101 protein-coding genes, 1 tRNA gene and 2 pseudogenes (2 of these 104 only partly in view) are annotated in these 114,431 nt (G+C 72.3%); 39 read left to right on the forward strand and 65 right to left on the reverse strand.

The features are described 5' to 3' along the window. Positions 1-748, forward strand: partial view of a cryptochrome/photolyase family protein gene (locus BA175_RS11570; protein ID WP_069171204.1) — the end only. It extends 827 nt beyond the left edge of the window; the window shows 748 of its 1,575 coding nt (coding positions 828-1,575); its start codon lies off the left edge, out of view; its stop codon occupies positions 746-748. 99 nt (positions 749-847) lie between these two features. Here BA175_RS11570 and BA175_RS11575 read toward each other — a convergent pair. Further along, a tRNA-Tyr gene (locus BA175_RS11575) sits at positions 848-929 on the reverse strand. A gap of 164 nt (positions 930-1,093) precedes the next feature. Between BA175_RS11575 and BA175_RS11580 the strand changes: the two genes are divergently transcribed. Next, positions 1,094-1,582, forward strand: a complete 489-nt coding sequence (locus tag BA175_RS11580) for a YajQ family cyclic di-GMP-binding protein (RefSeq protein WP_069171205.1) — start codon at positions 1,094-1,096, stop codon at positions 1,580-1,582. Positions 1,583-1,773: 191 nt separating this feature from the next. Beyond that, complete coding sequence (locus tag BA175_RS11585) at positions 1,774-2,292, forward strand: methylated-DNA--[protein]-cysteine S-methyltransferase (RefSeq protein WP_069171206.1); 519 nt, start codon at positions 1,774-1,776, stop codon at positions 2,290-2,292. Positions 2,293-2,358: 66 nt separating this feature from the next. Here the strand turns inward: BA175_RS11585 and BA175_RS11590 are convergent, their stop codons facing one another. The 14 genes from BA175_RS11590 to BA175_RS11655 form a co-directional block, all read right to left on the reverse strand. Beyond that, positions 2,359-2,631, reverse strand: a complete 273-nt coding sequence (locus BA175_RS11590; RefSeq protein WP_069172060.1) for a GlsB/YeaQ/YmgE family stress response membrane protein — start codon at positions 2,629-2,631, stop codon at positions 2,359-2,361. 159 nt (positions 2,632-2,790) lie between these two features. Further along, on the reverse strand, positions 2,791-3,183 hold the full coding sequence (locus BA175_RS11595; RefSeq protein WP_069171207.1) for a YccF domain-containing protein: 393 nt from the start codon (positions 3,181-3,183) through the stop codon (positions 2,791-2,793). Continuing rightward, positions 3,180-4,043: a zinc metalloprotease HtpX gene (gene htpX / locus BA175_RS11600; RefSeq protein WP_069171208.1), complete on the reverse strand. Its 864-nt coding sequence runs from the start codon at positions 4,041-4,043 to the stop codon at positions 3,180-3,182. The genes BA175_RS11595 and htpX (BA175_RS11600) overlap by 4 nt, the downstream gene beginning before the upstream one ends. Positions 4,044-4,325: 282 nt before the next feature. Beyond that, a complete protein-coding gene (mscL, locus tag BA175_RS11605; protein WP_069171209.1) occupies positions 4,326-4,790 on the reverse strand; it encodes a large conductance mechanosensitive channel protein MscL in 465 nt (154 codons plus the stop codon). Positions 4,791-4,905: 115 nt separating this feature from the next. Then, the gene (locus BA175_RS11610) at positions 4,906-6,441 is read right to left on the reverse strand and encodes an NADH-quinone oxidoreductase subunit N (protein ID WP_069171210.1); all 1,536 of its coding nucleotides are present in this window, start codon (positions 6,439-6,441) and stop codon (positions 4,906-4,908) included. Continuing rightward, positions 6,438-7,988, reverse strand: a complete 1,551-nt coding sequence (locus BA175_RS11615; RefSeq protein WP_069171211.1) for a complex I subunit 4 family protein — start codon at positions 7,986-7,988, stop codon at positions 6,438-6,440. The genes BA175_RS11610 and BA175_RS11615 overlap by 4 nt, the downstream gene beginning before the upstream one ends. 27 nt (positions 7,989-8,015) lie before the next feature. Then, a complete protein-coding gene (locus BA175_RS11620; RefSeq protein ID WP_069171212.1) occupies positions 8,016-10,016 on the reverse strand; it encodes an NADH-quinone oxidoreductase subunit 5 family protein in 2,001 nt (666 codons plus the stop codon). Beyond that, complete coding sequence (gene nuoK / locus BA175_RS11625) at positions 10,013-10,423, reverse strand: NADH-quinone oxidoreductase subunit NuoK (RefSeq protein ID WP_069171213.1); 411 nt, start codon at positions 10,421-10,423, stop codon at positions 10,013-10,015. The genes BA175_RS11620 and nuoK (BA175_RS11625) overlap by 4 nt, the downstream gene beginning before the upstream one ends. Then, complete coding sequence (locus tag BA175_RS11630; RefSeq protein ID WP_254667854.1) at positions 10,423-11,118, reverse strand: NADH-quinone oxidoreductase subunit J family protein; 696 nt, start codon at positions 11,116-11,118, stop codon at positions 10,423-10,425. The genes nuoK (BA175_RS11625) and BA175_RS11630 overlap by 1 nt, the downstream gene beginning before the upstream one ends. Next, positions 11,115-11,663: a NuoI/complex I 23 kDa subunit family protein gene (locus BA175_RS11635; protein ID WP_069171214.1), complete on the reverse strand. Its 549-nt coding sequence runs from the start codon at positions 11,661-11,663 to the stop codon at positions 11,115-11,117. The genes BA175_RS11630 and BA175_RS11635 overlap by 4 nt, the downstream gene beginning before the upstream one ends. Further along, the gene (locus BA175_RS11640; protein WP_069171215.1) at positions 11,663-12,631 is read right to left on the reverse strand and encodes a complex I subunit 1/NuoH family protein; all 969 of its coding nucleotides are present in this window, start codon (positions 12,629-12,631) and stop codon (positions 11,663-11,665) included. Before BA175_RS11640 ends, BA175_RS11635 begins: the two co-directional genes overlap by 1 nt. Then, complete coding sequence (locus tag BA175_RS11645; RefSeq protein ID WP_079159624.1) at positions 12,628-14,334, reverse strand: NADH-quinone oxidoreductase subunit C; 1,707 nt, start codon at positions 14,332-14,334, stop codon at positions 12,628-12,630. The genes BA175_RS11640 and BA175_RS11645 overlap by 4 nt, the downstream gene beginning before the upstream one ends. A 14-nt stretch (positions 14,335-14,348) precedes the next feature. Beyond that, positions 14,349-14,975, reverse strand: a complete 627-nt coding sequence (locus tag BA175_RS11650; RefSeq protein ID WP_069171217.1) for an NADH-quinone oxidoreductase subunit B — start codon at positions 14,973-14,975, stop codon at positions 14,349-14,351. After that, the gene (locus tag BA175_RS11655; protein WP_069171218.1) at positions 14,966-15,367 is read right to left on the reverse strand and encodes an NADH-quinone oxidoreductase subunit A; all 402 of its coding nucleotides are present in this window, start codon (positions 15,365-15,367) and stop codon (positions 14,966-14,968) included. The genes BA175_RS11650 and BA175_RS11655 overlap by 10 nt, the downstream gene beginning before the upstream one ends. 172 nt (positions 15,368-15,539) lie before the next feature. Here BA175_RS11655 and BA175_RS11660 point away from each other — a divergent pair, with 172 nt between their 5' ends. The 5 genes from BA175_RS11660 (at position 15,540) to BA175_RS11680 (ending at position 23,144) form a co-directional block, all read left to right on the forward strand. After that, the gene (locus tag BA175_RS11660; RefSeq protein ID WP_079159502.1) at positions 15,540-16,805 is read left to right on the forward strand and encodes a sensor histidine kinase; all 1,266 of its coding nucleotides are present in this window, start codon (positions 15,540-15,542) and stop codon (positions 16,803-16,805) included. 592 nt (positions 16,806-17,397) lie between these two features. Continuing rightward, a complete protein-coding gene (locus tag BA175_RS11665; RefSeq protein WP_069171219.1) occupies positions 17,398-18,753 on the forward strand; it encodes a sensor histidine kinase in 1,356 nt (451 codons plus the stop codon). A 262-nt stretch (positions 18,754-19,015) separates the two neighbouring features. Continuing rightward, complete coding sequence (locus BA175_RS11670) at positions 19,016-19,675, forward strand: response regulator transcription factor (RefSeq protein ID WP_069172062.1); 660 nt, start codon at positions 19,016-19,018, stop codon at positions 19,673-19,675. A gap of 456 nt (positions 19,676-20,131) precedes the next feature. Next, positions 20,132-22,087, forward strand: a complete 1,956-nt coding sequence (locus BA175_RS11675) for a 2-oxoacid:acceptor oxidoreductase subunit alpha (RefSeq protein ID WP_069171220.1) — start codon at positions 20,132-20,134, stop codon at positions 22,085-22,087. Then, positions 22,080-23,144 (forward strand): 2-oxoacid:ferredoxin oxidoreductase subunit beta, encoded by a 1,065-nt coding sequence (locus BA175_RS11680; RefSeq protein WP_069171221.1) that lies wholly within the window; start codon positions 22,080-22,082, stop codon positions 23,142-23,144. Before BA175_RS11675 ends, BA175_RS11680 begins: the two co-directional genes overlap by 8 nt. 46 nt (positions 23,145-23,190) lie before the next feature. Here BA175_RS11680 and BA175_RS11685 read toward each other — a convergent pair whose 3' ends face one another. Next, entirely contained in the window at positions 23,191-23,598 is a 408-nt protein-coding gene (locus tag BA175_RS11685) for a winged helix-turn-helix transcriptional regulator (RefSeq protein WP_069171222.1), read from the reverse strand. Between the two features lie 108 nt (positions 23,599-23,706). On the opposite strand from BA175_RS11685, the gene BA175_RS11690 reads away from it, so the two are divergent. From BA175_RS11690 to BA175_RS11710, 6 genes are all read left to right on the forward strand, one after another. After that, positions 23,707-24,579: an SDR family oxidoreductase gene (locus tag BA175_RS11690; protein ID WP_069171223.1), complete on the forward strand. Its 873-nt coding sequence runs from the start codon at positions 23,707-23,709 to the stop codon at positions 24,577-24,579. Between the two features lie 150 nt (positions 24,580-24,729). Then, positions 24,730-25,752 carry an EamA family transporter RarD gene (gene rarD / locus BA175_RS11695; protein WP_069171224.1) on the forward strand — a complete coding sequence of 341 codons (1,023 nt, stop codon included), beginning with the start codon at positions 24,730-24,732 and terminating at the stop codon, positions 25,750-25,752. Positions 25,753-25,778: 26 nt separating this feature from the next. Next, positions 25,779-26,174 (forward strand): hypothetical protein, encoded by a 396-nt coding sequence (locus BA175_RS30870; RefSeq protein ID WP_139131385.1) that lies wholly within the window; start codon positions 25,779-25,781, stop codon positions 26,172-26,174. Then, positions 26,131-26,580, forward strand: coding sequence for a hypothetical protein (locus BA175_RS11700; RefSeq protein WP_069171225.1), 450 nt, complete (start codon positions 26,131-26,133; stop codon positions 26,578-26,580). The genes BA175_RS30870 and BA175_RS11700 overlap by 44 nt, the downstream gene beginning before the upstream one ends. A 106-nt stretch (positions 26,581-26,686) precedes the next feature. After that, positions 26,687-27,136, forward strand: a complete 450-nt coding sequence (locus tag BA175_RS11705; RefSeq protein WP_069171226.1) for a VOC family protein — start codon at positions 26,687-26,689, stop codon at positions 27,134-27,136. 88 nt (positions 27,137-27,224) lie between these two features. Further along, positions 27,225-28,037, forward strand: a complete 813-nt coding sequence (locus tag BA175_RS11710) for an HAD family hydrolase (RefSeq protein WP_069171227.1) — start codon at positions 27,225-27,227, stop codon at positions 28,035-28,037. Between the two features lie 48 nt (positions 28,038-28,085). Here BA175_RS11710 and BA175_RS11715 read toward each other — a convergent pair whose 3' ends face one another. From BA175_RS11715 to BA175_RS11735, 5 genes are all read right to left on the reverse strand, one after another. Continuing rightward, positions 28,086-28,685 (reverse strand): TetR/AcrR family transcriptional regulator, encoded by a 600-nt coding sequence (locus BA175_RS11715; RefSeq protein ID WP_069171228.1) that lies wholly within the window; start codon positions 28,683-28,685, stop codon positions 28,086-28,088. Positions 28,686-28,884: 199 nt separating this feature from the next. Next, entirely contained in the window at positions 28,885-29,781 is an 897-nt protein-coding gene (locus BA175_RS11720) for an ABC transporter permease (protein ID WP_069171229.1), read from the reverse strand. Continuing rightward, on the reverse strand, positions 29,768-30,760 hold the full coding sequence (locus tag BA175_RS11725; protein ID WP_069171230.1) for an ABC transporter ATP-binding protein: 993 nt from the start codon (positions 30,758-30,760) through the stop codon (positions 29,768-29,770). Before BA175_RS11725 ends, BA175_RS11720 begins: the two co-directional genes overlap by 14 nt. Positions 30,761-30,858: 98 nt before the next feature. Then, positions 30,859-32,088 (reverse strand): LolA family protein, encoded by a 1,230-nt coding sequence (locus tag BA175_RS11730; protein ID WP_069171231.1) that lies wholly within the window; start codon positions 32,086-32,088, stop codon positions 30,859-30,861. Positions 32,089-32,546: 458 nt separating this feature from the next. After that, the gene (locus tag BA175_RS11735; RefSeq protein ID WP_069171232.1) at positions 32,547-33,557 is read right to left on the reverse strand and encodes a polyprenyl synthetase family protein; all 1,011 of its coding nucleotides are present in this window, start codon (positions 33,555-33,557) and stop codon (positions 32,547-32,549) included. A gap of 310 nt (positions 33,558-33,867) precedes the next feature. On the opposite strand from BA175_RS11735, the gene BA175_RS11740 reads away from it, so the two are divergent. The 3 genes from BA175_RS11740 to BA175_RS11750 all read left to right on the forward strand — a co-directional run bounded on the left by BA175_RS11740 (position 33,868) and on the right by BA175_RS11750 (position 38,475). Next, positions 33,868-35,862 carry a CocE/NonD family hydrolase gene (locus BA175_RS11740; RefSeq protein ID WP_069171233.1) on the forward strand — a complete coding sequence of 665 codons (1,995 nt, stop codon included), beginning with the start codon at positions 33,868-33,870 and terminating at the stop codon, positions 35,860-35,862. Positions 35,863-35,998: 136 nt separating this feature from the next. Then, entirely contained in the window at positions 35,999-37,228 is a 1,230-nt protein-coding gene (gene fahA / locus BA175_RS11745) for a fumarylacetoacetase (protein ID WP_069171234.1), read from the forward strand. A gap of 638 nt (positions 37,229-37,866) precedes the next feature. Next, positions 37,867-38,475 carry a Uma2 family endonuclease gene (locus tag BA175_RS11750; RefSeq protein ID WP_069172063.1) on the forward strand — a complete coding sequence of 203 codons (609 nt, stop codon included), beginning with the start codon at positions 37,867-37,869 and terminating at the stop codon, positions 38,473-38,475. 29 nt (positions 38,476-38,504) lie between these two features. Here the strand turns inward: BA175_RS11750 and recQ are convergent, their stop codons facing one another. The 15 genes from recQ to BA175_RS11825 all read right to left on the reverse strand — a co-directional run bounded on the left by recQ (position 38,505) and on the right by BA175_RS11825 (position 56,653). After that, positions 38,505-40,472 (reverse strand): DNA helicase RecQ, encoded by a 1,968-nt coding sequence (gene recQ, locus BA175_RS11755; protein ID WP_069171235.1) that lies wholly within the window; start codon positions 40,470-40,472, stop codon positions 38,505-38,507. A 141-nt stretch (positions 40,473-40,613) separates the two neighbouring features. Next, entirely contained in the window at positions 40,614-42,278 is a 1,665-nt protein-coding gene (nuoN, locus tag BA175_RS11760; protein WP_175420803.1) for an NADH-quinone oxidoreductase subunit NuoN, read from the reverse strand. Beyond that, positions 42,275-43,885 (reverse strand): NADH-quinone oxidoreductase subunit M, encoded by a 1,611-nt coding sequence (locus BA175_RS11765; RefSeq protein ID WP_069171237.1) that lies wholly within the window; start codon positions 43,883-43,885, stop codon positions 42,275-42,277. Before BA175_RS11765 ends, nuoN begins: the two co-directional genes overlap by 4 nt. Before the next feature lie 4 nt (positions 43,886-43,889). Next, positions 43,890-45,836, reverse strand: a complete 1,947-nt coding sequence (gene nuoL / locus BA175_RS11770) for an NADH-quinone oxidoreductase subunit L (RefSeq protein ID WP_069171238.1) — start codon at positions 45,834-45,836, stop codon at positions 43,890-43,892. 12 nt (positions 45,837-45,848) lie between these two features. Beyond that, a complete protein-coding gene (gene nuoK, locus BA175_RS11775) occupies positions 45,849-46,148 on the reverse strand; it encodes an NADH-quinone oxidoreductase subunit NuoK (RefSeq protein ID WP_069171239.1) in 300 nt (99 codons plus the stop codon). Then, positions 46,145-46,978, reverse strand: a complete 834-nt coding sequence (locus tag BA175_RS11780; RefSeq protein WP_069171240.1) for an NADH-quinone oxidoreductase subunit J — start codon at positions 46,976-46,978, stop codon at positions 46,145-46,147. Before BA175_RS11780 ends, nuoK (BA175_RS11775) begins: the two co-directional genes overlap by 4 nt. Further along, positions 46,975-47,571, reverse strand: a complete 597-nt coding sequence (nuoI, locus tag BA175_RS11785; protein WP_069171241.1) for an NADH-quinone oxidoreductase subunit NuoI — start codon at positions 47,569-47,571, stop codon at positions 46,975-46,977. The genes BA175_RS11780 and nuoI overlap by 4 nt, the downstream gene beginning before the upstream one ends. Next, positions 47,564-48,967, reverse strand: coding sequence for an NADH-quinone oxidoreductase subunit NuoH (gene nuoH, locus BA175_RS11790; protein WP_069171242.1), 1,404 nt, complete (start codon positions 48,965-48,967; stop codon positions 47,564-47,566). Before nuoH ends, nuoI begins: the two co-directional genes overlap by 8 nt. Next, positions 48,964-51,471, reverse strand: a complete 2,508-nt coding sequence (locus tag BA175_RS11795; RefSeq protein ID WP_069171243.1) for an NADH-quinone oxidoreductase subunit G — start codon at positions 51,469-51,471, stop codon at positions 48,964-48,966. The genes nuoH and BA175_RS11795 overlap by 4 nt, the downstream gene beginning before the upstream one ends. After that, entirely contained in the window at positions 51,468-52,835 is a 1,368-nt protein-coding gene (gene nuoF / locus BA175_RS11800; protein ID WP_175420804.1) for an NADH-quinone oxidoreductase subunit NuoF, read from the reverse strand. Before nuoF ends, BA175_RS11795 begins: the two co-directional genes overlap by 4 nt. Continuing rightward, positions 52,832-53,656 (reverse strand): NADH-quinone oxidoreductase subunit NuoE, encoded by an 825-nt coding sequence (nuoE, locus tag BA175_RS11805; RefSeq protein WP_069171245.1) that lies wholly within the window; start codon positions 53,654-53,656, stop codon positions 52,832-52,834. Before nuoE ends, nuoF begins: the two co-directional genes overlap by 4 nt. A 29-nt stretch (positions 53,657-53,685) precedes the next feature. Beyond that, entirely contained in the window at positions 53,686-55,008 is a 1,323-nt protein-coding gene (locus BA175_RS11810; RefSeq protein WP_069171246.1) for an NADH-quinone oxidoreductase subunit D, read from the reverse strand. Then, on the reverse strand, positions 55,008-55,724 hold the full coding sequence (locus BA175_RS11815) for an NADH-quinone oxidoreductase subunit C (RefSeq protein ID WP_069171247.1): 717 nt from the start codon (positions 55,722-55,724) through the stop codon (positions 55,008-55,010). The genes BA175_RS11810 and BA175_RS11815 overlap by 1 nt, the downstream gene beginning before the upstream one ends. Beyond that, positions 55,721-56,275 (reverse strand): NuoB/complex I 20 kDa subunit family protein, encoded by a 555-nt coding sequence (locus BA175_RS11820; protein WP_069171248.1) that lies wholly within the window; start codon positions 56,273-56,275, stop codon positions 55,721-55,723. Before BA175_RS11820 ends, BA175_RS11815 begins: the two co-directional genes overlap by 4 nt. Before the next feature lie 18 nt (positions 56,276-56,293). Beyond that, a complete protein-coding gene (locus tag BA175_RS11825; protein ID WP_003992243.1) occupies positions 56,294-56,653 on the reverse strand; it encodes an NADH-quinone oxidoreductase subunit A in 360 nt (119 codons plus the stop codon). 1,109 nt (positions 56,654-57,762) lie between these two features. On the opposite strand from BA175_RS11825, the gene BA175_RS11830 reads away from it, so the two are divergent. Next, positions 57,763-58,605 (forward strand): C40 family peptidase, encoded by an 843-nt coding sequence (locus tag BA175_RS11830; protein WP_069171249.1) that lies wholly within the window; start codon positions 57,763-57,765, stop codon positions 58,603-58,605. An 81-nt stretch (positions 58,606-58,686) separates the two neighbouring features. Here BA175_RS11830 and mptB read toward each other — a convergent pair whose 3' ends face one another. Both mptB and BA175_RS11840 read right to left on the reverse strand, forming a co-directional pair. Continuing rightward, on the reverse strand, positions 58,687-60,186 hold the full coding sequence (gene mptB, locus BA175_RS11835) for a polyprenol phosphomannose-dependent alpha 1,6 mannosyltransferase MptB (RefSeq protein WP_079159504.1): 1,500 nt from the start codon (positions 60,184-60,186) through the stop codon (positions 58,687-58,689). A 66-nt stretch (positions 60,187-60,252) separates the two neighbouring features. After that, positions 60,253-61,536, reverse strand: a complete 1,284-nt coding sequence (locus BA175_RS11840) for a geranylgeranyl reductase family protein (RefSeq protein WP_069171250.1) — start codon at positions 61,534-61,536, stop codon at positions 60,253-60,255. Positions 61,537-61,632: 96 nt separating this feature from the next. On the opposite strand from BA175_RS11840, the gene BA175_RS11845 reads away from it, so the two are divergent. Further along, positions 61,633-62,151: a GNAT family N-acetyltransferase gene (locus BA175_RS11845; protein WP_069171251.1), complete on the forward strand. Its 519-nt coding sequence runs from the start codon at positions 61,633-61,635 to the stop codon at positions 62,149-62,151. A 188-nt stretch (positions 62,152-62,339) separates the two neighbouring features. Here BA175_RS11845 and BA175_RS11850 read toward each other — a convergent pair whose 3' ends face one another. Further along, positions 62,340-63,032 carry a demethylmenaquinone methyltransferase gene (locus tag BA175_RS11850; RefSeq protein WP_069171252.1) on the reverse strand — a complete coding sequence of 231 codons (693 nt, stop codon included), beginning with the start codon at positions 63,030-63,032 and terminating at the stop codon, positions 62,340-62,342. Positions 63,033-63,339: 307 nt separating this feature from the next. Between BA175_RS11850 and BA175_RS11855 the strand changes: the two genes are divergently transcribed. Next, positions 63,340-63,705, forward strand: a complete 366-nt coding sequence (locus BA175_RS11855) for a hypothetical protein (RefSeq protein WP_069171253.1) — start codon at positions 63,340-63,342, stop codon at positions 63,703-63,705. After that, complete coding sequence (locus BA175_RS11860) at positions 63,695-64,705, forward strand: DUF3152 domain-containing protein (RefSeq protein ID WP_079159505.1); 1,011 nt, start codon at positions 63,695-63,697, stop codon at positions 64,703-64,705. The genes BA175_RS11855 and BA175_RS11860 overlap by 11 nt, the downstream gene beginning before the upstream one ends. A gap of 88 nt (positions 64,706-64,793) precedes the next feature. On the opposite strand, the gene BA175_RS11865 is transcribed toward BA175_RS11860, so the two are convergent. From BA175_RS11865 to BA175_RS11880, 4 genes are all read right to left on the reverse strand, one after another. Further along, positions 64,794-65,441 carry an imidazolonepropionase-like domain-containing protein gene (locus tag BA175_RS11865; protein WP_069171255.1) on the reverse strand — a complete coding sequence of 216 codons (648 nt, stop codon included), beginning with the start codon at positions 65,439-65,441 and terminating at the stop codon, positions 64,794-64,796. A gap of 7 nt (positions 65,442-65,448) precedes the next feature. Further along, positions 65,449-66,648, reverse strand: a complete 1,200-nt coding sequence (gene mqnC, locus BA175_RS11870) for a cyclic dehypoxanthinyl futalosine synthase (protein ID WP_069171256.1) — start codon at positions 66,646-66,648, stop codon at positions 65,449-65,451. A gap of 72 nt (positions 66,649-66,720) precedes the next feature. Then, a complete protein-coding gene (locus BA175_RS11875) occupies positions 66,721-68,343 on the reverse strand; it encodes a serine/threonine-protein kinase (protein WP_069171257.1) in 1,623 nt (540 codons plus the stop codon). Positions 68,344-68,930: 587 nt separating this feature from the next. Continuing rightward, entirely contained in the window at positions 68,931-69,809 is an 879-nt protein-coding gene (locus tag BA175_RS11880) for a menaquinone biosynthetic enzyme MqnA/MqnD family protein (protein ID WP_069171258.1), read from the reverse strand. A gap of 285 nt (positions 69,810-70,094) precedes the next feature. Between BA175_RS11880 and BA175_RS11885 the strand changes: the two genes are divergently transcribed. The 3 genes from BA175_RS11885 to BA175_RS31120 all read left to right on the forward strand — a co-directional run bounded on the left by BA175_RS11885 (position 70,095) and on the right by BA175_RS31120 (position 74,157). Further along, positions 70,095-70,298: a cold-shock protein gene (locus BA175_RS11885; RefSeq protein WP_003967102.1), complete on the forward strand. Its 204-nt coding sequence runs from the start codon at positions 70,095-70,097 to the stop codon at positions 70,296-70,298. A gap of 520 nt (positions 70,299-70,818) precedes the next feature. Next, positions 70,819-73,788: an AfsR/SARP family transcriptional regulator gene (locus tag BA175_RS11890; RefSeq protein ID WP_069171259.1), complete on the forward strand. Its 2,970-nt coding sequence runs from the start codon at positions 70,819-70,821 to the stop codon at positions 73,786-73,788. 195 nt (positions 73,789-73,983) lie between these two features. Further along, positions 73,984-74,157: a hypothetical protein gene (locus BA175_RS31120; protein ID WP_175420805.1), complete on the forward strand. Its 174-nt coding sequence runs from the start codon at positions 73,984-73,986 to the stop codon at positions 74,155-74,157. A gap of 192 nt (positions 74,158-74,349) precedes the next feature. Here the strand turns inward: BA175_RS31120 and BA175_RS11895 are convergent, their stop codons facing one another. Beyond that, positions 74,350-74,886 (reverse strand): hypothetical protein, encoded by a 537-nt coding sequence (locus tag BA175_RS11895; RefSeq protein WP_069171260.1) that lies wholly within the window; start codon positions 74,884-74,886, stop codon positions 74,350-74,352. 228 nt (positions 74,887-75,114) lie between these two features. Between BA175_RS11895 and BA175_RS11900 the strand changes: the two genes are divergently transcribed. After that, a complete protein-coding gene (locus BA175_RS11900; protein ID WP_069171261.1) occupies positions 75,115-75,786 on the forward strand; it encodes a hypothetical protein in 672 nt (223 codons plus the stop codon). Between the two features lie 161 nt (positions 75,787-75,947). Here the strand turns inward: BA175_RS11900 and BA175_RS11905 are convergent, their stop codons facing one another. Then, complete coding sequence (locus BA175_RS11905; RefSeq protein ID WP_069171262.1) at positions 75,948-78,329, reverse strand: outer membrane protein assembly factor BamB family protein; 2,382 nt, start codon at positions 78,327-78,329, stop codon at positions 75,948-75,950. Positions 78,330-78,625: 296 nt separating this feature from the next. Further along, positions 78,626-79,423, reverse strand: coding sequence for a VOC family protein (locus tag BA175_RS11910; protein WP_069171263.1), 798 nt, complete (start codon positions 79,421-79,423; stop codon positions 78,626-78,628). Positions 79,424-79,798: 375 nt separating this feature from the next. Between BA175_RS11910 and BA175_RS11915 the strand changes: the two genes are divergently transcribed. The 5 genes from BA175_RS11915 to BA175_RS11935 all read left to right on the forward strand — a co-directional run bounded on the left by BA175_RS11915 (position 79,799) and on the right by BA175_RS11935 (position 84,157). After that, positions 79,799-80,446 (forward strand): TetR family transcriptional regulator, encoded by a 648-nt coding sequence (locus BA175_RS11915; RefSeq protein ID WP_069171264.1) that lies wholly within the window; start codon positions 79,799-79,801, stop codon positions 80,444-80,446. Between the two features lie 179 nt (positions 80,447-80,625). Continuing rightward, complete coding sequence (locus tag BA175_RS11920; RefSeq protein WP_069171265.1) at positions 80,626-81,297, forward strand: pyridoxine/pyridoxamine 5'-phosphate oxidase; 672 nt, start codon at positions 80,626-80,628, stop codon at positions 81,295-81,297. A 72-nt stretch (positions 81,298-81,369) separates the two neighbouring features. Continuing rightward, positions 81,370-82,278, forward strand: a complete 909-nt coding sequence (htpX, locus tag BA175_RS11925; RefSeq protein ID WP_069172064.1) for a zinc metalloprotease HtpX — start codon at positions 81,370-81,372, stop codon at positions 82,276-82,278. Positions 82,279-82,287: 9 nt separating this feature from the next. Then, positions 82,288-82,878, forward strand: coding sequence for a PspA-associated protein PspAB (gene pspAB, locus BA175_RS11930; protein ID WP_069171266.1), 591 nt, complete (start codon positions 82,288-82,290; stop codon positions 82,876-82,878). Between the two features lie 91 nt (positions 82,879-82,969). Beyond that, positions 82,970-84,157: a flavin-containing monooxygenase gene (locus BA175_RS11935; protein WP_069171267.1), complete on the forward strand. Its 1,188-nt coding sequence runs from the start codon at positions 82,970-82,972 to the stop codon at positions 84,155-84,157. 173 nt (positions 84,158-84,330) lie between these two features. On the opposite strand, the gene BA175_RS11940 is transcribed toward BA175_RS11935, so the two are convergent. After that, a complete protein-coding gene (locus BA175_RS11940) occupies positions 84,331-84,699 on the reverse strand; it encodes a DUF2809 domain-containing protein (protein ID WP_069171268.1) in 369 nt (122 codons plus the stop codon). Between the two features lie 347 nt (positions 84,700-85,046). Between BA175_RS11940 and BA175_RS29505 the strand changes: the two are divergent. Beyond that, positions 85,047-85,214: pseudogene (locus BA175_RS29505) on the forward strand (helix-turn-helix domain-containing protein); the annotation flags it as partial. 51 nt (positions 85,215-85,265) lie between these two features. On the opposite strand, the gene BA175_RS11945 reads toward BA175_RS29505, so the two are convergent. The 3 genes from BA175_RS11945 to BA175_RS11955 all read right to left on the reverse strand — a co-directional run bounded on the left by BA175_RS11945 (position 85,266) and on the right by BA175_RS11955 (position 87,386). After that, a complete protein-coding gene (locus BA175_RS11945) occupies positions 85,266-85,715 on the reverse strand; it encodes an ATP-binding protein (RefSeq protein ID WP_069171269.1) in 450 nt (149 codons plus the stop codon). A gap of 617 nt (positions 85,716-86,332) precedes the next feature. Then, the gene (locus tag BA175_RS11950; RefSeq protein ID WP_069171270.1) at positions 86,333-86,875 is read right to left on the reverse strand and encodes an EF-hand domain-containing protein; all 543 of its coding nucleotides are present in this window, start codon (positions 86,873-86,875) and stop codon (positions 86,333-86,335) included. A gap of 136 nt (positions 86,876-87,011) precedes the next feature. Further along, positions 87,012-87,386: an STAS domain-containing protein gene (locus BA175_RS11955; RefSeq protein WP_069171271.1), complete on the reverse strand. Its 375-nt coding sequence runs from the start codon at positions 87,384-87,386 to the stop codon at positions 87,012-87,014. 316 nt (positions 87,387-87,702) lie between these two features. On the opposite strand from BA175_RS11955, the gene BA175_RS11960 reads away from it, so the two are divergent. Both BA175_RS11960 and BA175_RS11965 read left to right on the forward strand, forming a co-directional pair. After that, positions 87,703-88,269 (forward strand): RNA polymerase sigma factor, encoded by a 567-nt coding sequence (locus BA175_RS11960; RefSeq protein WP_069171272.1) that lies wholly within the window; start codon positions 87,703-87,705, stop codon positions 88,267-88,269. After that, positions 88,266-89,552: pseudogene (locus BA175_RS11965) on the forward strand (zf-HC2 domain-containing protein). Before BA175_RS11960 ends, BA175_RS11965 begins: the two are co-directional and overlap by 4 nt. A 34-nt stretch (positions 89,553-89,586) precedes the next feature. Here BA175_RS11965 and purU read toward each other — a convergent pair. Together purU and BA175_RS11975 are read right to left on the reverse strand one after the other, a co-directional pair. Then, positions 89,587-90,489 (reverse strand): formyltetrahydrofolate deformylase, encoded by a 903-nt coding sequence (gene purU, locus BA175_RS11970; RefSeq protein ID WP_069171273.1) that lies wholly within the window; start codon positions 90,487-90,489, stop codon positions 89,587-89,589. A gap of 28 nt (positions 90,490-90,517) precedes the next feature. Beyond that, complete coding sequence (locus BA175_RS11975; RefSeq protein ID WP_069171274.1) at positions 90,518-90,964, reverse strand: SCO4402 family protein; 447 nt, start codon at positions 90,962-90,964, stop codon at positions 90,518-90,520. Positions 90,965-91,138: 174 nt separating this feature from the next. Between BA175_RS11975 and BA175_RS11980 the strand changes: the two genes are divergently transcribed. Then, a complete protein-coding gene (locus BA175_RS11980) occupies positions 91,139-92,407 on the forward strand; it encodes an ABC transporter substrate-binding protein (RefSeq protein WP_069171275.1) in 1,269 nt (422 codons plus the stop codon). A gap of 135 nt (positions 92,408-92,542) precedes the next feature. Here the strand turns inward: BA175_RS11980 and BA175_RS11985 are convergent, their stop codons facing one another. Together BA175_RS11985 and BA175_RS11990 are read right to left on the reverse strand one after the other, a co-directional pair. Beyond that, on the reverse strand, positions 92,543-94,012 hold the full coding sequence (locus BA175_RS11985; protein WP_175420806.1) for a hypothetical protein: 1,470 nt from the start codon (positions 94,010-94,012) through the stop codon (positions 92,543-92,545). Between the two features lie 157 nt (positions 94,013-94,169). Further along, positions 94,170-95,552: a transcriptional regulator gene (locus BA175_RS11990; protein WP_069171277.1), complete on the reverse strand. Its 1,383-nt coding sequence runs from the start codon at positions 95,550-95,552 to the stop codon at positions 94,170-94,172. A 280-nt stretch (positions 95,553-95,832) separates the two neighbouring features. Between BA175_RS11990 and BA175_RS11995 the strand changes: the two genes are divergently transcribed. Genes BA175_RS11995 through BA175_RS12005 form a run of 3 tightly spaced genes read left to right on the forward strand, consistent with a single transcriptional unit; the run spans position 95,833 to position 99,050 of the window. Further along, positions 95,833-96,510 (forward strand): bifunctional DNA primase/polymerase, encoded by a 678-nt coding sequence (locus BA175_RS11995; RefSeq protein WP_069171278.1) that lies wholly within the window; start codon positions 95,833-95,835, stop codon positions 96,508-96,510. Between the two features lie 39 nt (positions 96,511-96,549). Further along, complete coding sequence (locus BA175_RS12000) at positions 96,550-97,407, forward strand: ABC transporter ATP-binding protein (RefSeq protein WP_069171279.1); 858 nt, start codon at positions 96,550-96,552, stop codon at positions 97,405-97,407. After that, complete coding sequence (locus tag BA175_RS12005) at positions 97,404-99,050, forward strand: transporter (RefSeq protein ID WP_069171280.1); 1,647 nt, start codon at positions 97,404-97,406, stop codon at positions 99,048-99,050. Before BA175_RS12000 ends, BA175_RS12005 begins: the two co-directional genes overlap by 4 nt. A gap of 42 nt (positions 99,051-99,092) precedes the next feature. Here the strand turns inward: BA175_RS12005 and BA175_RS12010 are convergent, their stop codons facing one another. Further along, on the reverse strand, positions 99,093-99,986 hold the full coding sequence (locus tag BA175_RS12010; protein WP_069171281.1) for an alpha/beta fold hydrolase: 894 nt from the start codon (positions 99,984-99,986) through the stop codon (positions 99,093-99,095). 738 nt (positions 99,987-100,724) lie between these two features. Beyond that, the gene (locus tag BA175_RS12015; protein WP_069171282.1) at positions 100,725-101,417 is read right to left on the reverse strand and encodes a metal-dependent transcriptional regulator; all 693 of its coding nucleotides are present in this window, start codon (positions 101,415-101,417) and stop codon (positions 100,725-100,727) included. A 197-nt stretch (positions 101,418-101,614) separates the two neighbouring features. Here BA175_RS12015 and BA175_RS12020 point away from each other — a divergent pair, with 197 nt between their 5' ends. Further along, positions 101,615-102,370, forward strand: a complete 756-nt coding sequence (locus BA175_RS12020; protein ID WP_069171283.1) for an SIS domain-containing protein — start codon at positions 101,615-101,617, stop codon at positions 102,368-102,370. Between the two features lie 150 nt (positions 102,371-102,520). On the opposite strand, the gene BA175_RS12025 is transcribed toward BA175_RS12020, so the two are convergent. After that, positions 102,521-103,915 (reverse strand): PAS domain-containing protein, encoded by a 1,395-nt coding sequence (locus tag BA175_RS12025; protein WP_069171284.1) that lies wholly within the window; start codon positions 103,913-103,915, stop codon positions 102,521-102,523. Positions 103,916-104,329: 414 nt separating this feature from the next. Next, positions 104,330-104,956, reverse strand: coding sequence for a pyridoxamine 5'-phosphate oxidase (gene pdxH, locus BA175_RS12030; protein WP_069171285.1), 627 nt, complete (start codon positions 104,954-104,956; stop codon positions 104,330-104,332). A gap of 281 nt (positions 104,957-105,237) precedes the next feature. Between pdxH and BA175_RS12035 the strand changes: the two genes are divergently transcribed. Further along, the gene (locus tag BA175_RS12035; RefSeq protein ID WP_069171286.1) at positions 105,238-106,344 is read left to right on the forward strand and encodes a citrate synthase 2; all 1,107 of its coding nucleotides are present in this window, start codon (positions 105,238-105,240) and stop codon (positions 106,342-106,344) included. Between the two features lie 128 nt (positions 106,345-106,472). Here BA175_RS12035 and BA175_RS12040 read toward each other — a convergent pair whose 3' ends face one another. The 7 genes from BA175_RS12040 to BA175_RS12070 form a co-directional block, all read right to left on the reverse strand. Next, on the reverse strand, positions 106,473-107,090 hold the full coding sequence (locus tag BA175_RS12040) for a TetR/AcrR family transcriptional regulator (protein ID WP_069171287.1): 618 nt from the start codon (positions 107,088-107,090) through the stop codon (positions 106,473-106,475). Continuing rightward, on the reverse strand, positions 107,078-107,821 hold the full coding sequence (locus BA175_RS12045) for an enoyl-CoA hydratase family protein (protein WP_069171288.1): 744 nt from the start codon (positions 107,819-107,821) through the stop codon (positions 107,078-107,080). Before BA175_RS12045 ends, BA175_RS12040 begins: the two co-directional genes overlap by 13 nt. Continuing rightward, on the reverse strand, positions 107,818-109,392 hold the full coding sequence (locus BA175_RS12050) for a 4-coumarate--CoA ligase family protein (protein ID WP_069171289.1): 1,575 nt from the start codon (positions 109,390-109,392) through the stop codon (positions 107,818-107,820). Before BA175_RS12050 ends, BA175_RS12045 begins: the two co-directional genes overlap by 4 nt. A 99-nt stretch (positions 109,393-109,491) precedes the next feature. After that, positions 109,492-110,658, reverse strand: coding sequence for an acyl-CoA dehydrogenase family protein (locus BA175_RS12055; protein ID WP_069171290.1), 1,167 nt, complete (start codon positions 110,656-110,658; stop codon positions 109,492-109,494). Further along, positions 110,655-112,589, reverse strand: coding sequence for an ATP-binding protein (locus tag BA175_RS12060; protein WP_069171291.1), 1,935 nt, complete (start codon positions 112,587-112,589; stop codon positions 110,655-110,657). The genes BA175_RS12055 and BA175_RS12060 overlap by 4 nt, the downstream gene beginning before the upstream one ends. Before the next feature lie 86 nt (positions 112,590-112,675). Then, a complete protein-coding gene (locus tag BA175_RS12065; RefSeq protein ID WP_069171292.1) occupies positions 112,676-114,274 on the reverse strand; it encodes an acyl-CoA carboxylase subunit beta in 1,599 nt (532 codons plus the stop codon). Then, a protein-coding gene (locus tag BA175_RS12070; RefSeq protein WP_069171293.1) for an acyclic terpene utilization AtuA family protein crosses the window boundary here: on the reverse strand, positions 114,271-114,431 show its final stretch. Its footprint extends 1,543 nt past the window's final position; the window shows 161 of its 1,704 coding nt (coding positions 1,544-1,704); its start codon lies beyond the right edge, outside the window; its stop codon occupies positions 114,271-114,273. Before BA175_RS12070 ends, BA175_RS12065 begins: the two co-directional genes overlap by 4 nt.

Consider the following 114,431-nt stretch of genomic DNA (forward strand, 5'->3'; position numbering starts at 1 on the left):
CCCGGTGATGAGCCACAGTCTCCTGTCCGCCCCCCTGAACCTCGGCCTCCTCGACCCGGCCGAGTGCGTGGAGCGGGCCGAAGGCGCCTACCGCGCCGGCGAGGCCCCCCTCAACAGCGTCGAGGGCTTCGTACGGCAGATCGCCGGCTGGCGCGAGTACGTCTGGCACCTGTACTGGCACTTCGGGGAGGGCTACCGCCACCGCAACGCACTGCATCACACCGCCCCGCTGCCCGACTGGTTCCTCGACCTGGACGCCGACGCGGTCACCGCGAACTGTCTGTCCACCGTGCTCGCACAGGTGCGGGACACCGGCTGGACCCACCACATCCCCCGCCTGATGGTGCTCGGCAGCCGCGCACTTCAGGACGGCTGGGATCCGGCGGCCGTCACCGACTGGTTCCACCGCTGCTTCGTCGACGGCTACGACTGGGTCATGCTGCCCAACGTCACCGGCATGTCCCAGTACGCCGACGGGGGCCTCATGACCACGAAGCCGTACACCTCCGGCGGCGCGTACATCAACAGGATGAGCGACCTGTGCGGGCCGTGTGCCTACCGCCCGGCGCACCGCACCGGGGACGACGCCTGCCCCTACACGGCCGGCTACTGGGCCTTCCTCCACCGCCACCGCACGCGTCTCGCGGCGAACCACCGCACCGCTCGCGCCGTCCGCGGCCTCGACCGGCTCACCGACGTGCAGGAAGTCCTCGACACGGCGGCCCGGCGGGGGTCCGCACCCCCCTGAACCACCTGCGGCGCCCCGTTCGCCTTGTCCGCCCCGCACACATGCAGAAACCCCGCCCGACCTGCGGTTGAAGCAGGTCGGACGGGGTTTCCCGTCCTGTGGCGGCGCCAGGGTTCGAACCTGGGTAGGCTGAGCCGGCAGATTTACAGTCTGCTCCCTTTGGCCACTCGGGCACACCGCCTCGAACGACGCGTCGGAGATCCGTTCGGGGCTCCTTGGCGACGACGTAAACGATACCCGATGCTCAGGGGTGCTCCGCCACCCGATTGATCAGTGCTCCGGGTGCGCGGGGATGGCTAGGCTTTGTGCCGTACCCAACGCTTACGACACAAGGAGCCACACGTCATGGCCGACTCCAGTTTCGACATCGTCTCGAAGGTCGAGCGGCAGGAGGTCGACAACGCCCTCAACCAGGCCGCCAAGGAGATCTCCCAGCGTTACGACTTCAAGGGCACGGGTGCCTCGATCGCATGGTCCGGCGAGAAGATCCTCATGGAGGCGAACGGCGAGGAGCGGGTCAAGGCGATCCTCGACATCTTCCAGTCCAAGCTGATCAAGCGCGGGATCTCGCTGAAGTCGCTGGACGCGGGCGAGCCGCAGCTGTCCGGCAAGGAGTACAAGATCTTCGCCACGATCGAGGAGGGCATCTCCCAGGAGAACGCCAAGAAGGTGGCGAAGATCATTCGCGATGAGGGGCCCAAGGGCGTCAAGGCGCAGGTCCAGGGCGATGAGCTGCGGGTCAGCTCGAAGAGCCGGGACGACCTGCAGGCGGTTCAGGCGTTGCTGAAGGGCAAGGACTTCGACTTCGCCGTGCAGTTCGCCAACTACCGGTAGCCGGGCCGCTGCCGTGTGCAGCGGTGGGGAGCGGGGCGGCCCGTGCCGGACGGCACGGGCCGCCCCGCTCCCGTCGTAGGGTGCGCCATGTCCGAATACCGCCGGTCTCGGGCTTCCGGGGACCGCAGACTCGGCGGTGCAGGGACATGGGCGGACCGGTTGCGGGGCCCGCCGGACAGGGAGCGTGAGGCATGACGGCGACGGTGTACACGAGGGTCGACAGCCCGCTGGGTGAGCTGCTGCTGGTGGGTGGGGAGCGTGCGGACGCGGCCGGCGGGGTGGCTCTCGCCTCGCTGTCCCTGCCGGAGCAGAAGGGAGCCGCGGTCGTGCGGGAGGACTGGCGGCACGCGCCGGAGGCGTTCACCTCGATCACCGGGCAGCTGGCGGACTACTTCGAGGGGCGGCTGACCCGCTTCGACATCCCGTACGCGGACCGCGTGGGCACCGAGTTCCAGCAGCGGGTCTGGAAGGCCGTCGACGCCATTCCGTACGGGCAGACGGTGTCGTACGGGCAGATCGCCGCGCAGGTGGGGTCCCTGGGGGCCGGGGTGCGGGCGGTCGGTACGGCGATCGGGCGCAATCCGCTACTGGTGGTCCGCCCGTGTCACCGCGTGATCGGGGCGGACGGGGCTCTGCGGGGCTATGCCGGCGGGGTGGGGCGCAAGGAGCAGCTGCTGGGGCTGGAAGGTGCGCTGCCGGCGCCGCGGTGAGCAGGGGGCACGGGAATGGCCGTACCGCCGTGCGGACGTGTCACGACGCGGCGAATCCCGGCCCGGTCAGCGGCGGTCGCGGGAGTGGCCGAAGAGCAGACGGTAGGCGATCAGCAGGACCAGGGATCCGGCGATGGCCGCGACCCATGTGGCCGTGTCGTAGAAGTCGGTCGAGATCGGGCGGTCGAGGAAGCGGGACGACAGCCAGCCACCGAGGAAGGCGCCCACGATGCCGATCAACGTGGTGCCCACGATCCCGCCCGGGTCGCGGCCGGGCAGCAGCAGCTTGGCTATGGCGCCTGCCAGGAGACCGAGGATGATCCAGCTGATGATGCTCATGATCACGAACCTACCCGTCACTTGATCCTGTATTCCAGGACGCGTGACGGGCGGTCGTGGTTGCCGGACGGTCGTGGTTCCCGGACCGTCCTGGTTTTCGGGCCGCCCCGGTCCCGGACGGGCGCGGTGGCGGGGCGGCTCCTGCCCCGTTTGCCGGCCTTACCGGGTGGCGAAGGCCTGGTCGGTGCGGACGATCTCCTTGCCGAAGGGCATCAGCGAGACCGGGATGAGCTTGAAGTTGGCGATGCCCAGCGGGATTCCGATGATGGTGACGCACAGGGCGATACCGGTGAAGATGTGGCCGAGCGCGAGCCACCAGCCGGCCAGGATCACCCAGAGGATGTTCCCGATGAGGGAGGGGCTGCCCGCGTCGCGGCGGTCGACCACGGTGTAGCCGAAGGGCCAGAGCGCGTACACGCCGATGCGGAACGCGGCGACCCCGAAGGGGATGCCGATGATCGTGATGCACAGGAGGAGGCCCGCGGCGACGTAGCCGAGGAACATCCAGAAGCCGCACAGGACCAGCCATATGACGTTCAGGATTGTGTTCACGGTCGATACCCTGCCATCTGCTCGAGTCGGGCGATGCGTTCCGCCATGGGCGGGTGGGTGGAGAACATCTTGGACATGCCCTGGCCGGGGCGGAACGGGTTCGCGATCATCATGTGGCTCGCGGTCTCGATCCTCGGTTCGGGCGGCAGCGGAAGCTGAGCGGTGCCGGCTTCCAGCTTGCGCAGGGCGCCGGCGAGGGCGAGCGGGTCGCCGGTCAGCTGGGCGCCGGAGGCGTCGGCCTCGTACTCCCGGGAGCGGCTGACGGCGAGCTGGATGACGGAGGCGGCGAGGGGGCCGAGGATCATCACCAGCAGCATCCCGACGAGGCCGGGGCCCTCGTCGTCGTCGGACCGGCCTACCGGGATGAGCCAGGCGAAGTTGACCAGGAACATGACGACGGAGGCGAGTGCGCCCGCGACGGACGAGATGAGGATGTCGCGGTTGTAGACGTGGCTGAGCTCGTGGCCGAGAACGCCGCGCAGCTCCCGCTCGTCGAGGATCTGGAGGATGCCCTCGGTGCAGCAGACGGCGGCGTTGCGCGGGTTGCGGCCGGTGGCGAACGCGTTGGGCGCCTGCGTCGGGGAGATGTAGAGCCGGGGCATGGGCTGGCGGGCGGCCGTCGAGAGCTCCCGGACCATGCGGAAGAGCTGCGGCGCCTCGAATTCGCTGACCGGCCGGGCCCGCATGGCGCGCAGGGCCAGTTTGTCGCTGTTCCAGTACGCGTAGGCGTTGGTGGCGAGCGCGACGAGCAGGGCGACGATCAGGCCCGTACGTCCGAAGAGACTGCCGATGACGATGATGAGCGCGGACAGTCCCCCGAGGAGTACTGCGGTTTTCAGCCCGTTGTGCCGGCGGTGCACGGTACGCCCTCCAAGTGGTGCGGTAGGGGAACCCTTGCTCGGTGGTGCTCCACTCCCAGTGGAAGCTCCCGTACCGGTCAACGCGAGGCGGCGGGAGCTAGTTCCCTTGTGCGGCGGGGCGGGGCACAGGGCGAAGGGGCGGATCGGGTCCCGGGTGGACCGATCCGCCCCTGGGCCGTGCGTGTGGCGTACGCCCGCCGGGCCGGCGCAGGGGCGCGTCCGCCGTGCGGAGGGTGCCTGTCCGCCCGTGGCGGCTGCGCCGCGGGCCGGTGGCGGGCGGGGTCAGCGCTGGGCCGGGAGGCCGGCGAGTGCGCGGGCCTCCGGGTCCGGCTCGACGTCGCTGGTGCAGTGGCCGCAGCGGGTGGCGATGGCGGGGATCTCGGTGAAGCAGCGCGGGCAGTCGCGCAGCGCGGCCTTGATGTCGGCCTGCTTCTCGTCCTCCTTGGCCGTGAAGCGGTTCTGCACCTGAGCCATGGGGACGACGACCAGGAAGTAGAGCACGGCGGCCGTGATGACGAAGGCGATGGCCGCGCTGACGAAGAGACCGTACGGGAACTTCACCCCGTCGACCGTGAAGACGGCCTTGCTGAAGTCGCCCGTCCCCCGGGTGAAGAGGCCGATCAGAGGAACGATGAACGCGTTGCTGAAGCCGGTGACGACTGCGGTGAACGCGGCTCCGACGGCGAGGCCGATGGCCATGGAGATGACGTTTCCGCGCAGGATGAAGTCTTTGAACCCGTTCAGCACCGCTTTGCTCCTTGTTGCTCTGTTCAGGTGACGCGTGCACGCAAGACGATGCCCTGTGCGCGCACGCGTGGGCAAGCCGATCTTCCTGCGGTTCAGGGGGTCGTGCGCGCGAGGCTCAGAAGAGGCTGACGGCGGCGAAGCGGAGTACCAGCTGGGGGGCTCCGGAGAGGACGAGCGCGGCTGCCGCGGTGAGCACGATCACTGAGGTCAGAGGTGCCGGGACGGCGAGTGTGGGGGCGACGGGTGCCTGCTCGCTCCCGGGTGCGCCTTCCGGGGCGCGGAAGAGTGCCGCCGTCCACCGGAGGTAGTAGTAGAGGGCGATCACCACGTTGACGGCCATGACCACGGCGAGCCAGCCGAGCCCTGCGTCGACGGCCGCCGAGAACACGGTGACCTTGGCGAAGAGGCCGATGACACCGGGTGGCAGTCCGGCCAGGCAGAGCAGGAAGAAGGCCATGGCGAGGGCCGCCACGGGGCGGGTGGCGTACAGGCCGCGGTAGTCGGAGAGGCGGTTGCCGGGGTGGGCGCGTGCGACGAGGGCGGCCACGGCGAACGCCCCGAGGTTCACGACGGCGTACATGAGGGCGTACGCGACGGTGGAGCCGATCTGCTCGTCGCTGGAGTACGCGGCGGCCGCGACGGGGACGAGGAGGTAGCCGGCCTGGCCGACGGACGACCAGGCCAGGAGGCGTACGGCGCTGCGGGCGCGGGTGGCGCTCTGCCGGAGTGCGGCCACGTTCCCGACGGTCATGGTGAGGGCGGCGAGGACCGCCAGGGCGGGCCCCCAGACGTCGGCGTACGCGGGGAAGCCGATCACGGTGACCAGGATCAGCCCGGAGAAGCCGACCGCCTTGCCGACCACGGAGAGGTAGGCGGCGATGGGGAGCGGGGCGCCGACGTAGGTGTCGGGCACCCAGAAGTGGAAGGGCGCGGCGGCCGTCTTGAAGGCGAAGCCGACGAGCGTGAGGACGACTCCGGCCTCGGCGAGGACGTCGAACCGGCCGGGTACGTCGTCGAGGCGGGCCGCGATCTCCGTGAGGTGCAGGGTGCCGGTCGTCGCGTAGACGAAGCTGACTCCCAGGAGCATGACGGCGGTGGCGACGACGGAGGACAGGAAGAACTTCAGGGCCGCCTCGGAGGAGCGGCGGTCACCGCGTTTGATGCCGACGAGGGCGAAGGCGGGGAGCGAGGCGACTTCGAGGGCGACGACGAGGGTGGCGAGGTCGCGGGCGGCGGGCAGCAGCGCGGCGCCCGCCGCGGAGGACAACAGCAGGAACCAGAACTCGCCCGCCGGGAGCCTGCGGGTGTCGCCGATCGACAGCAGGGCGGTGAGCAGTGCGCCGCCGAGCACGAGGGCCTGGATGACGAGGGAGAAGTGGTCGGCCGTGTAGCTGCAGGCCTGCGTCCCGGTGGTGAGGCAGAAGGTGGAGCGGTCTCCGGCGCGCAGTGGGACGAGCAGGGCGAGTGCGGCGACGAGACCGGCGACGGCTCCGTAGCCGAGCAGCGGCTTGCGCCGCTCCGGGACGAAGAGGTCGGCGACGAGGACGAGCAGCGCCACGGACGCGGCGGTGACGGGAGGCGCGACGGCGAGCCAGTCGACGGACTGGACGAGGCTCGCGGCCCCGGTTGCGCTGTCGGCTGCCACGGTCACGACTTGCCTCCTGCGAGGAGCTTCTGGACGGCCGGGTCGGTGAGGCCGAGGAGGACGGCCGGCCAGAGTCCGGCGAGGACGGTGAGGGCGGCGAGCGGGGTCCAGGCGGCGAGTTCGTAGCGCTGGATGTCGGCGAGCGCGTGCGCCTGTCCACGGTTCCCGCCCATGCAGACACGGCGTACGACCATGAGCATGTACGCGGCGGTGAGCAGGGTGCCGAGGGCGCCGAGGGACATGTACGTGAGGAAGGCGGGGCGGCTGAGGCCCTCGGCGGGGTCGAAGGCGCCGAACAGGGTGAGCATCTCCCCCCAGAACCCGGCCAGGCCGGGGAGACCGAGTGAGGCGATGGCCGCGAAGGCGAGCAGACCGCCCAGGCGGGGCGCCCGGCCGTAGAGGGCGGCCCCGGTCGCTCCCGAGAGGGTGTCCAGATCGGCTGTGCCGTAACGGTCCTTGACGGCTCCGACCAGGAAGAACAGCAGACCGGTGATGAGGCCGTGGGCGATGTTGGCGAACAGGGCGCCGTTGACTCCGGTGGGGGTCATGGTCGCGATACCGAGGAGGACGAATCCCATGTGGCCCACGGACGAGTAGGCGATGAGGCGCTTGAGATCGCCTCGGGCGCCGGGGCGGACGAGCGCGAGGCAGGCGAGGGATCCGTAGATGATCCCGACGACGGCGAACGCGGCGAGATACGGCGCGAAGGTCCGCATCCCGTCGGGGGCGACGGGGAGCAGGATACGGACGAATCCGTATGTACCCATCTTCAGCAGGACGCCGGCGAGAAGCACGGAGCCCACGGTCGGGGCGGCGGTGTGGGCGTCGGGGAGCCAGCTGTGCAGCGGCCACATGGGGGTTTTCACCGCGAGGCCGACACCGATGGCCAGTACCGCGGTGACCTGCACGGACGCGGTGAGGCCGCGGCCGTTGTCAGTGGCGAGTGCCACCATGTCGAACGTGCCGCTCTTCAGCCCGACGAGGAGCAGTCCCAGCAGCATGACCACGGAACCGAGCAGCGTGTAGAGGATGAACTTCCAGGCGGCGGGCTGCTTCCGGTCGCCGCCCCAGCGGGCGATGAGGAAGTACATCGGGATGAGGACCATCTCGAAGGCCAGGAAGAACAGCAGCAGGTCGAGGACGGCGAAGGTCGCCAGTGTGCCGGACTCGAGGAGGAGGACGAGTGCGACGAAGCCCTTCGCGGAGGGACCTGCGGGGAGCTTGAAGTAGCTGTGGAGCGCGCAGAGGAAGGTCAGCAGCGCGGTGAGGACGAGGAGGGGGAGCGAGATGCCGTCCGTACCGAGGTGGATCCGCACGTCGAGTGCCGGGATCCAGCTGATGTCCGTGGTGGCCTGCATCCTCGACGGGTTGCCGTGGTCGAATCCGGCGGCCAGCAGGAGAGCGGCGAGCAGGACCGCGCCGGTCACGGTGACGCCGTGGCGGAGTACGGCCTGGCCGGGGTCCCTGCCCTTGAGTCCGGGCGGGGCGGGCAGCAGCGCGGCGGCCGCGCCGAGGAGCGGCGCGACGACGACGAACGCCAGAAGGAACTGCATCACGGATGCGCTGATATCGATCATGGCTCACGCCCCGGCGTTGACGTTGGCGAAGACGACGGCGGCGATCGCCAGGACGAGGGTTCCGGCGAGCATCGCGCCCAGGTAGGTCTGCACGTTGCCCGTCTGTGCGCGGCGGACCGCCGCGCCGAGTCCGCGGGCGAGGGTGCCGGAGCCGCGTACGTAGGTGTCGACGACCTCGCGGTCCAGGAAGCGGACGAGGAGGGCGGCGGCCCGGACGGGGCGTACGAAGAGCGCCGTGCAGAGGGCGTCGAGGTGGAATCCGGTGACCGCGTGGCGGTGCAGGCGGCCGAGCAGGAGGCGGCCGGGGTCCGAGGGGTCGGGGGCCCCCGCGATGGTGCCGTAGGCGGCGGTGTGCGACGTCATCGCCTCGGCTTCCACGAGGGCCGGTTCGGCGTCGGGGTGGGCGGCGACCGCGCCCACCGGGGGCCGGCCGGCGAGCGTGGCGGTGTGGCGCCAGGCCCCGTAGGTGACGAGTCCGCCGACGAGGCCGATGCCGGTGGACAGGACGGCGGTCGTGAGGGTGGGGGTGAGGCTGTGTCCGTCGAACCAGTCGGTCAGGGCTCCGGCCGTGAGGCCGAAGGCGATCGTGGGAACGGCGAGCACCCACAGGACGGAGGTCATCGCGGCGGGCTGCTTGCCGTGGTCGGGCACCTCGGCGCCGCGTCCGCGGAAGGTGAGGAGCCACAGGCGGGTGGCGTAGGCGGCGGTCAGCAGCGCGGCGGCGAGTCCGGCGACGAGCACCGTCCAGCCCGCCGCCGCCGGGGCCACGGTGCGGTCGCCGAGGGCGGTGTGCTCGGCGGCGACCAGTACGGCTTCCTTGGAGAAGAAACCGGCGAAGGGCGGGATGGCGGCGAGCGCGAGCAGGGCGACGGTCATCGTCCAGTAGGCGTCGGGGATGCGCGTGGCCAGGCCGCTCATGCGGGACATGGCGGCGAGTGAGTTGGTCCCCGCTGCGTGGATGACGACACCCGCGGCGAGGAAGAGGACGGCTTTGAACGCGCCGTGCGACAGGAGGTGGAAGACGGCGGCTCCGCGGTCGCCGACGGCCAGGGCACCGGACATGTAGCCGAGCTGGCCGATGGTCGAGTAGGCGAGGACGCGTTTGATGTCGTCCTGCGCGAGGGCGGCCAGCCCCGACCCGATCATCGTGACGGCCGCCATCACGGCGAGGACGACGAGCGCCGCGCCGGAGGCGGCGAAGACGGGAAGGAGCCGGGCGACGAAGTAGATGCCGGCGGCGACCATCGTCGCGGCGTGGATGAGCGCGGAGACGGGGGTGGGGCCGGCCATCGCGTCGGGCAGCCAGGTGTGCAGGGGGAACTGGGCGGACTTGCCGGCGACGCCCGCGAGCAGCAGCAGCGCGATGAGGGTGGGGTGGTCGAGTCCGCCGTTACCGACGGCGGCCAGGATGCCGGTGATGCGGAAGGTGCCGGTGTCCGCCGCCAGGGCGAACAGGCCGATGAGGAAGGGCACGTCACCGAGCTTGGTGACGAGGAAGGCCTTCAGGGAGGCGGCACGAGCCTCGGGCGTCTCCCAGTAGTGGCCGACCAGGAAGTACGAGCAGATGCCCATGATCTCCCAGCCGACCAGGAGCACCATCAGGTCGCCCGAGTAGACGACGAGCAGCATCGCGGAGGTGAAGAGGGAGACGAGGGCCGCGTACGAGGGGTAGCGGGCGTCGTCCTTCAGATAGGCGGTCGAGTAGACCTGGACGCAGGTCGCGACGAGTCCGACGAGCACGGCGACGAGGACGGCGAAGCCGTCGAGGTGCAGGGCGAGGTCGATGGGGACCGAGCCGGTGGGCGTGAGCTGGGTCGCGGCGTCGACGGCACGCCCACCGCCCTGGCGTGCGGCGACGACGGCGGCGATGACGGCTGCGAGGAGGGTGGGCAGCACGGCGAGGGGCCGGACCAATCCGGGGACGGTCCTGCCGAACAGGAGTCCGGCGGCGGCGCCCAGGAAGGGGAGGAGGGGGACGAGGACGGCAAGGGTCGTGGTGGTCACGCGGTGGCCTCCGCCTTCTTTGCCTTCCCTGCCGGAGCAGTGGCCTGGTCTGCGGTGCCGTCGGCGGCGTCCTCGTCGTCGGGGAGCGCTTCCGCGGCGTCGGTCTCGGCGGTGTCGCGGAGCCGGTCGATGTCCGAGCTGCCGCGGTTGCGGTAAACGGCCAGGACGATTGCCAGGCCGATACCGATCTCGGCTGCGGCGAGGGCGATCGTGAAGAGGGTGAGGGCCTGCCCGGAGTGGAGTGCGTCGCGAAGCCAGACGTCGAAGGCGACGAGGTTGAGGTTGACCGCGTTGAGCATCAGCTCGACGGACATCAGGACGAGGATCGTGTTGCGGCGGGCGAGCACGCCGTACAGCCCGACGCAGAAGAGGAGGACGGCGAGGACGGCGGGATAGGCGAGATGCATCAGCTCGTGCCCTCCCGGTCCGTGCGGGAGCCGGCTTCCGGCACCGCGTCGGGGGCCGCTTCCCCGTCCTCGGCGGGCGTGGCCGCCCGGTCGTCGCCCGGCGCGGCTCCCCCGACGGTGCGCGGCGCCGCTCCCCGGTCCTTGCCGGGGAGCGTCCCCCGGTCCTTGCGGGACAGGACGATCGCACCGACGAGGGCGGCGAGCAGGAGGACGGACAGGGCTTCGAACGGCAGGACCCAGTGCCGGAAGAGAAATGCTCCGGTGGCCTGGGTGGAGCCCTGGGCGGGGCCGTCCAGGTCGATCCATGTCGTACGGAAGGCGTCCGCGACGACCCAGACCAGTACGGCGGCCGAGGCCCCGGCCACGCCTGCGGCGATCCACCGGTTGTCCGAGTCGGCGTCCGGGGAGCGGCCGATGGGGGCGCGGGTGAGCATGAGCCCGAAGAGAAGGAGGACGACGATCGAGCCGACGTAGATCAGGACCTGCACCCAGGCGATGAACTCGGCCGTGAGCAGGAGGTACTCGACGGCCAGGCCGCCGAGCGCCACGACGAGCCACAGGGCGGCGTGCACGAGTTGCTTGGTCGTGACGGTGACGAGGGCCGCGCCGAGGGTGGCGAGGCCGACGAGGACGAAGGCGATCTCCACACCGGTCGGCGACAGGAACCCGGGATGGCCGGCGGCTGCGGGGATCACTTCCCTCCTCCCTGCTCGCTGTCCTGGGCCCGGAGCTTGTCGGCCGTCTTACGGGCGGCGGCGATCTCCTTCGGTTCCTCGGCCGCCGCGTCGAGTGCGGGCGGCTCGGGCACGGTCCACATCCACTCACGGAGCTTGTCGCGCTCGTGGGTGAGCTCGAGGATGTCCGTCTCCGCGTACTCGAACTCCGGTGACCAGAAGAGCGCGTCGAAAGGACACACCTCGATGCAGATTCCGCAGTACATGCAGAGGGCGAAGTCGATCGCGAAGCGGTCCAGGACGTTGCGGCTGCGCTCACGGCCGCCGGGGGCGGCGGCGGGCACCGTCTCCTTGTGGGAGTCGATGTAGATGCACCAGTCGGGGCACTCACGGGCGCAGAGCATGCAGACCGTGCAGTTCTCCTCGAACAGACCGATGACACCGCGACTGCGGGGCGGCAGCTCGGGCTGGACGTCCGGGTACTGGGCGGTGACCGTGCGCTTCGTCATGGTGCGCAGGGTGACGGCGAGGCCCTTGGCCAGGCCTGAGCCGGGGATCGGGGGCACTAGTCGATCGCCACCTTCACGATGCCCGTGAGCGCGATCTGCGCGAGGGCGAGAGGGATGAGCACGGTCCAGGCGAGCTTCTGCAACTGGTCCTCGCGCAGCCGGGGGTAGGTGACACGGAGCCAGATGACGACGAACGCCAGCACGGCGGTCTTGAGCAGGGTCCAGACCCAGCCGAGACCGTCGGCGCCGAGCGGGCCGTGCCAGCCGCCGAGGAACAGGACGGTGGTCAGCCCGCACAGGACGACGATGCCGGCGTACTCGGCGAGGAGGAACAGGGCGAAGCGGAGGCCCGAGTACTCGGTGTACGCGCCGAAGATGATCTCCGAGTCGGCGACCGGCATGTCGAAGGGGGGACGCTGGAGTTCGGCGAGCCCGGCCACGAAGAAGACCAGGGCGCCGACGATCTGCCAGGGCAGCCACCACCATTGGAAGGCGTTCAGGATGCCGGGGAGCGAGACGGTGCCGGCCGCCATCGCCACGGAGGCGGCGGCCAGCAGCATCGGCAGTTCGTAGGCGAGCAGTTGAGCGGCGGTACGGAGGCCGCCGAGGAGGGAGAACTTGTTGGCGGAGGCCCAGCCCGCCATCAGCGAACCGAGTACGCCGACGCCCATGACGGCGAGCACGAAGAAGATGCCGGCGTCGACCACCTGGCCGACCGCGCCCTCGCTCGGGCCGATCGGAAGGGCGACGAGTACGAGGAGGTACGGGAGGAGGGCGACGGCGGGGGCCAGCTGGAAGACGCGGCGGTCCGCGGCGGCGGGCACGATGTCTTCCTTCTGTGCGAACTTCACCCCGTCGGCGACGAGCTGCGCCCACCCGTGGAAGCCGCCCGCGTACATGGGGCCGAGCCGGCCCTGCATGTGAGCCATCACCTTGTGCTCCGCCTGCCCGACGACGAGCGGGAGGACCATGAACACGGCGAAAACGATGACGAGCCGGATGGCGACGTCGAGTACGTCGTTCACGCGGTATCGCCTCCGGCGGGACGGTCGGACGGGGGTGCAGGGCGGGGGCCGGCAGGCCGGGAGCCGGTCTCGCCGGAATCCCCTGCCCCGGCGGGGTCCGAGCCGACCGCGCCGGGGTCTCCGGGGTCCGAGCCGGTCACGCCGGGAGCGGCGGGACCGGGTTCGGGGTCGGCCGGGCCTTGATCGACGGGGTCGGGGGACGACTGATCCGCAGACCGCTCAGGCTGTTCGGGCTGTTCGGGCTGTTCGGGCTGTTCGGGCCGCTTGACGCGGTCGGACTGCTCGGCAGCGTGTGGCCGTTCGGGCTCCCCGGACCGCTTGGCGCGACCAGCCCGCTCAGGCTGCTCTCCATCGCCAGGCCGTTCGGGCTCCCCGGACCGCTTGACACGATCAGTCCGCTCAGGCTGCTCGGCAGCTCCAGGCTGCTCGTGCTGTCCAGGCGGGAGCTCCGGCTCGGGCTGGGCAGGCCGGCCCGGTGGCTCGGGCTGCTCGGCCCGTTCGGGCCTCTGGTCGGCCTGCGGCTGCGTGGCCCCCTCGCTGTCGCCGTGGCCCGCACCGGCGGAACCACCATCGGCACCGCGGTCAGTACCGCCGTCGGCACCGCTCTCCGGGGTGTCGCCGAACGCAGGCTGGGCGTGATGCCAGGGTGCGTCCGCGCTCCGTGGCGATCGCGGCTCACGCCGGCTCGCGGGCGGGGCGCCGGTGGTTCCGGCATCGGCGGGGCGCGGCCCCGTCGACGGGGTGCCGGAAGCCGGCTCGGGCGCGGACCCGGTCGCCGCCGCCGCGTCCTCGGCCGGAGACGTCCGAGGCGCCGGGGCTTCCCCGGTCTGCGAGGCCTTCCCGGCCGCGGAAACCTCCCCGGACGACGGTGTCTCCGGGGTGGCGGGGGCGCCCTCAGGCACCGGGGCCTCCCCGGACGCCGGCCCAGCGGCGGATTCGGCGGCGGTCCGGCCGGCCGGGCCCTGGGAAGCACTACGGGTACGGCGCGGCGGTGCTGCCGTGTCCGGGGCCGCCGCGGCGTCCGCCTCCGCGGTCCGCTGGGCCGCCGAGCCCTCGGCCGCGCTGCGGGTACGGCGTACGGGGCGGTCGCCCGCCGCACGCCCTCCTCTGGCCGGGCGTGCCGGGGCGGGCGGGAGCTGGCCTTTGAGCGGGCCCCATTCGTTCGGATCCGGTACCCCGGGCGGCAGCATCGTGCGCCGCTTGGGCCCCCCGTGCTCCGACTCGCCCGGCTCCTTCGCCCCCGGCCAGGCCTTCACGACCCGGGCCGCGAGGACGAAGTCCTTCCGCAGCGGGTGCCCTTCGAAGCCCTCGGGCAGCAACAGGGGCGCCAGGTGCGGGTGGCCCTCGAAGCCGATGCCGAACATCTCGTGGGTCTCCCGCTCGTGCCAGGCCGCGCCCGCGTACACGCCGACGGCGCTGGGCAGCGCGGGGGACTCGTGCGGGACCGTCGTGCGGACCAGCAGGCGCCGGACCGTACCGTCGCCCAGGGCCGCGACATGGGCGCAGACGCGGAAGCCGGTGCCCGGTTCGTCGACGGCGCTCAGCCAGTCGAAGTAGCTGCAGCCCAGGGTGTCGCGGGCCGTTCCGAGCGCGGTGATCCAGGAGGCGGCGGGCACGTCGACGGTCAGCAGGTCGTACGCGTACGTGGCCGTGGCCTCCGCGCCGAAGACGTCGGTGACGGCGTCGGGCAGCCGGGCGTACATGTCGGCGGCGGCGCTCACCTCGGCTCCTCCCCCGGCGCCTTCGGGCCGGCGACGAGACCGCTGCGCAGGGCCGTGGCCGACGGGCGGGCCGCCCCGTGCTCCGCGTACCGCTCGGCGAGCGACTCGCGGGCGATCTTCTCCTGGAGCTTGAGGATGCCCTGGAGGAGCGCCTCGGGCCGGGGCGGGCAGCCGGGTACGTACACGTCGACGGGGATGATCTGGTCGACGCCCTTCGTCACGGAGTACGAATCCCAGTAGGGCCCGCCGCAGTTGGAGCAGGCTCCGAAGGAGATGACGTACTTCGGTTCGGGCATCTGCTCGTACAGGCGCTTCACGGCCGGCGCCATCTTGTCGGTCACCGTTCCCGACACGATCATGAGGTCGGCCTGCCGGGGGCCGGGCGCGAAGGGGATCACACCGAGCCGGATGAAGTCGTGCCGTGCCATGGAAGCGGCGATGAACTCGATGGCACAGCATGCGAGTCCGAAGTTGAAGACCCAGAGGCTGTAGCGGCGGCCCCAGTTGAGGACCACCTTCATCGGCTCGGGTGCGAGCCTGGACAGCACACCGAGCTTCTTCGGCTCCGGCAGCAGCGTCGGATCGGGCAGCGGTTCGGGATCCGGCCGGCGCGTCACGCCCATTCGAGGACGCCCTTCTTCCATGCGTAGAGCAGTCCCACGGCCAGGAAGCCGAGGAAGACGAACATCTCGACCAGCGTCGTCGCGCCGTATCCCGGGGCCGCGAACACCGTCGCCCACGGGAACAGGAAGATCGAGTCGACGGCGAAGATCACGTACAGGAAGGCGTAGACGTAGTAGCGGACCTGGGTGTGGGCCCAGCCCTCCCCCACGGGGTCCACGCCGCATTCGTAGGTGAGGAGTTTCTCCGGCGTCGGGACCACGGGCCTCAGCAGCCGTCCGGCCCCGAAGGCGACGGCGACGAACAGCACGCCGACGAGGGCGAGCAGTCCGACCACTGAGTAGCTGTGGAAGTAGTCCGACGCGAGAACGGTCGGTCCCGGCACGTCCGCCACGTCCGCCCCTCGCTCCCTCAACCCGTTCGACGGTCTGTACGTACGCACGGGAGTCTAGGCCCTGTCGCAGAAGGGCTGAGCAGCCGTGTGGTGCGGGAGGTGGGGTTATCCCTACTTCCCCTCACCCACGAACCCCATGGCGTGGGCGTCTTCCGCCCGGCAGGCTGGTCGTATGACCCTGAGCCCTCCACCGCCGGACCGCGACCCGTCGCACCCCGCCGCCCCGGACCTCACCCTGCCGGGGAGCGCCCCGACAGGGAACGCGCGGCTCGACGACCCCGGGCCACCGCCCGTGCGCTTCGCCTTCGACCGGTGCACGTGGAAGGAGATCGCCTACCTCCTGGCCAATCTCCCCACGGCGATCGCGGGTTTCGTGTACACGGTGTTCCTGGTCGGTGTGGGCCTCGGGCTGTCGGTCACCGTGGTCGGACTGCCGCTGCTCGCGCTCGGCCTGCGGGGCGCCCGCGGGCTCGGGCGTGGGGAACGGGCCCGGGCGCGGTCGATGCTCGGGGTGCGGGTCGACGAGCCGAGCGCGCCGGCGCGCGGCCACCGGGACCGGGGCTTCTTCCCCTGGCTGTGGGCCGGGCTGAAGGATCCGGTGGCGTGGCGGGCGTTGCTGTATTCGTTCATTCGCCTGCCGTGGGGTGTGGCCACGTTCGCCGTGACGCTGGTGGGTCTGTTCGTCCTCTGGCCCGTGCTGCCGTTCATCGCGCGGGGGCTGACGAACGCCGACCGGGCGATGGTCCGCGGCATGCTGTCGCCCTCCGACGAGTTGGAGCGCAGGGTCGCCGAACTGGAGTCGGACCGGGGGGTGGTCGTGGACACCGCCGCGGCCGACCTGCGCCGCATCGAACGCGACCTCCACGACGGCGCCCAGGCCCGCCTCGTCGCCCTCGCCATGGACCTCGGACTGGCCAAGGAGAAACTCACCGACGACCCCGAAGCCGCCGCCCGCATGGTCGACGAAGCCCACGGCGAAGTGAAGGTCGCCCTCCAGGAACTCCGCGACCTCGCCCGCGGCATCCACCCCGCCGTCCTCACCGACCGGGGCCTGGACGCCGCACTCTCCGCCATCGCCTCCCGCTGCACCGTCCCCGTCACCGTCACCGTGGACCTGCCCGGCCGGCCGGTGGAGGCGATCGAGGGCATCGCGTACTTCACCGTGTCCGAACTCCTCCAGAACGTCAGCAAGCACAGCCGTGCCCGCTCGGCCTCGGTCGACGTCCGGCGCACAGGGAACCGGCTGCTGATCGAGGTGCGGGACGACGGTATGGGCGGTGCGCGGGTGGACGGCGGTACGGGCATGGCGGGGCTGGCGGAGCGGCTCGGGGCTGTCGACGGCTCCTTCGCCGTCGACAGCCCGGCCGGCGGTCCCACCACGGTCACCGCGGAACTGCCCTGGCGTGACCGCGCGGCGGCCACCGTCCCGGGGGACTGAACCGCCCGCGCCCCGCCGGACCACGGCGGGCGACGGGCGCGCGGCAGCGGCCGGCGCGGCCCCTGACCGCACGGCCTCCCGGCGACGGGGTCCGCCCTCGTGGCCCGAGGGGTGTCACGGGAATACGCGGTGGATCAGCGCGCAAGGTCGGATGCGGTGCGTCGCACGGTGGAGGGACGTCCGCACACGGGATGTACGGGGGCGTTCCGGCAACGCGGCGGGGTGCCGTAGCTGTCGTCGCGCGCCCGCCGGAAAGCGCGGGACAGCCCTCAGCTGCCTTCCACCCCGCCGCGCACGGGCCACGACGCGGCCCGGTGCGCCGTCGAGGAGACGGGCGGCGCCCGGGCCCCGCAGACAAGGTCGTCGCCCGCGGGGCCGAGGAGTTCGGGCGCCGCGGGGGCGCGCCACCCTCCGGGCCTCGGGAGCCTGGGGGTGGGGAAAACCCCCGGCCGATACGGAGACCGTCCTCATGGTGTGAGGCCCCGGGGCACAGCAGTCTTGGGATATCAGCCGATGTACCGGGCCGGCGGGAACACCCCGCCCGGAAGACCCGCGGGAGTTCCCGCCGAGAAGAAACGGACGGACGCCACTGATGGCCACGGCATACGGACCGGACACGCGGGACCGCCAAGGGCCCGGGGCCGGGCCGGGGCACCATCCCCCGGCACGGCATCTCCTCCCTGCGGTGGTGCGTGCGCCCTTCGAGGCGCGTACCTGGCGGGAGCTGGCCTATCTGCTCCTGAGTCTGCCGATCGGCGTGGTGCTGTTCGGCTTCGCGGTCACCATGGTGTCGCTGGGCCTGGGCCTGCTGATCACCTTCCTCGGGATTCCGGTCCTCGCCGCCGCACTGGTCATGTGCCGTGGCTTCGGCGTGATGGAGCGGGGCCGTGCACGCGGGCTGCTGAAGCTCGAGGTCGCAAACCCGGCCCCGGTACGTGGCAGGACGGGTGGCCTGATGTCGTGGGTCGGCGCGGTCCTGAAGAGCGGGGTGTCCTGGCGGCACCTGCTCTACGCGCTGCTGCACCTGCCGTGGGCGGTCTTCGCGTTCAGCGTCTCGCTGACGTTCTGGGCGTACGGGTGGGCCGCGTTCACCTACCCGCTCTGGCAGTGGGTCTTCCCGGCGTACGTGGGAGTGGGCGGCATCCAGCTGTACGGGGACAGCACCCACCAGGTCTACCTGGACTCCTCCCTGGACCTGACGCTGACCAGCGCCCTCGGTCTGGTCGTCGTCGTGGTCACCCCGTGGATCATCCGCGGTCTGGCGTCCGTGGACCGGCTGATGGTCCTCGGCCTGCTCGGCCCGTCCCGCCTGGCCACCCGGGTGTCGGAACTGGAGTCGGACCGGGGGGTGGTCGTGGACACCGCCGCGGCCGACCTGCGCCGCATCGAACGCGACCTCCACGACGGCGCCCAGGCCCGCCTCGTCGCCCTCGCCATGGACCTCGGACTGGCCAAGGAGAAACTCACCGACGACCCCGAAGCCGCCGCCCGCATGGTCGACGAAGCCCACGGCGAAGTGAAGGTCGCCCTCCAGGAACTCCGCGACCTCGCCCGCGGCATCCACCCCGCCGTCCTCACCGACCGGGGCCTGGACGCCGCACTCTCCGCCATCGCCTCCCGCTGCACCGTCCCCGTCACCGTCACCGTGGACCTGCAGTCACGGCCCGCGCAGGCCATCGAGGGCATCGCCTACTTCACCGTGTCCGAACTCCTCCAGAACGTCAGCAAGCACGCGCGGGCCGCCCGTGCCTCGGTCGACGTGTGGCGGGTGGCGGACCGGCTGATGCTGCAGGTGACCGACGACGGGCGCGGCGGGGCCGACGTGTCGTCGGGCAGCGGTCTGGCCGGCCTGGCCGAGAGGCTGGACGCGGTGGACGGCGTCCTGGTCGTCGACTCCCCCGTCGGCGGTCCCACCACGGTCACCGCGGAGCTGCCCTGGCGTGGCTGAGGCAGGCGCCCGTGGGGCGCGGACAGCACGCGCGCAGCGCCCCGGCCCGCCCCACGGCGGCCGGGGCGCTGCGGCGCGGCAGGCGCAGGGAGCGCCCCGGCCGGGCAGGAGCCGCGCCTTCGAGGAGCCCCGGCGGGCCGGGAAGGAACCGGGCGGGCCCGCTCCGGCACCGGAGCTGGGATGCTGGGGACAGGAGGCACGCCGCGCCGGCGGTGTGCGCAGCAGGACCGACAGTGGGGGACACAACGTCGTGGTGGACAGGGTGCGGGTCGTCATCGCCGAGGATTCGGTACTGCTCCGGGAGGGACTCACCCGGCTGCTGACCGATCTGGGGCACGACGTCGTCGCGGGGGTGGGGGATGCCGAGGCGCTGATCAAGACGGTGAGCGATCTCGCCGCGCTGGACGCGCTGCCGGACGTCGTGGTCGCCGACGTGCGGATGCCGCCCACCCACACCGACGAGGGTGTGCGGGCCGCGGTGCGACTGCGCAAGGAGTACCCCGGCATCGGGGTGCTGGTGCTCTCGCAGTACGTCGAGGAGCAGTACGCCACCGAGTTGCTGGCGGGCAGCAGCCGGGGCGTGGGTTACCTGCTCAAGGACCGGGTCGCCGAGGTCAGGGAGTTCGTGGACGCCGTGGTGCGGGTGGCGCGGGGCGGGACCGCCCTCGACCCGGAGGTGGTGGCCCAGTTGCTGGGCCGGAGCCGCAAGCAGGACGTGCTGGCGGGGCTCACGCCGCGCGAGCGGGAGGTCCTGGGACTGATGGCCGAGGGGCGGACGAATTCGGCGGTCGCCAGGCAACTGGTGGTCAGCGACGGGGCCGTGGAGAAGCACGTCAGCAACATCTTCCAGAAGCTGGGCCTCTCGCCCAGCGACGGGGACCACCGCCGTGTCCTGGCGGTCCTCACGTATCTCAACTCCTGACGGGCTGCGCGCGTACGCGCCCGGGTCGCACGTGCACGCAGCCGGCACGGGTGCGTACGCGCAGAACCGCATACCCCTCGGTGCCCTGCCCGTGGACCGCATTCCGGAACCACGCTTCCGCGGGTGCGCCCCGAGGAAAGCACGATCGAGAACCTGACCGGGGCCATGGGCGGAGGCGCTCCGTAATCCCGGGGAACAAGATCCGGAACCCGATCCGGAACAAGAGCGGAAGCCGGACCCGCCCTCGGTCCTACGTCGAAAGGCTGAGCCCGCGGGCGGCGGAGCGACCACCTGCAGGTTGCGGAATGGGGGCGTAGTCGGATGAATTCCTGTTTCGATGCCGCGTCCACCATATGATCGGTCCAGGGAAGGCGACCCTTACAGACGTAGGGTGGGGCCTGGACCGCCGGCGGGTCGGCCGGTCCTGTGCCGCCGCATCCAGGGAGGTCCAGTTCAGTGACCAGCCAGGTCAGTAGCCCAGCCGGAAAGACCGACGACGCCGGCGAGGCCGTCGCCGGGAAGCACAGCGCCCCCTTTACCGACGGAACGCGCGCCGCCGAGAAGGAAATCCGCCGCCTGGACCGGGTGATCATCCGTTTCGCGGGTGACTCGGGTGACGGCATGCAGTTGACGGGTGACCGGTTCACCTCGGAGACGGCTTCGTTCGGGAACGACCTGTCGACACTGCCGAACTTCCCGGCCGAGATCCGGGCGCCTGCCGGGACCCTGCCCGGTGTGTCGTCGTTCCAGCTGCATTTCGCCGACCACGACATCCTCACGCCGGGCGACGCGCCCAACGTTCTGGTCGCCATGAATCCGGCGGCTCTGAAGGCGAATATCGCCGATGTGCCGCGCGGTGCCGACATCATCGTGAACACGGATGAATTCGCCAAGCGCCCCATGGCCAAGGTCGGTTATGCGGTCTCGCCCCTGGAGGACGGATCGCTCGAGGCGTACAACGTGCATCCGGTGCCGCTGACGACGCTGACGATCGAGGCGCTGAAGGAGTTCGGGCTTTCCCGCAAGGAAGCCGAGCGGTCGAAGAACATGTTCGCGCTCGGGCTGCTGTCCTGGATGTACAACCGCCCGACGGAGGGCACGGAGAAGTTCCTCCGGTCGAAGTTCGCGAAGAAGCCGGTCATCGCCGAGGCGAATGTGGCGGCTTTCCGGGCCGGCTGGAATTTCGGTGAGACCACCGAGGATTTCGCGGTCTCCTACGAGGTCGCTCCGGCGTCGCAGGCATTTCCCACGGGCACGTACCGCAACATCTCGGGGAATCTGGCCCTGTCGTACGGGCTGATCGCGGCGAGCCGTCAGGCGGATCTGCCGCTGTATCTGGGCTCGTATCCCATCACTCCCGCCTCGGACATCCTGCACGAGCTCAGCAGGCACAAGAACTTCGGTGTGCGCACCTTCCAGGCCGAGGACGAGATCGCCGGGATCGGCGCCGCGCTCGGCGCGGCGTTCGGCGGATCCCTCGCGGTGACGACGACCTCCGGGCCCGGGGTGGCGCTGAAGTCGGAGACCATCGGCCTGGCGGTGTCGCTGGAACTGCCGCTGCTCATCGTCGACATCCAGCGGGGCGGCCCCTCGACGGGCCTGCCGACGAAGACCGAGCAGGCGGACCTGCTCCAGGCCATGTACGGGCGCAACGGCGAGGCCCCGGTCCCGGTCGTCGCGCCCAGGACCCCGGCGGACTGCTTCGACGCGGCCCTCGACGCCGCACGGATCGCCCTGACCTACCGCACCCCGGTCTTCCTGCTCTCCGACGGATACCTAGCGAACGGGTCGGAGCCGTGGCGGATCCCGGAGATCGACACGCTGCCCGACCTTCGGGTGCAGTTCGCGACCGGCCCGAACCACGAACTCGCCGACGGCACGGAGGTGTTCTGGCCCTACAAGCGGGACCCCAGGACGCTGGCCCGTCCGTGGGCGGTACCGGGGACCCCGGGCCTGGAGCACCGGATCGGCGGGATCGAGAAGCAGGACGGCACGGGGAACATCTCCTACGACCCGGCCAACCACGACTTCATGGTCCGCACCCGCCAGGCCAAGATCGACGGGATCGAGGTCCCCGACCTGGAGGTCGACGACCCGGCCGGCGCGACCACCCTCGCCCTGGGCTGGGGCTCGACGTACGGTCCGATCACCGCGGCGGTCCGCCGGCTGCGCGCGGCGGGCGAGATCGTCGCCCAGGCACATCTGCGCCACCTCAACCCGTTCCCGAAGAATCTCGGGGACGTGCTGAAACGGTACGACAAGGTCGTCGTGCCGGAGATGAACCTCGGCCAGCTCGCCACCCTCCTGAGGGCGAAGTACCTCGTCGACGTGCAGAGTCACCACCAGGTCAACGGAATGCCCTTCAAGGCCGAGCAGCTCGCCACCGCGCTCAAGGAGGCCATCGATGCCTGACACCACCACCAACGAACTCCTCCAGCTGGTGCCCAAGGCCGAGGGTGCCCAGTCCATGAAGGACTTCAAGTCCGACCAGGAGGTGCGCTGGTGCCCGGGGTGCGGTGACTACGCGGTGCTCGCGGCCGTGCAGGGGTTCATGCCGGAGCTCGGGCTGGCCAAGGAGAACATCACGTTCGTCTCCGGCATCGGCTGCTCCTCGCGCTTCCCGTACTACATGAACACCTACGGGATGCACTCCATCCACGGCCGTGCCCCCTCCATCGCGACCGGGCTGGCCACCTCGCGCCGCGACCTCAGTGTGTGGGTCGTCACGGGCGACGGCGACGCGCTGTCCATCGGCGGGAACCACCTCATCCACGCCCTGCGCCGCAACGTCAACCTCAAGATCCTGCTCTTCAACAACAGGATCTACGGCCTCACCAAGGGCCAGTACAGCCCCACGTCCGAGGTCGGCAAGATCACCAAGTCGACGCCCATGGGATCCCTCGACGCCCCCTTCAACCCGGTGTCCCTGGCGATCGGCGCCGAGGCCTCCTTCGTCGCCCGCACCGTCGACTCCGACCGCAAGCACCTCACGAGCGTGCTCCGCGCCGCCGCCGACCACCCCGGCACGGCCCTGGTGGAGATCTACCAGAACTGCAACATCTTCAACGACGGCGCCTTCGAGGTCCTCAAGGACAAGGAGCGGGCCGCGGAGGCCGTCATCCGCCTGGAGCACGGCAAGCCGATCCTCTTCGGGGCGGACGGCGGCAAGGGGGTCGTGCGGGACACGCTGACCGGCGACCTGGAGGTCGTCACCGTCACCGAGGACAACCGGTCGAGCATCCTCGTCCACGACGCCCACAACCCCAGCCCCACCACCGCTTTCGCACTCTCCCGCCTCGCCGACCCCGACACCCTGCACCACACCCCCATCGGGGTGCTGCGCAGCGTGGAGCGCCCGGTCTACGACACCCTCATGTCCGACCAGCTCGACGCCGCGATCGAGCAGCACGGCAAGGGCGACCTGAGCACCCTGCTGGCGGGCAACGACACCTGGACGGTCGTCGGCTGACCCGCCGTCACCCCGCCGACAGGCACACCGAGGCCCGGAGCACCCGTCAGCTCCGGGCCTCGTCGTACGCCCCGCGCGCCGTCTCCACCGCGTCCAGCCGCCGCTCCACCCAGCGGGCCAGCCCCCAGACCTGCTCCGCGGCCTCCCTGCCGAGCGGCGTCAGCGAGTAGTCCACGCGCGGCGGGATCACGGGCTTGGCGTCGCGGTGCACGAAGCCGTCCCGTTCCAGCGTCTGCAGGGTCTGGGCGAGCATCTTCTCGCTGACGCCCCCCACGGTGCGCCGCAGCTCGCCGAAGCGGTACGAACGCTCCAGCAGCGCGGCGAGGACGAGCACACCCCAGCGGCTGGTGACGTGCTCCAGCACCAGCCGGGAGGGACACATCGGCTGGTTGACGTTCGGGTGCCTGCCCGCCGTGTCCCCGCTCGTCGCGCTCACATCCACACTCACACTCATGCCAGTAGCTTACTTCAAAGTGGGTACTTTCCTCTGGTTAGTGCTGCCCTTACGGTGAGTGCAAAGAGTCCGTACGGACCAGCGCACCCGCACCCCAGGAGCAGAACCATGAGCATCGTTGTCACCGGAGCCACCGGCGAGCTCGGTCGCCGCGTCGTCGAGCGGCTGCTCGTCACGGTCCCGGCCGAGGAGATCACCGCCGTCGTCCGCAGCGAGGAGAAGGCGGCCCCTCTCGCGGCCCGCGGCGTCGAGATCCGCGTGGCGGACTACGACCGGCCGGAGACCCTGACCGGGGTGTTCCGCGCCGGCGAACGCGTGCTGCTGGTCTCCGGCAGTGAGGTCGGCAAGCGGGTGCCGCAGCACACCGCAGTGATCGAGGCCGCCAAGGCGGCGGGGGTCGCCCAGCTGGCGTACACCGGCGTGCTGGGCGGGCCCGGGGCCGACTTCCGGCTGGCCGACGAGCACAAGGCCACGGAGCAGCTGATTCTCGATTCCGGGCTGCCGTACACCTTCCTGCGCAACGGCTGGTACACCGAGAACTACACGGCGAATCTGGCCCCGGTCCTGGAACACGGCACCGTCGTCGCCAACGCCGGTGACGGCCGGGTCGCCTCCGCCACCCGGGCGGACTACGCCGCCGCGGCTGCCGCGGTACTGACGGGCGAGGGCCACCTCGGCGCGGTCTACGAGCTGAGCGGTGACGTCGCCTGGTCCCTGGCGGAGTACGCCGACGCGGTGGCGGCGGCGGCCGGCAGGGAGATCACGTACTCCGACGTGCCCGCGGCCACCCACCAGGAGATCCTCGTGGGGGCGGGGGTGCCCGAGGGCTTCGCCGCGATCCTCGTGGACGTCGACGAGGCGATCCGGCGCGGGCTGCTCGCCGGGACGAGCGGCGACCTGGCCCGCCTGATCGGCCGCCCGACGACGCCCATGGCCGAGACGGTGGCCGCAGCGGTGTCCGCCGCCGTGCCCGCCGCGTGAACGACGGCCCGCGAGGAGCGGAGGGCCCGGAGGTACGCCACGGCCGGCTCGTCACGACCGTCACCGTGAGACGGGTATGACACGGGGCCCTTCCGGCGCTACCGTCGTGCGGTCGGCCGATCGCCGGCGCCGGGAGTGCCAGGAGGGCCCGTGAAGGGGAAGAACGAACAGCGGGCAGGTCTGCTGTACGGAGTCGGCGCGTACGGGATGTGGGGCCTCGTGCCCCTCTTCTGGCCGCTGCTGGAGCCGTCCGGGGCGGTGGAGATCCTCGCCCACCGGATGGTGTGGTCGCTGGGCGTGGTCGGGGTCGCCCTGCTGGCCCTGCGCCGCTGGGCCTGGATGGGCGAACTGCTCCGGCAGCCGCGGAAGCTCGGCCTGATAGCGACCGCCGCCGCCGTCATATCGGTCAACTGGGGCCTGTACATCTGGTCCGTCAACAACGGCCATGTCGTCGAGGCGTCGCTGGGCTACTTCATCAACCCCCTCGTGACCATCGCGATGGGAGTCCTGCTGCTCGGCGAGCGGCTGAGGCCCGCCCAGTGGGCGGCGGTCGCCACCGGGCTGGCCGCGGTGCTCGTCCTGGCGATCGGGTACGGGCAGCCGCCGTGGATCTCCCTGACGCTGGCGTTCTCCTTCGCGACGTACGGCCTGGTGAAGAAGAAGGTCAACATGGGTGGCCTGGAATCCCTGGCCGCCGAGACCGCCGTCCTGTTCGTGCCCGCGCTCGGGTTCCTGCTGTGGCTCGGCGCGCGCGGCGACGCGACGTTCCTGCACGGCGGCGCGGGGCACGGCGCCCTGCTCGCCGCGACGGGCCTGATCACCGCGATCCCGCTCGTCGCCTTCGGTGCGGCGGCGATCCGGGTCCCGCTGTCCGTGCTGGGGCTGCTGCAGTACCTCGCACCGGTCTTCCAGTTCGCCCTCGGCATCCTGTACTTCCACGAGGCGATGCCCCCCGAGCGGTGGGCCGGGTTCGCCCTGGTCTGGGTGGCACTGATGCTGCTGACCTGGGACGCGCTCCGTACGGGCCGGCGCACCCGCGCGGAGGCCCTGCGGCTGGCCGTGCGGGCGGCGGAGGCCTCGGTGCCGACGGGCACCGCGGCCGCCACGGGCTCCGCACCCCCGCCGGCCCCGGCCGCGGATCCGGCCACTCCCGGACAGTCCCGCCCCGCATAGTTGCCTTCGCCGGCCCGCACTTCACCGTGCTCGGCTTCGGGGCGGGCACGGCCGAGGCGCTGCGGGCGGCGGCCGCCCACGGCGACTCGGTACGCGCGTACCAGGTGTACGCCCCCGGGGACCGGGTGACCGCCCCCTCCGTGCCCGGTCCCGGCGCACTGTGGGACGACGAGGGGCACGCGTGGGCGGCGTACGGCGCCCACGACGGCACCGTCGTGGTGGTCCGCCCCGACAACCACGTGGGACTCGTCGCGGCGGCGGACGCCGCCCCGTCGGTACGGCGGTACCTCGGCGCTCTGGACCGGGTTCCCCGGCCGGACGGGACGGGTACGGCGGACACGGTGGACGGCGCGCGCAAAGGCTGGTTGAGTGCCCCGGATGGGGACGATTCTGGGGGACATGAGGCACGTCCGGTGGCATGAGCTGCGCCATGCCCAGGGTTCCGCGTCCCAGGTTCCCGGCCTGCTCTCGCGGATCGCGTGGGACGACGGCGAGTCGGCCGGGGACGCGCTCGGCGACCTGCGGCAGTGGATAGGCGCCGTGGCCCTCTTCGACTCGACCGTCGCCACCGTGCCGTTCCTGTGGGAGCTGGCCGGAGCGCGGACGGTGAAGGACCGCCCCGGGGTCCTCGACCTGCTGCGGACGATCCTCGCCCGCGGCCACGCCCACCAGCCGGAGTGGACGCGGGCCGCGCACGCGGCGGTCCTGGCGGGCCGGCCGACGGCGGAGCGGCTGGCCGGGGACGGCGATCCGGCGGTGCGGGACGCCGCCGGCACGTTCCTCACCGCGGCCGACGGGCACACCTGCGGGGCCTGCCGGCCGGACTGAGGACCACCGCGGCCGGGGGCGGTCCGCCGGCGGCCTTTCTGCGGGAACCGGACGGGTACCGGCAATCGTCTTGCCGGTACCTCGTCCAGCCGCTAAGAACGGTCCCATGACCCTGCACTGGAAACTCGTCATCGACGCCGACGACCCGCACGGCCAGGCCGACTTCTGGGCCGAGGCACTCGGCTACCTGGTCGAGGACAACAGCGTCCTGATCGGGGAGCTGCTCGGTGCGGGGATCCTGCCCGAGTCGGCCACGGTCGAGTCCCACGGGCGCCACGCCTTCCGCGATCTCGCGGCGGTGCGGCATCCCGACGACCCGTACGAGCAGAAGAGCGGCACCGGCCTCGGCAGGCGCCTGCTGTTCCAGCGCGTCCCGGAGCCCAAGACGGTGAAGAACCGACTCCACCTGGACGTGCACGCGGCCCCCGGGCAGCGCGACGCGGAGGTGGAGCGTCTGGTGCGCCTCGGGGCGAGCGTGCTGCGCACCGTCGAGCAGCCGGGCGGTTCCTGGCAGGTCCTCGTGGACCCGGAGGGCAACGAATTCTGCGTCCACTGAGGGGCGGTCCTCCGCCGGGCGCGGTGGGCTGACCGTCCCCGCAGGTCAGCGGCGTCCCCCCGGGGACCGATCTCTCTACTCTGGCCTCATGTTCACGCCACCCGCCTACGCCCTCGTCGCCACGGACCTGGACGGCACCCTCCTGCGCTCCGACGACACCGTGAGCGCCCGCTCGCGCGCCGCCCTGGCCCGTGCCGCGTCGGCCGGCGCCCGCCATCTGATCGTCACCGGGCGGCCGGTGCCCGGCATACGCGCCCTGCTCGCGGACCTCGCCTACGACGGCCTCGTGGTCTGCGGGCAGGGCACCCAGCTGTACGACGCCGGTTCCGGCCGCATGCTGAGCTCGGTGCCGCTCGACCGGGACCTGGCCGACGCGGCCCTGGGCAAGATCGAGGCCGAGGTCGGGCCGGTGTTCGCCGCCGTGGACCAGGACGGCCCGGAGGGCAGGACCCTGATCGAACCGGGCTACCGCATGCCGCACCCCACGCTCCCCGCGCAGCGGACCGGGCACCGCGCCGAGCTGTGGGAGGCCCCCGTCATCAAGGTCCTGGTGCGCCACCCCGGGCTGACGGACGACGAGCTGGCCGCCGCGGCCCGTGCGGTCGTGGGGGATCTGGCGACCGTCACGATGGCGGGCCCCGGCACCGTGGAGCTGGCCCCGTACGGCGTGGACAAGGGCACCGGGTTCGCCCTGGCCGCCGAGGCCCTGGGCCTCGAACCCGCCGGCACGGTGGCCTTCGGTGACATGCCCAACGACCTGCCCCTGTTCCGCCGCGCGGGGCACCGGGTGGCGATGGCCGGCGCCCACGCCGAGCTGCGGGCGGCGGCGGACGAGATCACCCTGTCGAACGACGAGGACGGGGTCGCGGTGGTCCTGGAGCGGCTGTTCGGCCGGGAGTGACCGCCTCCGGCGGCCCCTGCAAGACCCCGGCCGCGGCGGGCGGGCCCGTCAGCCCGCCTCCCCCTGGGCCGCCCCCAGCGACCGCAGGACGTGGGCCACGAGGGCGGCGACCGTCTCCTCGTCCTGGGAGGGCTTGCGCAGCACATGGCGGTAGTAGACGGGGCCGTAGAGCATCTCCACCGCCAGCGGGAGGTCGGCGTCCGCCGGGATCTGGCCCTGCTCCTGCGCCCGTCGCAGCCGCCCCACGGCGGCCTCGAAGCGGGGGTCGACCAGCTGCTCCAGAACGGCCGCGGCCAGCGCGTCGTCGTGGTGCATCTCGGACAGGATGCCCGCGAACGCCGGGCCGTACGGCGGCGTCGAGACGAATCTCACCGCGCTGTTGATGTGGTTCCGCAGGTCGGCGGCGACGTCCCCGGTGTCGGTGAACGGGGTGGCGCCCACGAACACCTCGGTGAAGGCCTCCAGCAGGACGGCCCCCTTCGACGGCCACCAGCGGTAGATCGTCTTCTTGCTCACCCCGGCACGGGCCGCGATGGCCTCCACGGTGACCCGGCCGTACCCCTTCTCCGTACACAGCTCGAGGGCGGCGTCCAGCGTCGCCCGCCGTGATCGCTCGCTGCGGCGCGCGGAACTCGGCGATGTGATCATTCGGTGAGCATAGGGGGATTCCGGCCATCGCTTATTGACAGCCCGTCGCCAGAAGTCGAACAATGACGGGGCAGAAACGGAACGTACCGTGTCGTGTGCGTTCCGGGCCTCACACCGTTCGTGCCGTTCGTGCCGCGACGAGCCGATCGGGGGACGGCTCGACCGGCCGACGGCGCGGACCGGCCACGGCGGCCCGTTCTCACGCGGTGATGTCCTTGGCCGTGAAGCGCGCCCAGGCCGCCGAGCCGAACACCGCCACGTACACCGCCTGCAGCCCCAGATCGCTGACGATGCCGTCCCAGTAGAGCGGGTCGCGGAGCAGGTCCGCGAAGGACAGCCAGTAGTGCGGGAAGAGATACGGGTGGATCGCGTCCAGCTGCGGCATCGTGTCCAGGATCTGCACGGTGATCAGTACCCCGACGGTGGCGGCCATCGCGGCGATCCCGCTGTTGGTGAGCGTCGAGACGAACAGGCCGAGCGCGGCGAACCCCGTGAGGGAGACCGCCACCGCCACGGCGATCAGCCCGGCCCGCAGCAGACCTTCGCCGAGACCGATCCGGGTCCCCGAGATCGTGGTGACCTCCCCGACGGGGAAGAGCAGGGCCCCCACCGCGAGCGCCGACACGGCCACGACCAGGGTCGCCACCAGGCAGAACGCAAGCACCGCGGCGTACTTGGCGAGAAGCAGCCTGGCCCGGCCCGCCGGGGCGACCAGTAGGTAGCGCAGGGTCCCGCCGCCCGCCTCACCGGCCACGGAGTCCCCCGCCACCACGCCGACCGCCATGGGCAGGAAGACGGGGAGCGTCGCCGAGAGTGCCGCGAAGACCAGGAAGAGCCCGTTGCCGGCGACCTGGGCGAGGAAGGCGGGGCCGTGGGGGCCGTCCGGGCCCGCCGACGAGCCGTCACCCGTCTCGATCCGCACGGCGACCCCGACGAGCACGGGGACGGCGGCCAGCACCCCGAGGAGGACGAGGGTGCGTCCGCGGCGCAGGGTGGTGGTCAGTTCGGAGCGGAGGATCCCGAACGTCCACAGGGCTCGGCGCGGTGCTCCGGGTACGCCGTCCGCGACGGCCGTGGTGAGGTCAGCCCGCGACATCGAAACCCTCTCCGGTGAGTGCGAGGAACGCGTCCTCCAGCGAGGCCCGTTCGACGCCGAAGGACCGTACGCGGACGCCGCCGTGCACCAGGGCCGCGCTGAGGTCCGCCGGCTCCACGTCCCCGGGTGGGGCGTCCGCGCTCACCCGGTCCCCGTCGGCCAGGAGCCCGGTCAGCCCGTGCTCCTCCAGGATGCGGACGGCGTGTTCCGGGTCGGGGGTGGTGACCGCGAGCCTGCCGCGGGCCCTCGCCGCGAGATCGGCGACCGGCCCCTGGACGAGGAGCCTGCCGCGCGCCATCACCGCCGCGTGGGTGCAGACCTGCTCGATCTCGTCGAGGAGGTGGGACGAGAGGAAGACCGTGGTGCCCTCGGCCGCCAGCTCCCGGACGAGTGCGCGGATCTCCCGCATCCCCTGCGGGTCGAGGCCGTTGGTCGGTTCGTCCAGGACGAGCAGCCTGCGCGGCCGGAGCAGCGCGGCGGCGAGACCGAGGCGCTGCTTCATCCCGAGGGAGTAGGCCCTGGCCTTCTTGCCCGCGGCGGCGGCGAGGCCGACCCGGTCGAGGGCGTCGTCGACGCGGGCGCCGCGGGTCCGCGGATCGGCCGAGGGGTCGGCGCGGTCGTAGCGCAGGAGGTTGTCGCGGCCGCTCAGGAACCCGTACGCCGCCGGTCCCTCGATCAGGGCGCCGACGTGCGGGAGGACCGCGCGGGCGGCGGCCGGCATGGGCCGGCCGAGGACGCGGACACTGCCGGCGGTCGGGTCGATGAGGCCCAGGAGCATCCGGATCGTGGTGGTCTTCCCGGAGCCGTTGGGCCCGAGGAAGCCGAAGACGCTGCCGTCCGGGACGCCGAGGTCGAGCCCGTCGACGGCCACCTGGCCGCCCCGGTAGCGCTTGGTGAGGCCGCGGGTCTCGATCACGGGACCCCGTTCCGGCCGCCGGGCCGGCTCCGCCGCCACCGCCCGGGCCGCTGTGTCCCTCATGGCCACTCCCGTTCCTTCCGCCGTGTACGGGCGGTGCCGCCACGACCACGCCGCCCCGCCGTACGGAGCGTACGGCGGGGCGGCGCGGACCGTGCGTCCTACTTGGCGGTGTCGGCCGCCTTCACGAGCGCGTCCTTGGTGACCGCGCCGACGTACACCCTGCCGTCGTCCGTCATCAGCGCGTTGACCAGGCGGGTCGAGAAGACCGTGCCGGAGCCGAAGTCGCCGGTGACCTTGTCGCCGAGCGCGTCCAGGAACTGCTGCGCCTGGGCGGGCATCTCCCCGGACCCCTCGGCCGGGAGACCCGCGCCGCCCGGGATCTTGATCTCGGCGACCGCGTTCCAGCCCTCGCCGATGACGTCGAGCCCCTTGAAGTCCTCCAGGGCGCCGAGGTCCTGCGGCGCCCGGTCCGCCGAGCCCTGCTTCCCGGCCTCGGCCTCCAGCTCGCCGGCCTCGGTCACCTCGGCGCCCTTGGGCGGGGTGAAGGAGAAGGAGGACGCGTCGGGCTTCGCGAAGTCGACCTTGGTGAAGGCGGCGTCGACCGCGGCCTTGCCACCGCTGCTCGGCGCCAGGGTGAACTTCAGCGGTACCCCGGTCGAGGCGTCGACCGCGATCCGGACGGATCCGATCGTCGAACCGGACTGCTTCGGCTTGATCAGCAGCTGGTACGCGTCGCGGCCCGCCACCTGGGCCGTGCCGTCGACCGTGACCGACGTGGTGTCGCCGGCCGCCGCGAGGGCCTCCTCGGCGAGCTCCGCGGGCGTGGCCGGCATCCCCTCGGGCGCCGTGTGCTTCCCGGCCTTCCCGCCGGCCTCCTCGGACCGCGCGTGGTAGACCTCGTTGCTCCCGCTGTCGTACGCCCAGACGTCGTTCCCGTTGTGGACGACGCTGTACTCGGAGCCCTCGCCGAGGATCGACAGGCGCTGCCGGTCGGGGCCGTCGGCCGCCACCCGGAGCGTGTGCGTACCGGACGCGAGCTCCATGAGCTTCGCCTCGGGGTCGGCGCTCGACGTACTGCCGCTCCCCCCGCCTCCCGGCGCGAAGGAGCCCGCGAGCCCGCCGAGGGACGGGATGCCGAGGTCGGTACTGATCTTCACCGTGCCGGAGATCTGCTGCTGATCCGACGCGGCGATCTTCGCGACGAGTTGCTGCGCCGTGATCTTCGGCAGCTCCGGGTCGCCGGAGTCCGCGAGCGCCGGGACGAGTCCGATCGTCGCCGCCGCCACCCCCGCCACCGCTACGGGGACGATGTAGCGTGCCGCCCGCCGGCGGCCCACGACGGTGCCCGTGGCGTCGCCGGTGGTCTCCGCGCTGTCGTTCGATGCCATGTGTGCCCTACCTCCGTGGTCGGCGGCTGCCATCCCGTTGCACTCGTCCACCCCTCGCCGCCCTTCTCACCCGATGTGGTCAGGAGTGGTTGTTCTCCATCTGACCAAATCGGGGGGCGGCAAGCGTCACCCCCGGGGAGCAACTGCGGCTACCTCTCCGGGATGACACCGGGTCCGAGCCCCTAAGGGCTGTCCCGCACTTCCCGGTGGATCGGCGTGCGGCGTCGGATGCGGGGCATCGCACGGCGGAGGGACGTTCGCACACTGGATGTAGGGGACGTTCCGACAAAGCGGCGAGATGCCGTAGCTGTCGTCGCGCGCCCGCCGGGAATCGCGGGACAGCCCTCGGGGGGTGCTCCGGCACCGCGTGTGCCGGGGCGACACGACGCGTGTGCGTGCCGGGCGTCGCCGGGCGGACAGGACTCGGGAATCACACCCGGGGCACGGCGCACACGGTGTCAGCCCGCGCGGTGCACCACGGCGTCGCACAGCTCTTCGAGCGCGGCCTTCGCGTAACCCTCGGGCAGCGGCGCCAGGGTGGCCCTCGCCTCCTGGGCGTAACGGACGGTGTCCCGGCGCGCCTGCTCCAGCGCGGGGTGGGCGCGGAGGCCGTCCAGCGCCCGGGCGAGCCGGTCGTCGTCGGCGAGGTCGCCGTCCAGGAGCTCCACGAGCTCCAGGTCCTCCGGCTTGCCGCCGGCCGCCGCCTGCGCGCGCAGGTGGAGAACGGGGAGCGTCGGGATGCCCTCCCGCAGGTCGGTGCCGGGGGTCTTGCCGGACTCGTGGGAGTCGGAGGCGATGTCCAGTACGTCGTCGGCGAGCTGGAAGGCGATGCCGAGCCGTTCCCCGTACTGGGTGAGGATGTCGACGACCGATTCGTCGGCCCCCGCCATCATGGCGCCGAACCGCCCGGAGACGGCGACCAGCGAGCCGGTCTTGCCGCCCAGCACGTCCATGTAGTGGTCGACCGGGTCGCGGCCGTCGCGCGGGCCCGCCGTCTCCATGATCTGGCCGGTGACCAGCCGTTCGAACGCCTCGGCCTGGACGCGCACGGCCTCGGGGCCGAGGTCGGCCAGGATGTGCGAGGCGCGGGCGAAGAGGAAGTCACCCGTCAGGACGGCGACGGAGTTTCCCCAGCGGGTGTTGGCGCTGTCCACCCCGCGGCGCACGTCCGCCTCGTCCATCACGTCGTCGTGGTACAGCGTCGCCAGGTGTGTCAGTTCCACGACCACGGCCGCGGGCACGATCCCCGGCGCGCCGGGGTCCCCGAACCGGGACGCCAGCATCACCAGCAGCGGACGGAAACGCTTGCCGCCCGCGCTGACGAGGTGCTGTGCGGCTTCCGTGATGAACGGGACATCGCTTTTCGTGGCGTCCAGCAGCCCCGCCTCGACAGCGGCCAAACCGGCCTGGACATCGGCCTCAAGAGCCTGGTCCCGCACGCGCAGTCCGAACGGCCCGACGACGGTCACGAGGGGATCTCCTGTCTGCTGACGATCACACGGAATGTCGATGTGTCGCTGTCTTCACCCAAGCCAGCGTATCCGGTCCCCTTTGGATCACCGTGGGCGCCTTCCCGCCACCGCCGGTATGTTCGGGATCAGCTCATACGATCAGGAGTTGCCGCTTCGTCCCCCAGGGCGATCCGCGCCGATCCGGTACGGCCGCCACCGAGGACGACCAGGCCTGCGACGGCGCTGTCGCGGTGGTGTCCGCTGCGGCCGTCACCTCCGCCGCTTGCCGGCCCAGGCGCGCCACGCACCCGTCCACCGAGGTACCGCCATGCAGATCCGCACCGCGTTCCCGTACGAGACGACCCACGAGGACCTCCACATCCCCCTGTCGGACGGCACCCGGCTGTACGCCCGGATCTGGCGGCCGGTCACCGACGACCCCGTACCGGCCCTGCTGGAGTACCTGCCCTTCCGGCTGAGCGACCGGACGGCACCACGCGACCGGCAGCGCCACCCCTGGTACGCGGGCCACGGCTACGCCTCCGTACGGGTGGACGTACGCGGCCACGGCAACAGCGAGGGGGTGCCGGGCGACGCGTGCGACGCGACCGAGCTGGCCGACGGGGTCGCCGTCGTGCACTGGCTCGCACGGCAGGAGTGGTGCTCCGGCCGGGTCGGCATGTTCGGCATCTCCTGGGGCGGTCTCAACTCGCTGCAGATCGCCGCGCTCGCCCCGGAGCCCCTGAAGGCGGTCGTCGCCGTCTGCTCGTCCGACGACCGCTACGACAACGACGGACACTACCTGGGCGGCTCCGTCCTCGGCGTCGACATGCACGCCCGGGCCGCCGCCATGCTGGCCTTCGCCTCCCGTCCCCCCGACCCGGCGGACGTCGGCGACGGCTGGAAGGACATGTGGCTGAGGCGGCTGGAGGCGGTGGAGCCGCTGATCCACACCTGGCTGGCGCACCAGACCCGGGACGCCTACTGGAAACAGGGCAGCGTCCGCGAGGACTACGGCGCCGTCGAGGCCGCCGTGCTGGCGGTGGGCGGCTGGCACGACCCCTACCGCGACACCGTCCTGCGGCTCGTCGAGCACCTGGACCCCTCGAAGGTGCGCGGGCTGATCGGCCCGTGGTCGCACCAGTACCCGGACCGCGGGCTGCCTCCGGGGCCCGCGATCGGCTTCCTGCAGGAGACGCTGCGCTGGTGGGACCAGCACCTCAAGGACCAGGACACCGGGGTGATGAACGAGCCGCTGCTGCGGTCCTGGATGAGCGGGTCGTACCGTCCGGCCACGGTCCACGGGACGCTGCCCGGACGCTGGGTCGGTGACGCGGCCTGGCCGTCGGCGAACGTCACCCCCATGGCCTACGCCCTCCAGGGCGGTCCGCGGATCGTCCGGTCGCCGCAGCAGACGGGGCTGGACGCGGGACGCTTCCTGCCGTCCGGCAACGAGGCCGACCTGCCTCCCGACCAGCGCGACGAGGACGCCAAGTCGGTGTGTTTCGAGTTCCCCGTCGAAGGCGCGCCGATCGAGATCCTCGGCAGACCGCGGGTGACGCTCCGCATCCGGATGGACGTGCCGCGCGGCCAGGCCGTCGCCCGGCTCTGCGACGTGGCCCCCGACGGTGCGTCGACCCTGGTGACCCGCGGGGCCCTCAACCTGTCGGCCCGGCACGGGCGCGACCGGTCCGACGAATGGCCCGCCGGGGAGACCGAGGACGTGCCCTTCGAGCTCAACGCCATCGGGCACACCTTCCCCCGTGGCCACCGGATCAGGCTGGCCGTCTCGTCGGCGTACTGGCCGTGGATCTGGCCGCAGGCGGACTCGGCGGGTTTCACCCTCGAGGCGGACGGAAGTCTCGTCGAGCTCCCGGTGCGCCGGCACACCGAGGACCCGGGCATCACCTTCGGCGCACCGGAGCAGGCGGAACCGCTCGGTGTCGCCGTCCCCGCCACGCTCGACGGGCAGCGTCCGGAGCGCCTGGTGGTCAGGGACGTCGCCGAGGGCGAGTGGCGTCTGGAGGTCGATCCGCGCCCCGGTGGCACGCGCGTCCACCCGGACGGGCTCGAGTACACCGAGGACGCGCTGGACACGTACACGATCCGGGAGGACGACCCGCTGTCGGCGCGGGCGCGTTCGGACTGGAAGATCCGGCTGCACCGGCCGGACGTGGCCTGGGACGTCCGGATCGAGACCCGTTCGGAGACCGGTGCGGACGACCACGACTTCCTCACGTCGAACGAGGTGGTCTGCAGGGACGGCGACGAGATCGTCTTCCACCGGACCTGGGAGAAGCGGATCCCGCGGACGGCGGGCTGAGGACGGGCCGGAGGCGTGCCCCGTGGAGGAGTACCACGTAACTTTCCGGGCATTACGCCTACTTGAGCCCTGCCGCCGGCCGGTACGTCCGACGTAACGTGTCCCCCAAGCGACCTGGAAAGCGAGGCAGCAACAGATGCCCGAGCAGAGCAGCCCGCTCGATCTGGCCGAGGGAGATCCCTTCGGTCCGCACAACCTTCCGTACGGCGTGTTCTCCACCCCGGGACACCCGCACGAGCGCAGGGTCGGGGTCCGCGTCGGCGGCCATGTGCTGGACGCCGGAGCGGCCGCCCACGCGCTGGGTTCGCCGTACGCCCGGCTGCTGGACCAGCCCAGCCTGACGCCGCTCCTCGCGGCGGGACGCACCGCGTGGCGGGACGTCCGGCGGGCGCTCACCGCCTGGGTGACCGTGCCGGCCCACCGGACGGACCTGGAGCCCCTCCTGCACCCCCTGGGCTCGGTGACGCTGCACCTGCCGTACGAGGTGGCGGACTATGTCGACTTCTACGCCAGCGAGCACCACGCCACGAACGTCGGCCGGATCTTCCGGCCGGACGGCGCGGCTCTCACGCCCAACTGGAAGCACCTGCCGATCGGTTATCACGGGCGCGCGGGCACGGTCGTCGTCTCCGGTACGGACGTCGTGCGCCCCTGCGGCCAGCGCAAGGCGCCCACCGATCCCGCCCCGGTCTTCGGCCCGTCGGTGAAGCTGGACATCGAGGCCGAGGTCGGCTTCGTCGTCGGGGTCCCCTCCGCGCAGGGGTCCTCCGTCGCGCTCGGCGACTTCCGGGACCACGTCTTCGGGCTCAGCCTGCTCAACGACTGGTCGGCGCGTGACATCCAGGCCTGGGAGTACGTGCCGCTCGGCCCCTTCCTCGGCAAGTCCTTCGCCACCTCCGTATCGGCGTGGGTCACCCCGCTGGAAGCCCTCGACGCGGCTCGTACGGCGCCGCCCTCCCGTGACGTCGGCCTGCTGCCCTACCTCGACGACGCGGACGAGGAGGAGCCGGGCGGTTTCGACATCCGGATCTCGGTGGCGATCAACGGCCAGGCGGTGTCCGAGCCCCCGTTCGCCTCCATGTACTGGACGGCGGCCCAGCAGCTGGCCCAGATGACGGTGAACGGCGCCTCGCTGCGCACCGGCGATCTGTACGGCTCCGGCACGGTCAGCGGCGCGGAGCCCGGGGAGCGCGGCTCCCTGCTCGAGCTCACGTGGAACGGCCGGGACCCGCTGGAGCTGGCCGAGGGCAAGCGGACGTTCCTGGAGGACGGCGACACGGTCACCCTGACCGCCTGGGCCCCCGGGCCGCACGGCACGCGGGTCGGGCTCGGCGAGGTCACGGGACGGATCGTTCCTGCGCCGTGAGCCCGGACGCCCTCCCGCCGGCCGGCGTACGCCGTGGCGGGGGCGGCTCCGGGCGGGGGTGGCCGGGCGCGACGACGGCGCCCTGCCCGGCGCACCCGGATTCCGCGGGGCGGATCCGGGTTCCGCGGGCACCCCGCCGTCCGGGTCCCCGGGCGACCCGGACGGGGATGTGTGCACGCGGGAAGGGAGCTAGGGCGTGTGTCGAAAGTAGCGCCGTCTGCCCGAAGGGCAGGCTCGGCGGTGTCCGGTGCGTGCGATCGCAAGGCGGAGGGTCGCCTCGATACTGGATGTATCGGGGCGATCCCGACAACGCGGCGAGTGTGCGTGCCGGACACCGCCGGGCAGGCGGGACTTTCGATACACGCCCTAGTGCCGCGGCAGGCAACGTTTGCCCGTCAAGGAGCGGCGTCGGGTGCGTGCTCTCGGCGTGCCGGCCGGAAGTCCTTGTACTGGACGTACTTGGGCTTTCGGCCGGTGCGGCGAGAGTGCGTGCCGGGCGTCGCGACGGGGCGAACGTTGCCTGTTGCGGCACTAGCGGTCAACGACGCGTGAGTCGCTTGCACGTGCGGGTGGGCTTGATCCGGTTGTCGGCGGATACGCTGGACGGACCCGCGAGACTCCTTCGTATGGGAGCACTGATGAGCATCGAATCCGAGGCCCCCGAGCCGAGGTGGGCGGTCCCGCCCGCGGGCGGCTGGACCGCCGATGACCTGGACACGCTTCCGAATCTGCCTCCGCATACGGAGCTGATCGACGGGAGCCTGGTTTTCGTGAGTCCGCAGACCGTATTTCACGAGCGTGCGATCGACTACCTGAAGTGGCAGCTGCAGTCGCTCGCTCCGCTCGACCTCGAGGTCTTTCGCGAGTTCACCATCGATGTCGACTTCCAGAACCGGCCCGAACCCGATGTCGTCGTCGTGCGCGCGGAGGCGGTCGAGAGTCTGCGGCAGACACGGTTCCCCGCGAGCAGTGTGCTGCTGGCGATCGAGGTCGTGTCCGACGAGTCCGTCACCCGTGACCGGGAGACCAAGCCCGTGAAGTACGCGAGGGCCAGGATCCCGCACTTCTGGCGGGTGGAGAACCAGGATGGCCGAGCCGTCGTCTACGTCTTCGAGCTGGAGCCCGCGACCGGGGCGTACACGTCGACGGGGATCTTCCACGACCGGCTGAAGGTCTCCACCCCCTTTCCCGTCGACCTCGACCTGAACGCCATCGTGACCCGGCGCCGGGCGGCGGACCCGCGGTAGGCCCGCCCGAGAGCCTCCGGCCGCCCGGCTCACTCGTACGCGGGCGGCTCCTCGTCCCAGCCGAACTCCGGGTCCTCCTCCGGGACCGCGGTCCGGGCGGCCGGCACCGGTGCGACCGCAGCCTCGGGCGCCGCGGCGGGTGCCGTGTCCGCCCGCTCCGCCGCCAGCACCTCCAGCACTCCCTCGCCGTACGTCGCCAGCTTCTTCTCGCCGAGTCCGCTGACCCCGCCGAGCTCCGCCAGTGAACCGGGCCGCAGCGCGGCGATCTCCCGCAGCGTCGCGTCGTGGAAGATCACGTAGGCCGGGAGGCCCAGCTCCTTGGCCTGGGCGGCCCGCCAGGACCGCAGCGCCTCGAAGACGGGGACGGCCTCCGCCGGAAGGTCGGCCGCCGCGGTGGCGGACCTGGCCTTGCGCTCGCCACGGCCCGACGAGCGGGTCGTCGGCTTCTTCGGCTCCTTGCGGAGCAGCACCTCGCGCTCCCTCCCGAGGACGGAGCCGCTCTCCTCGGTGAGCACCAGCGTGCCGTACTCGCCCTCGACGGCGAGCAGCCCCTGGGCGAGCAGCTGGCGCACCACACCCCGCCACTCGGCCTCGGACAGCTCCTCGCCGATGCCGAAGACCGAGAGCTGATCGTGGTCGAACTGGATGGTCTTCGCGGTCTTGCGGCCCAGCAGGATGTCGATGACCTGTCCCGCGCCGAACTTCTGGTTCCGCTCCCGCTTCAGCCGGACGACGGTGGACAGCAGCTTTTGGGCGACCACCGTGCCGTCCCAGGTCTCCGGCGGGGTCAGGCAGGTGTCGCAGTTGCCGCAGCTCTCGGCGCCGGGCTCCTGGCCGAAGTACCGCAGGAGCTGGCCGCGGCGGCATCGCACCGTCTCGCAGAGCGCCAGCATCGAGTCCAGGTGCGAGGCGGCCCGACGCCGGAAGGCCTCGTCCCCCTCGCCGCCCTGGATCAGTTTGCGCTGCTGGACGACGTCCTGGAGGCCGTAGGCCATCCACGCCGTGGAGGGCGCGCCGTCGCGGCCCGCGCGGCCCGTCTCCTGGTAGTAGCCCTCGACGGACTTGGGGAGGTCGAGGTGGGCGACGAAGCGGACGTCGGGCTTGTCGATGCCCATGCCGAAGGCGATGGTCGCGACGACGACCAGGCCCTCCTCGCGGAGGAAGCGCGACTGGTGGGCGGCGCGCGTCCCGGCATCGAGACCCGCGTGGTAGGGCACGGCCTCGATGCCGTGCCGGCAGAGGTACTCGGCGGTCTTCTCCGTCGAGTTGCGCGAGAGGCAGTAGACGATGCCCGCGTCCCCGGCGTGCTCCTCCTGGAGGAAGGTCAGCAGCTGCTTCTTCGGGTCGGATTTCGGTACGACGCGGTACTGGATGTTGGGCCGGTCGAAGCCGGCGACGAAATGCCGGGCGTCGGGCATGCCGAGGCGCCGGGTGATCTCCTGGTGCGTGGCCTCGGTGGCCGTGGCCGTGAGCGCGATGCGCGGGACGTCCGGCCAGCGCTCGCCCAGAACGGACAGGGCCAGGTAGTCGGGCCGGAAGTCGTGACCCCACTGGGCGACGCAGTGGGCCTCGTCGATGGCGAAGACGGAGATCTCACCCCGCGCCAGCAGGGCGAGGGTGGAGTCCAGCCGCAGGCGCTCCGGGGCGAGGTACAGCAGGTCGAGCTCGCCTGCCAGGAACTGGGCCTCCATCGAGCGGCGCTCGTCGAAGTCCTGCGTGCTGTTCATGAAGCCGGCGCGGACCCCGAGCGCCCGCAGGGCGTCCACCTGGTCCTGCATGAGGGCGATCAGGGGGGAGACCACCACGCCCGTACCGGGCCTGGCCAGGGCGGGGATCTGGTAGCAGAGCGACTTGCCGCCGCCGGTGGGCATGAGGACGACGGCGTCTCCTCCGGCGGTCACATGGTCGATGACCGCGCCCTGCTCGCCGCGGAACGCCTCGTACCCGAACACTCGGTGCAGGATCTGCTGCGCAGCGCTCCCGGTCGTCGCACTCATCGTTCCGCCCGTTCCGTTCCGTCCCGCACCCGTTCCCCACCCGTCCACAGCAACCATAGGCGCCGCCTACGACAGCGCCGGACGGGCCCGGCTTCCCGGGCCCGTCCGGCGCGTGTGCGGCGCTGCGTCCCGCGGTCGGCGCTACCGCACGAAGACACCCGCCTGGCCCGCGAGATCCAGGAAGTACTGGGGGGCGAGGCCCAGGACGAGGGTGACGGCGACGCCGACCGCGATCGTGGTCATCGTGAGCGGGGACGGGACGGCGACCGTGGGACCGTCCGCCCTGGGCTCGCTGAAGAACATCAGGACGATGACCCGGATGTAGAAGAACGCGGCGATGGCCGAGGAGATCACACCGACCACGACGAGGCCGGCCGCGCCGCCGTCGGCCGCCGCCTTGAAGACGGCGAACTTGCCGGAGAAGCCCGAGGTGAGCGGGATACCGGCGAAGGACAGCAGGAAGACCGCGAAGACCGCGGCGGTCAGCGGGGAGCGTCGGCCCAGCCCGGCCCACTTCGACAGGTGCGTCGCCTCCCCGCCCGCGTCGCGCACCAGGGTGACGACGGCGAAGGCGCCGACGGTCACGAAGGAGTAGACGCCGAGGTAGAAGAGGACCGACGAGACGCCGTCGGGGCTGGCCGCGATCACACCGGCGAGGATGAAGCCCGCGTGTGCGATCGAGGAGTACGCCAGCAGCCGCTTGATGTCGGTCTGGGTGATCGCGACGACCGCGCCGCCCAGCATCGTGACGACCGCGACCCCGTACATGACGGGGCGCAGGTCCCAGGTGAGGCCGGGCAGCACCACGTAGAGCAGGCGGAGCAGGGCCCCGAAGGCGGCGACCTTGGTCGCCGCGGCCATGAAACCGGTGACCGGGGTGGGAGCGCCCTGGTAGACGTCCGGGGTCCACATGTGGAACGGGACCGCGCCGACCTTGAACAGGAGGCCCATGAGGATCATCGCCCCGCCGATCAGCAGGAGCGCGTCGTTGCCCATGGTGTCGGCCAGTGCCGGGTCGATCTGCTGGACGGTGCCGTCGACCACGTCGGCGATACCCGCGTACGAGACGGTGCCCGCGTAGCCGTAGAGCAGCGCGATCCCGAAGAGGAGGAACGCCGAGGAGAACGAGCCGAGCAGGAAGTACTTCACCGCGGACTCCTGTGACATCAGCCGCTTGCGGCGGGCGATGGCGCAGAGGAGGTAGAGCGGGAGGGAGAAGACCTCCAGGGCGACGAAGAGGGTCAGCAGGTCGTTGGCGGCGGGGAAGACGAGCATGCCCGCCACGGAGAAGAGGACCAGCGGGAAGACCTCGGTGGTGGTGAAGCCGGCCCTGACCGCCGCCTTCTCGCTGTCGCTGCCGGGGACCGACCCCGCCTGGGCGGCGAAGGAGTCCACGCGGTTCCCGTGCGAGGCCGGGTCCAGGCGCCGCTCGGCGAACGTGAAGACCGCGACCATCGAGACGAGCAGGACGGTGCCCTGCAGGAACAGGGCCGGTCCGTCGACCGCCACGGCGCCCATCGCGGCGATGTGCGCGTTCTTCGTGGCGTACCCGTCGGCGGCGAGGCCCACCACGGCGGCGAACGCGGCGGCCAGGGCGACCACCGTCAGGAACACCTGGGTGGTGTACCGGGCCCGGCGCGGTACGAAGGCCTCCACCAGGACGCCGAGGACGGCGACGCCCACCACGATCAGGACGGGGGCCAGTTGGGCGTACTCGATGGTGGGCGCGGTGAACCTGTCGCCCGGAGCGGCCGAGGTCACCCCGCCCGCCGTCGTCCACAGGCTGTGGACAGCTGTTGCGCTCACTTGGCGGCCTCCACCTCGGGCTGGGGGTCCTTCTTCTGTACGTCGTGCATGGTGTGCTGCACCGCCGGGTTCACGACCTCGGTGAGGGGCTTCGGGAAGACGCCCAGGAAGATCAGCAGGGCGATCAGCGGCAGGGCCACCGCCAGCTCACGGACCCTGAGGTCGGGCATTCCCCCGACCTCCTGCCTGACCGGCCCCGTCATCGTCCGCTGGTAGAGGACCAGGACGTAGAGGGCGGCGAGGACGATGCCCACGGTGGCGATGACGCCCGCCGCCGGGTAGGCGCTGAAGGTGCCCACCAGGACGAGGAACTCGCTGACGAACGGGGCGAGTCCGGGCAGCGAGAGCGTGGCCAGACCTCCGACGAGGAAGGTTCCCGCCAGCACGGGCGCCACCTTCTGCACCCCGCCGTAGTCGGCGATGAGCCGCGAGCCCCGCCGGGTGATCAGGAATCCGGCGACCAGCATCAGCGCCGCCGTCGAGATCCCGTGGTTGACCATGTAGAGCGTGGCCCCGGACTGGCCCTGACTCGTCATCGCGAAGATGCCGAGCACGATGAAGCCGAAGTGCGAGATCGACGCGTAGGCGATGAGCCGCTTGATGTCACGCTGACCGACGGCGAGCAGCGCCCCGTAGACGATGGAGATCAGGGCCAGCACGAGGATCACCGGCGTCGCCCACTTGCTGGCCTCGGGGAACAGCTGGAGGCAGAAGCGGAGCATCGCGAAGGTGCCGACCTTGTCGACGACCGCCGTGATCAGGACGGCCACCGGGGTGGTCGCCTCTCCCATGGCGTTGGGCAGCCAGGTGTGCAGCGGCCACAGCGGGGCCTTCACCGCGAAGGCGAAGAAGAACCCGAGGAACAGCCAGCGCTCGGTGCCGGTCCCCATGTCCAGTGAGCCGTCGGCGCGTGCGGCGGCGATCTCGGAGAGCGAGAAGCTCCCCGCGACGACGTAGAGACCGATGACGGCGGCCAGCATGATGAGGCCGCCGGCCAGGTTGTAGAGGAGGAACTTCACGGCCGCGTAGCTGCGCTGCGCCGCCGCGTTCTCGTCGCTGCCGGCGTGCGCACGGTCCCCGAAGCCGCCGATGAGGAAGTACATCGGGATGAGCATGGCTTCGAAGAGGATGTAGAAGAGGAAGACGTCGGTGGCCACGAAGGAGAGGATCACCATCGCTTCCACCATGAGGATCAGGGCGAAGAAGCCCTGGGTGGGACGCCAGTGGTACGGGGAGGTCTTCTCGGGACCTCCCCCGCTCGAATCGAGCCGCGCGCCGGGGGCAGGGTCGGCGTCGTGCCAGCCGGCCAGGATGACGAAGGGGATCAGCAGCGCGGTGAGCGCGAGGAGCGCCACCCCGATGCCGTCGACGCCCAGTTCGTACCGGACGCCGAAGTCCTTGATCCAGGCGTGCGACTCGGTCAGCTGGTAGCGGTCGCCGCCGGGTTCGAAGCGGGCGAACACGATGCCGGCCAGGACGAGCGTGGCCAGCGAGAGGGCCAGTGCGAGCCACTTGGCCGCGGCGCGCCGTGCGGCCGGGACGGCGGCGGTGGCGATCGCGCCGACCGCCGGGAGTACCGCCGTCGCTGTCAGGAGGGGAAACGACATGGGATCAGACCGCCCTCATCAGCAGGGTGGCGGCGATGAGGACCACCGCACCGCCGAACATCGAGACCGCGTAGGAGCGGGCGTAGCCGTTCTGCAGGGTGCGCAGCCGGCCGGACAGCCCGCCCATGGAAGCGGCCGTGCCGTTGACGACACCGTCGACCAGGGTGTGGTCGACGTAGACCAGGGAGCGGGTGAGGTGTTCGCCGCCGCGGACCAGGACCACGTGGTTGAAGTCGTCCTGGAGCAGGTCCCGGCGGGCCGCCCTGGTGAGCAGCGAACCGCGCGGGGCGACGGCGGGTACGGGCCTGCGCCCGTACATGGCCCAGGCGATGGCGACGCCGACGACGAGCACCACCATGGTGGCGGCGGTGACGGTGGTCGCGCTGACGGGGGCGTGGCCGTGGTCGTGTCCGGTGACGGGCTCCAGCCAGTGCAGGAACCGGTCGCCGATGGAGAAGAAGCCGCCCGCGAAGACCGACCCGAAGGCGAGCACGATCATCGGCACCGTCATCGACCGGGGTGACTCGTGGGGGTGCGGCTCGCTGTGATCGCCGCCCGTCTCGGCGGCGGGCTCCACGTCCGGCTCGGCCGGTGACGGTGTCGCCGCGTGGCGCCAGCGCTCCTCGCCGAAGAAGGTCAGCAGCATCACGCGCGTCATGTAGAAGGCGGTGATCGCGGCGCCCAGGAGGGCGACCGAGCCGAGGATCCAGCCCTCGGTACCGCCCTTGGCGAACGCGGCCTCGATGATCTTGTCCTTGGAGAAGAAGCCGGACAGGCCGGGGAAGCCGATGATCGCGAGGTAGCCGAGGCCGAACGTCACGAAGGTGACCGGCATGTACTTCCGCAGACCGCCGTACTTCCGCATGTCGACCTCGTCGTTCATGCCGTGCATGACCGAACCGGCGCCGAGGAAGAGACCGGCCTTGAAGAAGCCGTGCGTCACCAGGTGCATGATCGCGAAGACGTATCCGACGGGGCCGAGGCCCGCGGCCAGGATCATGTAGCCGATCTGCGACATCGTCGAGCCCGCGAGGGCCTTCTTGATGTCGTCCTTGGCACAACCGACGATCGCACCGAAGAGCAGCGTGACGGCGCCGACGACCACCACGGCCAGCTGCGCGTCCGGCGCGCCGTCGAAGATCGCGCCGGAGCGGACGATGAGGTAGACGCCCGCGGTCACCATGGTGGCGGCGTGGATGAGGGCCGAGACGGGCGTCGGGCCCTCCATCGCGTCGCCGAGCCAGGACTGCAGCGGCACCTGGGCCGACTTGCCGCAGGCGGCCAGGAGCAGCATCAGGCCGATCGCCGTGAGCTTGCCCTCGCTCGTCTCCCCGGTCGACCCGAGCACCGGGCCGAAGGCGAAGGTGCCGAACGTGGTGAACATCAGCATGATCGCGATGGACAGGCCCATGTCGCCGACCCGGTTGACCAGGAAGGCCTTCTTGGCGGCGGTGGCCGCGCTGGGCTTGTGCTGCCAGAAGCCGATGAGCAGGTACGACGCCAGACCGACGCCCTCCCACCCGACGTACAGCAGGAGGTAGTTGTCGGCGATGACCAGGAGGAGCATCGCCGCGAGGAAGAGGTTCAGGTAGCCGAAGAAGCGGCGGCGCCGCTCGTCGTGCTCCATGTAGCCGATCGAGTAGATGTGGATGAGCGTGCCCACGCCGGTGATCAGCAGGACGAACGTCATCGACAACTGGTCGAGCTGGAAGGCCACGTCCGCCTGGAAGCCCTCGACGGGGATCCAGCTGAACAGCCTCTGGTGCAGGGTGCGGTCCTCGGCGCCCCTGCCCAGCATGTCGGTGAACAGCACGACGCCGACGACGAAGGACGCGCCGGCGAGCAGGGTGCCGATCCAGTGGCCGGTCCGGTCGAGGCGCCGGCCGCCGCACAGGAGGACCGCGGCTCCGAGGAGGGGCGCCGCGATCAGCAGCGCGATCAGGTTTTCCACGACTGCGACCCCTTACAGCTTCATCAGGCTGGCGTCGTCGACCGAGGCCGAGTGGCGTGAGCGGAACAGCGACACGATGATCGCGAGCCCGACGACGACCTCCGCGGCGGCGACGACCATCGTGAAGAACGCGATGATCTGGCCGTCGAGGTTGCCGTGCATCCGGGAGAACGCGACGAACGCGAGGTTGCAGGCGTTGAGCATCAGCTCGATGCACATGAACACCACGATCGCGTTTCGCCTGATCAGCACACCGGAGGCGCCGATCGTGAACAAAAGGGCCGCGAGGTAGAGGTAGTTGACCGGATTCACTTGGCGACCTCCTCCTCTTCTTCGTGGTCACGGCCCAGCCGCTCCTGGGAGCGCTGTTCCAGCGCCCTGAGGTCGGCGAGCGATTCGTCCGACACGTCGCGGATCTGGCCGCGCCGGCGCAGTGTCTGCATGACGGTGAGCTCGGAGGCGGTGCCGTCCGGGAGCAGGCCCGCGATGTCCACGGCGTTGTGCCGTGCGTAGACGCCGGGGGCGGGCAGCGGCGGCAGGTGGCTGCTGCGGACCCGCTCCTTCGACATCTCCCGCTGGGTCTTCGCCCTTTCCGTGCGTTCCCGGTGGGTGAGCAGCATCGCGCCGACGGTCGCCGTGATGAGCAGGGCGCCGGTGATCTCGAACGCGAAGACGTACTTGGTGAAGATGAGGTTGGCGAGGCCCTCGACGTTTCCGCCGTGCCGGGCGTTCGCCGCGCCGAGGCCGTTGAAGCTCCGCAGTGAGGCCTGCCCGATGCCGGCGATCAGGAGGATGCCGAAGCCGAGTCCGCAGGCGGCGGCCAGCCAGCGCTGGCCCTTGAGGGTCTCCTTGAGGGAGTCCGCCGCCGTGACACCGACGAGCATGACGACGAAGAGGAACAGCATCATGATCGCGCCGGTGTAGACGACGATCTGGACGATGCCCAGGAAGTAGGCGCCGTTGGCGAGGTAGAAGACCGCCAGCACGATCATGGTGCCGGCGAGCGACAGGGCGCTGTGCACCGCTTTCCTCATGAGGACCGTGGAGAGCGCGCCGATCACGGCGACGGTGCCGAGCAGCCAGAACTGCACGGCCTCGCCGGTCGAGGTGGCGGAGGCCGCGGCGGCCAGGGAGGCGCTCATGCGTCGACCTCCTTGTCCGCCTCTTCCTCGGAGACGGCCCGCTGGCGCTCCGTACCCGGCGCGGCCTCCGTGACCAGGCCCCGGTAGTAGTCCTGTTCGTCCATGCCGGGGTAGATCGCGTGCGGGCTGTCCACCATGCCTTCCTCGAGCCCGGCGAGCAGCTCGTCCTTGGTGTAGATGAGGCTCTCGCGGGTGGTGTTGGCGAGCTCGAACTCGTTCGTCATGGTCAGCGCGCGGGTGGGGCACGCCTCGATGCAGAGCCCGCACAGGATGCAGCGTGCGTAGTTGATCTGGTAGACGCGGCCGTAGCGCTCACCCGGGGAGTACCGCTCCTCGTCGGTGTTGTCCGCGCCCTCCACGTAGATCGCGTCCGCGGGACACGCCCAGGCGCAGAGCTCGCACCCGACGCACTTCTCCAGGCCGTCCGGATGGCGGTTGAGCTGGTGACGGCCGTGGAAGCGCGGTGCCGTCACCTTCTGTGTCTCCGGGTACTGCTCGGTCAGCCGCTTCCTGAACATGGCCTTGAAGGTCACGCCGAAGCCGGCGACCGGATTCATGAACCTGTCCCCTGAGGGCTCCGATGACTCAGACACCGTCAGCCTCCTTTCCGTTGACCGCGGAGTCGTCACTCTGAGTGTCCGGCCCGCCACTGGCGACGAGCTCGCGCTCGCGTCGCGGCGTGCGGCGCGGCACCGGCGGCAGGGTCTGGCCGGGCAGCGGCGGCACCGGGAATCCGCCCGCCATCGGGTCGAACTCCGGTTCCGGGCCGGCCGGCTCCTCGCCGGACCTGTTCCGGCGGTCGCGGAAGAAGTCGGCGACGAACGAGATGAGCAGCACGGCGATGACGGCCCCCGCGACGTACAGCAGGATCCTCGAGAAGTCGTACCCCTCGTTGCGCAGCGCCCTGACCGTGGCGACCAGCATCAGCCAGACCACGGAGACCGGGATGAGCACCTTCCAGCCGAGCTTCATCAGCTGGTCGTAGCGGACCCGGGGCAGTGTGCCGCGCAGCCAGATGAAGAAGAAGAGGAGCAACTGCACCTTGACGACGAACCAGAGCATCGGCCACCAGCCGTGGTTCGCGCCCTCCCAGAAGGTGCTGACCGGGTACGGTGCCCGCCAGCCGCCCAGGAAGAGGGTCACGGAGACCGCGGAGACGGTGACCATGTTGACGTACTCGGCGAGCATGAACATCGCGAACTTGATGGACGAGTACTCGGTGTTGAACCCGCCGACCAGGTCGCCCTCGGACTCCGGCATGTCGAACGGGGCACGGTTGGTCTCGCCGACCATCGTGACGACGTAGATGATGAAGGAGACCGGGAGCAGGATGATGAACCAGCGGTCCTGCTGCGCGGCGACGATCTCGGAGGTCGACATCGACCCGGAGTAGAGGAACACCGAGGCGAACGCGGCGCCCATCGCGATCTCGTAGCTGATCATCTGGGCGCAGGAGCGCAGACCGCCCAGCAGCGGGTACGTCGAGCCGGAGGACCAGCCCGCCAGCACGATGCCGTAGATGCCGACGGAGGCGACCGCGAGGATGTACAGCATCGCGATCGGCAGGTCGGTCAGCTGCATCGTCGTACGCTGGCCGAAGATCGACACCTCGTTGCCGGCCGGGCCGAAGGGGATCACCGCGATCGCCATGAAGGCGGGTGCGGCGGCCACGATCGGGGCCAGGACGTAGACGACCTTGTCGGCCCGCCTGACGACGACGTCCTCCTTGAGCATCAGTTTGACGCCGTCGGCGAGCGACTGGAGCATGCCCCAGGGGCCGTGCCGGTTGGGGCCGATGCGCAGCTGCATCCAGGCGACGACCTTGCGCTCCCACACGATGGAGAAGAGCACGGTCACCATCAGGAACGCGAAGCAGAACACCGCCTTGAGGGCGACGAGCCACCACGGGTCCGTCCCGAACATCGAGAGGTCCTCGGCGGCCAGGACGGTGCCTCGGGGCGCCGCGGCGAGTTGGGCGAGGCCGGTCACTCTCCTACCTCCGATGTCACGACGTGGGAGCCGGGTGCGGCGGGACCGATCCGCACCGGACGGCCGGGCTGGGCGCCGGTGTCGGCGGGAACGCCCCGGCCGACGGAGTTGAGGGGCACCCAGACCACCCGGTCCGGCATGTCGGTCACTTCGAGCGGGAGTTCGGTGGTGCCGGCGGGGCCGGTGACGGCGAGCAGATCGCCGTCCTTCACCCCCGCCTCGGCCGCGGTGGCGGCGGAGAGCCGGGCGACGGCCGCGTGCCGGGTGGCGGCCAGCGCCTCGTCGCCCTCCTGCAGCCTGCCCCGGTCGAGCAGCATCCGGTGACCCGCGAGGACCGCCTCCCCGTCGCCGGGCCGGGGCACCGGGCGGGAGGTGGCGTGCGGGCCGTCGGCGTACGGCCCCGGTCGGCCGCCGAGGCGGTCGAGCTCGCGGCGGGCCGCCCTCAGGTCGGGGAGTGCGAGGTGCACGTCCAGCGCGTCGGCCAGCATGTGCAGGACCCGCGCGTCGGTCGGGCAGAGCGTACGGGGAAGCTGCTCGGGCTTCAGCGCGGCCTCGAACATGCGGGAGCGGCCCTCCCAGTTGAGGAAGGTGCCGGGCTTCTCGGCGACGGCGGCGACGGGAAGGACCACGTCGGCGCGCTCGGTGACCAGGCCCGGCCGCAGTTCCAGCGAGACCAGGAACCCGACCTCGTCCAGCGCCTCCAGGGCCCGTGCCGGATCGGGCAGGTCCTCGGGGTCGACGCCGGCGACCAGGAGTGCGGCCAGTTCGCCGGTGGCGGCGGCCTCCAGGATCTGGCCGGTGTCCCGTCCGAAGCGGGTCGGGAGCTGGGCGACGCCCCAGACGGAGGCCACCTCCTGCCTGGCCCGCGGATCGGTCGCCGGCCGGCCGCCCGGCAGCAGCGACGGGAGTGCGCCCGCCTCCACCGCGCCGCGTTCGCCGGCCCGCCGCGGGATCCACACCAGCGCGGCGCCGGTCGCCGCGGCGGTGCGTACGACGGCGGTCAGCGCGCCGGGCACCCCGGCGAGTCGCTCGCCCACCACGATCACGGCGCCCTCGCCGCGCAGCGCCTGAGCGGCGACGGCTCCGTCGCCCTCCAGTCCGACACCGCCCGCGAGCGCGTCCAGCCACTCCGTCTCGGTACCGGGTGCGGCGGGGAGCAGGGTGCCGCCCGCCTTCTCCAGGCCGCGGGTGGCGTACGAGGCGAGGGCGAAGGTCCGCTGCGCGTGCTTGCGGTGGGCCTTGCGCAGCCGCAGGAAGACGCCGGGGGCCTCCTCCTCCGACTCGAAGCCGGCCAGCAGCACCGCCGGGGCCTTCTCCAGCGAGGTGTAGGTGACTCCGCTGCCGTCCAGGTCCCGTCCGCGCCCGGCCACCCGGGCCGCCAGGAAGTCGGCTTCCTCACCGCTGTGCACGCGGGCCCGGAAGTCGATGTCGTTGGTGTCGAGGGCGATCCGCGCGAACTTGCTGTACGCGTAGGCGTCCTCGACGGTCAGCCGGCCGCCGGTGAGCACACCGGCCCTGCCGCGGGCCGCCGAGAGACCGGCCGCCGCGGCCGCCAGTGCCTCGGGCCAGCTCGCCGCCTCCAGGACGCCCTCCGCGTTGCGGACGAGCGGGGTGGTGAGCCGGTCGCGCTGCTGGGCGTAGCGGAAGCCGAAGCGGCCCTTGTCGCAGAGCCACTCCTCGTTGACCTCCGGGTCGTTGAGGGCGAGCCGCCGCATGACCTTGCCGCGCCGGTGGTCGGTACGGGTGGCGCAGCCGCCCGCGCAGTGCTCGCACACGGACGGCGTCGACACGAGGTCGAAGGGCCGGGAGCGGAACCGGTACGCGGCCGAGGTGAGCGCGCCGACGGGGCAGATCTGGATGGTGTTGCCGGAGAAGTACGACTCGAAGGGGTCGCCCTGCCCGGTGCCGACCTGCTGGAGGGCGCCGCGCTCGATGAGCTCGATCATCGGGTCGCCCGCCACCTGGTTGGAGAACCGGGTGCACCGCGCGCAGAGCACGCAGCGCTCGCGGTCCAGCAGCACCTGGGGGGAGATCGGGACGGGCTTCTCGAAGGTGCGCTTCTTCCCGTCGAAGCGGGAGTCGGCGCCGCCGTGCGACATGGCCTGGTTCTGCAGGGGGCACTCGCCGCCCTTGTCGCAGACCGGGCAGTCCAGCGGGTGGTTGATGAGCAGGAGCTCCATCACCCCCTTCTGCGCCTTCTCCGCGACGGGCGAGGTGATCTGCGACTTCACGACCATGCCGTCGGTGCACGTGATGGTGCAGGACGCCATCGGCTTGCGCTGGCCCTCCACCTCGACGATGCACTGCCGGCAGGCGCCGGCCGGGTCGAGGAGCGGGTGGTCGCAGAAGCGCGGGATCTCGATGCCGAGGAGTTCGGCGGCCCGGATGACCAGGGTGCCCTTGGGCACGCTGATCTCGATGCCGTCGATCGTGAGCGTGACCAGGTCCTCGGGCGGGATGGCCGCCTCGCCGCCCCCGGAGGGCGCACTCGTGGTGACTGTCATGCGTTCACCCCCCGGTGAGCGTTCTTGTCGTCGGCCCAGACGGTCGACTTGGCGGGATCGAAGGGGCAGCCCTGGCCGGTGATGTGCTGCTCGTACTCCTCGCGGAAGTACGTCAGCGAGGAGAAGATCGGCGCGGCGGCACCGTCGCCCAGGGCGCAGAAGGACTTGCCGTTGATGTTGTCGGCGATGTCGTTGAGCTTGTCGAGGTCGGACATCTGCCCCTTGCCGGCCTCGATGTCGCGCAGGAGCTGGACGAGCCAGTAGGTCCCCTCACGGCAGGGTGTGCACTTTCCGCAGGACTCGTGGGCGTAGAACTCGGTCCAGCGGGTGACGGCCCGCACCACACAGGTGGTCTCGTCGAAGCACTGCAGGGCCTTGGTGCCGAGCATGGAGCCGGCGGCGCCCACGCCCTCGTAGTCGAGGGGGACGTCGAGGTGCTCGTCGGTGAACATCGGGGTGGAGGAGCCCCCGGGGGTCCAGAACTTCAGACGGTGCCCGGGCCGCATGCCGCCGCTCATGTCGAGCAGCTGGCGCAGGGTGATGCCGAGCGGTGCCTCGTACTGGCCGGGTCCGGCGACGTGGCCGCTCAGCGAGTACAGCGTGAAGCCGGGAGACTTCTCGCTGCCCATCGACGTGAACCACTCCTTGCCCTTGTGCAGGATCGCGGGAACCGAGGCGATGGACTCGACGTTGTTCACCACGGTGGGGCAGGCGTACAGACCGGCGACGGCGGGGAAGGGGGGCCGCAGTCTCGGCTGGCCGCGCCGTCCTTCGAGCGAGTCGAGCAGCGCGGTCTCCTCCCCGCAGATGTACGCACCGGCACCCGCGTGCACCGTGAGTTCGAGGTCGAGCCCGGACCCCAGGATGTCGGTCCCCAGGTAACCCGCCTCGTAGGCCTCACGCACGGCCTCGTGCAGCCGCCGCAGGACGGGGACGACTTCGCCGCGCAGGTAGATGAAGGCGTGCGAGGAGCGGATCGCGTAGCAGGCGATCACGATGCCCTCGATGAGACTGTGCGGGTTGGCGAAGAGGAGCGGGATGTCCTTGCAGGTCCCGGGCTCCGACTCGTCGGCGTTGACGACGAGGTAGTGCGGCTTGCCGTCGCCCTGCGGGATGAACTGCCACTTCATCCCGGTGGGGAAGCCTGCGCCTCCGCGTCCGCGCAGACCGGATTCCTTGACGTAGGCGATGAGGTCGTCGGGCGCCATCGCGAGGGCCTTGCGCAGTCCCTCGTACCCGTCGTGGCGGAGGTAGGTGTCCAGGGTCCAGGACTCCGGCTCGTCCCAGAAGGCGGACAGTACGGGAGCCAGGAGCTTCTCCGGGCTGGTCCCGTCCTGGCCGATCTCGGCTGCCAAGGTCATCACTCCCCCTCCTCGGCTGCGGGCCCGGCCGGGTGCTCCGGATCGGAGGCCGAGGTGTGCTGCGGTGCGTCGTGCGAGCTCAGGTGCTCGGACGGGGACGGTTCGTGCGGCGGTGTGTCCCGGGGCGCCTCGCCCCGCGGGCCGACCACCCGTGCCTGCGACGCGCCCTCGCCCTTGGCGAGCTTCAGCCCGGCCAGGGAGGCGGGGCCCGCCCCGCCGCTCGCCTCGACGGCGCCGGGGCGCGTGTCGGGGAAGCCGGCCAGGATGCGGGCCGTCTCCTTGTACGTGCACAGAGGGGCGCCGCGGGTGGGTTCGACGGTCCGTCCGGCGATCAGGTCGTCGACGAGCCGTGTCGCGCTCTCGGGCGTCTGGTTGTCGAAGAACTCCCAGTTCACCATCACGACGGGCGCGAAGTCGCAGGCCGCGTTGCACTCGATGTGTTCGAGGGTGACCTTGCCGTCGGCGGTCGTCTCGTCGTTGCCGACGCCCAGGTGCTCCTTGAGCCGGTCGAAGATGGCGTCGCCGCCCATGACCGCGCACAGGGTGTTGGTGCAGACCCCGACCTGGTAGTCGCCGCTCGGCCGGCGCCGGTACATCGTGTAGAAGGTGGCGACCGCGGTGACCTCGGCGGTGGTGAGGCCGAGGAGTTCGGCGCAGAACGCCATGCCCGTCCGGGAGACGTATCCCTCCTCGGACTGCACCAGATGGAGCAGGGGCAGCAGCGCGGAGCGGCTGCCGGGGTAGCGGGCGATCACCTCCTTCGCGTCGGCCTCGAGCCGGGCGCGCACCTCGGCCGGGTAGGCGGGGGCGGGGAGCTGCGGCATCCCCAGGCTGACTTCTCGGTTGGCTGCGGTCACCGGTCGACGCCTCCCATCACGGGGTCGATGGACGCGACGGCGACGATGACGTCGGCGACCTGGCCGCCCTCGCACATCGCCGCCATGGCCTGGAGATTGGTGAAGGACGGGTCGCGGAAGTGGACCCGGAAGGGGCGCGTGCCCCCGTCGGAGACCACGTGCACGCCGAGTTCGCCCTTGGGGGACTCGATGGCCGTGTACGTCTGACCGGCCGGCACCCGGAAGCCCTCGGTCACCAGCTTGAAGTGGTGGATCAGGGCCTCCATGGAGGTACCCATGATCTTCCTGATGTGGTCGAGCGAGTTGCCGAGGCCGTCGGGTCCCAGCGCGAGCTGCGCGGGCCAGGCGATCTTCTTGTCGCCGACCATGACCGGGCCGGGCTCCAGCCGGTCCAGGCACTGCTCGATGATCCTGAGCGACTGGCGCATCTCCTCCAGGCGGATGAGGAAGCGGCCGTAGGCGTCGCTGGAGTCGGCGGTGGGCACGTCGAACTCGTAGTTCTCGTAGCCGCAGTACGGGTCGGTCTTGCGCAGGTCGTGCGGCAGGCCGGCGGACCGGAGGATCGGGCCGGTGGCGCCGAGCGCCATGCAGCCGGCCAGGTCGAGGTAGCCCACGTCCTGCATGCGGGCCTTGAAGATGGGGTTGCCGGTCGCCAGCTTGTCGTACTCCGGCAGGTTCTTCTTCATGGTCTTCACGAACTCGCGGATCCGGTCGACCGCACCGGGGGGCAGGTCCTGGGCGAGTCCGCCGGGCCGGATGAACGCGTGGTTCATCCGGAGGCCGGTGATCAGCTCGAAGAGGTCGAGGACGAGCTCACGATCGCGGAAGCCGTAGATCATGATCGTGGTGGCGCCGAGTTCCATACCGCCGGTGGCGACGCACACGAGGTGCGAGGAGAGCCGGTTGAGCTCCATGAGGAGCACCCGCAGGACGGTGGCCCGGTCGGGGATCTGCTCCTCGATCCCGAGGAGCTTCTCGACCCCGAGGCAGTACGCGGCCTCGTTGAAGAACGGGGTCAGGTAGTCCATGCGCGTCACGAAGGTGGTGCCCTGGGTCCAGTTCCGGAATTCGAGGTTCTTCTCGATGCCGGTGTGGAGGTAGCCGATCCCGCAGCGGGCCTCCGTGACGGTCTCGCCGTCGATCTCCAGGATGAGCCGGAGCACGCCGTGCGTGGACGGGTGCTGCGGGCCCATGTTGACGATGATGCGCTCGTCGTCGGAGGTGACCGCGGACTCGACGACCTCGTCCCAGTCCCCGCCGGTGACTGTGTATACGGTGCCCTCGGTCGTGGCACGGGGTGTTGCGTGTGGAGTGGTCATCAGCTGTACGACCTCCGCTGGTCCGGAGCCGGGATCTGGGCGCCCTTGTACTCGACGGCGATGCCGCCGAGGGGGTAGTCCTTGCGCTGCGGGAAGCCCTGCCAGTCGTCCGGCATCATGATCCGGGTCAGGGCGGGGTGCCCGTCGAAGATCAGCCCGAAGAAGTCGTAGGTCTCGCGCTCGTGCCAGTCGTTGGTCGGGTAGACCGCGACGAGGGACGGGACGTGCGGGTCGCTGTCCGGGGCGGACACCTCGATGCGGATCAGCCGCCCGTGGGTGAGCGACCGCAGGTGGTAGACCGCGTGCAGTTCGCGGCCCTTGTCCCCGAGGTAGTGGACACCGCTGACGCCCGTACAGAGCTCGAAGCGCAGGGCGGGGTCGTCGCGCAGGGTGCGGGCGACCTGGAGGAGGTGCTCGCGGGCGATGTGGAAGGTGAGTTCGCCGCGGTCGACGACGGTCTTCTCGATGGCGTTCCCGGGGAGCAGCCCCTGTTCTTCCAGGGCTCCCTCCAGTTCGTCCGCCACCTCGTCGAACCAGCCGCCGTACGGGCGGGACGCGGCACCGGGCAGGGTCACGGTGCGGACGAGGCCGCCGTAGCCCGAGGTGTCGCCGCCGTTGTTCGCGCCGAACATGCCCGTGCGGACGCCGATGACCTCACCGGAGTCGTCGCGGGGGGCGGGTACCTGACCGCTGTTCGTGTTCGGTCCGTCGCTCATCGCAGCAGCCCCTTCATCTCGATCAGGGGCAGTGCGTTGAGGGCCGCCTCCTCCGCCTCCCGGGCCGCCTCCTCCGCGTTGACCCCGAGCTTGGAGCCCTGGATCTTCTGGTGGAGCTTGAGGATGGCGTCGATCAGCATCTCGGGACGCGGCGGGCATCCCGGCAGATAGATGTCGACGGGCACAATATGATCAACACCCTGCACAATGGCGTAATTGTTGAACATTCCGCCCGATGACGCGCAAACCCCCATGGAAATGACCCACTTGGGGCTGGGCATCTGGTCGTAGACCTGCCTCAGGACGGGCGCCATCTTCTGGCTGACCCGCCCCGCGACGATCATCAGGTCCGCCTGCCGCGGTGAACCGCGGAAGACCTCCATGCCGAAGCGGGCCAGGTCGTAACGGCCCGCCCCTGTCGTCATCATCTCGATGGCGCAGCAGGCGAGGCCGAAGGTGGCCGGGAAGACGGAGGACTTCCGTACCCAGCCGGCGGCCTGTTCGACGGTGGTCAGCACGAAGCCGCTCGGCAGCTTCTCTTCGAGTCCCATGGTGTGCCCCTCAGCCCCTCAGTCCCATTCCAGGCCGCCCCGACGCCACACATACGCGTAGGCGACGAAGACGGTGAGCACGAAGAGCAGCATCTCCACGAGCCCGAAGATCCCCAGGGCGTCGAAGGTGACCGCCCAGGGATAGAGGAAGACGATCTCGATGTCGAAGACGATGAACAGCATCGCCGTCAGGTAGTACTTGATGGGGAAACGGCCGCCTCCGGCTGGAGTGGGGGTGGGTTCGATACCGCACTCGTACGCTTCGAGCTTTGCCCGGTTGTACCGCTTGGGGCCGATAAGCGTGGCCATGACCACGGAGAAGATCGCAAACCCTGCCCCGAGGGCGCCGAGCACGAGGATGGGCGCGTAGGCATTCACGCTCCTCGCTCCTTCCAGTCGTCCTTGACCGTTGGACCGCATCGGGCGACCGGCTCGCCACCTCACCAAGATCGTGCATATGTGAGGCAGTTCACAAGCCCGACTGCCCCGCATCCTATGCCTGCCGTCCTGTGATCTGCGACACGGGGTACGTCACCGAGTTTGTGATCTCCACCACCCGACGAACGATCATGAAGGCGGTTGAGCGGTGATCTACGTACGCGAAGCGGCCGAGCAGTTACGAGACGTGACATTTGGCGGTGTTGTTGCTGGTCAAAGCCGTGCGGGCACTATCAATAGTAGGCGCCTACATGCAAATTGGCGATGGACTCCATGGACGTGATATAGGAAAGGCTCCCCGTTCACACCCACCCGGAAGAGGGGGTGTCCGGACAGAGGTGGACGGCGGCAACGCGCGCCCGTTCACCAACTCCCCGGACACGGTCGACGACGCTGTGCACAGGGGCCGCGGTGCGGGGACGGACGGCGCCGCGCGCCGGGGGCGCCCGCACCGCCTCGGTGGCGTATCGCCCCGGGCCGGGCCGATACGCCGGCCCGGACACCGATCCGGGACCCGGCCGGCGCGTCGACGGCGGACCGGGCGCCGGAACACCGCGAGGCGGCGGCGGTCGCGGGCGGCCGCAGGAAGGGCCGGCGACGCCGGCCGGGCCCCCCGGCGGGGCCGGAAGGCCTCCCCGCCGGGGGCGGGTCAGGCCGACGAGCCGCGGAACCCTCGACACCCTCCAACCAAAAGGGACATGACTTACCAATAGGTCACAGGGTGACAAGAAGCCGGGGCCTCCGGGGGCCCACCTCGCACCCGGCCGCACGGTTGCCTCCCGCGGCGGACTCGCCTGGTGACCTGCGTCACTTCACGTATCCTCCGATAAAAGCGGGCTTGGCCAACCGTGTGAACAGATGGTAGGTGGCGGGCAATTCGGGCGTATTGCAGAAAACCCGTGATCACGCGCGTGATCCAGTGCGCCCGTTTTGCCCGTTAGGGCGTCAATAAGGGCGCGGGACAAGCGGATTCACAGATTCCGAACGTAACTGTGTCGCAACACACGTTTCTTGATGGGACCCCTACAGCCCTGATAGCGCTAGTACTCATGTCCCACACCGCTCACATACCCAGCCACCGGAAGCCCCGCCAGAGCGCCTCGAAGACGGCGCTGCGGGCAGGAGTTGCCGGTGGCGTCCTCAGCACCATCGCGGTCGCAGGCGCGGCCGGTCCGGCTCAGGCCGAGCCGGTGACCCAGACCATCGAGATGCCCACCATCACGGCGGGGCTCTCCACCACCGTCGCCGCCTCCGCGCAGGCCACCCAGGCCGTCGCTCTCGACCTCGAGACGCAGGCCTACGAGGACGCCGCGGCGGCCGACGCCGCCAAGACCGCCAAGAAGGCCAAGGCCGAGGCGGTCCGCAAGGCAGAGGCCGAGAAGAAGGCCGAGGCCGCCGCCAAGGCCAAGGCCAAGGCGGAGGCCGCGGAGCGCGCCTCCCGCACCGCCGAGCGCACGACGCTCAGCGCCTCCTCGAAGTCGTCCGGCTCGTCGGGTTCCTCCGCGACCTCCGCGTCCTCCTACTCCTCGAACGCCACGGGCTCCGCCGCGTCCGTCGTCGCGTTCGCGCAGGCCCAGGTCGGCGACGCGTACGTCTCCGGCGGCACCGGCCCCAACTCGTGGGACTGCTCCGGGCTCGTCCAGGCCGCGTTCCGCACGGTCGGTGTCGACCTGCCGCGCGTCTCGCAGAGCCAGTCGACCGCCGGCACCCAGGTCTCGCTCAGCAACCTGCAGCCGGGTGACATCCTGTACTGGGGTGGCGCGGGCAGCGCGTACCACGTCGGGATCTACGTGGGTGGCGGTCAGTTCGTCGGCGCGCAGAACTCCTCCACCGGTGTGGTGCAGAAGTCCCTCGACTACGACCCGCCGTCGGGCGCGGTCCGCGTTCTCTGATTCACAAGCACCGGACGCGCACGCTCCGGAACGCCTGAGCACGACAGCGGGCCGTCACTCCCCCCTGGGAGTGACGGTCCGTCAGCGTGCCGTGGCAGCGTTGCCGGGGGCGTTCTCCGCGCCCGTTTCCCCGGTGGCCGCGGGAAGCCGGTGCGGCTCCGGCGTCCGGGCCGCTCCCGCCGCCCGCTCCCGCCGCAGGAACAGCACGCCCGCCACGCAGGTCAGGGCCGCGAGCACGAAGCCGTACGGCGGGGTCGACCCCGAGGGCTGGGTCTCGTAGACGAGCGCCGCGGACAGGACGGCCACCACGTTCCTGACCCGTCCCTCGGACGCCGTGGCGGCGAGCACCACCGTGCCCCACAGCAGGTACCACGGCTGCACCATCGGCGAGAGGGCCACCAGCGCCAGCAGGGCCAGCCCCAGGGCGTGGACCGGTTCCGTACGCCCGGTCGCGGAGTGCCACGCCAGCCGGGCGATCAGCACCAGGGCCACGGCCAGTCCCAGGCTCTGCACCACGGACCTGACCGGGTCCGGGTCCGTGCCGGCCAGGAGCCGCAGCAGGTGCCCGAGCCCCAGGCCGAGGTCGCTGCTGACCGACAGCGCCGTGTGGATCCGGCCCGCGACCCCCTGGGTCCCCAGCCAGCCGAGACCGGTCCCGCCGAGCAGGCTCGTGCCCAGCGCGACCGCCACGGCGACCAGTCCGGGCGCCAGCAGCCCCTTCGCCACCCGGCGCACCACGGGACCGGCCGCGGCTTTGCCGACGACGACGCCGACGAACAGGAGCGCCACCGCCGCCGGGGACTTCACCGTCATGGCGAGCCCGATCAGTGCGGAGCCGGTGATCCACCTCCCGCGCAGGGCGAGCACCACGCCCGCCAGCATCAGGCCGGCCATCAGCCCGTCGTTGTGGATGCCGCCGACCACGTGCATGAGCAGCAGCGGGTTCAGGGCGCCCAGCCACAGGGCGGCGCTCTCACTGCGGCCGTGCTCCCGGGCGAGCCGCCGCAGGGACCACACGACGAGGGCCAGGGCGCCCACCGCGATGATCCGCATGCTCAGCACGGCGGGGACGATCGTCCCGCCGGTCACCCACGCCACGCCCCGGGCGAGGACGAGGAAGAAAGGCCCGTACGGCGCGGGCGTATCGGTCCAGTGCCCCCCGACGCTCGCCGCCGCGTCCCCGCCGGGTCCGGCCGGGTCCAGGACCGACGGCCCCACGCTGTACACGTCGTGGCCTTCCAGGACCATCGCCCCCTGGGCGATGTAGCTGTACACGTCCGCGCTGTAGAGCGGCGGCGCCAGCGCGAACGGGACCGCCCACCAGACCAGCGTGACGAGGCCGTGCCGGACGGAGGCCCCCGCCCGGCCGTACAGCCACCAGGCCACGACGAGGAGCGTCAGGCCGCCGTACGCCAGGGCGTAGCCCGCGGCGTTCACCAGGGATCCGTGCGGTACCCACAGGCCCCACGGGTCATGGGCCGGCAGTGTGCCGACGGCCCAGCCGCCCACGGCTGCGGCCGCCGAACCCGCCGCGCCCAGCCGGCGGTATCCGTCGGCGTTCCATGCCCCCAGTGCCCGCATGGCCGCAACCTATCGCAGCGTGTGCGGGGTGCCGCCCGCGGGACCGCAGGCCGGCGTCCCGCGGGGTCAGGCCTTCGGGGCCACCTTGGAGAGTCCGTTGATGATGCGGTCCATGGCGTCGCCGCCCGTCGGGTCGGTGAGGTTGGCGAGCATCTTCAGCGTGAACTTCATCAGGACGGGGTGGGTAAGACCGCGCTGGGTCGCGATCTTCATGACCTTCGGGTTGCCGATCATCTTCACGAAGGCGCGGCCCAGCGTGTAGTAGCCGCCGTAGGTGTCCTTGAGGATCTTCGGATAGTTGTGCAGGGCCAGTTCGCGCTGGGCGGGCGTCGCGCGGGCCTGGGCCTGGACGATGACGTCCGCGGCGAGCTGTCCGGACTCCATGGCGTACGCGATGCCCTCGCCGTTGAACGGGTTGACGAGGCCGCCCGCGTCACCGACGAGCAGCAGGCCCTTGGTGTAGTGCGGCTGGCGGTTGAAGGCCATCGGGAGGGCCGCGCCCCGGATCGGCGTGGTCATGTTCTCGGGGGTGTAACCCCAGTCCTCCGGCATGGACGCGCACCAGGCCTTGAGCACCTCGCGCCAGTCGAGCTCCTTGAAGGCGGACGAGGAGTTGAGGATGCCGAGGCCGACGTTGGACGTGCCGTCGCCCATGCCGAAGATCCAGCCGTAACCCGGCAGCAGGCGGTCCTCGGTGCCGCGGCGGTCCCACAGCTCCAGCCAGGACTCCAGGTAGTCGTCGTCGTGGCGGGGCGAGGTGAAGTACGTGCGGACGGCGACGCCCATCGGGCGGTCCTCACGGCGGTGCAGGCCCATGGCGAGGGAAAGCCGGGTGGAGTTGCCGTCCGCGGCGACGACGAGGGGGGCGTGGAAGGTGACCGGGGTCTTCTCCTCGCCGAGCTTGGCGTGGACGCCGGTGATGCGGCCGGTGCGGGGGTCCGTGATCGGGGCACCGACGTTGCAGCGCTCGTGGAGCCGGGCACCCGCCTTCTGCGCCTGCCGGGCCAGTTGCTCGTCGAAGTCGTCGCGCTTGCGGACCAGACCGTAGTCCGGGTACGAGGCGAGATCCGGCCAGTCCAGCTGGAGGCGGACACCGCCGCCGATGATGCGCAGACCCTTGTTGCGCAGCCAGCCGGCCTCTTCCGAGATGTCGATGCCCATGGCCGCGAGCTGCTTGGTCGCGCGCGGGGTGAGGCCGTCACCGCAGACCTTCTCCCGGGGGAAGGCCGTCTTCTCCAGAAGGAGGACGTCGAGTCCGGCCTTGGCGAGGTAGTACGCGGTCGTGGAGCCGGCTGGACCCGCTCCGACGACGATCACGTCCGCGCTGTGCTCGGAGAGGGGCTCGGTCACGGTCGGATCTCCCGAAGACTCGAATTCGCGTGCCGCGCGGCACAGGTCACGTGCAGTCTATGGGTGCCTGCTGATCCGTCACCGAAGGGCTCCCCGATGTCGCTCGCGCCTCCCGCCGCCCCCTCCGTGCACCTGCGTGTCCCGACCGACGAGGACACCCTGGCCTGGCACCGCGTCTTCGGCCACCCGGAGGTGATGGAGTTCCACGGCGGCCGGCCGGCCGAGTACTCGGTGTACGAGGAGCTGACCGCCCGGCAGCGCCGGCACGACGCGGAACTGGGCTACTGCCTGTGGACGCTGACCGACGACGCCGGGCAGGTGCTCGGCTTCACCGGCGCCCAGCCCTGGCCGCACACGTCCTTCGGCCCGGTGGGCGCGACCGAGATCGGCTGGCGGCTGGGCCGGGCCGCGTGGGGGCGCGGGTACGCCACCGCCGCCGCGCGGACCACCCTGGAGCGGGTGCGGGCCGCGGGCGTGACCGAGGTCGTGGCCATGATCGACGCGCGCAACGAGCGTTCCCTGGCGGTCGCACGGCGGCTCGGCATGCGGCCCGCGGAGACGTACACGACCCCGGTGACGCGGCAGGAGGCCCGCTGCTTCCGACTGGAGCTGTGAGGGCCGGCCCGCCGCACCACCGGACGGGCGGGCTCAGAGCCTGTCGGGTGACCTGGGGTCGGGAAGCGGACGCGGTCCGGTGCGTGCGATGCCAAGGCGCCGGAAGCGGGCGTGCCGGGCCTTGGCCGCTCGATCGGAGGTCACCCGGCAGGCTCTCAGGCGCACACGCCCCGCGGCATCACCGGGGCTCAGGCGCGCACGCCCCGGTGCAGTGCCACCACGCCTCCCGTGAGGTTGCGCCAGCCGACCTTCGACCAGCCGGCCTTCTGCAGCAGGCCCGCGAGACCGGCCTGGTCGGGCCAGGCGCGGATGGACTCGGCGAGGTAGACGTACGCGTCCGGGTTGCTGCACACCGTGCGGGCGACCGGCGGCAGGGCCCGCATCAGGTACTCGGTGTACACCCGGCGGAAGGGCGCCCAGGTCGGCTGCGAGAACTCGCAGATCACCACCCGGCCGCCGGGCTTGGTCACCCGGTACAGCTCGCGCAGCGCCTGGTCGGTGTCCTGGATGTTGCGCAGTCCGAAGGAGATCGTGACGGCGTCGAAGGTCTCGTCCTTGAAGGGGAGCCTGGTGCCGTCGCCCGCGGTGAACGGCATCCACGGGTGGCGCTCCTTGCCGACCCGCAGCATGCCGAGCGAGAAGTCGCAGGGCACCACGTAGGCACCGGCGCGGGCGAACGGCTGGGAGGAGGTGGCGGTACCGGCGGCCAGGTCGAGGATCTTCTGCGCCGGCCGGGCGTCCACGGCCCGGGCGACCTCCTTGCGCCAGAGCCGGGCCTGCCCGAGGGAGATCACATCATTGGTGAGGTCGTAGTTCGCCGCGACATCGTCGAACATCGAGGCGACTTCGTGCGGCTGCTTTTCCAGGGATGCTCGGGTCACCCACCCATTGTGCCGGTCGCGCCCCGGCGGGGACCGGGCAGGACCGTGCGTGGCGCGCTTCCGCCGCCGTACCCGCCCGGACCGGACGGCCTCCCGCCATCGGGGCGCCGGGCCCGTGCGCCCCGGCGGTCATTTCCATCCGTTCGCATTCGCCTTCAACCTTTTCGGCCTCCTTCCTCTCTGTAAGGGGTGGGAGCAGGCACCGGCCGCACCCCCGGGCGGGCCGGACGCGGGAGGAGGGCGGATGCGCGGCGGACGAGGAGGCGACGGTCACGGGCGGCGGCGGGAACGGATTCGAGGACGGGCGGTGTTCCCCGCACGCTGCACGGTCCGCGCGGCCCTCCCCTGCCGGAACACCGCGGCCGAGCGCCTGACCTGCGGTCCGGTGTCACCGGCGGACGGTACGGTCACCCGTGCGTACCGGCGGACGGCCGGCTTCCCGGCGCGCGGGGAGGTCTTCCTTCGTCCCTCCGCCAGGAGCAGCGACGTCTCCCCGCCCGTCTCGCCGCCGGGGCCTGCGCGGTCGGCGGCGACGCCGAGGCCCGCCGCGGAACCCGCTCCGCTCACGCTGCCCCAGCTGATCAGCGCGGTGGACGACACCCGGTTCCAGGAACCGCTGTCGTACGCCGACGCGCATCCCGTACGGAAGAGTGGAACGAACAGTGCCGACTGAACAGCACCTCCCTGCCCGTGGGCCGCGACCCGCAGGCCAGGCACCGCGCCCGGGCAGGACGCCCGAGCCCGGCGGGGGGTGGGAGGACGGCCCGCGGCCCGCTCGGCCCCCGGGCCGTGCCGCCGGCCCGTACGGCCGTGCCCCACGGTCGGCCGGGCCGGGGGACGTCCCGGGTTCCCGCGCCTGGCGGGGCCGGGCACGGCGCAGACCTCGTGCCCGGCGCCGCGCGGTGCTCGCCGCGCTGGCGGTGGCGGCCGCAGTGACCGCCGCCGTACTCCTGGACCTGCTGCCGGGAAGCGGCGGGGCGGTCGCGGACGGAGTGCCGGCGCCCTCCCTCTCCGCCTCCCCGCACCGCACCTCCGCACCGGGCGCGGTCGCCGAGGACACTCCGCCCCCGTCCTCCTCGGCGTCCCCACGCGGCGCGGCGGCGGGGAAGCGCCTTCCCCGCTCGGGACCGGGCACCTTCACGGTCGCCCGCGCGGGGCTCTCTCCGGCCTCGGGCGGGAAGCACTACCGGGTGGAGGTGGAGGACGGCCTGGACGTGGATCCCGACGAGGCCGCGGACCGGATAGCGGAGATCCTCGGCGACCCGCGGGGCTGGTCCCACGGCGGGGAGACGACCTTCCACCAGGTGGCCGACGCCTCCGCCGGACTGGTGATCAAGATCGCCACCCCGGACACCACGGACGCGCTCTGCGGAAAGTACGGACTGGACACCGGCGGCGAGGTCAACTGCCGCGTCGGCGAGAAGGTGGTGGTCAACCTGAAGCGCTGGGAGCTCGGTTCGCCGACCTTCGACGGTACGGCGGCCGAGTACCGCGCCCTGATCATCAATCACGAGGTCGGCCACTGGCTCGGGCACGGACACGAGACCTGCCCCGGTGCCGGCCGCCCGGCCCCCGCGATGATGCAGCAGATCAAGGGGCTCAAGGGGTGCAGGTCGAACGCATGGCCGTACGACGGGAACGGCCGCTATCTGAGCGGCCCGTCCGTACCGTAGGAGGGGACGCACCACGGGGGCCGCGCGCCGCACCTCCCCGGCGCGCGCCGCCCGCCTCACCGGCGCCGGTCGGAGCGGCCGGCCGTCCTCACCGCCGCCGGTGGACCAGCCGGCCGCCGAGCACCGTGGCGACGCAGGTCCCGGCGCCCGCCGCGACCAGCGCCGCCTCGTCGGGCACGTCGAAGACGGCGAGGTCGGCGCGGCCCCCGACGGTGAGGGGGCCGTGCACGGAGCCCGCCAGGTCGCGGCCCTGGACGAACGGGTCCAGGTCCGGCTCGGCCGGGAGGCCTCCGGGAGCGGCGGCGACCGGCGTGAGGCCCGAGCGGAGCACGGCGGTGTGTACGGCAGGGTCGTCGAACGGGCCGGCGAGGTGTGTGGTGCCGTGGCGCAGCATCCGCTGCAGCCCCCGGCGCACGCTGCCGGCCCGGCGCGGCCCGTCCGGCCGCCCGCCCAGCCGCTCGAACTCCGCCGCGGTCAGGGGCTCCTCACCCAGCTCATGCGCCTCGCGCGGGTCGGGGTGGTAGCGACGGGTCAGCAGCTCGGGACCGTGCCACTGCCGCAGGCCTGGGGTGAGGACGCCGGGCCACCGCCGCACGCGGGCAGCGGGATGGGCCGCCACGACCGCTTCGTACGGTCCGAGGGCCACGACGCGGTCGCCGTCCACGGCGACGGCAGCCTCGGACATGGCCGCCGCGCCGACCGGCAGGACCAGGGGCGCCGCGTGAACGGTCAGCACGAGAGGCTCAGTTGGCGCTCAGGAGCTTGAGCTCCGGGTGCGCGGTGCCGCCGGAGATCGCCGTGGACGAGATGTGCGAGACGACACGCTCGTCGACCGGGTCGTTCGCCGGGTCGTCGTGCACGACGAGGTGCTCGTACGTCGTGGCGCGCTGGGCAGGGACACGCCCCGCCTTGCGGATCAGTTCGATGATCTCGAGGCGGTTCGAGCGGTGTCTGGCACCGGCCGAGGAGACGACGTTCTCCTCCAGCATGATGGAGCCGAGGTCGTCCGCGCCGTAGTGCAGCGACAGCTGGCCGACCTCCTTGCCCGTGGTGAGCCAGGAGCCCTGGATGTGGGCCACGTTGTCGAGGAAGAGCCGGGCGATGGCGATCATCCGCAGGTACTCGAAGAGCGTGGCCTGCGTCTGCCCCTTCAGCTTGTTGTTCTCCGGCTGGTAGGTGTACGGGATGAAGGCGCGGAAGCCGCCCGTGCGGTCCTGCACGTCGCGGATCATCCGCAGGTGCTCGATGCGCTCGGCGTTCGTCTCGCCGGTGCCCATCAGCATGGTGGAGGTGGACTCCACGCCGAGGCCGTGCGCGATCTCCATGATCTCCAGCCAGCGCTCACCGGACTCCTTGAGCGGGGCGATCGCGGTGCGCGGCCGGGCCGGCAGCAGTTCGGCACCGGCGCCCGCGAAGGAGTCGAGTCCGGCGGCGTGGATCCGCCGGATGGCCTCCTCCGCGGGGACGCCGGAGATCCGGGCCATGTGCTCGATCTCGGAGGCGCCCAGCGAGTGGATGACCAGCTGCGGGAACGCCTTCTTGATGGCGGAGAAGTGCTCCTCGTAGTACTCCACGCCGTAGTCCGGGTGGTGGCCGCCCTGGAACATGATCTGCGTACCGCCCAGTTCGACGGTCTCCGCGCAGCGGCGCAGGATGTCGTCGAGGTCGCGCGACCAGCCCCTGGCCGTGTCCTTGGGGGCGGCGTAGAACGCGCAGAACTTGCAGGCCGTGACACAGACGTTGGTGTAGTTGATGTTGCGCTCGATGATGTACGTCGCGATGTGCTCGGTGCCGGCGTAGCGGCGGCGGCGTACGGCGTCGGCGGCGGCGCCCAGGGCGTGCAGCGGTGCCGACCGGTACAGGTCGAGGGCCTCTTCCGGAGTGATCCGCCCGCCTTCGGCGGCTCGGTCGAGGATGGGCTGGAGGTCGGCCTTCTCGGTCACCGGGCTGTCACCTTTCGGCGGTTTTTCAACGGATCTGCGGACCGATCCAGCCTACGCCAGCCCCTGCCGGGGTCAGCCGCCGGACCGGCTGAGCGTGCCCTGCGGCGTGCCCGCGGCCTCCTCGTGGGACTGGTAGCGCAGGGTGCGTGGGGAGGTGAGCGTGAGGACGAGGTCGGCTTCCCCGCCGGTGCACAGGGAGCTGCCGGCGTTCTCCGGATCGGTGCGCTCCCGGATCCGCAGTTCGTCCGGGGTGGCGGAGACGAGTCTGCCGATGCCCGTGCAGACGACGGTCGTGCCGAGGACGTCGAGCCGGTGCGTGAGGCGGACGACGTCCTCCCCCTTCGCGCCCCGGGTGAACACGGCGGTGACCGTGCCGTGCGGCAGCCCGCCGCGTTCGGTGACGGGCCCTTTCCAGGTGCCGGCGAACGCCGCGGGGAGGGCGTCCGGGGAGGCGGTGTCCCCGGACGGCTCCGACGCGGTGGCCGCCGGGGGCGACGCCGCTCCGTCGTCGGCGTTCCGGGAGCCGCCGGGGAACCAGTCCCCCAGCGTCGCGGCTCCGACGGTCACGGCGGCGAGCGCCCCGGCGACGGCGAGCGCGAGAGTGCAGCTCACCCGCCGCCCCCGGCGCGCGCCGGGCTGCCCGGCGTCCGTGGTGAGGGCGATCCGGGCGCCGCCGTCCGCCGGGGGCGGCGGTCCGTCCGGCGGGAGCGGCACGGACGGGGGCCCGAAGGTGCCGGGCCGGGGGCTCGGGAGGGAGGCGTTGCTGAACGGCACCGGGCCCGACCGTACCGGTGCCTCCTGGGGCTCCAGGTCCAGCAGGGCCACCGCCGCCCGGCTCACCTCACGCTCCAGGGCGCCGGGCAGCCATCCGGCCGACACGAGTACGGTCGCCCCGCCGGGTGCGAGCGTGCGGGCCAGCTCCGCGGGGGCGGGCCGGTCGGCGGGGTCCTTGGCGAGGCATCCGGCGACCAGATCGCGCAGCTCCCCCTCCAGGTCCCCGAGTTCGGGCTCCTCGTGCACCACCTTGTAGAGGAGCACGGCGGAGGAGTCGCCCGGGAAGGGCTCGCTGCCGGTCGCCGCGTAGGCGAGTACGGCTCCGAGCGAGAAGACGTCGGCCGCGCCGGTGACGTCCAGACCCCGTATCTGCTCCGGCGCCATGTAACCGGGCGAGCCGACGGAGACTCCGGTGGAGGTGAGGGAGACGGTGGCGCCGAGCGCCCGGGCGATCCCGAAATCGATGAGCCGGGGGCCCTCCACGGCGAGCAGGACGTTGGAGGGTTTCACGTCCCGGTGGACGAGGCCGTGCGCGTGTACGGCGTGGAGCGCCTCGCCGAGCCCGGCACCCAGGGCCCGCACCGCGTGCACGGGCAGCGGCCCGTACCGGGTGACCGCGTCGGAGAGCGGCGGTCCCGCCACGTAACCGGTCGCCACCCAGGGCACGGGCGCGTCCGGGTCGGCGTCCAGGACAGGGGCCGTCCACTGCGCGCCGAGGCGGCGCGCGGCCTCGACCTCGCGCCGGAACCTCGCGCGGAACTGCTCGTCGAGGGCGAAGTGCGGGTGGACGACCTTGACGGCGACGGTCCGGCCGCCCGCGCTGCGGCCGAGGTACACCCGGCCCATTCCGCCGGCACCCAGCCTGCCGAGGAGCCGGTAGGCACCGATCGTCCGCGGTTCGCCGGCTTCCAGCGGCTGCATATGGTCTCCCCCTGTGGACCGTGGGACCTCCCGGGCAGCGTAGAGGCCCGGGGTCGCATGGTCACAGAGAGCCGTTCCGCCGATATCACCCCTAACGGCACGAAGCACGGTTTTCGCCATCGCGAAAGGCGTGAATACGTCGTTCGCCGTTACACATCGCGGTTCCACGGCCGGATACCGGAACGTGAACCGGACGTGTTCGCGATGCCATCCGCTATTCGCCGCACCGGCCACCCCGGCCCATTCGCGGCATTACACGGGAGGGGAATGCGCGCCGCACGCCGGAGTAATGGGACGGACCGGGGGGACGGGCCGGGGAGTAAGGCCGGGAGGACGGCCGAAAGGCCGAGCGGGAAGGCCGCCGGCCGCGGGGATCCGGCCGACTCCACGGGGCACGAAGACACCGGGAAGCAGCGACCGGGAAGGTGCCGGAAGGCGGCGGCCGGAAGGGGGCGGTAAGCGCTGCGGGAGGCTACGGGAAGCAGACCCGGGAAGGCACACGAACAGCCGCGGGACGGTACGGGAAGCAGACCCGGGAAGGGGTGGGGATCCGCCATCCCTCCCGTGCCCTTCCCGCCCCGCCCACCTCAGCCGCCGAGGAGTTCGACCCGTACGTCCGCGGGGAATCCGGTCGTCGGCCCGGTCCTGCGGGCGAACTCGCGCACCCCCGCCAGCTGGTCCGGTCCGAAGCGGAAGTCCAGCGTGGTGAAGTAGCGCTCCAGCGTCTCGGAGTCGAAGGCCTCCCAGCGGGCCGCCTGCTCCGCGACCTTGGTGACCTCCTCCAGCGACAGGTCGCGCGAGGCCAGGAACGCCTCGTGCACCTTCTGCACGTAGTGGGGGTGCGAGGCCAGGTAGTCCTTGCGGACCGCCCAGACCGCGAAGACGAACGGCAGCCCCGTCCACTCCTTCCACATGCGGCCCAGGTCATGGACCTGCAACCCGAGCCGCGGGGCGTCGTGCAGATGGGCGCGCAGGGCAGCGTCGCCGATGAGCACCGCGGCGTCGGCCTCCTGCATCATCAGGCCGAGGTCGGGCGGGCAGGTGTAGTAGTCGGGGGCGACGCCGTAGCGCTCGGCGAGCAGCAGCTGGGCCAGGCGCACGGAGGTGCGGGAGGTCGAGCCGAGCGCCACCCGGGCCCCGTCGAGCCGGTCGAGCGGCACCTGCGAGACGATCACGCACGACATGACCGGCCCGTCGCAGCCGACCGCGATGTCGGGGAGGGCGACCAGGTCGTCGGCGTTGCGCAGGAACTCGACCAGGGTGACGGGACCGATGTCGAGGTCCCCTGCGACCAGCTGCTCACTGAGTCTTTCCGGGGTGTCCTTCGAGAGCTCCAGGTCGAGCAGGGTTCCGGTCCGCGCCAGCCCCCAGTACAGGGGGAGGCAGTTCAGGAACTGGATGTGGCCGACGCGCGGCCTGCTGCGACGGTCGTCGCCTTCCACGGGAGAGACGGTTGAATTGTCCACATCGCGAGGCTAGACCCGTGTCCACGGACGGGCATCATCGGGGCACCCGGAGAGCCCGCGGCGCCCTTGTCCGTCAGCTCTTCGGCGGCCCGATCAAACATCCGGGTGAAGTGATCTTTCCCTCTACCGCTGACTGCGGACTACGTGCTAGGCTCGCTCGCAAGTTGCAGTTTGGTTTCCCTTGCAGTACAGAGCCTGCGGAGCATGTAACCCGCAGGCTTTTGTAGTTTTCAGACTTGTTTGCAGGTTCTGGAGCAGGGCAACCCTTTGGCCCAAGGAGGGCTTATGGCTACCGGAACCGTCAAGTGGTTCAACGCTGAAAAGGGCTTCGGCTTCATCGCCCAGGACGGCGGCGGCCCGGATGTCTTCGTCCACTATTCCGCGATCAACGCGTCCGGGTTCCGCTCCCTCGAGGAGAACCAGGTCGTGAACTTCGACGTCACTCAGGGACCCAAGGGTCCGCAGGCTGAGAACGTCACCCCGGCCTAGTTGCCCGGGTCGGCCGATCGCGGCCGGCGCGCAGTACCCAAGGAGCCCCGCTCCCCCGCCCCGGCGGAGGAGCGGGGCTCCTGCCGTGCCGCGGTCCCGGGATCCGCCGCACGGCACCGCGCCGCCCCACTCACGGCGCAGGCCGCCGGGCACCGGCCGCAGGACACCGGCCGGGACGTCTCCGCGGGGGGAGCCACGACCTGACCGGCCGGCCCGACGGCCCCGGGCGACGTACCGCCGGGTGCGGCCGGACACGTCCGGAGGCCGCCCCGGGATGCCCGGCGGACCGCGCGCGGCGGCGGCACCGGACTCCGGCCGCCCCGCACCGGCTGACGTGACGTCACCCGCCTTACCCCTCACGGGCGCACGTTCGTTGTCGAGGGCCTGTGCAGAGCGTTCACCCGATGCTGACGAGTCCGCCCGTTACAAGGCAGACTGTGGAGCGCCATACCGGCGGTACAGAGGTACGGATCAGAGCGGGATCGGCAGGACCGGCGGGGCGAGCAGAACAGGGGGCATCATGGACCGCGACAACGGACCCGGCGTGCGCGTTCCGGGGCAACGCGCCGCACGGGAACGGGTGGCCGGCACCGATCTGCGCTTCACCGTGCTCGGCCCCGTACGCGCCTGGCGCGGCGGCGAGGCCCTGCCGTCCGGGTCTCCGCAGCAACGGGCCCTGCTGGCCGCCCTGCTGCTGCGCGGCGGCCGCACGGCCACCGCCGCGGAACTCATCGACGCCCTCTGGGGCGACGACCCCCCGTCCCAGGCCCTGGCCACGGTACGCACCTACGCGTCCCGGCTGCGCAAGACCCTGGGCCAGGACACCCTGGTCAGCGAGGCCGGGGGCTACGCGCTCCGGATCCCCCGCGAGGCCCTGGACCTGTCGCTCGCCCAGGACCTGGCCGCCGAGGCGGAGAAGGTGCGCGGCGCGGACCGCTGCCAGGCCCGCACCCTGATCAACAAGCTGCTCGGCCTGTGGGACGGCGAGGCCCTGGCCTCCCTCCCCGGGCCGTACGCGGAGAACCAGCGCACCAGCCTGGAGGAGTGGCGCCTCCAGCTCACCGAGACCCGGCTGGATCTGGACCTCGAGGTGGGCTGCCACGCGGAGGCGGTCTCCGAACTGACCGCGCTCACCGCCGCGCACCCCCTGCGCGAGCGGCTGCGCGAGCTGTTGATGGTCGCCCTGTACCGCAGCGGCCGGCAGGCCGAGGCCCTCGCGGTCTACGCCGACACCCGCCGCCTGCTCGCGGAGGAACTCGGCGTCGACCCGCGCCCCGAGCTGGCCCAGCTCCAGCAGCGGATCCTCCGGGCCGACGAGGAGCTGGCCCGGCCGGCCGACGAACCGGCCACGGCCCCGGCGCAGGTCCGTCCCGCCCAGCTCCCGGCCACCGTGCCGGACTTCACGGGCCGCGCCGCCTTCGTACGCGACCTGGGTGACCGGCTCGTCACCGCCGAGGGCTCCGTGATGGCCGTCTCCGCGCTGGCCGGCATCGGCGGTGTGGGCAAGACGACCCTGGCCGTGCACATCGCCCACCGGGCCCGGCCGCACTTCCCGGACGGCCAGCTGTACGTCGACCTCCAGGGCGCGGGCTCCCGGGCCGCCGAACCCGAGACCGTACTCGGAGCGTTCCTGCGCGCGCTGGGCACACCCGACTCCGCGATCCCGGACTCCCTGGACGAGCGGGCGGCCCTCTACCGCTCCACCCTCGACGGCCGTCGCGTCCTGGTCCTGCTCGACAACGCGCACGACGCGGCCCAGGTCCGGCCCCTGCTCCCCGGCACGGAGGGCTGTGCGGCGCTGGTCACCAGCCGCGTCCGCATGGTCGACCTGGCCGGCGCCCACCTCGTGGACCTGGACGTGCTGTCCCCCGAGGAGGCCCTGCAGCTCTTCACCCGCATCGTCGGCGGCGAACGCGTCCGCTCGGAGCGCGAGGCCGCCCTGGACGTGGTGGCCGCCTGCGGATTCCTGCCGCTGGCCATCCGTATCGCCGCGTCCCGGCTGGCCGCCCGCCGCACCTGGACGGTGTCGGTCCTGGCCGCGAAGCTCGCCGACGAGCGCCGCCGCCTGGACGAGCTCCAGGCCGGCGACCTCGCGGTGAAGGCCACCTTCGAGCTCGGCTACGGCCAGCTGGAGCCGGCCCAGGCCCGCGCCTTCCGCCTCCTGGGCCTGGCGGACGGCCCGGACATCTCTCTCGCGGCGGCGGCGGCCCTTCTCAACCTGGATCCCCACACGGCGGAGGACCTCCTGGAGTCGCTGGTCGACACCAGCCTGCTGGAGTCCGCCGCCCCGGGTCGTTACCGCTACCACGACCTGGTGCGCCTCTACGCGCGTGCGTGCGCGGAGCGCGACGAACAGCCGCCGGTGGAACGGGACCTGGCACTGTCCCGGCTGCTGGACTTCTACCTGTCGACGGCGGCGGGGGTCTACGCGCTCGAGCGGCCCGGCGAGCGGGTGCTCGACCACTTCTCGCGCACCGCCTACGTCGGCCTCACGTTCACGGTGCGGGAGACGGCTCTGGACTGGCTCTTCTCGGAGTCCAGCGGACTGCTGGCCTGTGCGGCCCAGTCAGCCGGGTGCGGCATGCCGCGGCGCGCCGCTGACCTGCTCATGGCCGTGGTGGACCTGGGTGAATCCGGGGCCAACTCGCATCAGTTCGCCACCGCGGCCAAGGCGGTGAGCGACGCGGCACGGTCGGCGGGCGACGCACAGGCCGAGGGCCGGGCCCGCACGATGCTGACCCACGCCCTCAGCGTGTCCGGGCGGTTCGCGGAGGCCGAGACGGAGGCCCGGCGCGCCCTGGAGCTGGGGCGGCTGGCCGACGATCCCGTCTCCCTCGGCCAGGTACCGAACCAGCGGGGCATCATCGCGCTGTACGAGAACCGCCACGCCGACGCCGAGGACCACCTGAGGGAGGCGCTGGCCGCCTTCCGCGCGGACGGCAACAAGCCCGGCGAGGCCTCGGCCCTGTGCAACCTGTCCCGCGTCCATCTGGCGACGGGCAGGACGGCGAGCGCGGTCGAGCTCGCCCAGCAGGGGGTCACGATCTACGAGGCGGACACCTCGGGCCTGGCCCTGCGCCTCGCCAACGGGAAGTACGCCCTCGGGCTGGCGCTCACCGGTACGGGGCAGACCGCCTCCGCCCTGGAGACGCTCACGGAGGCCATGGCGGTGTTCCGCGACAGCCGGCAGCAACTCTGGCACGGGATGACCCTGTTCCGTCTGGCCGAGCTGCACCTCACCATCCGTCAGCCGGCCCACGCGGCGTCCCATGCCGAGCACGCCCTGGCGATCCTGCGCGGCATCGGGGGCGACTGGCGCCGGGCCAACGTCCTGACCACCCTGGGCCGCGGCCTCGCGGGCATAGGTCAGACGGACCGGGCGCAGGTCTGCTGGAACGAGGCGCTGGCGGTGTTCGAGGACCTCGGCTCGCCGGAAGCGGCGACGGTCCGCCAACTGCTGGCCCCGGCCCCGGTCGCCACGGCGTCCTGACCGGCGTTCATCAATCGTTTATCGCCGCACGGCACTCTCTTACTCATCGATCCGTCGCGTCGGGGGGCAGACGGATCGTCGAGTGGCCTCACCGTTAGGGTGATCGGCCCTGGGAGGCCCGCCCGGCGATCCACGGGGGAACCGCCGGGCGGGCTCATCCGTCCGCTGTCAGAACCGTTTCAGGAGTTGAACTTCATGGCCGACAAGAGCGACATCCTCAAGCCGACGGACGCGCACGCCACAGGCGCGGAGATCACCACTCAGGACGCCCACGCCACCGGCACGCCGCTCAAGCCCACGGACGCACACGCCACAGGCGGGACGCTCACCACCCAGGACGCGCACGCCACGAGCGAGCCGGCCAACTAGAACCACCATGTGCACGGGGGGAGCGGCCGCGGCGGCGCGGAGGGGGAGCCGTCGCGGCCGCGGTGCGTCCGTGGCCGGTGCGGTACGCCGCACCGGCCACGGCGGTGAGGCACCACCACGGGGGAGACAGGACAGGGCCCGAGCCGTTCGGCTCGGACCCTGTCCACGCTCCGCCCACCGCGACGGCCGGCGTCAGTAGACCTCCGCCGTGACCTGGCAGCGCTTCACCCGGGAGACCAGGCGCGGGCTGTCCATCCTGACCGTCAGCGTCTTCGCCTCGTCGTGGTCGAGGTCGACCGTGGCCTCGCCCGTGTCGACGGTCAGGCCCTTGGCGTCCAGGAACGTCACGTCCACCTCGTACGTCTGCGGGGTGGTCGCCGTCGAGCGGATCTCGACCGTCGAGGTGGTCACCGCCTTGCGCGTGCCCTTCTTGGGCCGGGCGCACCGGATGACGCGGACCTCGGGGGCTTCGGTGGCATCCGGGGCGGGGGTGGAGTAGGTGGAGCCGCCGGAGGAACCCGACGAGCTGTCGTAGTCGTCGTCGTAGTCGTGGTAGCCGCCGTTGCTCTTCTTCGAGTTGGAGCACCCGCCGCCCGAACTGCTGCTGCTCTTCCCGCTCCGGCTCTTGCCGCTCTTGCCGCTCTTCCCACCGCTGGACGTGGAGAATCCGGTGAGTGCGAGCACCACCACGACCAGCACCGCCGCGAACCTGATCCGTCGCCGCATCATCGACGCAGCCCCCCTTGCTGTTGTCTGCTCCTGGGCCGTCGCACGGCCGCGCGACACCGTAACGCACAGCATCGCGGGCGCGGACCGACGGTCCGGTCATGACCCTGTCACAGTCCGGTCATGGTCTGGTGGCAGGCCCGACCCGCCCGGCGTAGCGTCGCAGGAGGGGAGCCGCACGGTGGGCACCGCCGGACAGGGGGTCGCACGAACGCCGCAGGAGGCTGACCGATGATCCGCAACGTCCTCGGCTCGGTGATCGCCCTCGCCGGAGCGGCGGCTGCCGTCCTGAGCCCCTTCCAGCCCTGGTACGACGGCCGCCTGGGGCGGGACTACCGCATCCAGGACCTGTTCGGCGGCATCACCGGCGCGCACGCGGCGGTCATGACCTCGATCCTGCTGCCCTTCCTGTTCGCCGCCCTCGTGACCGTCGTCGGCGTGCTCCTGCGTTCCCGCGCCGTGGTGGCGTTCGCGGGGCTCGTCGTGCTCGGTTTCACCGTGCTGTGGATGGTGCGCCAGGGGCAGGCGGCAGGCAGCCTGTCGGTCGGCAGCGACGGGACGGGGCTCCGCTGGGGCACCGCCCTGGCCGCCGGGGGCGGGCTGCTGCTCCTGCTGGGGTCCCTCCTGATGTCGGGCCGTCCGGCGGGGCGGGGCAGGCGCCGCCGCGGGGCCACCGAGCCGTATCCGGTCCCCCGGGACGACCGCCCGGACACGTGGCCGCCCACCCAGGAGCCCGGCCCGGCCGCCCAGACGTCGCCCTGGCCGGAACAGGAGCGCGACCCGTACACGGGCCCGGATCCGCGCGACCGGGAACAGTACTCCGGTCACCACCGGGGCCAGGACACCGCGTCGCACCCCACCGGGGACGAGGACCGCGACGAGCGGGACCGGGGCGACCGCTGAGGACGGCCCTCGGGTGGGAGCGGCCGCGTCAGAGGCTGTCGGGTGACCTCTGATCGGGTGGCCACGCCCCGGCACGCACGCTTCCGGCGTTGCCCGGATGCCCTGGAATCGCACGCACCATGCCGCGTCCACTTTCCGATCGAAGGTCACCCGTCAGCCTCTCAGGCCCGCGGCGCCCGGCTTCCCGTGCCCGTCCCCTTCAGCGCGTCCAGCGCGTACACGCACCGGTCCTTGCTGCACGCGTACACCACGCCCGCCCGGGCCACCGGGGAGCCGGTGATCTCGCCGCCCGTGGCGAGCTTCCAGCGGAGCTGGCCGCCCGCCGCGTCCAGGGTGTAGAGGACGTGGTCCGCCGAACCGAAGTGGACCCGGCCGTCGGCGACCACCGGGGCGCCCACCACCTCGCCGCCCGCCGCGAACCGCCACTTCGGTGTCCCGGTGACGGCGTCCAGCGTGTACAGCGCGCTTCCGCTGCCGACGTGCACGTTGCCCCCCGTGACGAGCACGGGCTCGATGGACTGGCGGGCCTCCGTCGCGATGCGCCAGCGGTCCTTGCCGGTCGACGCGTCCAGTGCGTACACGGTGCCCAGGTAGTCGGCGAGGTACACCCCTCCGCCCGTGACCGCGGGTCCCGGCGCGAAGGAGGGCGGGGAGAGGAAGACGGCCGGCGACTCGAAGTGCCAGCGCACCCGGCCCGAGACCGTGTCGACCGCCAGCACCCGGGTCCCCGCGGCGACGTACACGAAGCCGTCCTGCGCGGGAGCCACCCGCACCGGCACACCGCCGCACGAGGCGGCGTCGCCGATGGGGTACGACCACCGCTCGGCGCCCGTGCGCGCGTCGACCGCCCGCAGCCGGGCGCTCTGCCAGAGGTACACCGTGCCGTCGTGGATGACCGGCCCGGCCTCCGCGTTCTCGAAGTCCGTCTGGACGCCCCCGGTCTCCCACAGCTTCTCACCGGTGGACGCCTCCCAGGCCTGGACGCCGCCGCCCCTCGTCGCCGTCAGGACGGTGCCGCGGTCGGCCTTGAGGGAGTACACCCAGGCATCGGTCTGCAGCCGCCACCGCTCCTCACCGGTCGCCGCGTCCAGCGCGTACAGCGACGGGCCGTCCGAGGCGTGGATCCGGCCGCCTTCCACGGCCATCGCCCAGGCGACGTCCCGGGTCTTGAACTGGCGCCGCCCGTTGCCGACGTCCAGGGCGTGGACCTCGAACGACGTCACGTACAGCAGGTCACCGACCACGACCGGGGTGCCCCACACGTCGTTCGACATGCGGAAGCGCCACGGGCGCCAGCGCTCGGGCCCGGCCGGCGGGGCCTCCGGGGGCGGGGTGGGCGCGGGCACCGGTGCGGTCGCGGTCCCCGGGCCGCCGGTCGCCCCCGGGGCGCGCACCCAGCCGGTGGCCGGGTCGGCGTGGGCCGCGGCCGGTCCGCGGACCTCCGCCGGGCGGGGCCCGGGGCCGATCGGCACCTGGGCGCCGGGCAGCCGTACGGGGCCGCCGCCGGCAGAGGGCGCGGGCGCGGTGCGGACGTCGCCGCTGCCGCGCCACGCCCCGTCCGGGCCGGCGCTCCGCGCCGGTGGCCGCTGCGGAGGCGGCGGCACGGCCGCCGGCGCGGGGGCGGGGGCGGGGGCGGCCACGACGGCGCGGCCGCCGCCCCGGCGCTGCTCGATCATGGCGGTCGCGGGGGTGGGCAGCCAGGCGGACGCCGTACCGCTGTCGTCGCCACCCGAGGCGAACAGGTGCGGGGCCAGCTGGGCCTGGAGGTCGGCCGGGCTGGGCCGCCGGGTCGCGTCCATCTGCATACAGGACTCGATGAGCGGGCGCAGGTCCTCCGGCAGCCCCTCCGTGTCCGGACCCTCGCGCAGGAGCATGAAGACGGTCTCGACCGGGTTCGCCCCGTGGAAGGGCGCGTGCCCCGTCGCCGCGAAGACCAGCGTCGATCCCAGCGAGAAGATGTCGCTGGCCCCCGTCACGCTGCGCGAGTCGCGGGCCTGCTCGGGAGACATGTACGCGGGGGTACCCACCGCGACGTTCGTCATCGTCAGCCGGGTGTTGGAAACGCCCGACGCGATCCCGAAGTCGATCACCCGGGGCCCGTCCTCGACGACGAGCACGTTGGACGGCTTCAGGTCGCGGTGGACGAGTCCCGCCCCGTGGATCGACTGCAGGGCCTCGGCGATACCGGCGGCCAGCCACCGCACGGCCTGGGTCGGCATCGGCCCGCACTCGCTCACTATCTCCTCGAGCGAGGGGGCGGGGACGTAGGCGGTGGCCAGCCAGGGGACGGCCGCCCGGGGATCGGCGTCCACCACGGCAGCGGTGTAGAACCCGCTGACCGCGCGCGCCGCCTCCACCTCCCGGGTGAAGCGGACCCGGAACAGCTGGTCCTCCGCCAGTTCCGTACGGACCGTCTTGATCGCCACCCGCCGGCCCGACGCCGACCGTGCGAGATAGACCAGCCCCATGCCGCCGGCCCCGAGCCGTCCCAGCACCTCGAACGGGCCGATCCGCCGCGGGTCATGCTGCGTCAGCTGCTCCACTTGCCTGCCACCTCCCCGTACGGACCTCAGGAAACGAGGCCCGCGAAATCCCGCCCTGTGCAGCGTCTCACCACTGAGCACCACCTGGCGGCGCGCACCCTGATTGTTGCTGGCTCGGGGCCCGGTTGCGAACCCGGGGGCGGATCAGGGTGTCCTGTGGCACTCCACCCGTTTCAGGACAGGGGACGAGAAGCCGGAGGCCGGCGCCGGGCCGCGGGTCTCCGGCGGTGGCACGACCACGGCCGAGGCACCTCGCCGCTTCGCCGGAGCGCCGGCCGGCCGGCACGGGCCGGTCGTCAGGGTCGCGGTCCGGCCGGCTGCAGCACCGCGAAGGCGGCACCCTGGTCGTCCTGGAGGACCGCCGTCCGCCCGTACGGGGTGTCCTGAGCCGGGGCCGAGATCCGGCCACCGAGGCGTACGGCGCTCTCGGCGGCCCGGGCGCAGTCGGCAACGGCGAAGTAGGTGAGGAAGTGGCTCGGCAGCATCGCGGGGACGGCATCCGTGAGGACGGCGCGCCCGAGGACCGCGGTGTCCGGGCCCGGCTCGGTGCCCGCCGGGGAGAACACGCGGAGGTCCGCCACCTCCCCGGCGCCGCCCGCGACCTCGTCCGGATCGGTGCCCCGGAAGCCGAACACCTCCTCGTAGAAGGCGTCCACCCGTTCCGGCTGCCGCGTGCGGACCTCGGTCCAGCAGAAGGCGCCGGGCTCGTACCGCTTCTCGAAACCGGCACGGTCGCCCGCCTGCCACAGGCCGAAGACCGCCCCGCCCGGATCGGCCACCTGCGCGAGGACGCCGGCCCGGCCGGCCCGCACCGGGTCGGTGATCACCTGGCCGCCCGCCTTCCTGACCAGCGCGACGGAGGCGAGGATGTCGTCGGTGGCGAAGTAGACGCCCCAGGCGGTCGGCATGCGTCCGTCCTGCTTCGCGGCGAGCGCGGCGACGAGCCGGCCGTCGCTGTACGCGTCCGCGAAGGGCATCCCGTCCTCGGCGCGGAAGGTCCAGCCGAAGAGCCCGCCGTAGAAGCGCTTCCCCGCTTCGAGGTCGGAGAGCTGCACGTCCACCCAGCACGGCACGGACTGCGCGAATGCGGCCATGGCCCGGGTCCTTCCGTCGCGGTGACGCCCGTCACACTCAACGTAGCGCCGGGCGTCACGGCCCGCGCCCCGAAAGCGCTCCCGGAGCCCGCGACCGGCCGCAATAAATCGAACATCCGGTCACCGGTGAAGGCGGCAGTCCCACCGTGGACGCACGTTGTCCACCGACGTTATCCACAGGCTGTTGATAAAATGATCGCATCGATCCGTTCCGTTCCGGGGTGCCTCCAGGAGGCTCCATGGCCACGCTGCGTTACCACCGTCGCCTCCGCGCCCGGCCGACGGAAATAGGCCTTTCGCCTTGTGCGGACTGGGGCGATCCCCATTTGCAGTCGGTCAGATCGCGCCTCGATCCCCCCTCGGTAAGCTGACGGCATGACAGGACAAGTACGCACCGTTGACGGCCGCGTGGCCGGTCGGCGAGGCCAGGCGACGCGGCAGAAGCTGCTCGACTGCCTCAGCGAGATGCTCAGCTCCTCGCCGTACCGGGACGTCAAAGTCATCGACGTGGCCCGCAAGGCGGGGACTTCGCCCGCGACGTTCTACCAGTACTTCCCCGACGTGGAGGGCGCCGTCCTCGAACTCGCCGAGGAGATGGCCAAGGAAGGCGCCGGGCTGACCGAACTGGTCGCCGGCCGCTCCTGGGCGGGCAAGGCCGGCCGCCAGAGCGCCGAGGAACTCGTCGACGGTTTCCTCGACTTCTGGCGGCGCCACGACGCGATCCTGCGCGTCGTCGACCTCGGCGCGGCCGAGGGCGACAAGCGGTTCTACAAGATCCGCATGAAGGTCCTGACCTCCGTCACCAGCCCGCTGACGGAGTCGGTCAAGGAGCTCCAGGCGAAGGGCAGGGTCGACAAGGACGTCAGCCCCGCCGCCATGGCCGGCTCCCTCGTCGCGATGCTGGCGGCGGTCGCCTCGCACCAGAAGGGCTTCAGCACCTGGGGCGTGAAGCAGGCCGAACTCCGGCCGAACCTCGCGCTCCTGGTCCACCTCGGCATCACCGGCAGGAAGCCGGCCCGGTAGGCGCCGGCCCGGAACCCCGCACCCGGCGCCGTACGTACACTCCGCAGCGCCCCCCGTCCTGTCTCACCGGCGGCGGACCACCCAGGTGGTCCGCCGCCGGTGTCCGTGGCGCCCGGCCCGCCGGGCCGGGGAACGGGGCCGCCCGCCCGAGCCCGAGCCCGAGGAGCGACAGTAGGACCATGAGCGATGCACAGAAGGCCTTCCGCGACCTGCTCCACGCCCAGCGCGTCTGGGACGTCCCCCTCCCGCTCCCGCGGTTCGACACCTCCGCCGCTCCCGCCGACCCGCTCACCCTGTTCCACACCTGGTTCGCCGAGGCGGTGGCGGCCGGCCAGACGGAGCCGCACACCATGACACTGGCGACCACGGACGCCGAGGGGCGGCCCGACGCGCGGACGGTGATCCTGCACGACGCCGACGAGCGCGGCTGGCACTTCGCCACGCACACCACGAGCGAGAAGGGCCGGCAGCTCGCCGCCCACCCGCACGCCGCCCTCGGCTTCTACTGGCCCGCCCAGGCCCGCCAGATCCGCGTGCGCGGCGCCGTCACTCCGGCGAGCCCGGCGGAGAGCCGGGCCGACCTGCACGCCCGGTCGGCCGGTGCGCTGGCCGCCGCACTGACCGGCAGGCAGAGCGAAGTGCTCCCGTCGCAGGAGGAGCTCGTACGGGCCTCCGAGGCCGCCTGGGAACGCGCGCGGGCCGAGCCGGACGCCGAGGTGGAGACCTGGACGCGCTACGTGGTCGAGCCGCGCGAGGTGGAGTTCTTCCAGGGCGACGCGCTGCGGCGGCACGTACGCCTGCGCTACCGCCGAGGCGGCACGGACTGGACGCGCGAGCTGCTCTGGCCGTAGCACCACCACGGATTTACCCCGTTTCTACACGAAAGGGGCACTATGGGAGCAGGTGAGCTGCTGGAGGTACCCATGGCACGAGCCCGTTCCCGTTACGCCCCCGACCACGGTCTGACCACCCGCATGGTGAGCACGATGTTCTTCATCGGGCTGCTGTACGTGGTCCTGGTGGGCGTGCTCCTGGCCGTCCTGCGCGGCGCCTGGCCGCTCATCCTGATCGTCGCGGGCGGCCTCTTCGTCGCCCAGTTCTGGTTCAGCGACCGCATCGCCGCGTACGGCATGGGGGCCCGCGAGGTCACCCCGCAGGAGGCGCCCGAACTGCACGGGGCGATCGACCGGATCTGCGCCCTGGCCGACATGCCCAAGCCCCGGGTGGCCGTCGCACGGAGCGACGTCCCGAACGCCTTCGCGACCGGGCGCAGCGAGAAGACCTCCCTCGTCTGCGCCACGACCGGACTCCTGCGCAGACTCGAACCCGACGAGCTCGAGGGCGTCCTCGCCCACGAGATGTCGCACGTCGCCCACCGGGACGTGGCCGTCATGACGATCGCGTCGTTCCTCGGCGTCCTCGCCGGCATCATCACCCGCGTCGCCCTGTGGGGCGGGTTCGCCCGCAGCAGGGGCAACGACCCGGCGGGCATCATCATCATGCTCATCCCGCTGATCAGCGCGGTCGTGTACGCCGTCAGCTTCCTGCTGACCCGGCTGCTCTCCCGCTACCGCGAGCTGTCCGCCGACCGTACGGCCGCCCTGCTCACCGGCCGGCCCTCCTCGCTCGCCTCGGCCCTCACGAAGGTGAGCGGCCAGATGGCCAGGATCCCGACCGAGGACCTGCGGAAGGCGGAGCCGTACAACGCCTTCTACTTCGTGCCCGCCTTCTCCTCCAAGGAGAGCCTGGGCCGGCTGCTCTCCTCGCACCCGACGCTGGAACAGCGTCTGGATCAGCTGGCCCGGATCTCGGCCGGGCTCTCCCGTCCGTAAGGAGCTCCTGTGGGCCTGCTCGACAGCATCCTGGGCCGCAGCAAGCCGGTACGCCCCGACCTCGACCAGCTCTTCGCCGTCCCCTCCGCCGCCCTCACCCTCCAGGCCGGCACCGGCTTCGCCCCGACCGGCCTGGGTTCGGTGTGCTTCGCGGGGGTGGAGGGCGGCACGTTCGCCCGTATCCAGCAGGACGTACGGGAACTGCTCGACGCCGACACGGCACGGGGCGGCGTCCCGGTGGAGTTCAGCCGGGACGGCTACGGCTACACCTGGCTGCTCGCCCGTCAGGACCCCGGCGCCGACGGCACGGCCGCGCTGGTCAACGACCTGCACGCGGTCAACACCCTGCTCCAGGACGGTGGCTTCGGGCCGCACCTGCTCTGCTCGATGATCGGCTTCCGGAACACGGAGGGGCGTTCGCTGGCCCTGGTCTACCTCTACAAGCGCGGCACGTTCTATCCCTTCGCGCCGGCGCCGGGCGGCGGCGAGAAGCGTGACAACCAGCTGGAGCTCCAGGTGCGGGCGGTGCTCGGCGACGACCTCCGGGTGGAGAGCGATCTGGCCCGCTGGTTCCCGGTGTGGGGGGCGCCCGGGCTCTGAACGGCCCGGAACGGCCGGTCGTGATCGTTTCGCAATCGATTTCGACCTTGACCGAGACCCATCAAGCTTCTGCCGGATTACGCTCCGAACCATGCCAGACAGCACGTCTTCCGCCGGTGACGCCCTGCCCGCCGCCATCGACCGCACCGACGACCGGCCGGTCTACGTGATCGGCGGCGGTCCCGGCGGGCTCGCCGCCGCGGCGGCCCTGCGGGCGCGGGGCGTCCGGGCGGTCGTCCTGGAGAGGTCCCAGGACGTCGGGGCCTCCTGGCGGAGCCACTACGACCGGCTGCACCTGCACACGATCCGCCGCTGGTCGGCGCTGCCCGGGCTGGCGATACCCCGCCGGTTCGGGCGGTGGGTGTCCCGCGACGACATGGTGCGCTACCTGGAGAAGTACGCCGAACACCATGAGCTGGAGGTGGTGACGGGTGTCGAGGTGTCCCGGATCGACCGGGTCGCCGACGGGTCCGGCTGGCGGCTGAGCGCGACCGGGGGCCGGGTGCTGACCGGACGGGCGGTCGTGGTGGCCACCGGTTTCAACCACACCCCGCGGATCCCCGAGTGGCCCGGTCGCGCGGGTTTCACCGGCGAACTGGTGCACGCCGCGGAGTACCGCGCCCCGGCCCCGTACGCCGGCAAGGACGTCCTCGTGGCCGGCATCGGGAACACCGGGGCGGAGATCGCGGTGGACCTGGTCGAGGGCGGCGCCGCCCAGGTGCGGATCGCGGTCCGCACCGTCCCGCACATCGTGCGCCGCTCCACCGCGGGCTGGCCCGCCCAGGCCACCGCCGTCCTCGTCCGCAGGCTCCCGGTCCGGCTCGTCGACCGGGCCGGGGACCTGATGGGCCGCATCTCCGTCCCCGACCTCTCCGCCCAGGGCCTGCCCCGCCCGGACACCGGTCTGTACTCCCGGGTCAGGGAGGGCGCGATCCCGGTGCAGGACGTGGGGCTGATCGACGCGGTGAGGAGCGGCCGGGTGGTCCCCGTGGCGGCCGTCGAGTCGTTCGACGGCGACGCCGTGGTGCTGGCCGACGGATCCCGTGTCACCCCCGACGCGGTGATCGCGGCGACCGGCTACGAACGGGCCCTGGAGGGGCTGGTCGGCCACCTCGGCGTACTCGACGCCCGCGGCCGCCCCGTGGTCCACGGCGGCCGCGCCCCCGAGCAGGCGCCCGGCCTGTACTTCACCGGCTTCACCAACCCGATCAGCGGCATGCTCCGCGAGATCGCCCTGGACGCCCGGAGGATCGCCGCGAAGCTGGCCGCGAAGGGGTGACGCCGCGGCCGGGTGTCCCGGCCGGGGGATCCGCGTGTCCCGGGCCGGACAGGTCTCGGACTGCTTCGGCCTGGACGCGCAGGCGAAGGCAGGGCTGAAGGGCCACGCTTCGCAGACATCGGGCCAGGGGCGGAAGGAACGGCAGAGCCCGCCCGCCGGCCGCCGTCGGGGTGTCATCGGGCGGAGGCGCGCCGGGCGGTGAGCAGGGTGTGGACCGCCCAGGCCAGCGCCGCCCCCACCCCGTACCAGACGAGGTCGGGGGCGTTGAAGGTCGAGCCCAGGACCAGCCGGGCCGCGGTGCTGTGCCGGGAGAGCTCGGCGGGTACGCCGGTCAGCTGGGCCAGCTCCACCGCCCAGCTGACCGCCAGGGCCGCCACGGCGGCCACCCCGGGCCGGACCCGGGGCACGAGCAGGACCACGACCGCGTGGATCAGCACGGTGTAGAGCGCGTCCCCCGCGTACTTCGCCAGGTCACCGCCCGCGAGCACGCGCACGCCGAGCCCCGCCCCCACCGTCAGGACGGCCGCTGCCGCCGCCGTCACCCGGGCCGCGACGGCCGGAGTGCCGGTCGCACCCGGGGCCGGGGACCGGGAGGCGGAGGCGGGCGCGGGCGTCGTCGGGGACGCGGGCGCGGGCGGGCCGGGAGCAGGATGTCCGTTCACGGCACGACGTCTATCAGCTCGGGGTCGGAGGCTGCCACTTCACCGGCACGACCGCCGGGGAACGCCGGAAAACAAGGGGGACCACATGCGGCACCGCGTCGTCGTACTCGCCCTCGACGGGCTGCTCCCCTTCGAACTCGCCATCCCCCGGCGGATCTTCGGCCGCGCACCGGGCTGCTGGCCGCACAACCGGGGCCTCCGGCTGCACGACGTCGTGACGTGTTTCCGGGGTCAGCCCGGGCCGGTGGCTCACCCAGCAGCGGGTGGAGCGGGCACGGCAGCTGCTCGAATCCACGGACCTGCCGATCGACCAGGTAGCCAGGGAATCCGGCTTCGGCACGGCCACCTCGCTGCGCCAGCACGTACAGGCGACGCTGGGCGTCCCGCCGACGGCCTAACGACGGCCGCGAGCCGTACCCGGTAGGGGCGCGGCCGGGCCGGCACGGTCAGATACGGGCGGGGTCGCCGGACTGGTCGTCGGTCACCGGGAACATCACCGGGCCGCCCCGGTCGACCTCGCACCAGATGCGCTTCCCGGCGCCCTCCGGCTGCCAGCCCCAGCGGTCCGCGAGCCCGGCCACCAGCTCGAGGCCACGGCCGCCCGTGTCCCCGCCCGTCGCGTGTCGCGGCTGGGGCGGACGGCAGCTGGTGTCGGCCACCTCGACCCGTACGGTCTCCACCGAGCCGGAGCCGAAGAGCATCCGCAGGACGGCCGGGCAGCCCGTGTGGACCACCGCGTTGGTGACGAGCTCCGAGATCAGCAGGATGAGCGTCTCGGCGATGGGCTCGTCATCGGCGACCCCGGACCCGACCAGACGTGACCGCGCCCATCTGCGGGCCCGGCCCACCTCCGCGGGATCCGGCCCGATCTTCAGCTGAACCTGAAGCACCTGCACCGCTCACACCATCCGAACCGGCGGACACATCGCCTCGCGCCTCCTCAGGGTCACGGAACGTGACTCCCCTGTGGAACAGCATGGTTGACGTACAGTCACCGCAACAAGCGCTTCGGGCATATTCCAGCGCGAAGGAGTACGTGTGGTGCATACTGTGCGACCCACACCACGGAGAGTCGAACAGCAGCGTCCCGTGACTCCGGGAACCGACTCCCCGGCAGGCCCGGCGCCTCTCCCGGCGCCGCGAACAGGGCACCGCTCCCGGGCCGGAGTCGCCGTAGCGGCCACAACCGGATCCCTCGGTCCCGGAACCCCTCGCATCCACCGGAGCCTACCCGAGCGGAGCGCACGACTCCGCCCTGTCACCGGGTGACCGCACCCCGCGACCGGCACCGACTGCGCAGGGTCACACGCCGCGTTCGGCGGGCTCCGCGCCCCCGGTCAGCCACGACCGCGCCGCGCCGGGCCGTACGGCAGGACCCGCCGCCCCTGCGGGACCGTCCTCCGAAGGACCGTGAACTCGTCGCTCCGCCGGGCGTGTGGGCGACCGCCCGACGGACACGGTCCGCCCGCCGGCCGCGGTCCGGACGTCCGGGCGGACCACGCGCCGGGGCGGTCTACGTGTCGGGCGCGATCACGGTGAAGTACGCGGAGAGAGCCGCCACCGCGTCCGTCTCGGCGACCCGGCCGTCGTGGTCGGCGTCCAGGCTCTGCGCCGCGACGCTCGCGACGTCGGCTCCGGCGCCCAGGACCCGCAGGGCCCGCTCCACGGCATCGACAGGGGCCGAAGCGGGGGCGGCCGCCGTCCCTGCGTGACCCTCCGCGCCGGCCACGGCGATCGCCGCACGCAGGAAGGGACGTGCGATCTCCGCGAAGCGTTCGGGGTTGTCGCGCAGCCGCTTCACGGCCCCGCCCACGAACTCCTCCCGGGTGACGCGCTGGTCCCCGTCCACGTCGGCGATGCCGGCCAGGCCCTGCCAGAAGGCCTCGGCGCCCGTGTAGAGGGCCTGGCCCTTGTCGCAGCGGGCCGTCGTACCGAATTCGGTGAGCAGACGTGCCGCCGCGGCGTTGAAATCGGCGCGATCGATATAGCCGTTGCCGTCCTGGTCCAAGGCGGCGAACCGGTGCGCGATCTTGCGCTCGTACTCTGCGCTGTCCATGCGGGGAGCGTACGACGCCGGCGGACGCCACGTGTCACCAACTCCCTCCGGAGCTGTTACGGCCCCGTACGGAACGGGGCGCAACACACCGCCGTACCGCACCGGGCGCCACGCGCCCGCCGTGCCCGACCGGGGGTCACGCGCTGAGCGGCCTGGCCTCCGCGTCGGTGGCGGACCGGGTGTCGGGGTAGACCTCGAAGAGTCTGCGCACGCCCAGGGCGCCGAGCACCTTGTTGACGTGGGAGCCGTCCACCGCGCCGCGGGCCGGGAGGATCAGCCGCAGCCGGCCGCCGCAGGACTTCATGAGACGGCGGGTGGCGATCAGCACGTTGACGCCGCTGGAGTCGCAGAACAGCACGCCGGAGAGGTCGAGGACCACGTCGTGCCGGCCCTCGGCCACCGCTCCGTGGACGGACTGGCGTACGACGGGTGAGCTCACCAGATCGAGTTCACCCTGGGCGCTCAGCACGGTCCAGCCGGCCTGCTCCGTCTCGTCCACCGTCAGCGTCACGCGCCTGGGCCTCTCGTTCCGGGGGGATCCGGAGGATCATCCGGAATTTTCCGTTCCCCCTCGCGGCTGCCCAGGTCCTCCACCCGCGAAACCCCGGCCGGGCCATCGGTACGGCTCCGGCAGGGCTCCGCCACCGCGCAGGATGCGTCCGCTAGTGATCGCTCAGGCCCTGTTTACCCGATCAGGAAACGGCAAAGCATGTCGTATTCCCTATCATCCGGCGCCACTCGGGGGACGTACTTGGGGCAAAGGTACGTGACCGACCGGGGGCGCCGACTACATTCGGCATGACGAGGGGTACAGGGCTGGGGGCCGGATGGCGAAGGACTCACCGCCGCGCTGGGAGCGCCGCATGCAGCAACGGCTGGCGCGCGGCGAGGCGGCGGCGCTCGGGGAGTTCTACGACCGGTTCGCCGCCCTCGTGCACAGCCAGGCCCACCGGATGCTCGACGACGAGGACGCCGCGGACCTGGTGACCCGGGAGGTCTTCGGTCACGTGTGGGAGAACCCCGACGCCTACGACCCGAAGCAGGGCTCGATGCGCTCCTGGGTGGCGCGGCTCACCCACCGGCGGTCCGTGGAGCGGCTCCGCGACACGCACGGGGGCGCCGGGGAGCCGGACGCGCAGGAGCTCGAGCAGCGGGTGCGCAAGGCCACCACGGCCGCCCGCGCCGACTACATCGTCGCTTCCATGCCGGCGCCGCTGCGCGCGGCTCTGGAGCTCGCCTACGTCCAGCGCCGGGACTACCGCCAGGCCGCCGCCGACCTGGGGGTGACCGGGGACGAGGCGCGGCGCCGGCTGCGGCTCGGGCTGCAGCTGCTCTCCACGGCGGACACGGGCCCGACGGGCTCCGCACCGCCCGGGCACGGGCGGACGCCGTGACGGGCGGGACCCGCGGCCAGGACCACGACGAGGAGTCCCCGGCCGCCCGCCGGATACCGGAACAGCGCCCCGGTGGGGTGCCGGACACGGCCGGCGCTCCACCGGCGGGGCCCTGCGCGTCCCCGGAGGCCCCGCCGGCCCGTCCGATGGCGGTCCCGGTGAGCGTGCCCCCACCGGTTCCGGTGCTGTCCCACCAGGTCCTCGCCTCCCTGCTCGGCGCCTGGGCGCTGGCCGCCTGCTCGGCGGAGGAGACGGCGGCGGTCGAGGAACACCTCACCTCGTGCGCGCCCTGCGCGGACGAGGCGCTGCGCCTGCGCGACGCGGTGGGGCTGCTGCACACCGACGGGAGCCTGGACCTCGACCCGACGCTGCGCGACCGGGTGCTCGACGGCTGCCTGGGCCGCCGCCCGGCACGCATCCCGGTCCCCTCCTGGGCCGCCCCGTACGACGCCGAGACCGCCAGGCTCGACGCGCTGCTGCGGGACATCGGCAACGCGGAGTGACATGCTCCGGTCCGGCTGAAGTGGTTCCAGGACGAGCGGCCGGTCCACCGCAGGACGACGGTGGCCGGGGTGATCGGCCACCTCATGACCGTCGACGGCCTGGTCTCCACGGCGCTGGGCCTGGACGACCCGCTCGGGAGCGGTGACAGGCCGCTGTCCCCGACCGCGCGGACCGAGAGCTGGTGGTCCTCCGCCGACCGGCCGCCCACCCGGGCCGTCCGGGAGCCGTGGCGGGACCAGAGCCACACCCTCGTGCGCACGGTGTCGTTCGCCGGCCGGGGCGTCGCGGAGCTCTCCGTACCGTACGGGGACTTCGCCCTGCCGCTGCGGGACTCGCTCCTGGAGCGGGCCTTCGAGTGCTGGGTGCACGGCGGCGACATCGCGGACGCGGTGGACTATCCGTACGAGCCGCCCGCCGCCGCCCATCTCCACGGGATGATCGACCTGGCGGTCAGGCTGCTGCCGGCCACCCTCGCCGGGCGCCGCCGCGCGGGCCTGGCAGGACCGGCCCGGGGGCTGGTGACCGCGGGGTCCCCGGGGCGTTCGCTGCACCTGGAGATCGAGGGGCGGGGCGGCGGGGACTGGTACATCGCGTTGGACTCACCGGCCGCCGTCGGCTCCCCGGGCCGTGCGGTGGCGCGGGTGGCGCTCGACGGTGTGGAGTTCTGCCGGCTGGTCGCCGGGCACGTCCCTCCGGAGGAGGCGGCGGCCGGGCAGGAGGGCGACCGGGAGGCCATCCGCGAGGTGCTGTTCGCGGCGGCCTCCCTCAGCAGGCTGTGAGCACGGGAGCCGTCCCCTCCCCGGTCACGCCCCCCTACGCGAAGACCACCGTGCGGCGGCCGTTGAGCAGGATGCGCCGCTCCGCGTGCCACTTCACCGCGCGGGCCAGGGCCTGGCACTCGACGTCGCGCCCGACGGCCACGAGCTGGTCCGGCGTGACGCCGTGCCCGACGCGCTCGACCTCCTGCTCGATGATCGGCCCCTCGTCGAGGTCGGCCGTCACGTAGTGCGCCGTCGCCCCGATCAGCTTCACGCCCCGCGCATGGGCCTGGTGGTAGGGCTTCGCACCCTTGAAGCTCGGCAGGAAGGAGTGGTGGATGTTGATGATCCGGCCGCTGAGCTGCTTGCACAGGTCGTCGGAGAGCACCTGCATGTAGCGGGCCAGCACGACGAGTTCGACGTTCTCCCCGCGTACCAGCTCCAGGAGCTGCGCCTCGGCCTCCGGCTTGTTCTCCCGGGTGACGGGGATGTGCCGGAAGGGGATCCCGTACGAGGCGACGAGCTCGGCGAAGTCCGTGTGGTTGGAGACGACGGCCACGATCTCGACCGGCAGCGCGCCGATGCCGGACCGGAAGAGGAGGTCGTTGAGGCAGTGACCGAACCTGCTCACCATCAGCACGACCCGCATCCGGTCCGCCACCCGGTGCATCTGCCAGTCCATCCGGAAGGAGTCACCGATCGCGGCGAAGCTGGCCCGCAGTTTGTCCAGGCTGACCGGGGCCTCGGCCGAGAAGTGGACGCGCATGAAGAAGAGACCGGTGTCGTGGTCGCCGAACTGCTGGCTGTCCTCGATGTTGCAGCCGGTCATGAAGAGGTAGCTCGACACGGCGTGCACGATGCCCTGTTTGTCAGGGCACGAGAGGGTGAGGACGTACTGCTCGGCGGGGGCGTCCGAGGCAGCGGCGGGAACGGATTCAGCAGGCTGCGGCGCGGTCATCCCCGTAGGGTGCCACACCCTCCGCAGGTCAGGCCGATCCGGTCATCATGCGGAGCACGTCCAGGGAGCGCGGCGGGATGTCCGGGTCCTCCGCGTCGTTGCCCGCGAGCATCACGTGGGCCTCTCGGGCGGCGAGGACCGCGTCCTGCCAGCCCGGGTGCTCCAGGTAGGCGGAGACGGGGGCGTCGGCACCGACCTGGTGCATGATGCGCAGCACCCGCAGGGCGGCGACGTCCACGAGGGCGGCCTCGGCGGAGTCACGGAAGATGGTGCCCACGTACTTCTCGGCGGACCAGTTGTCCAGCCAGGTGTCCTCGACCAGGCGGTACACGGCGTCGGTGACGTCGCCGTAGCCTTCCTGGCCGGCCAGCCAGCACTGCTGGTGGAAGACGGGGTCGGAGAGCATGTGCAGCGCCGAGCGCACGTTGCTGCGCCAGCGCCACCACGGCATGTCGTTGAGCGGCATGCCGCCCATGGTGGAGGAGCGACGGCCGCGACGGGAAGAGTTCTCCGAACCTTGCTGCACGATTGTCGATCGTACGTTCCCCTACGCCGTGCGCACACCGGCCCCCGGAATTCACCCCCACGTCACTGAGCGTCGAACGGGGCACACAGTGGCGTTACCTCCCCGGCGCAAGAATTCATGCTCATGACCGGACGGCGACGCCTCACCTCCCCCCGCCCCTACAGGCTCCTCACACGTGCGGCGGCGGTCGGCGCGCTGCTGTCCGGATGCGGTGTCCTCCCCGGGGCCGCGGAGGGCTCCAGGGAGCCCGTCACCGTCATGACCTGGGCCCCCGACACGACGGGTGCCGACTCGGTGAACATGGCCGGCATGGCGGCCATGGCGCGGACGTACGCCGCCTGGATCAACGGACAGGGCGGGATCGACGGGCACGAGCTGCGCGTCCTCACGTGCAACGAGGGGGACACCCCGGTCGGCGCCTCGCGGTGCGCCCGGCGGGCGGTCGACGAGAACGTGGCCGCCGTCGTCGGCTCGTACAGCCGGCACGGGAGGGCGTTCCTGGCCCCGCTGGAGGCGGCCGGCATCCCGTACATCGGCGGTTACGGCGCTTCGGCCGACGAGTTGACCAGTTACCTCTCCTATCCCGTCAACGGCGGCCAGCCGGCGCTCGTCGCCGGCAACGGCGAGCAGCTGGCCTCCCGGTGCCACCGGGTGTCCCTGGTCCGGCCCGACTCGCTGGTCGGCGACAGCATGCCCGGCCTCCTGGACACCAGCCTCGGCCGGGCCGGCCTCCCCGCGTCCTACGACATCAGGGCGCCGGAGGAGGCCACCTCGTACGACTCCCAGGCGGCCGAGGCGCTCGCCCGGGCGGCCGGCGGCTGTGTGACGGCGGTGCTGGGCCAGGGGACGGAGACGTTCTTCGACTCGTTCCGCCGCCTCGAACCGGAAGGCAGCGAGGTGCGGATCTCGTCTGTGCTGGGCAGCATCGGGCAGCCGCTCGTCAACCGGACCGGCGGCCGGAACGGCCCGTTCGAGGGGGCGTACGTCACCGGCTGGTACCCGGACTCCGGGGACGCGCGCTGGGACGGGATGCGCGAGGTGATCAGCAGGTTCGCCTTCGGCGACAACCGCATCGACCCGGAGGACACGGGGGTGCAGACCACCTGGATCGCGTACACCGTGCTCAAGGCGGTCATCGAGGCGATGGACCGGCCGGAGATCACCGCCGGCGGCATCAGCGTCAGCCTCAACCGGGGTACCGAGGTGGACACCGGCGGGCTCACCCCGGTCCTGCGCTGGCGCTTCCAGGACATGGTCGGCACGGCCGCGTACTCCCGCATCGTCAACGGGCGGGTGACGTTCCAGGTGGTGCGCGAGGGGCGGCTGGTCGCCGAGAAGCAGGGGTTCGTGGACGTCACGGAGACCCTGGTGGACGCCCGCCTCGACCGCTGAGCGCCGCCGCCTCGGCCGCTGAGCGCCGCCGCGCGGGGGGCCGCGGTGCCGGCGGCCCCCGTTCCGCCCGGGGCCGCCGTCCCCGGAGCGGGAGCCCGGGCGGCACGCCCCGGGCCGCGGTCGGGGCACCCCGCCTCAGAGCTGCTGCGGTGTCCTCTTCGTCAGCGCGTACTTCTCCGCGATCGCGTTCCAGAGACCGGAGGCCTCCTGCTTGGCCTGGGTGGCCTCGCCGCTCGCCGCGTCGGCCCTGGCCTTGGCGTCCGTGGACCGGGCCTTGCCGCCCTTGCACACCTTCTTCCCGTGCTTGGCCTGTCCCGCCCACGCGGCGTACTCGTCGTCGGCCTGGGCCGACGCCCGCCACGCCTTGGTCAGCGAGGACTTCAGCCCGGCGTTGTCGGGGAGCTGGTCCACGGCGAGCCCGTCGAGCCGGGTCACCAGGTCACGGCGCTGCGCGGCCGCGCCCTTCAGGTCGGTGGCCGCCTGGTCGAGCGCCGTGCAGTTCTTGATCTTCTCCACGGCGCTGATGACGGCCGCACGGCTGTTGTTGCTGTCGGCGAGCAGCTTGTCGAGCGCCTCGGCCTGCGGCTTCGCGGGGTCGGCCGCCGCCTGCGTGGAGGGGTCGGCACCGGACGAACTCTGCGCGGCCACGGGCTGCTTGTCGTCCGACGAGCCCTCGTCACCTCCGCTCAGCAGGGCTCCCGCCCCGAGCCCGACGACGGCGCAGCCGACGACGACCGCGGCGATCAGCGGGATGTGCGCGGACCGTCGGCGCTGCGTCCCGGGCCCGTGGTCCTCGGGCTCCTGCACGCCCTGTACGCCCTGTACGCCCTGGAGACCCGACCCGTACGGCGGGGGCGTGGGCTGCGGCCGGCCGTGCGCACCCGGGTGCGGCTGGGGCTGCCGGCGCGCCGAGTCGACGTGCGGCATCTGCTGGGTGGCGCCCGCGGGCCCCTCCTCGCGGAAGAGGCTGTCGAACTCGGCGGGCGGCTGCCGGTCACCCGGGGTCCCGGGCCGGATGCCGTACGGCGCTCCGCCGGGCACCGGGGGTATGTACTGGGTCGCGTCGGCGTCGCCCGCCTGCACCGGTCCGCCCAGGTGCTGGGTGGCTTCCGCGGGGCGCTCGGGTGGCATGCCGGCCGGGCCGTGGCCACCGGGCACGGGGGCGATGTACTGCGTGGCGTCGGCGTCCCCGCCCGGCACCCCGGCCCCGGCCTCCGGCGGCAGCGACTGCCCGTACTGCTGGTACCGAGGGGAACCGGGCTGCTGCTGGTACTGCTGCTGGTACGGGTCCTGCCGCGGCGCGTAGGACTGCTGCGCCGGATAGGGCTGCTGCGCGGGCTCGTACGGCCCGGGCTGCGGCGCGTACCCGCCGGGCGGCTGCTCGGGGGGCAGTTGCCCCGGGAGCGGGCCGGCCGGGTGCGCGGCCTGGGGACCCCAGGCATCACCCCACGGCTGCCCGCCCGCAGGGGCCGCCCCGTCGGGCGCCGGCCCTCCTGCGTGGCCGCCCGCGGCCCAGGCACCACCCTCCGCGGGCAGCACGACACCTTCGTGCGCGGGCCGTACAGCAGGGAGCTGCTGCTCGTCACCCTGTCCGCTCTGCGTCACCGGGACTCCTACGTGTCAACCTACGGAATCGTCGGCTCACGCTATCGGGTGGCTGCGGCCCTGCGCCAAGCGCCCGTGAGCACGCACCACCCCTTCACACCCGGGTGACCCGCGGCGGCCTTCCCGCGCTGCGCACGGGAGCGCGCCGGGTCGCAGGTCAGGCGGCCTGCAGTTCCAGCCGGGCACCGAACTCCCGTACCGCAGGCTCGTTCCCGTACGGCTGGAGGCGCTGCTGGAGGTCGTCGAGGTATTCGGAACCCCGGCTGGAGCGGACCGTGCTCAGCAGTTCCACGGCGCGCAGTCCCGTGTGGCACGCCTCCTCGACCTCGCGCTGCTGCACCTGAGCCGTGGCCAGCAGCACCAGGCCGATACCGCGGCGCCGGGTCCGGGAGTCCGGGAGGGCCGCCAACGCCTCCTTCGCCCGGCGCGCGGCCGGTTCCGCCTGCCCCAGGTCGCGGTGGCAGTGGGCGAGTTCGTCCGCGAGGTAGCCGGTGTCGAAGTGGGCGATCCAGGCCGGGTCGTCCCCGGTGTCCGGGTCGGTGCGGTCCAGGGCCGCCGTCGCCCGGGCGGCCACGACCTGGAAGGTGCGAGCGTCTCCCATGAGGGCGTGGCCCCGGGCCTCCGCGGCGTGGAACATGGCCTCCGCGCGCGGGGTCACCCGGCCTCGGGTGCCCTCCTGCGCGGCCCGCGCCAGCTGGGCGATCTCCCGCGGGTTGCCCAGCTGCGCGGCGAGGTGGCTCATCGACGCCGCCAGGACGTAGCCCCCGTAGGCCCGGTCGCCCGCCGCCTGGGCGAGGCGCAGCGCCTGGATGTAGTACCGCTGGGCCAGCCCCGGCTGGCCCGTGTCGACGGCCATGTACCCGGCGAGTTCGGTGAGCCGGGCGACCGCGCCGAACAGCTGCCGGCCGACCGATTCCCGGTACGCCCCCGAAAGGAGCCCGGACACCACGCTGTTGAGGTAGTGCACGAGGACGGGCCGCACGTGTCCGCTGCCGAACCGGTGGTCCAGGTCGACGAGCGCGGCGGTCATCGCCCGCACCGCCTCCACGTCCGGCATGCCGACCCTGGCCCCCGCCGTGCGCGCCACCTGCGGGTCGGGCCCCGTGATCAGCCAGTCACGGCTGGGCTCGACCATGGCGGAGGCGGCGACCGCCGACCCCGCCAGCAGGTCGCGGCGGCCCACGTCGCTGCGCCACAGCTCGGAGACCTGCTCGATCGCGCCGAGCAGGGTGGGGGCGAACCGCAGGCCCACGCCGGAGGCCAGGTTCTTCCCGTCGGCCATCCCGATCTCGTCGATCGTGACCGTACGTCCGAGCTTGCGGCCGAGCGCCTCGGCGATGATCCCCGGTGCTCTGCCGCGTGGTTGCTGTCCACGCAGCCAACGGGCCACGGAGGTCTTGTCGTAACGGAGGTCGAGTCCGCGCTCGGTGCCGACCATGTTGACGCGGCGGGCGAGACCCGCGTTGGAACAGGCCGCCTCCTGGATGAGCGTCTGGAGCCGTTCGTTCGGCTGGCGGGCGACGAGAGGCCTGGCTGCCATATTTCCCCCTGGGACCGCAGTGACCGGTGAAGGGATCACTGCCCGGCACAAACACAAGAAATGCGCACATTCATCTTCATCGGGTACAGCGCTGCCCTGCGGGCACGGGCCCGCGACGGGCGTCCTGACACAGTCCTGCAAGTGGTTACCCGCACATCGGCGACCTGCCGCATGCGCGCCCCCGTCCATGCACCTGTGCGCCCCGTGTGCGGGACCGCTCCGTCGTGACGGTCTGTCGGAACGCCCGTAACCCCTGTGTGCGACCGTAGTTGAGCTGTGCGTGGAAGAGGTCATCGGAGTGACGGAAGCCGTGCGGGTGCCCCGGCAACGGGGAGAACAGTTGCCCGACGCGGCGGCGTGGTACGCACAGGAGGCGCGGTGGGACGTGTTTCCCGGCACCTGGCTCGAGAGCGTGGACGGAACGGAGCGCTGCTCGTGCCGTGACGCCGGCTGCACCTCCCCCGGTGCCCACCCCACGGGGCCCGGCTGGGCGGGGCAGGCGACCGGCAGTGCCGCGGCGGCCCGCCGGATGTGGTCCGCGCAGCCCGGTTCCTCGGTCCTGCTGCCGGCGGGCCGCGCCTTCGACGCGCTCGACGTCCCGGAGTCCGCGGGCTTCCTGGCTCTGGCCCGGATCGAGCGGATGGGGCTCGCGCCCGGGCCGGTGACACGCACCCCCGACCGCCGGACGGTCTTCTTCGTCCTGCCGGGCGCCGTCGCCGCGTGCCCGGGCCTCGTGCGCCGCTGGGGGTGGGACCCCACGGCGATCGACCTGGTGGGCCGCGGTGAGGGCCATTACGTGGCCGCTCCGCCGACCCGTGTCGGCGGGCGCGGGGCCGTGCAGTGGGTCCGCCGGCCCGGCCGCGCCGGCCACCGGCTGCCGGAGGCGGAGAGCCTGATCGGTCCGCTCGCCTACGCCTGCGCACGGGAGGCGGCCGACGCCCGGGCCCGCGTTTCGTAGGGTGGTCCCCACACGTGGGGACCACCGAAAGGCAGTGTCATGCCGGACCAGACGAAGAGCGCGGGCGGCGCGGACCGGGCAGGCGGGGTGGTCCGGACCGAGGGGGCGGACCTGGCCGGGGGGACGGCACCCCCGCCCGCCGTACGGGTTCAGGGGCTGTGGAAGCGGTTCGGTGAGCAGGTCGCGGTCGGCGGCATCGATCTGGAGCTGCCCGCGGGCAGGTTCGTCGGCCTGGTCGGACCCAACGGCGCGGGCAAGACCACCACGCTCTCGATGGTGACCGGACTGCTCAGGCCCGACATGGGGACGATCGAGGTCGCAGGCCACGACGTGTGGCGGGACCCGGTCGCGGTGAAGTCCCGGATCGGCGTGCTCCCGGAGGGGCTGCGGCTCTTCGAGCGCCTGTCGGGCCGCGAACTCCTGGCGTACACGGGCCGGTTGCGTGGGCTGCCGGGCGCCGAGGTGGACAAGCGGGCCACCCAGCTGCTCGACGTGCTGGACCTCGCGGGTGCCCAGCACAAGCTGGTCGTGGACTACTCCACGGGCATGCGCAAGAAGACGGGCCTCGCGGCCGCCCTGCTGCACAACCCCGAAGTCCTCTTCCTGGACGAGCCGTTCGAGGGCGTGGACCCGGTGTCCGCGCAGACCATCCGGGGGGTGCTGGAGCGGTACACCGCGTCCGGGGCGACCGTCGTCTTCTCCAGCCATGTGATGGAGCTCGTCGAGTCGCTCTGCGACTGGGTGGCCGTCATGGCCGGAGGCCGGATCCGGGCCCAGGGCACGCTCGCCGAGGTACGCGGCGACGCACCCTCGCTGCAGAACGCCTTCCTGGAGCTGGTCGGCGCGAACACCCGGGACACCGGCGATTCCCTGGACTGGCTGGGCGGTGCCCGATGACCGTGCTCGACGCCCCGGTGAGCCCCGCCGCGCCGGCGGAGCGGGGCCGGCACCTCGTCCCCGTCTTCGTACGGCTCAAACTGACGCTGCTGCGCAACGGGCTGCGTCAGTCCTCCGGGCGGCGGGCCGCCTACATCGCGTCCCTCGTCGTGACGGCGCTGCTCGCGGCGGGCCAGGTGATCGGCCTGGTCGCGCTGCGCGGCCACGCGCAGGCCGGGACCCTGGTGGTCCTGCTGACCGCCGTGGTGGCGCTCGGCTGGGCGGTGATGCCGCTGTTCTTCCCGAGCGGCGACGAGACCCTCGACCCGAGCCGGCTGGTGATGCTGCCCCTGCGGCCCCGCCCCCTGGTCGGGGCCCTGCTGGCGGCCTCGCTGATCGGGATCGGCCCGCTCTTCACGCTGGCCCTGATCCTGGGATCGGTGGTCGCGCTCGCGCACGGTCCTGCGGGGGTGGTGGCCGGGGTGATCGCCGTACCGCTCACGCTGCTGGTCTGCGTGGCCCTGGCGCGGTCGGTCGCCACGGCCAACATCCGGCTGCTGACCTCCCGCAAGGGCCGTGATCTCGCGGTGCTCAGCGGGTTGGTGATCGCGGTGGGCATCCAGTTCGTCAACTTCGGCGCGCAGCGCCTGGGGCAGGCGGGCGGGCTCTCCGCGCTCGAACCGGCCGCCGACGTGGTGCGCCTGCTGCCCCCGGCGTCGGCGCTCGCGGCCGTGGAATCCGCCTCCGAGGGCGCGTACGCATCCGCCGCGGCGCAGGTGCTGCTCTCGGTGCTCGCCCTGGCGGCCTTGATGTGGCTGTGGCGGCGGAGCCTGGTGAAGCTGATGACGTCGCCGGACGGTTCCACGGTCGCCGCCGCGGAGCCGGCCCGTGGCCGGGACGCCGGTACGGAAGGCTCCGGACTCTTCGCGCTGCTGCCCGAGGGGCGTACGGGCGCGGTGATGCGGCGGAGCCTGCGCTACGTGGTGCGGGACCCGAAGACCAAGGCGTCCTGGGTGACGGCGCTGGCGATCGGCCTGATCGTCCCGGTGCTCAACGCGGTGCAGGGGGCGGGCTCGGTCTACTTCGCCTGCTTCGCGGCGGGCATGCTCGGCATGCAGATGTACAACCAGTTCGGCCAGGACACCTCGGCCTTCTGGATGGTGGCGCTCTCCATCTCCTCCACCCGGGACGCCTACCTGGAGTTGCGCGCCCGCGCGTCGGCGCTGCTGTTGATCACGCTGCCGTACACGGTTCTGGTGACCGTCGTGACGACGGCGGTCGTCGGGGACTGGGCGGCCCTGCCGGGGGTCATGGGACTGTCGTTCGCCCTGCTCGGCGCGATGCTGGCGACGGGCGCGACGGCCTCGGCACTCTTCCCGTATTCGATCCCGCAGGACGGCGCGTTCAAGAACGTGGCGCCGGGTCAGGCGGGGCTCGCCTGGATCTCCATCCTCGGCGGAATGGTGGCGGCCGCCCTGCTCAGCTCGCCGGTGATCGGACTGACGGTCTGGCTGCACGGAGCGGATCTGCAGGGCTGGCTGTGGCTGCTGCTGCCGGTGGGAGCGGTGTACGGGACGGCGGTCGGCCTGCTCGGGGTGCGGCTGGCCGCACCCCGGGCGGCGGGCCGGCTCCCGGAGATCCTGGCCGCGGTCAGCAAGGGCTGAGCGCGGGGGCCGGGGCCGATCGGGACAGCGGCTGATCACGGGTCAGGGGCTGACGGGTTCCCGGTCGTCGCGGACGTCCTCGGCGAGCTGATCCAGGAACGGCTCCACCGCCGTGCGCCAGCCCTCCGGCTGGTCGTAGTGGACGAGGTGGCCGGCGTCCGCGACCTCGGCGTACTGCCCGCGCGGCAGGACGCGGACCATTTCCTGCGCCTCGGCCCTGCCCAGCTCCCCGTCGATCCCCCGCAGGACCAGCGTGGGGCACCGCACCTGCGCCAGTTCCTCCCAGTGGGCGTCGTAGACCCAGGTGGCGCGCGAGGTGAGCATCTGCCGGCGGGAGAACACCGGCCGCCACCCGTCCGCGCTCTCCGCCATCACCTCGGCGAAGAACTCACCACGGGACGGATGGGGCCGCTCCACCCAGGGATCGTCCTCGCCGAACCACTTCCGCACGTCGGCGAGCGTCGCGAAGGGCACCGGCCACGAGGCGAACCAGTCCTCCCACTCCCGCTGGGAGGCCGCCCCCAGGGAGGAGGCCCGCATGTCGCAGATGATCAGGGCCTTGACCAGGTCGGGGCGTTTCGCGGCGAGCTGCCAGGCGGTGAGTGCGCCCATGGAGTGCCCGATGAGGGTGACGGGGGCGAGATCGAGCTGTTCGATCGCGGCCTCGACGTCGGCGACGTACGCGTCGCGGGTGTACGGGCCTTCGGCGGGCTTGTCGCTGCGGCCGTGGCCCCGCTGGTCGAGGCCGACCGGGCGGTGACGCTCGGAGAGCCAGCGCGCGGTGGAGGCCCAGTGAGCGGCCCGGCCCATCAGCCCGTGCAGCAACAAGATCCCCGGGGCGCGTCCGTCCTCCGCGCGCCCTTTGGGCGGATCGGCGAACTCCCAGGCCGCAAGGCGTACGCCGTCGGAGCCGGTCACATCAACGCGCCGCACCATAGGTTTCCGGCACCCCCTTCGAAATCTCGGCCACCGCATGCTCGTCGGTCACCGCATGCTCGCGCCCGTAAGACTATCGAACCTTTATTCGAAAACTGAGGTCCGGCTCGCAACACCCCACGTTCGAGTGACAGCGGTTCAGGATTGACGCCCGCCACCGGGGGGAGATCTTCTGCGGGACGCGGACCACTCGGGGACAGGGGTCCGCAGGGGCTGACTTCGAGAGCTCGGGGCTCCAGGTCAGCACGGGGGAGGACCGGCCCCGGCACCCTCGGGTGCCGGGGCCTTCCCTCTGTCCGGCAAGCGGCCGGACCACGGCCGTCCACGCCCTGCTGGAAGTCCTCGTACCGGACCGCTCGCGCGACCGGGCCACGCCCCGCGGCCGCTGGACGCCCGGCCTCCCCCTCGCGGCGCACATGCCAGTGCGACGGGCGCATTCGCCGCTCCCTCCCCGACCGCGCGGCAGTGTCTGCCGGCCCCTCAGGTCATATGCCTGGCCACAGCCTGGCACGCGATTCGCCCGGGCGCTGCGATTCCGGACGGAAAACAGAAAGCGGGCCGTACCCGGTCACTTCTGCACGTGCATCTGCACCGGTGGCTGCAACTGCAACACCTGCATCAGTGGCCGCGGCACGCCCCGCAGGCGCCGTCCACACCCTGTATCCAGCTGGCATCCGCGCTGGTCAGCGCGGATGCCAGGACCTCCTCAGCGACACCTCCGTGCCGCCTGCGCACCCCTCAGCGCTTCGCCACGAAGACGTGCGAGGCGACATCGGCGCCCAGCTCGGCCGCCTCGCCGCTGGATCCGACCAGTACGCCGCCGGCCGACGCGGTCACGCTGACGACCGAACCGGGCTGCACGCCCGCCCGGCGCAGCGTGTACATCAGCTGGGCGTCGGTCTGGATCGGCTCACCGATCCGGCGCACCACCACGGTCTTGCCCTCAGCCCCCGGGTCGAGCTCGGAGAGGCTCACCATGCCCTCGTCCAGGAACGGGTCGGCCTCCGCCTCCTCGCCCAGCTCCTCCAAGCCCGGAATCGGGTTGCCGTACGGAGACTCCGTGGGGTGGCGCAGCAGCTCCAGGACCCGGCGCTCCACGGCCTCGCTCATCACGTGCTCCCAGCGGCACGCCTCGGCGTGGACCTGCTCCCACTCCAGGCCGATCACGTCGACGAGCAGGCACTCGGCCAGCCGGTGCTTGCGCATGACGCGGGTGGCGAGGCGGCGGCCCTCGTCGGTCAGCTCCAGGTGACGGTCCCCCGCGACCTGGACGAGCCCGTCCCGCTCCATGCGCGCGACCGTCTGGCTGACCGTCGGACCGCTCTGGTCCAGCCGTTCGGCGATCCGGGCGCGCATCGGGACCACGCCTTCCTCTTCGAGCTCGAGGATGGTGCGGAGATACATCTCCGTCGTGTCGATCAGTCCGGACATACGTGCCCCTCGATGCTGTGACAGGAAGTCGTCGTGCGATGGCCCTGCACCAATTCTGACGCATCGCGCCGACAACCGTGCCGCACCGGCCGGAGGCGGGGCGCGGGCGGGACCGGAGCGGTATTGACAGGCCACTGGTCCGGACCGCAACGTGATCCGCGGCACGGTCCCCCACTCCCGCCGGAAAGGCCTCCTCGATGAGCGACACGAAGCTCGCCGGTCAGTTCTTCGACGCGGCGATCGGCCTGCTGGAGCGGGTACGCGACGAGGAGGCCGGCCCGATCGCCGCCGCGGGTGCCGCGATCGCCGACACGGTCGCGGCGGGCGGCCGGCTGTTCGCCTTCGGCGCCGGGCACTCGTCGCTCGCCGCCCAGGACGTCGTCTACCGGGCGGGCGGCCTCGCGCTGATGAACCTGCTCGCGGTCCCCGGCACCGTGGGCGTCGACGTCATGCCCGCCACGCTCGGCTCGGCGCTGGAGCGCGTCGACGGCCTGGCGGGCGCGGTGCTGGACTCCAGCCCCGCGACCTCGGGTGACCTCCTGGTGATCATTTCGCTGTCCGGGCGCAACGCGCTGCCGGTGGAGATGGCGCAGAACGCCCGGGCCCTCGGCCTCACGGTCGTCGGCATCACCTCCGTCGCGTACGCGACGGGCACCAGGTCGCGGCACGCCTCGGGAGGCTTCCTGCGCGACCACTGCGACATCGTGCTCGACAGCAAGATCGCGATCGGCGACGCGGAGCTGACGGCGGACGGCATCGAGGCGCCGTTCGCGCCCGCGTCGACCGTCGTGACCAGCGCCCTGATGCAGGCCGTGATGGCCACCGCCGCGGAGGAGCTCGTCGCCCGGGGGATGGAACCGCCGCTGCTGCGCTCGGGGAACGTGGACGGCGGCCACGAATGGAACGGGCGCGTGATGCGGGAGTACGCGGATCGGATCTTCTACCGGCACTGAGCCGCCCGCCACAGGGGCGGGGCCGGGCCCGGGGATGCCGTCGGCGTCCGTACCCAGGGGGCTCGCACCCCCCCCCGGGCCCTGGGCAGCCCCCGCGCGCGGCTCGAGGGGCGTGCACACCCGGAGATGCGGGGGCCCGGCCCGGAGGCCTCACCCGCCGGACGGGCCGGGGACGCCGCTCCCGCCTGTCAGCTGGGCCAGGTCGACGGCCGAGGCGACCCGGACCGCGACGCTCTCCGCGTACAACGCGTCCGCGCGTTCGAAAGCGCTGCGGTTCGCCGCCCGCAGGAACGTCACCACGCCCAGCGTCCGCCCACGGCTCCGCAGCACCGCGCACAGGGCGTGGACCGAGTCCTTGGGCCACCGGCGCTCCACCGCCCACTGCTCACCCGCCCCGGGCCCGGCGCTGGTGCGTACCGCCCCCGTCCGCTCCATCGCCTGCACGGCGGGATGTCTCGCGCCGTACCGCACGGGGATCGAGCCGCCCGCCACCGGGAGGCAGGGCCCCGGCGCGTCGGCGGGCGTCGCGGCGGCCCGTACCAGCCGCTCCCCCGCCAGCAGGTCCACCACCACGTGGTCGGCGAACCCGGCCAGGGCGTAGTCCAGCGACGAGGTCGCCGCCTCCATGGGGTCCTCGCACTCGGCGGCCTGCCGGGCGGCCCGGTGCAGCTGGTTGGACCGGAAGCGCACCCGGTCCGCCTCCTGCTCGGCGAGCCTGGCCGCCGTCACGTCCTGGAACACCCAGCCGACGCCGAGCGGAACGGGCTCCTCGGCGAGTGGCGAGGCCAGCCGGAGGAACCCGCTGCGCCAGCAGCGCCGCCGGTCGCCGTCCGGCGTCCGCAGGGTCACCCACAGTTCCGCGAGGGCGGGCGGCGCCCCCTCGGCGAGCACATGCTGCAGGGCGCCTTCCAGTTCCTCGACCCCTTGGACGATCAGCTCGCCCAGCGGGCGGCCGAGCAGCGTCGTACGGCCGCCGCCCAGGGCCCGGGCCGCGTGGGCGTTGACGACGGTCGGGCGGAGGTCGACGTCGACGAGGACCACCCCCCAGCAGGCGTCCTCCAGCAGCGCCTCGCTCAGCGCGATGGAGCGCTCCAGGTCGATCTGGGTGTGCACCTCACTGAACGCGCAGTACACCCCGGCGGGCCGGCCGTTCTCACCGCGCACGCCCGAGGACTGCGTGCGGACGAGCACCCGGCCGCCGTCCTTGCGCACCAGTGCGAACTCGTGGACCTGCCGGCCCGGGGCGTCCATCACGGCCATGAGCCGGCCGTGCACCCCGTCCGCGTCCGCGCTGCGCACGGCCCACCCGGCGAATCCGGTGCGGCCCACGGCCTCCGCGGCGGTCCAGCCGAGGATGCGCTCGGCCTCGCGGTTCCAGTGCGTGATCGTGCCGTGCGCGTCGAACGCGCACAGCGCCGCGTCCATGCCGTCGAGCAGGGCGGCCAGCAGCCGTGACCCGGGAACGGCCCCCGCCGGGGGCTGCCGCCCCGGGTCCTCGTCGGGACCGAGCGCGTCGGTGGTCCCACTGCTCCTGGAAGCACTCACTCCGTACCCCCGCAGGACGTGTCCGTCGTGGCTGTCCGCATTACCGCACGTCAAACCATTGAACTCGAACGCGGGCCACCGCACATCCACTTCCCGGAAATCGGGAGGCCACCTCCCCGATTAATCACTTGTGCCGCCCCGGGGCGGGTTCCTAGTCTGTAGGCACACGTCGAAAGGAGGTGATCCGAAAAGTGCAGTCTTATCGGATTCGTGAGGTGGCTGCGGGCTGACAGCCCGTCGTCGCACACCGTGCACCTCGGCAGGCTGTCTGCCGAAACCCGAGCAGTCACCGACCCGCAGGCTCGCCGGTAAGTCCGGCCGGCTCCTCCGCAAGGAGGGACCAGAGCCTGCGGGTTTCTGCGTGTCCGGGCCCGGCGGCCGGACCGCCCGCCGGGAGGCACGGCCGCCGCCGGGTCACGGGCAGAGACGCTCCACCCGCCAGCCGGAGCCCTCGCGTACGTACCGCAGCCGGTCGTGCAGCCGGTTCTCGCGGCCCTGCCAGAACTCGATCGTCTCCGGCACCACCCGGAAGCCGCCCCACTGCGGGGGCGCGGGGACCTTCTCCCCCTCCGGGTAGCGGGAGACCAGCTGCTCGTAGCGGTCGACGAGCTCCCGGCGCGAGCCGATCACCGTCGACTGCTCGCTCGCCCACGCGCCGAGCTGGGAGCCGTGGGGGCGGGTACGGAAGTACGCCACGGTCTCCTCGCGGCCCACCCGGGACGCCGTGCCGTTGACGACGACCTGGCGGGCCAGCGGGTGCCAGGGGAAGAGCAGCGAGACGTACGGGTTCGCGGTCAGTTCGCGGCCCTTGCGTGAGCCGTAGTGGGTGAAGAAGACGAAGCCGCGGTCGTCGTAGTGCTTGAGCAGGACCGTGCGCGAGGACGGCCGGCCGTCGGGCGTGGCGGTGGAGACCACCATCGCGTTCGGCTCGTGGAGTGCGCCGCCACCGGCGACCTGCCGGAACCAGTGCGCGAACTGCTCCATCGGGTCGGCGGCGAGGTCCTGCTCGGTGAAGTCCTCGGAGCGGTACTGCTCGCGCATCGCGGCCGGATCGGTGGTGCAATCGGAGGAGGCGCGGGAGGAGGCGGAAGCGGAAGACGGAGTGGCATCAGCTGTGGGCACGAGGGCCATCCTGCCGCAGGAGGACGACGCCTCGTCGGGAAGGGGCGTCCCAGCGGGCCGCGGCCGCCGGGGGACCGGCCGGGCGCCGGGAGTTGTGCCGGATGTCACCCTTCCGAACACCGTGCGTACCCGCCAGTATCGTGGGCAGGCCCCGTGGGACCAGGGGCCGCCTACAGCCGCCGAGCCGAGGGAGCCGCCTGATGTCCGACTTCGTACCCGGACTTGAAGGAGTCGTCGCGTTCGAGACGGAGATCGCCGAACCCGACAAGAAGGGCGGCTCGCTCCGCTACCGCGGCGTGGACATCGAGGACCTCGTCGGCCACGTCTCGTTCGGCCACGTCTGGGGTCTGCTGGTGGACGGGGCGTTCACCCCCGGTCTGCCGCCCGCCGAGCCTTTCCCCATCCCCGTGCACTCCGGTGACATCCGTGTCGACGTGCAGTCCGCGCTCGCCATGCTGGCCCCGGTCTGGGGCCTGAAGCCCCTCCTCGACATCGACGAGGAGACCGCGCGCGACGACCTGGCGCGGGCAGCCGTGATGGCCCTGTCCTACGTCGCCCAGTCGGCGCGCGGCCAGGGGCTGCCGATGGTCCCGCAGAGCGAGATCGACAAGGCGCAGTCCGTGGTGGAGCGGTTCATGATCCGCTGGCGCGGAGAGCCGGACCCCAAGCACGTCAAGGCCGTCGACGCCTACTGGACGTCGGCCGCCGAGCACGGCATGAACGCCTCGACGTTCACCGCCCGGGTCATCGCCTCCACCGGCGCCGACGTGGCGGCGGCCCTGTCGGGCGCCGTGGGCGCGATGTCCGGCCCGCTGCACGGCGGCGCCCCGTCCCGGGTGCTCGGCATGATCGAGGAGATCGAGCGGACCGGCGACGCCACGGCGTACGTGAAGCAGGCCCTGGACAAGGGCGAGCGGCTCATGGGGTTCGGTCACCGCGTCTACCGCGCCGAGGACCCCCGCGCCCGCGTCCTGCGCCGCACGGCCCGTGAGCTGGCCGCCCCGCGCTTCGAGGTCGCGGAGGCCCTGGAGAAGGCCGCCCTGGAGGAGCTGCACTCCCGCCGCCCGGACCGCGTCCTGGCGACGAACGTCGAGTTCTGGGCGGCCATCGTCCTGGACTTCGCGGAGGTCCCGGCGCACATGTTCACGTCGATGTTCAGCTGCGCCCGTACGGCGGGCTGGTCGGCCCACATCCTGGAGCAGAAGCGGACCGGCCGCCTGGTCCGCCCCTCGGCGACGTACGTCGGCCCCGCCGCCCGCGACCCGCGCGAGATCGCCGGATACGACCAGCTCGCGCTGGAGAACTGACCTCGGCGGCCTGCGCCTCCGGTCGCGCGGTCAGCCGTGCGGCCGTGCAACCGCACGTGGCCGGTCGGGTGAGGAGAGGGACGGTGTGGCCGGGCATCGCGCTCCCGGTCCCGGTCCCGTTCCCCGGCTCACACCGGGCGGCCCGGTCCCCGGACCGGGCCGAGGGCGTCGTCCAGGAGTCGGGCCCACTGGGTGACCACGCGGTCGCGGCGGGCCGCGTCGTTCGTCAGGAGGTTGGCCAGGCCGAGGCCGCGGGCCATGTCGAGGAAGCCCTGGACCGTCTCGCGGATGCCGGGGCGGGCTTCGTCGGCGTCCAGCAGCTGGACGGCGATGCGGTGGGTCTCGCGGCCGACCCGGGCTTCGAGCTCGGTGACGCGGGGGCGCAGCTGGGCCTCGTTGCACGCGGCCACCCAGAGCTGGATCGCGGCGCGGAAGAGGGGGCCGGTGTACAGGTCGACGAGGGCGGCGACCACGTCGGCGCGGCCCTGGACCGGCAGGGCGCGCAGGGCGGCGGAGCGTTCCTCGGCGACGTACTCGACGGCGCCGGTGAAGAGGTCCTCGCGGGTGGGGAAGTGGTGCTGGGCCGCGCCGCGCGAGACCCCGGCGCGTTCCGCGACCACGGAGACCGTGGAGCCCGCCCAGCCGTGTTCGGCGAGGCAGGCGACGGCGGCTTCCAGCAGGCGCCGGCGGGTGGCGCGGCTGCGGTCCTGCTTGGGGGTCTTCGCGGGTGGGGTCACAGCCGCCATGCGGGATCCCGTCGTTCCAGGAAGGCCGTCATCCCCTCCCTGGCCTCGTCGGAGGCGAAGAGCGCTGCCGAGCGGGCGATGAGATCTTCGGCGTACTGATCGAAAGTCTCCAGCACAGTAGCCGTGACCAGCTCCTTCGACGCGGCCAGCCCCTGGGGCGACGCCCTGCGCAGTCCGTCGAGTACCGGTTCGAGCGTATTGTCCACGTCCTCGGCCGCCCCGGCGGCCAGGGAGACGAGGCCGATGCGCACGGCCTCGGCCGCGTCGAAGCGTTCGCCGGTGAGGTAGTAGCGGGTGGCGGCGCGGGGGTCCAGGCGGGGCAGCAGGGGCAGGGAGATGACGGCGGGGGCGAGGCCGAGGCGCGATTCGGTGAGGGCGAACGTCGCCGCCGGGCCGGCGGCCGAGATGTCGCAGGCGCCGAGCAGGCCGAGTCCGCCCGCCCGGACGTGGCCGGTGACCCGGGCCACGACCGGTTTGGGCAGGGCCACGATGCGGCGCATGAGGGCGACGAGGGTGTGCGGGTCGGGTGGTGCGGTCAGGTCGGCGCCGGCGCAGAAGGTGGAGCCGGTGTGGGTGAGGAGGACCGCCCGGACGGCCGGGGCGGCGGCGCAGGCGGCCAGCGCCTCGTCCAGTTCGCCGACGAGCGGCGCGGAGAGGGCGTTGCGGTTGGCCGGGGAGTCGAGGGTGAGGACGGTGATCCCACGGTCGTGGGCCTGGTGCACGAGGGTCATGTCCGCTTCTCCCGGTCGCGCAGTTCCCGCCGCAGGATCTTGCCCGAGGCCGCCCGCGGGACGGCGTCCACGAATTCGACCTGTCTGACCTTCTTGTACGGGGCGGCCCGCTCGGCGACGTACGCCATCACCTCCTCGCCGGTGAGGGCGGGGGACTGCCGGGAGCGGACCACGAAGGCCTTCGGGACCTCGTTGCCGGTGTCGTCCCGGACGCCGATGACGGCCGCGTCCGCGATGGCGTCGTTGCCGAGGAGCAGGGCTTCGAGTTCGGCGGGGGCGACCTGGTAGCCCTTGTACTTGATGAGTTCCTTGACCCGGTCGACGACGTACAGCCAGCCGTCGGCGTCGACGCGCCCGATGTCGCCGGTGTGGACCCAGCCCTCCCCGTCGATCATGCCGGCGGTGGCGTCGGGGCGGCCGAGGTATCCCTTCATCACCTGCGGGCCCCGGATGAGGATCTCGCCGTCGGTGCCGGTGGAGACGTCCGTGCCCGGGTCCACCAGGGAGACGATCCGCATCTCGGTGCTGGGCAGGAGCTTGCCCACGGTGCCGGGCGGGGGGTTCGGCTCGTCGAGCGGTACGACGTGGGTGCCGGGCGAGAGTTCCGTCATCCCGTACGCCTGGCGGACGGCCGGCAGGCCCAGGCGCGCCGAGCACGCGGCGGCGAGCTCGGCGTCCAGCGGCGCGGCGGCGCTGACGATGTAACGGAGCGAGGAGAGGTCGTACGCGCCGACCATGGGGTGCTTGGCGAGGGCGAGGACGATCGGCGGGGCCACGTACAGTCCGCTGATCCGGTGGGTCTGGATCGCGTCCAGGAACGGTGCGAGGTCGAAGCGGGGCAGGACGACGACGGTGGCGCCGTAGCGGAGCGGGGCGTTCATGAGGGCGGTCAGCCCGTAGATGTGGAAGAACGGCAGGACGGCGAGGACGCGGTCGCCCTCGCCGATGGGGACGAAGGGGCGCAGTTGCTCCAGGTTGGTGCCGATGGAGCGATGCGTGAGCATGACGCCCTTGGGGACGCCGGTGGTGCCGGAGGAGTAGGGCAGGGCGGCGATGTCCTCGTCGGGGTCGATGACGACGGTGGGTTCGGGTGCGGTCGAGCCCAGCATGTCGAGTACGGAGGTGTGTCCTTCGGCCTGGTCGCAGACGAAGATCTCGCGGACACCACCGGCCAGTGCGGCGGCGCGGCGGGCGACGTCCAGGAGCGGCGAGACGGTCACGATCCAGCGGGCGCCGGAGTCCCCGAGCTGTTTGGCGAACTCCTCCGGGGTGGCGAGGGGATGGATGGTGGTGACGGTGGCGCCGGCCCGGGTGGCCCCGTAGAAGACGGGTGGGTAGGCGATCGTGTTGGGGCTGTGCAGGGCGAGTACGTCGCCCTTGCGCACTCCGGCCTCGGCGAGGGCGGCGGCGATGCGGCGGTGGAAGGCGGCCAGCTGCGCGTAGGTGACGCTCGTGCCGTTCGTGGCGTCGATCAGGGCGGTCGTGTCGCCGAAGGCGGCGGCGTTCCCGAGGACGGCGTCGTGGATGGGTGTGGAGAGGGCCGGGACATCTGCGTACTCGCTGCGGAACACCGGGGTCGTCCCTTCGACGCGGGTGGACGGGCGGTCAGGATCCCCTCCGCGCCGGGATCCGGGGAGCCCGCGCGCGGCAGCCGTGACGGTGCGGGGCGCTCAGTAGGACTTGGGCAGGCCGAGGGTCTGGTGGGAGACGTAGTTCAGGACCATCTCGCGGCTGACGGGGGCGATGCGCGCGACGCGGGACGCGGTGATCAGGGAGGCCAGCCCGTACTCCCGGGTGAGACCGTTGCCGCCGAGGGTGTGGACGGCCTGGTCGACGGCCTTCACGCAGGCTTCGCCGGCCGCGTACTTGGCCATGTTGGCGGCTTCACCGGCGCCGGTGTCGTCGCCGGAGTCGTAGAGCGCGGCCGCCTTCTGCATCATGAGCCGGGCGAGTTCCAGTTCGATGTGGGCGACGGCGAGCGGGTGCGCGACGGCCTGGTGGGCGCCGATGGGCGCCTTCCAGACCTGGCGGGTGCGGGCGTACTCGACGGCCCTGCCGAGTGCGTAGCGGCCCATGCCGATGCCGAACGCGGCGGTCATGATGCGTTCCGGGTTCAGTCCGGCGAAGAGCTGGAGCAGGCCCGTGTCCTCCTCCTCCCCGACGAGGGCGTCGGCGGGGAGCCGTACGTCGTCGAGGACCAGCTCGAACTGCTTCTCGGCGGACTGCAGTTCCATGTCGATGGGGGTGCGGTCGAAGCCGGGTGTGTCGCGGGGCACGACGAAGAGGCAGGGCTTGAGCCTCCCCGAACGGGCGTCCTCGGTGCGGCCGACGACGAGGGTGGCGTCGGATATGTCGACGCCGGAGATGAAGACCTTGCGGCCGGTGAGGACCCAGTCTCCCCCGGCGTCGCGGCGGGCGGTGGTGGTGATGCGGTGGGAGTTGGAGCCCGCGTCCGGCTCGGTGATGCCGAACGACATCGTCCGGGTGCCGTCGGAGAGGCCGGGGAGCCACGCCCGCTTCTGGGCCTCGGTGCCGAAACGGGCGATGACCGTGCCGCAGATCGCCGGGGAGACGACCATCATGAGCAGCGGGCTGCCGGCCGCGCCGAGCTCCTCCAGGACGATGGAGAGTTCGGCCATGCCGGCGCCGCCGCCGCCGTACTCCTGGGGGAGGTTGACGCCGAGGTAGCCGAGCCTGCCGGCCTCGGCCCACAGCTCGCGGGGGTGTTCGCCCTCGCGGGCCAGGGCGGTGATGTACTCCCGGCCGTACCGCTTGCCGAGCGCGGCTACGGCGGCGCGCAGCGCCGTGTGCTCTTCGGTCTCGAGGACGGTGCTCATCGGTTCGTCTCCTCCTGGTGCGCGGGGCCGTCCTGTACGACGGCGAGCAGAGCGCCGACCTCGACCTGGAGGCCGGGGGCGGCGTGGAGCGCGGTGAGGGTGCCGGTGGCGGGGGCGAGGATGCGGTGCTCCATCTTCATGGCCTCCAGCCAGATCAGCGGCTGTCCGGCCTCGACGGCCGCGCCCGGGGCGAGGCCGTCCGCGACGCGGACGACGGTGCCGGGCATGGGGGCGAGCAGGGAGCCGGGGTCGGCGGTCGCGGCCGGGTCGGTGAAGCGCGGCAGGACGGTGAAGGTGTACGAGCCGTGGGCACCGTCGACGTGGACGCGGTCGCCGTGCGGGGTGACGGTGAACCGCCGGGTGACGCCGTCCGCTTCGAGGGCCACCTGGCCGGGCCCGGGGACGGTGACGCGTTCGCCGGTGACGGGCGCGGGGCCGTCACGGCCGGTGCGGTACGCGATCTCGTGTTCGGTGCCGTCGGGTTCGCTGCGGTAGCGCTTGGTCTGGTGCTGCGAGGGCAGGTTGCGCCAGGCGCCGAAGCGGGTGGGGGCCGAGGCGGTGGCGAGCGCGGCGGCGGTGGCGGCGAGACGGCGGTCGTCCTCGCCGGCCGGGGCGGTGAGCGTGTCGAGGTGCCGGTCGTAGAAGCCGGTGTCCGGGCGGGCCGCCATGAACTCCGGGTGGCGCAGGGACCGGACGAGCAGCTCGCGGTTGGTGACCGGTCCGTGGATGCGGGCGCGTTCCAGGGAGCGGGCGAGGAGGCGTACGGCCTCGGTGCGGGTGGGGGCGTGGGCGATGACCTTGGCGAGCAGCGGGTCGTAGTGCACCCCGACCGTGTCACCGCCGGTGTACCCGGTGTCCAGGCGCAGGCCGGGCGCCGGCGGTACGTCGAGGGTGAGCAGTGCTCCGGTCTGCGGCTGCCAGTCGCGGGCGGGGTCCTCGGCGTAGAGCCGGGCCTCGACGGCGTGGCCGCCGGGCGGCGGTGGGGCCGGTGCCGGCAGGGGTGCGCCCTCGGCGACGCGCAGTTGCAGGGCGACCAGGTCGAGCCCGTACACGGCCTCGGTCACGGGGTGTTCGACCTGGAGCCGGGTGTTCATCTCCAGGAAGTACGGCTGTCCCGCGGCCGATACGAGGAACTCGACGGTCCCCGCTCCCCGGTAGCCCACCGCCCGGGCCGCGGCCACGGCGGCGTCGTGCAGCCGCTGCCGGAGGGCGTCGTCGAGGCCGGGGGCGGGGGCTTCCTCGATGACCTTCTGGTGGCGGCGCTGGAGGGAGCAGTCGCGGGTGCCGAGCGCCCACACCGTGCCCTGGGCGTCCGCCATCACCTGGACCTCGACGTGCCGGCCGCGTTCGACGTACGGCTCCGCGAAGACCTCGCCGTCCCCGAAGGCGGCGGTGGCCTCGGCGGCCGCCGCCGTCAGCTCCACGGGCAGGTCCGCGAGGTCCCGGACGACCCGCATCCCGCGTCCGCCGCCGCCGGCCGCCGCCTTGAGCAGCAACGGCAGGTCCCCGGCGGTGGCGGACGCCGGGTCGACGGGGGCGAGCAGCGGTACTCCCGCGGCGGCCATCAGCTCCTTGGCCCGGGTCTTGGACGCCATCAGCTCGACGGCCTCGACCGGTGGGCCCACCCAGAGCAGTCCCGCGTCCTGCACGGCGCGCGCGAATCCGGCGTTCTCGGAGAGGAACCCGTACCCGGGGTGCACGGCGTCGGCGCCCGCCGCGTGGGCGGCGGCCACCACCAGGTCACCGCGCAGGTAGGTGTCGCCGGGCGCGGCCCCGGGGAGGCGCACGGCGGTGTCGGCCTCCCGTACGTGCAGGGCTCCGGCGTCCGCGTCGGAGTACACGGCGACGGTGGCGATGCCCAGCGCGCGGCAGGTGCGGAAGATCCGGCAGGCGATCTCGCCCCGGTTGGCCACCAGGAGCGTACGCATCATGTCTGGCATGGCAGAGACTCTTTCCGCTGGAACACGGGGAGCGTCGGTCGGGGAACTCCGGGGCGGCGGCGGCCCGTCGGCGGGCCTCACATCCGGAAGACGCCGAAGCCGCCCCGGGCGCCCTCGACCGGTGCGGTGTGGATGGCGGACAGGCAGATCCCGAGGACGGTGCGGGTGTCGCGCGGGTCGATGACCCCGTCGTCGTACAGCCGGCCGGACAGGAACATCGGCAGGGACTCCGCCTCGATCTGCTGCTCCACCATGGCGCGCAGGCCCGCGTCGGCCTCCTCGTCGTAGGGCAGGCCCTTCGCGGCGGAGGAGGCGCGGGCGACGATCGACAGGACGCCGGCGAGCTGCTGGGGGCCCATGACGGCGGACTTGCTGCTGGGCCAGGCGAAGAGGAAGCGGGGGTCGTAGGCGCGGCCGCACATGCCGTAGTGCCCGGCGCCGTAGGAGGCGCCCATCAGTACGGACAGGTGGGGGACCCGGGAGTTGGACACCGCGTTGATCATCATGGCGCCGTGCTTGACGATGCCGCCCTGCTCGTACTCCTTGCCGACCATGTAGCCGGTGGTGTTGTGGAGGAAGAGGAGCGGGATGTCGCGCTGGTCGGCGAGCTGGATGAACTGGGCGGCCTTCTGCGACTCCTCGCTGAACAGCACGCCCTGCGCGTTGGCGAGGATGCCCACCGGGTAGCCGTGCAGACGGGCCCATCCGGTGACCAGGCTGGTCCCGTAGAGCGGCTTGAACGCGTCGAAGTCCGATCCGTCGACGATCCGGGCGATGACCTCGCGTGGGTCGAAGGGCACCTTCAGGTCGCCCGGGACGATCCCGGCCAGTTCGTCCTCGTCGTACTTCGGCGGCTCGGCGATCCCCGGATCGGGGTGCGCCTTGCGCCAGTTGAGACGGGCGACGATCCGCCGGGCCCGGCGCAGCGCGTCGTGTTCGTCGACGGCGAAGTGGTCGGCCAGTCCGGACGTGCGGGCGTGCATCTCCGCGCCGCCGAGCGATTCGTCGTCGCTCTCCTCGCCGGTGGCCATCTTCACCAGGGGCGGGCCGCCGAGGAAGACCTTCGACCGCTCCTTGATCATCACGGTGTGGTCGGACATGCCGGGGACGTACGCGCCTCCGGCGGTGGAGTTGCCGAAGACGACGGCGACGGTCGGGATGCCGGCCGCCGACAGCCGGGTGAGGTCGCGGAAGAGCGCCCCGCCCGGTATGAAGATCTCCTTCTGGGAGGGCAGGTCGGCGCCCCCCGACTCGACGAGGCTGACGCAGGGCAGCCGGTTGGCGAAGGCGATCTCGTTGGCGCGCAGGGCCTTCTTCAGCGTCCAGGGGTTGGAGGCGCCGCCGCGTACGGTCGGGTCGTTGGCCGTGATCAGGCACTCCACCCCCTCCACGACGCCGATCCCGGTGACGAGCGAGGCGCCGACCGTGTAGTCGCTGCCCCAGGCGGCGAGCGGGGAGAGTTCCAGGAACGGGGTGTCCGGGTCGACCAGCAGCTCGATGCGTTCGCGGGCGAGGAGTCTGCCGCGCTTCCGATGACGGGCCACGTACTTCTCGCCGCCGCCCGCCAGGGCCTTGGCGTGCTCGGCGTCGAGCTCGGCGAGCTTCGCGAGCATCGCCTCGCGGTGGGCGGTGTATGCGGGGCCGGTGGTGTCGAGTGCGGTGGGCAGGACGGTCATACGGCCTCCTCCGGAGGGTCCAGCAGCGCCACGGGGACGGGGAGGTGCCGTGAGCGCAGCCACTCCCCCACCGCCTTGGCCTGGGGATCGAAACGGGCCTGCGCGGCGACGCCCTCGCCGAGGAGGCCGTGGACGACGAAGTTGAGCGCCCGCAGGT

The organism is Streptomyces griseus (assembly GCF_001715295.1).
In the GTDB taxonomy this organism is placed as follows: Bacteria; Actinomycetota; Actinomycetes; order Streptomycetales; family Streptomycetaceae; genus Streptomyces; species Streptomyces griseus_G.

Excerpts from the sequence above, each read along its gene's own strand:
- BA175_RS11580 (WP_069171205.1), top strand. The coding sequence starts at position 1,094 with ATGGCCGACTCCAGTTTCGACATCGTCTCGAAGGTCGAGCGGCAGGAG.
- BA175_RS11585 (WP_069171206.1), top strand. The coding sequence starts at position 1,774 with ATGACGGCGACGGTGTACACGAGGGTCGACAGCCCGCTGGGTGAGCTG.
- BA175_RS11590 (WP_069172060.1), bottom strand. The coding sequence starts at position 2,631 with ATGAGCATCATCAGCTGGATCATCCTCGGTCTCCTGGCAGGCGCCATA.
- BA175_RS11615 (WP_069171211.1), bottom strand. The coding sequence starts at position 7,988 with ATGCAGTTCCTTCTGGCGTTCGTCGTCGTCGCGCCGCTCCTCGGCGCG.
- nuoK (WP_069171213.1), bottom strand. The coding sequence starts at position 10,423 with ATGCATCTCGCCTATCCCGCCGTCCTCGCCGTCCTCCTCTTCTGCGTC.
- BA175_RS11645 (WP_079159624.1), bottom strand. The coding sequence starts at position 14,334 with ATGTACGCCCGGCTGCCCGACGCCGTCACCGACGTCTTCGGCGCGGAG.
- BA175_RS11650 (WP_069171217.1), bottom strand. The coding sequence starts at position 14,975 with ATGGGCGTGACGCGCCGGCCGGATCCCGAACCGCTGCCCGATCCGACG.
- BA175_RS11660 (WP_079159502.1), top strand. The coding sequence starts at position 15,540 with ATGACCCTGAGCCCTCCACCGCCGGACCGCGACCCGTCGCACCCCGCC.
- BA175_RS11665 (WP_069171219.1), top strand. The coding sequence starts at position 17,398 with ATGGCCACGGCATACGGACCGGACACGCGGGACCGCCAAGGGCCCGGG.
- BA175_RS11680 (WP_069171221.1), top strand. The coding sequence starts at position 22,080 with ATGCCTGACACCACCACCAACGAACTCCTCCAGCTGGTGCCCAAGGCC.
- BA175_RS11685 (WP_069171222.1), bottom strand. The coding sequence starts at position 23,598 with ATGAGTGTGAGTGTGGATGTGAGCGCGACGAGCGGGGACACGGCGGGC.
- BA175_RS11690 (WP_069171223.1), top strand. The coding sequence starts at position 23,707 with ATGAGCATCGTTGTCACCGGAGCCACCGGCGAGCTCGGTCGCCGCGTC.
- BA175_RS11700 (WP_069171225.1), top strand. The coding sequence starts at position 26,131 with ATGGGGACGATTCTGGGGGACATGAGGCACGTCCGGTGGCATGAGCTG.
- BA175_RS11705 (WP_069171226.1), top strand. The coding sequence starts at position 26,687 with ATGACCCTGCACTGGAAACTCGTCATCGACGCCGACGACCCGCACGGC.
- BA175_RS11710 (WP_069171227.1), top strand. The coding sequence starts at position 27,225 with ATGTTCACGCCACCCGCCTACGCCCTCGTCGCCACGGACCTGGACGGC.
- BA175_RS11715 (WP_069171228.1), bottom strand. The coding sequence starts at position 28,685 with ATGATCACATCGCCGAGTTCCGCGCGCCGCAGCGAGCGATCACGGCGG.
- BA175_RS11720 (WP_069171229.1), bottom strand. The coding sequence starts at position 29,781 with ATGTCGCGGGCTGACCTCACCACGGCCGTCGCGGACGGCGTACCCGGA.
- BA175_RS11725 (WP_069171230.1), bottom strand. The coding sequence starts at position 30,760 with ATGAGGGACACAGCGGCCCGGGCGGTGGCGGCGGAGCCGGCCCGGCGG.
- BA175_RS11730 (WP_069171231.1), bottom strand. The coding sequence starts at position 32,088 with ATGGCATCGAACGACAGCGCGGAGACCACCGGCGACGCCACGGGCACC.
- BA175_RS11740 (WP_069171233.1), top strand. The coding sequence starts at position 33,868 with ATGCAGATCCGCACCGCGTTCCCGTACGAGACGACCCACGAGGACCTC.
- fahA (WP_069171234.1), top strand. The coding sequence starts at position 35,999 with ATGCCCGAGCAGAGCAGCCCGCTCGATCTGGCCGAGGGAGATCCCTTC.
- BA175_RS11750 (WP_069172063.1), top strand. The coding sequence starts at position 37,867 with ATGAGCATCGAATCCGAGGCCCCCGAGCCGAGGTGGGCGGTCCCGCCC.
- recQ (WP_069171235.1), bottom strand. The coding sequence starts at position 40,472 with ATGAGTGCGACGACCGGGAGCGCTGCGCAGCAGATCCTGCACCGAGTG.
- BA175_RS11765 (WP_069171237.1), bottom strand. The coding sequence starts at position 43,885 with ATGTCGTTTCCCCTCCTGACAGCGACGGCGGTACTCCCGGCGGTCGGC.
- BA175_RS11780 (WP_069171240.1), bottom strand. The coding sequence starts at position 46,978 with ATGAGCGCCTCCCTGGCCGCCGCGGCCTCCGCCACCTCGACCGGCGAG.
- BA175_RS11795 (WP_069171243.1), bottom strand. The coding sequence starts at position 51,471 with ATGACAGTCACCACGAGTGCGCCCTCCGGGGGCGGCGAGGCGGCCATC.
- nuoE (WP_069171245.1), bottom strand. The coding sequence starts at position 53,656 with ATGCCGCAGCTCCCCGCCCCCGCCTACCCGGCCGAGGTGCGCGCCCGG.
- BA175_RS11810 (WP_069171246.1), bottom strand. The coding sequence starts at position 55,008 with ATGACCACTCCACACGCAACACCCCGTGCCACGACCGAGGGCACCGTA.
- BA175_RS11815 (WP_069171247.1), bottom strand. The coding sequence starts at position 55,724 with ATGAGCGACGGACCGAACACGAACAGCGGTCAGGTACCCGCCCCCCGC.
- BA175_RS11820 (WP_069171248.1), bottom strand. The coding sequence starts at position 56,275 with ATGGGACTCGAAGAGAAGCTGCCGAGCGGCTTCGTGCTGACCACCGTC.
- BA175_RS11830 (WP_069171249.1), top strand. The coding sequence starts at position 57,763 with ATGTCCCACACCGCTCACATACCCAGCCACCGGAAGCCCCGCCAGAGC.
- mptB (WP_079159504.1), bottom strand. The coding sequence starts at position 60,186 with ATGCGGGCACTGGGGGCATGGAACGCCGACGGATACCGCCGGCTGGGC.
- BA175_RS11845 (WP_069171251.1), top strand. The coding sequence starts at position 61,633 with ATGTCGCTCGCGCCTCCCGCCGCCCCCTCCGTGCACCTGCGTGTCCCG.
- BA175_RS11875 (WP_069171257.1), bottom strand. The coding sequence starts at position 68,343 with ATGCAGCCGCTGGAAGCCGGCGAACCGCGGACGATCGGTGCCTACCGG.
- BA175_RS11885 (WP_003967102.1), top strand. The coding sequence starts at position 70,095 with ATGGCTACCGGAACCGTCAAGTGGTTCAACGCTGAAAAGGGCTTCGGC.
- BA175_RS11890 (WP_069171259.1), top strand. The coding sequence starts at position 70,819 with ATGGACCGCGACAACGGACCCGGCGTGCGCGTTCCGGGGCAACGCGCC.
- BA175_RS31120 (WP_175420805.1), top strand. The coding sequence starts at position 73,984 with ATGGCCGACAAGAGCGACATCCTCAAGCCGACGGACGCGCACGCCACA.
- BA175_RS11895 (WP_069171260.1), bottom strand. The coding sequence starts at position 74,886 with ATGATGCGGCGACGGATCAGGTTCGCGGCGGTGCTGGTCGTGGTGGTG.
- BA175_RS11900 (WP_069171261.1), top strand. The coding sequence starts at position 75,115 with ATGATCCGCAACGTCCTCGGCTCGGTGATCGCCCTCGCCGGAGCGGCG.
- BA175_RS11910 (WP_069171263.1), bottom strand. The coding sequence starts at position 79,423 with ATGGCCGCATTCGCGCAGTCCGTGCCGTGCTGGGTGGACGTGCAGCTC.
- BA175_RS11915 (WP_069171264.1), top strand. The coding sequence starts at position 79,799 with ATGACAGGACAAGTACGCACCGTTGACGGCCGCGTGGCCGGTCGGCGA.
- BA175_RS11920 (WP_069171265.1), top strand. The coding sequence starts at position 80,626 with ATGAGCGATGCACAGAAGGCCTTCCGCGACCTGCTCCACGCCCAGCGC.
- htpX (WP_069172064.1), top strand. The coding sequence starts at position 81,370 with ATGGCACGAGCCCGTTCCCGTTACGCCCCCGACCACGGTCTGACCACC.
- BA175_RS11935 (WP_069171267.1), top strand. The coding sequence starts at position 82,970 with ATGCCAGACAGCACGTCTTCCGCCGGTGACGCCCTGCCCGCCGCCATC.
- BA175_RS11950 (WP_069171270.1), bottom strand. The coding sequence starts at position 86,875 with ATGGACAGCGCAGAGTACGAGCGCAAGATCGCGCACCGGTTCGCCGCC.
- BA175_RS11960 (WP_069171272.1), top strand. The coding sequence starts at position 87,703 with ATGGCGAAGGACTCACCGCCGCGCTGGGAGCGCCGCATGCAGCAACGG.
- purU (WP_069171273.1), bottom strand. The coding sequence starts at position 90,489 with ATGACCGCGCCGCAGCCTGCTGAATCCGTTCCCGCCGCTGCCTCGGAC.
- BA175_RS11975 (WP_069171274.1), bottom strand. The coding sequence starts at position 90,964 with ATGGGCGGCATGCCGCTCAACGACATGCCGTGGTGGCGCTGGCGCAGC.
- BA175_RS11980 (WP_069171275.1), top strand. The coding sequence starts at position 91,139 with ATGACCGGACGGCGACGCCTCACCTCCCCCCGCCCCTACAGGCTCCTC.
- BA175_RS11990 (WP_069171277.1), bottom strand. The coding sequence starts at position 95,552 with ATGGCAGCCAGGCCTCTCGTCGCCCGCCAGCCGAACGAACGGCTCCAG.
- BA175_RS12000 (WP_069171279.1), top strand. The coding sequence starts at position 96,550 with ATGCCGGACCAGACGAAGAGCGCGGGCGGCGCGGACCGGGCAGGCGGG.
- BA175_RS12005 (WP_069171280.1), top strand. The coding sequence starts at position 97,404 with ATGACCGTGCTCGACGCCCCGGTGAGCCCCGCCGCGCCGGCGGAGCGG.
- BA175_RS12010 (WP_069171281.1), bottom strand. The coding sequence starts at position 99,986 with ATGGTGCGGCGCGTTGATGTGACCGGCTCCGACGGCGTACGCCTTGCG.
- BA175_RS12015 (WP_069171282.1), bottom strand. The coding sequence starts at position 101,417 with ATGTCCGGACTGATCGACACGACGGAGATGTATCTCCGCACCATCCTC.
- BA175_RS12020 (WP_069171283.1), top strand. The coding sequence starts at position 101,615 with ATGAGCGACACGAAGCTCGCCGGTCAGTTCTTCGACGCGGCGATCGGC.
- pdxH (WP_069171285.1), bottom strand. The coding sequence starts at position 104,956 with ATGCGCGAGCAGTACCGCTCCGAGGACTTCACCGAGCAGGACCTCGCC.
- BA175_RS12035 (WP_069171286.1), top strand. The coding sequence starts at position 105,238 with ATGTCCGACTTCGTACCCGGACTTGAAGGAGTCGTCGCGTTCGAGACG.
- BA175_RS12040 (WP_069171287.1), bottom strand. The coding sequence starts at position 107,090 with ATGGCGGCTGTGACCCCACCCGCGAAGACCCCCAAGCAGGACCGCAGC.
- BA175_RS12045 (WP_069171288.1), bottom strand. The coding sequence starts at position 107,821 with ATGACCCTCGTGCACCAGGCCCACGACCGTGGGATCACCGTCCTCACC.
- BA175_RS12055 (WP_069171290.1), bottom strand. The coding sequence starts at position 110,658 with ATGAGCACCGTCCTCGAGACCGAAGAGCACACGGCGCTGCGCGCCGCC.
- BA175_RS12060 (WP_069171291.1), bottom strand. The coding sequence starts at position 112,589 with ATGATGCGTACGCTCCTGGTGGCCAACCGGGGCGAGATCGCCTGCCGG.
- BA175_RS12065 (WP_069171292.1), bottom strand. The coding sequence starts at position 114,274 with ATGACCGTCCTGCCCACCGCACTCGACACCACCGGCCCCGCATACACC.